83 protein-coding genes and 2 tRNA genes (2 of these 85 running past the window's edge) are annotated in these 115,343 nt (G+C 71.7%); 30 read left to right on the forward strand and 55 right to left on the reverse strand.

Features of this window, described 5'->3' with window-relative positions; translation table 11 throughout:
* The 7 genes from thrC to OV090_RS28260 all read right to left on the reverse strand — a co-directional run.
* On the reverse strand, positions 1-722 hold the 5' portion of the coding sequence (gene thrC / locus OV090_RS28230) for a threonine synthase (RefSeq protein ID WP_267707727.1). The gene continues 637 nt to the left of window position 1, outside the view; only the first 722 of its 1,359 coding nucleotides appear in the window; the start codon lies at positions 720-722; its stop codon lies beyond the left edge, outside the window.
* Between the two features lie 680 nt (positions 723-1,402).
* Positions 1,403-1,786 carry a YbjQ family protein gene (locus OV090_RS28235; protein WP_267707728.1) on the reverse strand — a complete coding sequence of 128 codons (384 nt, stop codon included), beginning with the start codon at positions 1,784-1,786 and terminating at the stop codon, positions 1,403-1,405.
* The gene (locus tag OV090_RS28240) at positions 1,783-2,178 is read right to left on the reverse strand and encodes a hypothetical protein (protein WP_267707729.1); all 396 of its coding nucleotides are present in this window, start codon (positions 2,176-2,178) and stop codon (positions 1,783-1,785) included. Before OV090_RS28240 ends, OV090_RS28235 begins: the two co-directional genes overlap by 4 nt.
* Positions 2,179-2,270: 92 nt before the next feature.
* On the reverse strand, positions 2,271-3,686 hold the full coding sequence (gene hflX, locus OV090_RS28245) for a GTPase HflX (RefSeq protein ID WP_267707730.1): 1,416 nt from the start codon (positions 3,684-3,686) through the stop codon (positions 2,271-2,273).
* Positions 3,687-3,752: 66 nt separating this feature from the next.
* The gene (locus tag OV090_RS28250; protein ID WP_267707731.1) at positions 3,753-4,013 is read right to left on the reverse strand and encodes a hypothetical protein; all 261 of its coding nucleotides are present in this window, start codon (positions 4,011-4,013) and stop codon (positions 3,753-3,755) included.
* A 149-nt stretch (positions 4,014-4,162) separates the two neighbouring features.
* Complete coding sequence (locus OV090_RS28255; RefSeq protein ID WP_267707732.1) at positions 4,163-5,158, reverse strand: penicillin-insensitive murein endopeptidase; 996 nt, start codon at positions 5,156-5,158, stop codon at positions 4,163-4,165.
* A 139-nt stretch (positions 5,159-5,297) separates the two neighbouring features.
* Positions 5,298-5,774: a YbhB/YbcL family Raf kinase inhibitor-like protein gene (locus OV090_RS28260; RefSeq protein WP_267712098.1), complete on the reverse strand. Its 477-nt coding sequence runs from the start codon at positions 5,772-5,774 to the stop codon at positions 5,298-5,300.
* 248 nt (positions 5,775-6,022) lie between these two features.
* Here OV090_RS28260 and OV090_RS28265 point away from each other — a divergent pair, with 248 nt between their 5' ends.
* A complete protein-coding gene (locus OV090_RS28265) occupies positions 6,023-8,029 on the forward strand; it encodes a hypothetical protein (protein ID WP_267707733.1) in 2,007 nt (668 codons plus the stop codon).
* Between the two features lie 22 nt (positions 8,030-8,051).
* Here OV090_RS28265 and OV090_RS28270 read toward each other — a convergent pair whose 3' ends face one another.
* Both OV090_RS28270 and OV090_RS50985 read right to left on the reverse strand, forming a co-directional pair.
* On the reverse strand, positions 8,052-9,368 hold the full coding sequence (locus tag OV090_RS28270) for a hypothetical protein (RefSeq protein WP_267707734.1): 1,317 nt from the start codon (positions 9,366-9,368) through the stop codon (positions 8,052-8,054).
* A gap of 22 nt (positions 9,369-9,390) precedes the next feature.
* Positions 9,391-15,516 carry a tetratricopeptide repeat protein gene (locus OV090_RS50985; protein WP_267707735.1) on the reverse strand — a complete coding sequence of 2,042 codons (6,126 nt, stop codon included), beginning with the start codon at positions 15,514-15,516 and terminating at the stop codon, positions 9,391-9,393.
* Between the two features lie 319 nt (positions 15,517-15,835).
* Here OV090_RS50985 and OV090_RS28280 point away from each other — a divergent pair, with 319 nt between their 5' ends.
* The 7 genes from OV090_RS28280 to OV090_RS28310 all read left to right on the forward strand — a co-directional run bounded on the left by OV090_RS28280 (position 15,836) and on the right by OV090_RS28310 (position 23,873).
* Positions 15,836-17,812: a serine/threonine protein kinase gene (locus OV090_RS28280; protein WP_267707736.1), complete on the forward strand. Its 1,977-nt coding sequence runs from the start codon at positions 15,836-15,838 to the stop codon at positions 17,810-17,812.
* 125 nt (positions 17,813-17,937) lie between these two features.
* A complete protein-coding gene (locus tag OV090_RS28285) occupies positions 17,938-18,294 on the forward strand; it encodes a hypothetical protein (protein ID WP_267707737.1) in 357 nt (118 codons plus the stop codon).
* Positions 18,295-18,848: 554 nt separating this feature from the next.
* Complete coding sequence (locus tag OV090_RS28290) at positions 18,849-19,571, forward strand: histidine phosphatase family protein (RefSeq protein WP_267707738.1); 723 nt, start codon at positions 18,849-18,851, stop codon at positions 19,569-19,571.
* Between the two features lie 354 nt (positions 19,572-19,925).
* Entirely contained in the window at positions 19,926-21,131 is a 1,206-nt protein-coding gene (locus OV090_RS28295; protein WP_267707739.1) for an acyl-CoA dehydrogenase family protein, read from the forward strand.
* 68 nt (positions 21,132-21,199) lie between these two features.
* Positions 21,200-22,267, forward strand: a complete 1,068-nt coding sequence (locus OV090_RS28300; protein WP_267707740.1) for a phosphotransferase family protein — start codon at positions 21,200-21,202, stop codon at positions 22,265-22,267.
* A 31-nt stretch (positions 22,268-22,298) separates the two neighbouring features.
* A complete protein-coding gene (locus OV090_RS28305) occupies positions 22,299-22,946 on the forward strand; it encodes a hypothetical protein (protein ID WP_267707741.1) in 648 nt (215 codons plus the stop codon).
* 408 nt (positions 22,947-23,354) lie between these two features.
* Positions 23,355-23,873: a peptidylprolyl isomerase gene (locus OV090_RS28310; RefSeq protein ID WP_267707742.1), complete on the forward strand. Its 519-nt coding sequence runs from the start codon at positions 23,355-23,357 to the stop codon at positions 23,871-23,873.
* Between the two features lie 177 nt (positions 23,874-24,050).
* Here the strand turns inward: OV090_RS28310 and OV090_RS28315 are convergent, their stop codons facing one another.
* The 3 genes from OV090_RS28315 to OV090_RS28325 all read right to left on the reverse strand — a co-directional run bounded on the left by OV090_RS28315 (position 24,051) and on the right by OV090_RS28325 (position 27,286).
* Positions 24,051-24,854, reverse strand: coding sequence for a lysophospholipid acyltransferase family protein (locus OV090_RS28315; RefSeq protein ID WP_267707743.1), 804 nt, complete (start codon positions 24,852-24,854; stop codon positions 24,051-24,053).
* 31 nt (positions 24,855-24,885) lie between these two features.
* Positions 24,886-25,380, reverse strand: a complete 495-nt coding sequence (locus OV090_RS28320; RefSeq protein WP_267707744.1) for a thioredoxin — start codon at positions 25,378-25,380, stop codon at positions 24,886-24,888.
* 580 nt (positions 25,381-25,960) lie between these two features.
* Entirely contained in the window at positions 25,961-27,286 is a 1,326-nt protein-coding gene (locus OV090_RS28325; RefSeq protein WP_267707745.1) for an aminopeptidase P N-terminal domain-containing protein, read from the reverse strand.
* Positions 27,287-27,507: 221 nt separating this feature from the next.
* On the opposite strand from OV090_RS28325, the gene OV090_RS28330 reads away from it, so the two are divergent.
* Both OV090_RS28330 and OV090_RS28335 read left to right on the forward strand, forming a co-directional pair.
* Positions 27,508-32,223 carry an NAD-glutamate dehydrogenase domain-containing protein gene (locus tag OV090_RS28330; RefSeq protein WP_267707746.1) on the forward strand — a complete coding sequence of 1,572 codons (4,716 nt, stop codon included), beginning with the start codon at positions 27,508-27,510 and terminating at the stop codon, positions 32,221-32,223.
* Between the two features lie 408 nt (positions 32,224-32,631).
* On the forward strand, positions 32,632-33,618 hold the full coding sequence (locus tag OV090_RS28335) for a ribulose phosphate epimerase (RefSeq protein WP_267707747.1): 987 nt from the start codon (positions 32,632-32,634) through the stop codon (positions 33,616-33,618).
* 303 nt (positions 33,619-33,921) lie between these two features.
* Here OV090_RS28335 and OV090_RS28340 read toward each other — a convergent pair whose 3' ends face one another.
* The 5 genes from OV090_RS28340 to OV090_RS28360 form a co-directional block, all read right to left on the reverse strand.
* A complete protein-coding gene (locus OV090_RS28340) occupies positions 33,922-35,013 on the reverse strand; it encodes a tetratricopeptide repeat protein (RefSeq protein ID WP_267707748.1) in 1,092 nt (363 codons plus the stop codon).
* 82 nt (positions 35,014-35,095) lie between these two features.
* Complete coding sequence (locus tag OV090_RS28345) at positions 35,096-37,705, reverse strand: penicillin acylase family protein (RefSeq protein WP_267707749.1); 2,610 nt, start codon at positions 37,703-37,705, stop codon at positions 35,096-35,098.
* Positions 37,706-37,835: 130 nt separating this feature from the next.
* On the reverse strand, positions 37,836-39,590 hold the full coding sequence (locus tag OV090_RS28350; RefSeq protein WP_267707750.1) for a thiamine pyrophosphate-binding protein: 1,755 nt from the start codon (positions 39,588-39,590) through the stop codon (positions 37,836-37,838).
* Between the two features lie 43 nt (positions 39,591-39,633).
* Positions 39,634-40,032, reverse strand: a complete 399-nt coding sequence (locus tag OV090_RS28355) for a PaaI family thioesterase (RefSeq protein WP_346660430.1) — start codon at positions 40,030-40,032, stop codon at positions 39,634-39,636.
* Positions 40,033-40,057: 25 nt separating this feature from the next.
* Positions 40,058-41,086 (reverse strand): vWA domain-containing protein, encoded by a 1,029-nt coding sequence (locus OV090_RS28360; protein ID WP_267707752.1) that lies wholly within the window; start codon positions 41,084-41,086, stop codon positions 40,058-40,060.
* Between the two features lie 165 nt (positions 41,087-41,251).
* Here OV090_RS28360 and OV090_RS28365 point away from each other — a divergent pair, with 165 nt between their 5' ends.
* Complete coding sequence (locus tag OV090_RS28365; protein ID WP_267707753.1) at positions 41,252-41,851, forward strand: fasciclin domain-containing protein; 600 nt, start codon at positions 41,252-41,254, stop codon at positions 41,849-41,851.
* Positions 41,852-41,990: 139 nt separating this feature from the next.
* On the opposite strand, the gene OV090_RS28370 is transcribed toward OV090_RS28365, so the two are convergent.
* The gene (locus OV090_RS28370) at positions 41,991-43,415 is read right to left on the reverse strand and encodes a hypothetical protein (RefSeq protein WP_267707754.1); all 1,425 of its coding nucleotides are present in this window, start codon (positions 43,413-43,415) and stop codon (positions 41,991-41,993) included.
* Complete coding sequence (locus OV090_RS28375) at positions 43,399-43,977, reverse strand: hypothetical protein (protein ID WP_267707755.1); 579 nt, start codon at positions 43,975-43,977, stop codon at positions 43,399-43,401. The genes OV090_RS28370 and OV090_RS28375 overlap by 17 nt, the downstream gene beginning before the upstream one ends.
* Before the next feature lie 216 nt (positions 43,978-44,193).
* Here OV090_RS28375 and OV090_RS28380 point away from each other — a divergent pair, with 216 nt between their 5' ends.
* The 3 genes from OV090_RS28380 to OV090_RS28390 all read left to right on the forward strand — a co-directional run bounded on the left by OV090_RS28380 (position 44,194) and on the right by OV090_RS28390 (position 47,484).
* A complete protein-coding gene (locus OV090_RS28380; RefSeq protein ID WP_224194879.1) occupies positions 44,194-44,856 on the forward strand; it encodes a response regulator transcription factor in 663 nt (220 codons plus the stop codon).
* Positions 44,853-46,259 (forward strand): HAMP domain-containing sensor histidine kinase, encoded by a 1,407-nt coding sequence (locus OV090_RS28385; RefSeq protein WP_267707756.1) that lies wholly within the window; start codon positions 44,853-44,855, stop codon positions 46,257-46,259. The genes OV090_RS28380 and OV090_RS28385 overlap by 4 nt, the downstream gene beginning before the upstream one ends.
* Positions 46,260-46,401: 142 nt before the next feature.
* The gene (locus tag OV090_RS28390) at positions 46,402-47,484 is read left to right on the forward strand and encodes a hypothetical protein (protein WP_267707757.1); all 1,083 of its coding nucleotides are present in this window, start codon (positions 46,402-46,404) and stop codon (positions 47,482-47,484) included.
* A 164-nt stretch (positions 47,485-47,648) separates the two neighbouring features.
* Here the strand turns inward: OV090_RS28390 and OV090_RS28395 are convergent.
* Positions 47,649-47,728: transfer RNA gene (locus OV090_RS28395), tRNA-Leu, on the reverse strand.
* 234 nt (positions 47,729-47,962) lie between these two features.
* Here OV090_RS28395 and uvrA point away from each other — a divergent pair.
* Positions 47,963-50,812 carry an excinuclease ABC subunit UvrA gene (uvrA, locus tag OV090_RS28400; RefSeq protein ID WP_267712099.1) on the forward strand — a complete coding sequence of 950 codons (2,850 nt, stop codon included), beginning with the start codon at positions 47,963-47,965 and terminating at the stop codon, positions 50,810-50,812.
* Positions 50,813-50,929: 117 nt separating this feature from the next.
* Here uvrA and OV090_RS28405 read toward each other — a convergent pair whose 3' ends face one another.
* The 4 genes from OV090_RS28405 to OV090_RS28420 form a co-directional block, all read right to left on the reverse strand.
* Positions 50,930-51,859 carry a radical SAM protein gene (locus OV090_RS28405; RefSeq protein ID WP_267707758.1) on the reverse strand — a complete coding sequence of 310 codons (930 nt, stop codon included), beginning with the start codon at positions 51,857-51,859 and terminating at the stop codon, positions 50,930-50,932.
* Between the two features lie 3 nt (positions 51,860-51,862).
* Entirely contained in the window at positions 51,863-53,053 is a 1,191-nt protein-coding gene (locus OV090_RS28410) for an HEXXH motif-containing putative peptide modification protein (RefSeq protein WP_267707759.1), read from the reverse strand.
* The gene (locus OV090_RS28415; RefSeq protein ID WP_267707760.1) at positions 53,014-53,796 is read right to left on the reverse strand and encodes a hypothetical protein; all 783 of its coding nucleotides are present in this window, start codon (positions 53,794-53,796) and stop codon (positions 53,014-53,016) included. The genes OV090_RS28410 and OV090_RS28415 overlap by 40 nt, the downstream gene beginning before the upstream one ends.
* Positions 53,797-54,168: 372 nt before the next feature.
* Positions 54,169-54,654 (reverse strand): hypothetical protein, encoded by a 486-nt coding sequence (locus OV090_RS28420; RefSeq protein WP_267707761.1) that lies wholly within the window; start codon positions 54,652-54,654, stop codon positions 54,169-54,171.
* A gap of 221 nt (positions 54,655-54,875) precedes the next feature.
* Between OV090_RS28420 and OV090_RS28425 the strand changes: the two genes are divergently transcribed.
* The 4 genes from OV090_RS28425 to OV090_RS28440 all read left to right on the forward strand — a co-directional run bounded on the left by OV090_RS28425 (position 54,876) and on the right by OV090_RS28440 (position 59,167).
* On the forward strand, positions 54,876-56,756 hold the full coding sequence (locus OV090_RS28425) for a radical SAM protein (protein ID WP_267707762.1): 1,881 nt from the start codon (positions 54,876-54,878) through the stop codon (positions 56,754-56,756).
* 69 nt (positions 56,757-56,825) lie between these two features.
* The gene (locus OV090_RS28430) at positions 56,826-57,449 is read left to right on the forward strand and encodes a glutathione S-transferase family protein (RefSeq protein WP_267707763.1); all 624 of its coding nucleotides are present in this window, start codon (positions 56,826-56,828) and stop codon (positions 57,447-57,449) included.
* A gap of 75 nt (positions 57,450-57,524) precedes the next feature.
* Complete coding sequence (locus OV090_RS28435) at positions 57,525-58,406, forward strand: DUF692 family multinuclear iron-containing protein (RefSeq protein WP_267707764.1); 882 nt, start codon at positions 57,525-57,527, stop codon at positions 58,404-58,406.
* Positions 58,403-59,167 (forward strand): hypothetical protein, encoded by a 765-nt coding sequence (locus OV090_RS28440; protein WP_267707765.1) that lies wholly within the window; start codon positions 58,403-58,405, stop codon positions 59,165-59,167. The genes OV090_RS28435 and OV090_RS28440 overlap by 4 nt, the downstream gene beginning before the upstream one ends.
* Before the next feature lie 83 nt (positions 59,168-59,250).
* On the opposite strand, the gene OV090_RS28445 is transcribed toward OV090_RS28440, so the two are convergent.
* The 5 genes from OV090_RS28445 to OV090_RS28465 are packed head-to-tail and all read right to left on the reverse strand — an operon-like array spanning position 59,251 to position 65,642.
* Positions 59,251-60,462, reverse strand: a complete 1,212-nt coding sequence (locus OV090_RS28445) for an SPFH domain-containing protein (RefSeq protein ID WP_267707766.1) — start codon at positions 60,460-60,462, stop codon at positions 59,251-59,253.
* Positions 60,459-61,601, reverse strand: coding sequence for an SPFH domain-containing protein (locus tag OV090_RS28450; protein WP_267707767.1), 1,143 nt, complete (start codon positions 61,599-61,601; stop codon positions 60,459-60,461). The genes OV090_RS28445 and OV090_RS28450 overlap by 4 nt, the downstream gene beginning before the upstream one ends.
* Positions 61,602-61,645: 44 nt before the next feature.
* Entirely contained in the window at positions 61,646-62,938 is a 1,293-nt protein-coding gene (locus OV090_RS28455) for a methyl-accepting chemotaxis protein (protein WP_267707768.1), read from the reverse strand.
* Positions 62,939-62,957: 19 nt separating this feature from the next.
* On the reverse strand, positions 62,958-63,614 hold the full coding sequence (locus OV090_RS28460) for a TrkA family potassium uptake protein (protein WP_096334206.1): 657 nt from the start codon (positions 63,612-63,614) through the stop codon (positions 62,958-62,960).
* Positions 63,615-63,656: 42 nt separating this feature from the next.
* Positions 63,657-65,642 carry a TrkH family potassium uptake protein gene (locus tag OV090_RS28465; RefSeq protein WP_267707769.1) on the reverse strand — a complete coding sequence of 662 codons (1,986 nt, stop codon included), beginning with the start codon at positions 65,640-65,642 and terminating at the stop codon, positions 63,657-63,659.
* A gap of 189 nt (positions 65,643-65,831) precedes the next feature.
* On the opposite strand from OV090_RS28465, the gene OV090_RS28470 reads away from it, so the two are divergent.
* From OV090_RS28470 to OV090_RS28480, 3 genes are read left to right on the forward strand one after another with little or no spacing between them, the layout of a single operon-like run.
* Complete coding sequence (locus tag OV090_RS28470) at positions 65,832-66,842, forward strand: metallophosphoesterase (RefSeq protein WP_267707770.1); 1,011 nt, start codon at positions 65,832-65,834, stop codon at positions 66,840-66,842.
* A complete protein-coding gene (locus OV090_RS28475) occupies positions 66,832-67,674 on the forward strand; it encodes a peptidoglycan recognition family protein (RefSeq protein WP_267707771.1) in 843 nt (280 codons plus the stop codon). The genes OV090_RS28470 and OV090_RS28475 overlap by 11 nt, the downstream gene beginning before the upstream one ends.
* Positions 67,675-67,677: 3 nt before the next feature.
* Positions 67,678-68,712, forward strand: a complete 1,035-nt coding sequence (locus OV090_RS28480) for a hypothetical protein (protein ID WP_267707772.1) — start codon at positions 67,678-67,680, stop codon at positions 68,710-68,712.
* 82 nt (positions 68,713-68,794) lie between these two features.
* Here OV090_RS28480 and OV090_RS28485 read toward each other — a convergent pair.
* From OV090_RS28485 to lon, 13 genes are all read right to left on the reverse strand, one after another.
* Positions 68,795-68,866, reverse strand: a tRNA-Cys gene (locus OV090_RS28485).
* Between the two features lie 161 nt (positions 68,867-69,027).
* On the reverse strand, positions 69,028-69,825 hold the full coding sequence (locus OV090_RS28490) for a hypothetical protein (RefSeq protein WP_267707773.1): 798 nt from the start codon (positions 69,823-69,825) through the stop codon (positions 69,028-69,030).
* Between the two features lie 308 nt (positions 69,826-70,133).
* The gene (locus tag OV090_RS28495; RefSeq protein WP_267707774.1) at positions 70,134-71,834 is read right to left on the reverse strand and encodes a GYF domain-containing protein; all 1,701 of its coding nucleotides are present in this window, start codon (positions 71,832-71,834) and stop codon (positions 70,134-70,136) included.
* 406 nt (positions 71,835-72,240) lie between these two features.
* Positions 72,241-73,524 carry an adenylosuccinate synthase gene (locus OV090_RS28500; RefSeq protein WP_267707775.1) on the reverse strand — a complete coding sequence of 428 codons (1,284 nt, stop codon included), beginning with the start codon at positions 73,522-73,524 and terminating at the stop codon, positions 72,241-72,243.
* Entirely contained in the window at positions 73,521-74,771 is a 1,251-nt protein-coding gene (locus tag OV090_RS28505) for an ATP phosphoribosyltransferase regulatory subunit (protein WP_267707776.1), read from the reverse strand. Before OV090_RS28505 ends, OV090_RS28500 begins: the two co-directional genes overlap by 4 nt.
* Entirely contained in the window at positions 74,768-76,063 is a 1,296-nt protein-coding gene (locus tag OV090_RS28510; protein ID WP_267707777.1) for a DUF1015 domain-containing protein, read from the reverse strand. The genes OV090_RS28505 and OV090_RS28510 overlap by 4 nt, the downstream gene beginning before the upstream one ends.
* A gap of 76 nt (positions 76,064-76,139) precedes the next feature.
* On the reverse strand, positions 76,140-77,432 hold the full coding sequence (gene purD, locus OV090_RS28515) for a phosphoribosylamine--glycine ligase (RefSeq protein WP_267707778.1): 1,293 nt from the start codon (positions 77,430-77,432) through the stop codon (positions 76,140-76,142).
* Positions 77,433-77,466: 34 nt separating this feature from the next.
* Complete coding sequence (gene purH / locus OV090_RS28520) at positions 77,467-79,074, reverse strand: bifunctional phosphoribosylaminoimidazolecarboxamide formyltransferase/IMP cyclohydrolase (RefSeq protein ID WP_267707779.1); 1,608 nt, start codon at positions 79,072-79,074, stop codon at positions 77,467-77,469.
* Positions 79,075-79,110: 36 nt separating this feature from the next.
* A complete protein-coding gene (locus OV090_RS28525; RefSeq protein WP_267707780.1) occupies positions 79,111-79,686 on the reverse strand; it encodes a sigma factor-like helix-turn-helix DNA-binding protein in 576 nt (191 codons plus the stop codon).
* Between the two features lie 105 nt (positions 79,687-79,791).
* Positions 79,792-80,337 carry a MerR family transcriptional regulator gene (locus OV090_RS28530; protein WP_267707781.1) on the reverse strand — a complete coding sequence of 182 codons (546 nt, stop codon included), beginning with the start codon at positions 80,335-80,337 and terminating at the stop codon, positions 79,792-79,794.
* A gap of 1,404 nt (positions 80,338-81,741) precedes the next feature.
* Positions 81,742-82,608: a penicillin-insensitive murein endopeptidase gene (locus OV090_RS28535; protein WP_267707783.1), complete on the reverse strand. Its 867-nt coding sequence runs from the start codon at positions 82,606-82,608 to the stop codon at positions 81,742-81,744.
* A gap of 235 nt (positions 82,609-82,843) precedes the next feature.
* Entirely contained in the window at positions 82,844-84,787 is a 1,944-nt protein-coding gene (gene dnaK / locus OV090_RS28540; protein ID WP_267707784.1) for a molecular chaperone DnaK, read from the reverse strand.
* Positions 84,788-85,063: 276 nt separating this feature from the next.
* Positions 85,064-87,514: an endopeptidase La gene (lon, locus tag OV090_RS28545; RefSeq protein WP_267707785.1), complete on the reverse strand. Its 2,451-nt coding sequence runs from the start codon at positions 87,512-87,514 to the stop codon at positions 85,064-85,066.
* A 198-nt stretch (positions 87,515-87,712) separates the two neighbouring features.
* Between lon and OV090_RS28550 the strand changes: the two genes are divergently transcribed.
* Both OV090_RS28550 and OV090_RS28555 read left to right on the forward strand, forming a co-directional pair.
* The gene (locus tag OV090_RS28550) at positions 87,713-89,542 is read left to right on the forward strand and encodes a sigma 54-interacting transcriptional regulator (protein ID WP_267707786.1); all 1,830 of its coding nucleotides are present in this window, start codon (positions 87,713-87,715) and stop codon (positions 89,540-89,542) included.
* Positions 89,543-89,638: 96 nt separating this feature from the next.
* Positions 89,639-90,997, forward strand: coding sequence for a hypothetical protein (locus OV090_RS28555; protein ID WP_267707787.1), 1,359 nt, complete (start codon positions 89,639-89,641; stop codon positions 90,995-90,997).
* A gap of 128 nt (positions 90,998-91,125) precedes the next feature.
* Here the strand turns inward: OV090_RS28555 and OV090_RS28560 are convergent, their stop codons facing one another.
* Complete coding sequence (locus tag OV090_RS28560; protein WP_267707788.1) at positions 91,126-91,299, reverse strand: hypothetical protein; 174 nt, start codon at positions 91,297-91,299, stop codon at positions 91,126-91,128.
* Between the two features lie 112 nt (positions 91,300-91,411).
* On the opposite strand from OV090_RS28560, the gene OV090_RS28565 reads away from it, so the two are divergent.
* Positions 91,412-92,236, forward strand: a complete 825-nt coding sequence (locus OV090_RS28565) for an AAA family ATPase (protein WP_267707789.1) — start codon at positions 91,412-91,414, stop codon at positions 92,234-92,236.
* Positions 92,233-93,168 (forward strand): ParB/RepB/Spo0J family partition protein, encoded by a 936-nt coding sequence (locus OV090_RS28570; RefSeq protein WP_267707790.1) that lies wholly within the window; start codon positions 92,233-92,235, stop codon positions 93,166-93,168. The genes OV090_RS28565 and OV090_RS28570 overlap by 4 nt, the downstream gene beginning before the upstream one ends.
* A gap of 189 nt (positions 93,169-93,357) precedes the next feature.
* On the opposite strand, the gene folD is transcribed toward OV090_RS28570, so the two are convergent.
* Both folD and OV090_RS28580 read right to left on the reverse strand, forming a co-directional pair.
* Positions 93,358-94,215, reverse strand: a complete 858-nt coding sequence (gene folD / locus OV090_RS28575) for a bifunctional methylenetetrahydrofolate dehydrogenase/methenyltetrahydrofolate cyclohydrolase FolD (RefSeq protein ID WP_267707791.1) — start codon at positions 94,213-94,215, stop codon at positions 93,358-93,360.
* Positions 94,212-94,562: an FmdB family zinc ribbon protein gene (locus OV090_RS28580; RefSeq protein WP_267707792.1), complete on the reverse strand. Its 351-nt coding sequence runs from the start codon at positions 94,560-94,562 to the stop codon at positions 94,212-94,214. Before OV090_RS28580 ends, folD begins: the two co-directional genes overlap by 4 nt.
* Before the next feature lie 162 nt (positions 94,563-94,724).
* Between OV090_RS28580 and OV090_RS28585 the strand changes: the two genes are divergently transcribed.
* The 3 genes from OV090_RS28585 to OV090_RS50990 are packed head-to-tail and all read left to right on the forward strand — an operon-like array spanning position 94,725 to position 100,466.
* Positions 94,725-98,267, forward strand: a complete 3,543-nt coding sequence (locus OV090_RS28585) for a tetratricopeptide repeat protein (RefSeq protein WP_267707793.1) — start codon at positions 94,725-94,727, stop codon at positions 98,265-98,267.
* Between the two features lie 35 nt (positions 98,268-98,302).
* Positions 98,303-99,361, forward strand: coding sequence for an FHA domain-containing protein (locus OV090_RS28590; RefSeq protein ID WP_267707794.1), 1,059 nt, complete (start codon positions 98,303-98,305; stop codon positions 99,359-99,361).
* A 49-nt stretch (positions 99,362-99,410) separates the two neighbouring features.
* Positions 99,411-100,466 (forward strand): FHA domain-containing protein, encoded by a 1,056-nt coding sequence (locus tag OV090_RS50990; protein WP_267707795.1) that lies wholly within the window; start codon positions 99,411-99,413, stop codon positions 100,464-100,466.
* A 4-nt stretch (positions 100,467-100,470) separates the two neighbouring features.
* Here OV090_RS50990 and OV090_RS28600 read toward each other — a convergent pair whose 3' ends face one another.
* From OV090_RS28600 to OV090_RS28635, 8 genes are all read right to left on the reverse strand, one after another.
* Positions 100,471-100,857, reverse strand: a complete 387-nt coding sequence (locus OV090_RS28600) for an IPT/TIG domain-containing protein (protein WP_267707796.1) — start codon at positions 100,855-100,857, stop codon at positions 100,471-100,473.
* Between the two features lie 52 nt (positions 100,858-100,909).
* On the reverse strand, positions 100,910-102,280 hold the full coding sequence (locus tag OV090_RS28605; RefSeq protein ID WP_267707797.1) for a sigma-70 family RNA polymerase sigma factor: 1,371 nt from the start codon (positions 102,278-102,280) through the stop codon (positions 100,910-100,912).
* A 529-nt stretch (positions 102,281-102,809) separates the two neighbouring features.
* The gene (locus OV090_RS28610; RefSeq protein WP_267707798.1) at positions 102,810-104,519 is read right to left on the reverse strand and encodes a class I SAM-dependent methyltransferase; all 1,710 of its coding nucleotides are present in this window, start codon (positions 104,517-104,519) and stop codon (positions 102,810-102,812) included.
* Positions 104,516-105,397 (reverse strand): archaetidylserine decarboxylase, encoded by an 882-nt coding sequence (gene asd / locus OV090_RS28615; RefSeq protein ID WP_267707799.1) that lies wholly within the window; start codon positions 105,395-105,397, stop codon positions 104,516-104,518. The genes OV090_RS28610 and asd overlap by 4 nt, the downstream gene beginning before the upstream one ends.
* 505 nt (positions 105,398-105,902) lie before the next feature.
* A complete protein-coding gene (locus OV090_RS28620) occupies positions 105,903-106,874 on the reverse strand; it encodes a dihydroorotate dehydrogenase (protein WP_267707800.1) in 972 nt (323 codons plus the stop codon).
* Entirely contained in the window at positions 106,871-107,677 is an 807-nt protein-coding gene (locus OV090_RS28625; protein ID WP_267707801.1) for a dihydroorotate dehydrogenase electron transfer subunit, read from the reverse strand. Before OV090_RS28625 ends, OV090_RS28620 begins: the two co-directional genes overlap by 4 nt.
* Before the next feature lie 587 nt (positions 107,678-108,264).
* Positions 108,265-110,106, reverse strand: coding sequence for a molecular chaperone DnaK (dnaK, locus tag OV090_RS28630; protein WP_267707802.1), 1,842 nt, complete (start codon positions 110,104-110,106; stop codon positions 108,265-108,267).
* Between the two features lie 72 nt (positions 110,107-110,178).
* On the reverse strand, positions 110,179-110,697 hold the full coding sequence (locus OV090_RS28635; RefSeq protein ID WP_267707803.1) for a J domain-containing protein: 519 nt from the start codon (positions 110,695-110,697) through the stop codon (positions 110,179-110,181).
* Between the two features lie 179 nt (positions 110,698-110,876).
* Here OV090_RS28635 and OV090_RS28640 point away from each other — a divergent pair, with 179 nt between their 5' ends.
* Complete coding sequence (locus OV090_RS28640; protein ID WP_267707804.1) at positions 110,877-111,989, forward strand: M23 family metallopeptidase; 1,113 nt, start codon at positions 110,877-110,879, stop codon at positions 111,987-111,989.
* Between the two features lie 424 nt (positions 111,990-112,413).
* On the opposite strand, the gene OV090_RS28645 is transcribed toward OV090_RS28640, so the two are convergent.
* Both OV090_RS28645 and OV090_RS28650 read right to left on the reverse strand, forming a co-directional pair.
* A complete protein-coding gene (locus tag OV090_RS28645) occupies positions 112,414-113,409 on the reverse strand; it encodes a tyrosine recombinase XerC (protein ID WP_267707805.1) in 996 nt (331 codons plus the stop codon).
* Between the two features lie 388 nt (positions 113,410-113,797).
* On the reverse strand, positions 113,798-115,343 hold the 3' portion of the coding sequence (locus tag OV090_RS28650) for a leucine-rich repeat domain-containing protein (RefSeq protein ID WP_267707806.1). Its footprint extends 131 nt past the window's final position; 1,546 of the gene's 1,677 nt are visible here — the last part of the coding sequence; its start codon lies beyond the right edge, outside the window; its stop codon occupies positions 113,798-113,800.

Raw genomic sequence — 115,343 nt, forward strand, 5'->3', positions numbered from 1 at the left:
TGCACGATCTCGAGCGCAACCGTCTTCTGGCCCTCGACGCGCAGCGAGTTCATCGAGTTGGCGAGGTAGATGCTCGGGTCCTCGGTGAGGCGCTGGACCACGCGCATGCAGCCGTCGAAGTCGGTGTCGAGGCTGCACACGATCGCCCCGTTGGCGACCGGCTGGATCAGCTGGGCCGCGCTGATCTTGCCGGCCGGCAGCAGCACGACCACCGGGATCCCCGCCGCCGCCCCGTAGGCCGCCAGCGCCGCCGAAGTGTCTCCCGTCGACGCGCACGCCACCGCGCGGATCGGCCGGCCCTCGGCGATCGCCTGCTTCACCGCCGACACCAGCACCGTCATGCCCAGGTCCTTGAACGAGCCGGTGTGACTGATCCCGCACTGCTTCACCCATAAGTCATCGAGCCCGATCGACTTGCCGAAGCGCTCGGCCCACAGCAGGTTCGAGTTGCCTTCGAACAGCGACACCACGTTGCCCGGCTCGATCTGCGGCAGCACCCACTCGAGCTTCGACCACACCCCGCTGCCGAACGGCCACTGCGTCCGCCCGTAGCGCTCGTCGAACAGCCGCATCCACGCCGCCGGCGAGCGCGAGCGCAGCGCCGCGTGGTCATGCTGCACCTCGAGCAGGCCGTGGCACTGCGGGCAGCGATAGATCACCTCGGTGAGCCCGAATCGGCCGGGACACCCGCGAAAGCACTGGAACCAGGCGGCGTAAGTCACGCCTGCAGGATGCCACAACTCCGCTCGGCGGGCCGCGCCGGGATTGCGCGCCGCCGAGTCCGGTTCCGCCGCGCACGCCAGGGTGCATGAACCCGTGCGGGTCGCTCGACCGGCGCGACGATCGCCGCGGCGACGCATCAAGGGATGCGCGCGGGACTCACTCGAACAAGTCGGCCAGCTCGTGCTGCCTGATCACCACCCAGCGCGAGCCGGCCGATGACCGCAGGAACGCATCGCCGTCGCTGACGACACGTCGCCCTGGCGCCGGGACCCGTCCGCGTGGTCCACGGCCGAAGCGACCCTGGACGGCGCAGCGACGCGAGGGTCGTCGGACCGGACTTCACGACCGCAGGAAACTCCTCGCCGTCTCCGCCGGGCGTCCTGGCCCGGGCCGCGCGCTCTCCGGCGAAATCGGCGCGAGGTGATCGCCGAACTGCCCGCTCCTCGCCTACGCTGCGACGTCGGCGATTATGGCTTTTGAAGCATGTCCTTCTCGACATGCCGCAACACTCATGCCCTCTTCGCCATGTACTTCGGAGCATGCGTCATCAGCCATGTCTTATCCACCATGTTATTATGAGCATGTGCTACGAAGCATGTGCTCATGGACATGCCTTTCACACCATGTTCGATCAAACATGGTCGTACGCACATGCCCCGAGGGCCAGACTCACCCGCGCTCACTCTTCGGGCGCGAGGATGACCGCCGTCCCGTAGGCCAGGATCTCGGCCGCGCCGGCCATCACCGTCGACGTCGTCAGGCGCATGGCGATGATCGCGTTCGCGCCGAGCGCCAGAGCCTCCGCGCGCATGCGGTCGAGCGCCTGCTCGCGGCTCTGCGACAGCATCGCCGTGTACTGCGTCACCTCCCCGCCGACGATGTTGCGCAGCCCGGCCAGGAAGTCCTGCCCGAGGTTGCGGGTGCGGACCGTGTTGCCGCGCACCAGCCCGAGCACGCGGACGACGCGGAACCCCGTGACTGTCTCGGTGGTGGTCACGAGCATCTCGCCGGCCCGGCGGTGCGCGAGGTCGGCGGCGTGGAGGACTGCGGGGGTGCTGGTCATCGCTGAATGTCCTTGTAGGGGTCCTGGCGGTGGTTCACGCGGATCCACGAGTACACGAGCAGGCCGAGGCCGACCACGACCATTCCCGGCCCCAGCGCCGGCGCGGCGACCCACGTCAGCCAGCCGAGCGCCACCAGCAGCCCGCCGAGCCCGCGTTCCAGCAGCACCCGCGGCGATCGCTCGGCGCGCGCGATGCGGTGATCCGCCTCGACCCGCGCCAGCCAGCCGCCGCCCAGCGTCGCCTGCTGCGTCCGCGCCGTGATCGCCGCTCGCAGCTCCGGGTCATGCTGCGCGTACAGCTCGAGCTCCTCGGCCTCGGCCTCGCCGAGCTCGCCGCGCGTGATCCGGTCGAGCAGCTCGGAAACCCTTCGCGCCTCGGGATCGTCGGCCATGATCAGCCCATCCTATCAGCCCAGAGCGACTCGGCCTCGGTCGTCCGCTTCGGATAGCGAGCCGCGCCGGCGCCCGGCGATCGCCGGGCGCATCACTCCGCGCCCGGGCCCAGCGCCCCGCGCACGCGCTTCAGGGTGTCGGGCTCGATGCGCACGCGCATCAGGGTGCCGGCCTCCTCGTGCTTCTCGGACAGCACCTGCGCCTCGCCGTGGAGCTGGGCGACCAGCGCGTGTTGCGGCCACGGGATCAGCAGCTCCGCCTCGACCAGCGCCTGGCCGAAGAACGCCACGATCGTCGCGTGCAGGCGGGCGACGTCGTCCTTGTTCAGCGCCGACATCTGGATCGCGTCGGGGAACTCGCGCTGGAGCTCGGCGCGCTGCTCCTCGTCAAGGCGGTCGACCTTGTTGAGGATCAGGCGGGACGGCGCCTGCATCGCCCCGATCTCGCCGACGACCTCGCGGGTGACCGCGTACTGCTCGCGGAAGGTCGGGTCCGACGCGTCGACCAGGAACAGCAGCAGGCCGGCGTGGCGGGCCTCGTCGAGGGTCGAGCGGAACGAGGCCACCAGGTCATGCGGCAGCTTCTTGATGAAGCCGACGGTGTCCGAGACCAGGATCCGCGGGTGCGACTCGGGGTGGAGCGCGCGGACGGTGGTGTCGAGGGTAGCGAACAGCTGGTCGGCGACCAGCACCTCGCTGCCGGTGAGAGCGCGCATCAGCGAGCTCTTGCCGGCGTTGGTGTAGCCGACCAGCGCGACCGTCGGCTGGCCCGCGCGGTGCTCGCGGCGGTGGTCCTGCTCGCGGTGGACCCCCTCGAGCTCGCGCCGAATCTCGGCCATGCGGTCGCGGATCCGCCGGCGATCGAACTCGAGCTCCGTCTCGCCGGCGCCGCGACCGGCCTGGCGTTCGCCGCGGGAGCCGGTCTCGCGCAGGCGCGGCGCCACGTAGGCCAGACGGGCCAGCTCGACCTGCAGCCGGGCCTCGCGGCTGCGCGCGTGGCGGTGGAAGATCTCGACGATCACGCCGGTGCGGTCGAGCACCTGCACCCCGGTGGCTCGCTCGAGGTTGCGCGCTTGACTGGGCCCGAGCTCGTGATCGACGGCGACCAGCGCCGGCCGCTTCTTGCTGTCCCCGGGGACATCTTTGCCGACGATCGGCACCTGGCCGGCGTCGTCCTCGAAGTCGTCGAACTCGACCTCGTCGTCGCCCTCGCCGCCCTCCTCTTCGCGGCGCTGGCGGGCCTTGTCCTTGCGCACCGGCACGGCGGAGGGCACAAAGCCGCGGCCGCCGGTGAGCTCGGCCAGCTCCTTGAGCTTGCCCTCGCCGAGCACCACGGACTTGCTGAGCGTCTCGCGGCGCTGGGTCACCGTCGCGGTGACGTCGTAGCCGAGGGTGTCGACGAGGCGGGCGAGCTCGGCGAGGTCGGCGGCGTACTCCGCGTCGCCGACGCCGGGCAGCTGAACGCCGACGAGGATCGCGGTGGGCCGGTGGGCAGGTCGTTCGGACATCGGGGGCGACAGACTGACGCCGCCGACCGCCGGCGGCAAGCCCGTCGCGGCGCGAGGCAGCCCGGGTCAGCGCGGTTGGCGAGGCGGGAGCGGCGGCTCGGCGGTCTCGATGAGCACGGCCTGGACCATCAGCAGCGCGCCGACCGCTTGCTCGATCCCGCCGTAGGCGCCGAGCGCCTCGCCGAACGCGTGCAGGTCGTCGGTGGTCGCCAGCGCGAGCTTCTCTGCACGGGCGAGATACGCCTGCAGCAGCGTCCGCGCCCGGTGGGGACCCAAGATCCGTCCGACCTTCTCGAGCGCGAGGGCATGGACGTCGACGCTGGTCATCTCGGCCTCAAGATGGACGCTCTCGCGGGCTCGCGCGACCGGCGCGACGTCACCGCGTGCGCTCGGTCTCACGGCGCGGAGCGCTGCGCCGCTGCGATCCAGTGTTGCCGAGCGCGGGCGCGGCGAGCAAGCCCTCGCCCGTCGCCGACTCACTCGCGGAAGCGGACGTGGAAGTGGTTGCGGTGGCCTCGCCAGTGCCGGATGACGCCGAAGGGCGCTCCCTCCCCGCGCGGGTACTGGAACACGTCGTTCAAGCGGCGTGCGCTGGCCCCCGCAGCGATTGCGTGCTCGTAGAAGAGCTTCTGCAGGCCGTAGTCCATGAACACGTAGTGGACCTGATCGGTGGCCAGCACCGCCTCGATCAGCGCCCACGAGCGCGCGACGTCGAGGTTGTCCTTCGTCGCGGTGATGAACCGCGTCACGTCGGCGTCGGTGCCCTCCAGCACGTAGCCGACGTCGACGTCGCGCCCGTGGCGGTGCGACAGGTGGGGCGGGAACACGCCGCCGCCGTGCAGGCTGATGTCGCCCACGTGGACCTTCGGCCCGCCCCGTCCGCCGCGCGTATAGGCGCGGATCGACTCCTGAAGCAGCCGGACCGTCCGCGGGGTGCCCCACGCGTGGTCGTCGTTCTTGACCACGTAACCTGGCCCCGGGGGCAGCTTCACCCCCTGCGCCAGGACGCCGGCGAAGTCCTCGTCGGCGAACAGGTCGGGGTAGTACACGTCGGTCGCGCGCAGCTCGACCGTACCTGTCCCCATGGCCAGGCGCTCTTGCTGCCCGGCGCGGGTCAGGATCACCGCGCCGCGATCGACCGCCGCGATCGTCGTGCCCTCCCACACCAGGTCGCCGACGCGGAACACCCGGATCACGCCGCTCGGATCGTCGCGGATGGTCGCCTGGCTGCCGGCGGGGTCGGCCGCGGTGGTGGTGGCCAGCAGCGTCAGCGGCAGCTCGGTCTCGGCGATGCTGTCCTCGGGGACCTGTCCGTTGGAACAGCCGTCGCAAGCCGCGGGCGTCGCCTCGATCGCCGGCGCCGCCTCGACCGCCGGCGCCGCCTCGATCGCGACCTCGGGCTCGGCGGTCGAATCGCCGCACCCGAGCAGCAGGCCGAGACAGACGGGCAGCAGCGCGGAGCGAGGGGTCACGCTGCAATCCGAGGCAAGATCCGCACCACTCGTGGCGGCTGGATCTCCGCGTCTCCCCTCGCCTCGCCCGCCGACCGCAGTGACAGTTTGTCGCCGGGCGAGCGGCCGGAGCGACAGCCCGGCACGCGCGCGCGCCCGCTCACGGGGCCTTCTGCTTTTGGTACGTGCCCATCAGCTCCGCCTTGGCGATCACGTGCCCGGCCATCGCCTGCTCGAGCTGCGCGCGGGTCGGGGCCTGCAGCGACTGCAGCGTGGTGTCGAGCGCGTAGAGCGTGTGGAAGTAGCGATGGCGACCGACCGGCGGACACGGCCCGCCGTAGCCGACGCGCTTGAAGTCGTTGGTGCCCTCGCGCGCGCCCGCGGGCAGGCGGTCGGGCGTCACGCCGGCGGGCAGCGAGCCGTCGCTCGGCGGCAGATCGACGACGATCCAGTGGGTGTAGATCGTCTTCGGCGCGGCCGGGTCGGGTGCGTCGGGATCGGTCTCGACGAGCGCCAGGCTCTTGGCCGCCGCGGGCACCCCCGACCAGCGCAGCGGCGGCGAGACGTCGCTACCCTCGCAGGTGTACTCGCTCGGGATCTCCGCGCCCGCCGCGAACGCCTCCGACTCGAGGCTCATCCCGCTCGCGGGCGGATCGCCGCCGCCGGGCTCGGGTTTGGGCTGGCAGGCCAGCAGGCCGCAGGAGACGACGAGCGCGAGACGGTGCATGGCGGGGCAAACGTAGCGGAGCGGAGCCCGTGCGCAAGCTCAGCCGCCTACCTGTCCCCAAGGACATGCTCGATCGGCCCGGTCCTTCGCCCGCGACCACGCCAGTCCTCACGCGCGCGCGTCCAGGGCGCGGGCGGGCTCGGTTACGATGCGTCGTGATGATATCCCGCCCGCTTCTCCTCACCCTGGCCGTATTCCCGCTGGCCTGCGGCGACTCGACCGCCACCACCACGGACACCGACTCCTCCACCTCGAGCTCGTCGTCGACTTCGACCACCAGCGACGATCCCCCGTCGATCACCACCACCGGGACCACCGAGAGCGCCACGTGGAGCACCGAGGGTCCGACGACGACGGTCGTGCCGACCACCACCGACGCGATCACGTCGACGACGACCACCACGACCACCGATCCGACCGCGACCACGACCTCGACGACGACCACCACCGACTCGACGACGACCACCACGACGACGACCACCACCGGGGACACCGACACTGACGGCCCGCCCCCGCCCGACGTCGTGCCGGAGCTCGTGTGTCCCGGCGATCCGGACGGTCACTGCGATCCGGTGCCGGACGCCGAGCTGCTGGCGGGCGCGTCGGTGCTGTCGATCGTGCCGAACTGCTTCGAGGCGTGGACCGACCTCGACGCCGACGCCGAGTACGAGCCGCCCGGCGAGGTCTTCCTCGACTGCGGCTGCGATCGCCTGTGTCCCGGCGACCCGGGCTACGTCGCCGCCGACACCGGTGAGGACGACGGCGAGTTTCAGGCCAGCTGGCTGGCCGGCTTTCACAACGGCCGGCCCGCGACCGGCGTGCGCGGCGAGGGCCTCGGCCTCGTCGGCGAGGGCGACGGCCTGTGGGCGCGCGCGCTGGTGCTCGAGCAGGGCAACACCAAGCTGGCGATCGTCACCCTCGACCTGGTCGGCTTCTTCAACAACGAGACGCTGGCGATCCGCGACAGCCTGGCGCAGATGGGCCTCGAGGTCGACTACGTCCTGCTGCACGCGCTGCACAACCACGAGGGCCCCGACAGCATGGGCCTGTGGGGCCCGGAGCAGCTCGTCAGCGGCTACGACCCGGCCTACCGCGAGCAGGTGCGGCAGGCCATCGTCGAGTCGATCGTCGCCGCCGACGCCGCCAAGAAGCAGGTCGCGCAGATGGTCGTCGGCGAGGTCGACACCTCGACCTACCACGCCAACGGCGTCGGCAACGTCATCAACGACAGCCGCGACCCGTTCGTCGTCGACGAGATGATCGGCGCGGTCCAGCTGATCGACGGCGAGGCCCAGACGATCGCCAGCCTCGTCAGCTTCGGCAACCACCCCGAGGCGCTGTCCGACGAGAACACCCTGATCACCAGCGACTTCGCCCACGGCCTGCGGCGCACGCTCGAGCAGGGCAGCCAGTGGTTGCAGTCGCCCGGCAAGCCCGGCGTCGGCGGCCCGTGCCTGTTCCTCAACGCGGCCGTCGGCGGCCTGATGACGCCGCTCGGCATGGCGGTCAAGACCCCCGACGGCGAGACCTACCAGTCGGGCACCTTCGAGAAGGCCGACGCGATCGGCCAGCTGCTCGGCGAGATGGCCCTCGACGCGCTCGCCAACGGCGACGCCATCGACGCGCCGAAGCTCGACCTGCAGGCGCAGAAGTTCAAGCTGCGGGTCGACAACCAGAACTTCCAGGCCATGTTCCAGCTCGGGATCTTCGACCGCGAGACGTTCATGGAGATGGACGGCATGTACATCGAGACCGAGGCGGCGCTGATCAACCTCGGGCCTGCGCAGTTCCTCACCGTGCCCGGCGAGCTGTTCCCCGAGCTGGCGATCGGCGGCTACGACGGCAGTCACATCAACGTGCCGACCAAGCCGCTCGTCGACCCCAACAACACCAACCCGCCGAACCTGCTCGAGGCGCCCGAGGCCCCGTACCTCAAGGACAAGATGCACGGGACCTACCGCTTCATCATCGGCATGGGCAACGACGAGCTCGGCTACATCGTGCCCGAGTACGACTGGGTGCTCGGCGATCCGCCGTGGATCACCGAGGCCGAGGGCGACCACTACGAGGAGACCAACTCGATCGGCGTCGAGACCTTCAGCAAGATCGACGCCGCCGCGGACGTCCTGATCGCGTGGTCGAAGTGGGTCCACGGCCTGCCGTGAACCCACCCCGCGGGCGGGCGCCCTACTCCATGATGGGCGTCCGCTCGCACTCGTAGGTCACGTCGATCGTCGGTCCGTGATCGATGACCTCGAAGTCGGTGGCCTTGAGGTCCTCGAGCGAGAACGGGTCGACGCCGACGTCGTCCCAGGTCGCGCAGCCGTACACGTCGCTCTGCGCGGTCAGGGCGATGTTGCCGCCGTCGGACATGTACATGCCGTACTTCTGCAGCGCCTTGGCGATCACCTGCGCGCCGGGGCTGAGGTTCTCGACCGGGTAGTCGGCGCGCAGGCGCATGTGGCCGCCGTACGGGATCGACGTCATCGGCCCGGTGGTGTTGGTGCCGTGGGTCGCGGGCGCCACGTACTTCTTGGCGCGGATCATCGAGTTGGGCAGGATGAACCGGATCGCGTGGTTGATCTCGCCGGCCGCGACCTCCTCGGCCGAGAACAACAGCGGCGCGATCGGGAAGCCCGCCGCGTCGGCGCTGGTGCACTGCTGGCCGCGGCCGTCGAGGTCGTAGGTCTTCGAGGTGTCCCACAGCGCGAGGCAGCCGGCGGTGAACTGATCGGACTGCGCGTCGACGGTCGCGTGGTAGACCTCGTAGAGCCGCTGCTCGCTGCGCGACACCACGATCATGTGACAGTCGGCGCCGTCCTGGTAGCCGCTGCAGTCGTAGCCCTCGAAGCTGTCGGCGGGCGGGATGTCCTGTGGGTAGTCCTCGACCACGCCGCCGGGCGGCAGCGGGATCGGGGCGACGTCGCAGTCGGGCGAGTAGTAGTAGTCGTTGTCGAGCTCGTAGGTCCGCTTCTCGGTGCCGGCCGGCGCGTCGATTGCGGTGATGCTGAAGTCGATCCGCATCGTCCCGGTGCCCCACCCGTTCGGCGGCGAGTTCTGCACCATCCACTGCGTGATCGCGGCTGAATCGGGCGCGACCGGGTCGCTCGACGCGTCGTGGTACCAGATCGCGTCGGCCGGGAAGAACAGACCCTCGGCCTGAGAGGCACACAGGGTGCTGTCGTCGCCCGCGCCGGTGGTGGTGTCGGGCCCGGTCGTGTTCGTCGTCGTGCCCGGCTCTGTGGTCGGCCCGGCGGTCGTGTCGGTGGTCGGCCCGCTGGTGCCGGGGCCCGTCGTCGGGTCGCTCGTCGGACCCGCAGTCGTCGGCTCGGAGGTGGGGCTCGGGCCGCCGGTCGAGGCTGTCTCCGAGGACATGGTCGTCGGGCCAGCTGCCGTCCCGTCGGTCGAGGCGGCGGTCGCCTCCGTCTCGGTCTCGCCGCCGCCCCCGCCCCCGCACGCGACGGCCAGGAGGGCCGTCGCAACCCAGGTTCCGCGTATCGTCATGTCCGACCTCCGGACGGGGATGTTACCCCGTCAGGAGGCCGGTGCGACGGCGCAGATCGATCGCGCTCTCGCTGCACCAGAAGCGCAGGAGGTCGGCGATGACCTCGGAGTTGAAGACGAGCTCCTCGCCCTCGAGGTAGAGCAGCGCCTGGTCCTCTTGCCGCAGCAGGGCCGCGCACGACGGCAGGTCGGCGGCGATGAGCGCCGCGGCGCGCAGCGACGTCGTCTTGAGGTCGGCGTACCACGCGTGGAAGTCGACCGGCGCCGACTGAGCGTATTCGGCCGAGACATCCTGCAGCACCTGCCGCTCGCGCCGGCCGAGCACCTTGACGATGCGCCGCTGGAGGTCGTCGAGCGCGCTCGGATCGGCGAGGTTCGAGCCGTAGTTGGGCGCGGCGGTGCGAGCCGCGGCGGCGAGGATCAGCATCAGCTCCGAGGCCTTGAAGCGGGTCACCGCCTGCAGGCCGCGCTGCACGTAGGCCAGCGCCCGCGCGATGACGAACGCCTGCTGCGGCTCGGACAGCCGCAGCACCGTGGCCGGCACGAGCACCACCGGCAGCGCGCCGAACTCGAGGCTGACCGTGGTACCGGCGCCGCGATAGACGTAGAGGTCGTAGTCGGGCAGGCCGAACAACCCCGCGATCTTGTCGACGAAGCCGCGCAGCGGGTTGCCGGAGCGGGCCGTGATCTTCTCCTTGGCGTTGACGCTGAAGCGATTGAGGTCGCCGAGGTACAGCTTGCTGAGGCTGAGGCTGATCGCGTTGATCAGCTTCTCGGCCACCGCGCCCTGCTGGCTGCGATCGAGCTGGGCCCGCAGCACCTCGGGCGCGAACGAGTTGGGGGCCGCGGAGGCCGGCTTGGGGGTCATGCGGGTCAGCGCCCGCATGTCCGACTCGCTCGCGGCTCCGAGCACGCACAGCGGCCCGAGGCCGAGCGCGGCCTCGGCCATCTTGCCGCGGTCGACGTAGCACTGCACGAGGCCGCGCCACGGATCGGGCGACGCGGGGTAGAGCCCGGCCGCCTGACGGAACACGGCGCCGGCCTGATCGGCCAGACCCTGGGCCCGCAGACGCTCGCCGAGCGCCAGCCGCAGCGGCAGGTTCTGCTTGACCTCGGCGATGCCGAACTCGAGCGTGCCGATCGCCTTGTCGGACCGCTGCATCGCCTCGCCCTGCACGCGCGCCAGCTCGAGGTAGGCGCGCCCGAGCTTGGCGTCGTCGCCGGCGACCTGCTGCAGGTGCCGCATCAACGCCTGCTCGTACAACTCCCAGTCGTCGGCGCTCTGCACCTGCTTGGCGTACTCGCCGGCCGCGACGCCGTCGGGGCCCTCGAGCGCGACCGCGCTGAGCAGCGCCTCGAGGCCCTGCAAGCGGCGGCCCTGGTGCAGCTCGATGTGCGCGAGGTGGACGATCGCGGCCACGCGGTCGTCGATGGTCGTCGAGGCCCGCAGCAGCCGCCGCGCCGTCTCGGCCGCCGCCGCACCGTCGCCCATGCGGGCGTAGACGTCGGTGAGGGCCAGCAGCGCCCCGCGGTCGTCGGGCCGCGCCTGCAGCGCCGCCTCGAGGCACTGACGCGCGCGCGGCAGGTCGCCGATGTGATCGGCGAGCAGACCCGCGAGGTTGCGGTTGGCGGTGAACAGCGCGTCGGGCTGGCTGGCGACCTGCAGGATCTCCCCGTAGATCTCGGCCGCGTCGCCCCACTGCGCGTTGCGGTTGTAGAGGTCGGCCAAGAACAGCAGCATCGGCACGTGGCGCGGCCTGTCCCGAAGGACACGTCGCAACACGCTGATGCCGCCGGCCAGGTTGCCGAGCTCGTCGGCGTACAGCTCGGCGATCCGCAGCCACAGCGCCGCCGAGCGCTCAGCCCCGCGGGCCGCCGCGGCCGCCTGCGACAGCTTCTCGAGCAGGCGCGTGCCCTGCTCGAGCATGAGCAGGATCTTGTAGAGCATGTCGGCCGCCTCGGCGTGGTCGGGGTAGCGCTCGAGCGCGAGCTCGAGGTCCCGCGTCGCCGACTCCGGATCGTCGAGCCGCTGCAGGCGGATCTTGGCCGTCTCGACCAGCAGGTTGGCCGCCGTCTCGCCGCTGCGCTCGGCCGCGGCCAGGCGCGCCTTGGCGGCCGCCAGCGCCCGCGGATCGTCGATCAGCGTCGACACGCGCACGAGCCCGAGGATCGCCCCGAGGCTCTCCGGATCGCCGGTGAGCGCCATCTCGTAGCTCTTGGCCGCCGCTTGCAGCGAGCCGGCGCGCTCGAGCGTCTCGCCGAGGCGCGTGTAGTAGGCGCCGAGCAGCGTCGGGTCCTCGCCCTCGATGTTGACGACCTGGGCGTCGATGCGGGCCAGGGTCTGGTCGTCGCGCCCGGCGATCGCCAGCCGCTCGAGCCCCGACAGCGCCACCGGATCGGTGGGCGCGCGCTGCAGCACCGCCGCGTAGGTGTTGCGGATCGTGTCGATGTCGGCGCCGACCGGGCCTTCGTAGAGGCGGGCCAGCTCGCGCAGCGCCGCCACCTTGGCGCCGTCGTCGGCGACGTGCTTCGACAGCCGCACCTGCAGGTCGGCCAGCGACTTCCACATGCCCTGCTGGCGGTACAGCGCGTCGAGGGCCAGCATCGCCGCGAGGTTGCCGGGCTCGCGCTCGAGCACCCGCTCGTACGCGGCGATGGCCCGCTCCGCCTGGCCGAGCTGCTCGGCGAACACCTCACCGGCGCGCAGCAGCGCCGCGGTGGCCAGCGAGCCGTCCTTCGCCGTGGCTGCCTCTTGGGCCAGGTCCTCGACCACCCCGGGCCACGCCTCGAGCGCCGCGCGCACGCGGGCCAGGCCGTCGAGCGCCGGCCGGTAGTCGCCCAGGGCCTGCAGCGCCGCCTGGTAGGCGACCACCGCCCGCGGCGGGTCGCCGAGGTGCTCCTCGTAGACGCGGCCGATCCGGTAGGCCACCTGGGCCCGCGCCCGCGGCTCCGACAGCCCGCGCAGCTCGGTCTCCAGCACGTCGACCAGCTCCTGCCAGCTCTTGCCGCGCTCGAGCAGCCGCTGCAGCGAGTGCAGCGAAGGCCCGTGCTTGGCGTCGATCTCGATCGCGTTGCGGTAGCAGCCGATCGCTCGCCGCGTGTCGGCCAGCCGGCTCTCGCACAGCCCGCCCATCGTGTGCAGCAGCGCCACCGCGGCCTTGCCCGGCGGCGTGATCACCAGCTCGCGCTCGTAGGTGTTCAGCAGCTCGTCCCAGCGACCTGTCCGATGGTACAGGCGGCCGATGCTCGCCAGCGCCGGCGCGTACTTCGGGTCGACCTCGAGCACGCGGCGCAGGCGGACCAGCGCGCCGTCGCGGTCGTCGAGCTTCTCGTCGAGCACCTCGCCGGCGCGGTGGAGCAGCTGGACGATGCGCGGCTTGTCGAGCGTCTTGCTCGCCTCGAGCTCGATCGCCTCGACCAGCTCCTTGTAGCGGCCCGCGACCTCGCAGGCCCGCTGCAGCGCGTGGATCGCCCCGATGTGGTCGGGGTCGATCTTCAAGATCCGGCGGTACGTGTGAGCGGCCTGGACCGGCTCGTTGAGGTAGTCGATGTAGAGGTCGGCGATGCGGGTGAGGTAGGCGATCCGGCGATCGTCCTCCTCGGCCGAGTCGATGCCGCGCTCGAGCAGCTCGATGAGCTCGTGGTGGCGGCCCGCGGCGGCGAACAGGCGCAGCAGCGCCTTGAAGGCGGTCGCCAGGCCCGGGTGCAGCGTCAGCGCGCGCGAGTGGTACTCCATCGCCCGCTCGGGATCCTCGAGCTGGATCTCGTGGATCTCCGCCATCTTGGTGTACGCCGCGGCCGCCCGCTGGGCGTCGTTGACCGCCTCGGCCTCGGCCTGCAGCATGTGCAGCAGGCGGTCCCACTGCTTCTTGCGCGTCAGCAGCTTCGACAGCGCGCGCAGGCTCGGGCGGTAGGCCGGCTCGATGTCCAGCGCCGCCTCGTACCAGACCATCGCCTCGTCCTCGTTGTGGAGGCGGTTCTCGACGATGTCGCCGATCTGGTAGAGGACGCTGATCTTCTCCGACGGCAGCTCGAGCAGCTCGACCAGAGTCTGCAGCGTGCGCGTCATCGCGTCGTAGCGCTCCGCGGCCTCGTACAGGCGGATCAGCTCCTCGAGCACCAGGCGGTAGCGCGGGCTCTCGGTGACCGAGCGCTCGAGCGCGGCGATCGCCTTGTCGCGGCTGCCGAGCCGTTCGGAGTGCAGGCGGGCGATCCGGTAGTAGGACATCGCCCGCACTTCGGGGTCGCTCAGCTGCTGCGCCTCGCGCTCGAGCACGCTGATGAGCTCGCGCCAGCGGTGCTGCCCGTGGTGCAGGCGCTTGAGCGCCGCGAACGCGCCCGAGGCCGCCGGGTCGAGGTCGAGCGCCGTCTCGAGCAGCTCGACCGAGCTGCCGACGCTCTTGAGCCGCACCTCGGCCAGGTGGGCGCGGCGGGCCACCAGCGCCGAGCGCAGGCGCGGGTCCTTCTCGACCGCGCTGGCCAGCTGCGCCGTCGTCCGCTCGAGCTGGTCCCACGCGCCGGCCTTGGCGTCGAGCTGCTCGAGCGCGCGGAGGTAGGCGACGTTGCTCGGATCGAGGTCGCGGGCCTGGGCGAACGTCGAGCGCGCCTCGCCCTCGTTGGCGAGCCCGTCGAGCAGCACCGTGGCCTTGGCCGCCAGCAGCGCCGCCTTGCGCTTCTGGTCCGAGGTCAGCCGGATCTCGGTGTCGAACAGCGGCAGCGCGCGCGACCAGTTCTTCTGCGCCAGCAGCGAGCGCCGCGCCCCGCGGACCACCGGCAGGAACTCCGGCGCCAGCCCGTGCGCGCGCAGGTAGTAGGTCGACGCCTGGGCGACGTCGCCGAGCGGGTACTCGTAGAGCCGGCCGATCTCGTACGACAGCCGGGCCGCGCGGAACAGATCGGGCTGGGTCGCCAGCTCGGCCTCCCACGCCTCGATCTGGGCCTGGGCCGCGCGCAGGAACGGGTTCTCGGCCGCCATCGCCGGGCTCGAGATGGTCCGCGTCACCGGCCCCGAGGGCCCGCGCGCGCCGGTCGCCGGCACCCCCGAGGGGCCCGACATCGGCGTGGTCCGCGAGCGCGGCGGCTCGCCGGGCGCGAGCGGAGCTGGCCCCGAGGACCTGTCCCCGAAGACCTGTCCCGGAGCACCTGGCAGAGGGGACCTGTCCGAAGGAGCCTGTCCTCTCGGGTTGGGCGGCGGCGCGCCGCGGGCGAGCAGGCGGGTCCGCAGCGCCTCGGGCATCGGCGCCGCCGGGCCGGGCCGGGGCGTGGTGTCGGGGTTGGACAGGCGCGTCGCCGAGTCGGAGGACAGGCGCGTCGCCGAGTCGGAGGCGCGCGGCGCCTCGACGGGCGCGCGGGCCGCCTGGACCACGGCCGGATCGATCTCGCCGTCGCGGGCCGTCGCCGCCAGCACGTCGATCTGCGGCGTGACCCCCGAGGGCTCGGCGTCGATGTCCACCTCGAGATCGACCGGGATCGTCTTCGCCGCCGCGACCTCTTCCGGCTTGCCTGGCCGAGCCGGCGGGGCGCCCGCCCCGGCGACCGGCGGGACCACGGGCGGCACCGGGCCGGCCGCGGCCGGCTGCGGTTGCGACGGCGCCTTCGAGTTGGCGCCGCTGCCGATCAGCGTGGTGGTGCCGAGCGCCGGCGTGGGTCGGGAGACCCCACGCATCGGCATGGCGCCGAGGCTCTTGCCGAGCCCGCCGAGCCCCAGGTTCGGCGGCGCCGGCTTGCCGGACTCGGCCGCGGGCTTGGGCTCGTTCAGCTTGGCGAACGGCCGCGACGGCTCCGGCTTCGCGGGCGCAGGCGCCGGCGCGGACGCCTTCGGCGGCTCCATCTTCTCGGTCTTCACCTCGGGCGCTCGCGGCGCCGGCGGCACCGGCCGCGTCGGCGGGCGCGCCGGTTCGTCGGCCTGCAGTTCGATGTCGTCGTCGATGTCGACCTCGATCGGCGGCATCGTGGGCATCGGCGGGATCGCACCGGGCCGAGCCGCCACGCCCAGCCCCGTCGCTCGCTCGTCGACGATGATCGCGTCGAACAGATCTGCGGGATCGCGGGGAATCTCGTCGTCCCGGAGCGGCCCGCCGGGAAGATTGATCGGAGGCCGACCCGGAGAGCTCGCGGGCTTTCCACCCTTGTCGTCTTGCTGCGCCACGGTGACGCGAGTATGCCCGATCCGGCGGCCGATGGACCTGCTGGCCGGGCGCTTGCGACCGGAATTCCGCCGTACTCGGGCGCTTCGGCCGGTTTTGCGCGAAGTCCGCAGGCGGCTCGCCCGTCCGGCGCACTGCGATCCCCCGCGTCGTGCGGCCGTCTGTCGCGAGCCGATGGCGCCGTCGCGACGGCGTTCGCTCGCGACCGAGGATCGAATGCGATCGCGGCCTGTGATCGATCTGACCGATCGGTCAGCCTCGAGAAAGCAAATTTCTTGCGCTCGTCCGTCCGCTGGTCACTATGCTTCCGGCGGATCGATCATGGCGAGCACCGACGACAGCCCGCGCGCCGACGTCTCGATGACCTCGGGGCCAGGTGTCCTGCTGGGCGGCCGCTATCGCCTCTCCAGCCGGCTCGGGCGTGACACGCTCGGCGAGCTCATGCGCGGCGAGGACCTCGAGCTGGGGCGACCGATCGCAGTGAGGTTCGTACCCCCCGAGCTCGTCGTCGGCGACGAGCTCGTCGCCCGCCTCGAGCTCCGCCGCAGCCGCAACCTCCGCTTGCCGCGCGGCGACGTGCCGCTGCTGGCCGATCTCGTCGATCTCCTCGACCTCGGGCACGACGAGCGCGGCCGGATCTTCGTCGTCACCGACATGTTCCCGGACGCCAGCCTGGCCGACGAGCTCGCGCGCCAGGGCCCGCCGCCGTGGCAGCGCCTGCGCTCGCTGCTGGTGCGCGCCTGCCAGATCGTCCACCTGTCCCATGAGCACGGAATGATCCGCCAGGATCTTTCGACCAGCAGCCTGTATCCAGTGCGCGACAAGAACGACCCGGGCACGCTCAAGGTCGTCAGCCCCGGCCTGCTGGTCGCCAGCGGCGGGCGGGTGTGGTCGTGCGCCGATCCCAAGGCGGCGCTGCGGCTGGCCCGCTACGCCGCGCCGGAGCAGATCAGCACCGGCGTCATCGATCGCCGCACCGACGTCTACGCGCTCGGCGTCATCCTCTACGAGTGCCTCACCGGCCGGGTGCCGTTCGTCGACCCGCGCCCGGCTCACGTCCTCGCGGCCCACCTCATCACCCCGCCCGCGCCGTTTCCTGCGGCCGTGCGGCGCCGGATCCCCGCCGAGCTCGAGGCCATCGTCCTGCGCGCCCTCGCCAAGTCGCCCGACGATCGCTGGCCCACGGTGATGGCGCTCGCCAACGCCATGGCCGCGATCGAGGTCGGCCGGCTGCAGTTCAGCGGCACCCTCGACACCGGCGACGCCGACGACTTCACCGAGCACCTCGAGCCGCAGGCCTCGGCCCTCAGCATGCGCGTCGACCGGGCGCGCCTGTCGGGGCGCGCCGGCCTCGTGCCCGTGTCCGACGCCGCCAGCACCGGCGAGCACGCCCTGCGCGACATCCTCGACGCCGCCGACAGCAGCGCCGTCCTGTCGCGCACCGCCACCTCGATCCACGACAGCGCCCCCACTTTGCCCTACGGCCGCGCCAGCGAGTCGGCCACCCGCTGGGCCGTGCCGCCCGAACCCGGCTCGCCCCGCCTGTCGCCGCGTCGCCTGGTGCCGCTGCTGGTCGCCGCGGGCCTGTGCCTCGTCACCGCCGGGATCGTCAGCGGCTCGCTGCGCCCTGCGCCGGGGCGGCCCGTGAGCGGCTCGTTCGACGGCGCGGTCGCCCTGTCGACCCCTCGCCCGGCCGCGAAGTCCCCGTCCGGCTCCGCCACGGGCCGCATGGGTCCTGTCATCCCCGCCTCGACCCTGAAGCCTGCCAGCGTCCCCGAGGAGCCCTGCACCGACCCGCAGCACGGCGAGTGCTCGGGCACCGCCGACCACGCCGACGCGCTCGCAGCAGACCCCCCCGCGCCCTCGTCCGCGGCCAAGAAGGCCGCGGCGCTCCACGGCCCGTCGGCCGCGCAGCCGCCCCTCCCGGGCCTCGTCCCCGCCCGTCCTCCCGGCTCGCCTGCAGCGAGCGTCCCCCCGGCATCGCCCCCAGGCGACGCGCCAGGCCTCGCAGACGGCCCTGCCAGCCCATCGCCAGGCGCCGACGTCCCCGGCAGCCCGGCCTCGATGGCGCCGTTTCTGGCCCTCCAGCCGCCCCCGTCGGGCGCCGGGCCGTCCCAGGCGTCCCCGTCCGTCCCGCCCGCCGAGGACCGCGTTCCAGCCGCCGGCAAACGGTCGGCAGCGCGTCCGAAGCCCGCTCCCTTGCCGCGCAAGCCGGCTCCGGGCGCGAGGCCGTCCGACGACGGCGGCCACGAGCTGCCGGACCCGGCCGGACCTCGGCCGGCCACTCCGGCGCCGTGACGCGCGTGTGACTTAACGGCGCGGGGGGTCCTCGGGACCGCGCGTGGGGCCGCCCCGGGCGACTTTGCGGCCGACCTCGCCGGAGGGTTTGCCACCGCCTCCGCCATCGCCTATCCATGATGTCCATGGGTTCATACGAACATGACGACGACGATCGCCCCGGCGTCGCCGCCCGCTTCGCCAAGGGTTCCCTGCTCGTGCTCGGCGGCCTGTTCGCCCTGATGATCGCCGCCAGGATGGTGTTCGGCCTGTTCTTCGCCGTCCTCGGCAACGTCCTGTTCGTCGGCGCCCTCGCCGGCGCCGGCTACATCGGCTACCGCCTGGTGGCGGGCAGCGGCGAGCGCAAGGCCGTCACCGGCGGCCGCAGCGCCCGCGCCCTCGGGCCCGGCCGCAAGCGCAGCGGCGGCGACGACTTCGAGCGCAAGATGCGGGAGCTCGAGGCCATCGAGCGCCAGCTCGACGCCGAGATCTCGAAGCGCTGAACGAGCGCATGGCACGAAGGACAGGCCCTTTGGGACCTGTCCTTTCGCGCATACGCGATCGGACATGTCCTTTCGGACCTTTCCTGAAGAACATGTCCGAACGAACTCCTGCCCTGAGCGCAGGACACCGGCCAGGAAACCGACGGCGCGCCCGAGTCAGACGCTGGACCGACCGAATCGGACGGAACCCCGAGATACGAGACCCGGACCGTGAACCTCCGGCGACCGGCGGCTAGGTGGCTCGCCGCCGGTCGAGCGCCGTCCCGGCGCTCGCCGAAGCCCCTCGCCCGACCTCGCCTGGATCCGCGCCGTTGGAGGCTCGCCCGAGCGCCCAGAGCCCTCGAAGGCGCCGCTCGCCCTGCCTCGCCGTCAAGGCGGCTCGTATCGCGCCCACACGCCTCACCCGCGCCGGCGCGCGGTCGCATGGATCCGGCGCGCCAGCGCGGGCTCGCCCTGCCTCGCCGTCAAGGCGGCTCGTATCGGCCCCGCACGCCTCACACGCCCCAGCGCGCGCTCGCGTTGATCCGGCGCGCCAGCGCGGGCACGATCGCGGGGTGAGCCGACTGCTGATCATCCGCCACGGCCAGGCTTCGCTCGGCGCCGCCGACTACGACGTCCTCTCGCCGCTCGGCGAGCGGCAGGCCGACGCCCTCGGCCGCTACCTCGCGCGCATGATCGATCCGCCGCACGCCATCTACGCCGGCCCGCGCAAGCGTCAGCGCGACACCGCGGCCCTGCTCGTCGCCGGCGCGCGGCAGACCGGCGCCGAGTTCCCCGACCCGAGCGAGCTGCTCGACTTCGACGAGTACCCCGCGATCGCGCTGATGAAGGACGCCATGCCGTCGCTGTGCGAGCGCGACCCCGAGCTCGCAGCCCTGGCCACCACGTGGATGGCGGCCGAGCGCGGCACGCCCGGGCACCAGCGGGCCTTCGAGCTGGTGTTCCAGGCCGCCATGCAGCGCTGGCACGCCGGCGAGGTCGAGCACCCCGCGGTCGAGCCCTTCCGCGAGTTCCAGGCCCGAGTCGCCCGCGGCCTCGACCACGTCATGCAGCAGCACCCGCGCCAGAGCACCGTCCTGGTCGTCACCTCGGCCGGGCCGGTCGGCGTCGTCACTGCCCTCGCGCTCGGCCTCGACACCTGGGCTGGCCTCAAGACCAGCTTCATCGTCCACAACGCCTCGCTCACCGAGTTCGCCTACCGCCCCGGCGAGGTGCAGCTGCGGGTCTTCAACGCCCTCCCGCACATCCACGAGCGCGCCCACGTCACCCTGCGCTGATCGGCGGCCTGCAGCGAGATCGCCCCGAGGCCGGGTGAGCGCATCCAAGGCCTTCGCGTCATCACAAGCGCGCGCATCACGTTCGCCCCCACGGGTCTTCCTGTCCGCACCGCGAGCGGGCCTCGCCTGCTGCACCGCCCGTGAACCTCGCGCGCAGCCCTCGGCTGCTGCACAGCACGCTCGTGCTCTCGGCCCGAGAGCCACGAGACCCACCGGACGTGAACACCGCCCCGTAGCCTCACCACCCGAGCGCGAGGCGCCACGACGGTCGGCCCCGACGCCCTCCACTCGCCGCACCGGGCCTCTTGCGCGCCGTGGCTCCGAACGCGCCTCCTGCGGTAGCCTGGCGTCATCATGGACTTTGCGATCCCGCCCGCGACCGAGGCCCTGCTCGACCGAGCCCGCGCCTTCATGCGCACCCACGTCTTCCCGGTCGAGCCGACCGTGCTCGCGCGTGGCGTCGCCGACAGCGACGACGTCGTCGCCGGCCTGCGCTCGGCGGCCCGCGCCGAGGGTCTGTGGCTGCCGCAGATGGCCAAGGACGAGGGCGGGCTCGGCCTCTCGCTCCTCGATCACGGCCTCTTGAGCGAGGTCCTCGGCCACAGCCCGCTCGGTCACCTCGCCTGCAACTGCCAGGCGCCCGACGCCGGCAACATGGAGATCCTCCACCGCTACGCCACCGCCGCCCAGCGCGAGCGCTGGTTGGAACCACTGCTGCGCGGCGACATCCGCAGCTGCTTCGCCATGACCGAACCGGACACCGCCGGCTCCAACCCCACCCAGCTGCGCTGCACCGCCCGCCTCGACGGCGACGACTACGTCCTCGACGGCCGCAAGTGGTTCACCACCGGCGCCGACGGGGCCGCCTTCGCAGTCGTCATGGCCGTCACCGATCCAGCCGCCGAGGCCCACCGGCGGGCCAGCATGCTGATCGTCCCGACCGACACCCCCGGCTTCCGCCGCGTCCGCAACGTCCCGATCTTCGGCCACTCCGGCGCCGGCTGGGACTCGCACGCCGAGATCGAGTTCATCGCCTGTCGTGTCCCCAAGGACAGCTTGCTCGGGCCCGCCCACGGCGGCTTCGTCATCGCCCAGGAGCGCCTCGGCCCCGGGCGGATCCACCACTGCATGCGCTGGCTCGGCATCTGCGAGCGCGCCCTCGGCCTGATGGCCGCGCGGGCCGTCAGCCGCGAGCTCGCTCCCGGCGAGCGCCTCGCCGACAAGCAGATCGTCCAGTTCTGGCTGGCCGAGTGCCGCGCCCGCATCGACGCCGCCCGCCTCCTGGTCCTGCGCACCGCCTGGCTGATCGACCAGCACGGCTTCGCCGCCGCCCGCGACGACATCTCCCTGATCAAGTTCCACGTCGCCGAGGTCCTGTCCGAGGTCCTCGACCGCGCGATCCAGGTCCACGGCGCGCTCGGCCTCACCGACGACACCGTGCTCGCCTTCTTCTACACCCGCGAGCGCGGCGCCCGGATCTACGACGGCCCCGACGAGGTCCACAAGGTCGCCGCCGCCCGCCGGATCCTCGCCCGCCACCGCCCGGGCCGGGCCGGCTGACCCTTCGCACCTGTCCCTGCGAACCTGTCCTTTCCGACCTTCCCCATTCGACCTGTCCTGGAGGACTCATGACTGCGATCGACACCCCGCGCCCTGTCCGCCCCGGCGAGGAGCTCGACCTCGAGCGGCTCGCGCCCTACTTGCGCGATGTCCTGGGAGCGTCGGGCGACGCCGAGGTCGCCGTCCAGCAGTTCCCGGGCGGCCACTCCAACCTCACCTACCTCGTCACCGTCGGCGGCGACGCCTACGTCCTGCGGCGGCCGCCGTTCGGCACCCAGGTCAAGACGGCGCACGACATGGAGCGGGAGCACGCCCTCCTGTCCCGGCTCGCGCCCGTGTGCGAGCGAGCGCCGCGGCCCGTCCACCTCTGCCTCGACGAGTCGATCCTCGGCGCCAAGTTCTACCTGATGGAGCGGCGCCAGGGCGTCGTCGTCCGCCGCACCCCGCCGCGCGGCGTCGAATTCACCCCCGTGCTCGCCCGGGGCCTCGCTGCCGCCGCCGCCGACGCGCTCGCCGGCTTGCACGCGATCGACATCGAGGCCACCGGCCTCGTCGCGCTCGGCCACCCCGACGGCTACGTGCGGCGTCAGGTCGAGGGCTGGACGAAGCGCTACCTGGCGGCCAAGACCGACGACATCCCGGCCGTCGACGCCGTCGCCGCCTGGCTCTGGGGACACATGCCGACCTCGGGCGCGCCCACGCTTCTTCACAACGACTTCAAGTACGACAACCTCGTGCTCGCCCCCGACGACCTCACGCGGATCACCGCGATCCTCGACTGGGAGATGGCCACTGTCGGCGACCCGCTCATGGATCTCGGCACCGCCCTCTGCTACTGGGTTCAGGCCGACGACCCGCCCGAGCTGCAGGCCTTCGCCTTCGGCCCGACGCACGCGCCCGGCAGCTTCACCCGGGCCGAGTTCGCCGAACACTACGCGCGTCGCACCGGTCGCAGCCTCGACGCCATCCACTTCTACTACGCCTTCGGCCTGTTCAAGACCGCCGTCGTGGCCCAGCAGATCTACCTCCGCTTCGCCCGCGGCCACACGCAAGACCCGCGGTTCGCCATCATGATCGAGGCAGTGCGCGTCCTCGCCGCGCAGGCCGAGCGCGCCACCGCCAGGGCCCACCTGTAACGTCCGCCGCGGCGCCCCGTTGACGCCGCGCATGCCGACCCACCGCGCGCCCCTCGCCCTCGTCCTCGCCCTCCTCGTCCCCGCTTGCGGCAGCGACGGGGATCCGGGCGACGACGGCTCGACCGGCGACGACACGACCTCGACCGCGGCGACCGCGAGCACCACCGAAGCCGCCTCGACCGCGGACGCGCCGACCACCTCGAGCACCACCGGCGACGGCGGCACGACGTCCGGCGCGAGCACGACCTCGCCAGCGAGCACGACCGGAGACGACGACGCGTTGCCGCCGACCGACTCCGCCGAGCAACTCGAGGCGTGGCTGGCCGCCGGCGTCTACGAGAGCTGGCCCGCCGAGTCGCAGCTCCACGCCTCCGCGGGCCCGCACGGTGGCAACGTGCGGACCTTCGTCAACCCCGCGCTCGCAGAGTCGCTCGCCGCCAGCGGAACGCACCCGCAAGGGGCTGCCAGCGTGAAGGAGCTGTACGGCGACGGCACCGACGAGATCGTCGGCTACGCAGTGATGGTCAAGCTCGCCCCCGACAGCGCAGGCGGCGACGGCTGGTACTGGTACGAGCGCCTCGACACCACCGTGTACGCGGATGACATCGGCGTCAACCTGTGTACCGGCTGCCACGGCGGTGGGTCCGATTACGTCCTCACACCGTGGCCGCTGCAGTGAGGTGATCCAGACGATGTCGGGCGCCGCGCACGTCGCCACGCCGGAGAAGTGGTGCTACAGTGACGAAGCGCGAGCGGGACGCTCGGCATGAGGCCTAAAGTTCTACCTACTCCGTTCGACCAGGGGTCCGTCTCTGACCAGCAGGTGTGCAGGCTCGTCCGACGAGAAGCCCGACGCGGTTAACGCAGATCCCACCTACTAGATGTAGGGGTTGAACTTCGGCCACATCATGTCGGGCGACCCGCTCGCCTTTTGGTTCTCTCCGCTCGCGGCGACTTCGGCCCCGAGACATGTCCGTCGAGCGACGCTCGCGGAGCCGTCGTCGCGCGTGAGGCTCGCGGGTGTACGCAGTTAGCCGGCTGGCGGCCACCGGCGTCCGCGCCGGGTTGTGGTAGAGTCCGCGGCCTCATGGCAAACCCGCGCGTCTACTTCGACATCTCCATCGGCGGTGCTCCCGCCGGCCGCATCGTGTTCGAGCTGTTCGCCGACGTCGTCCCGACGACCGCGGAGAACTTCCGCGCGCTGAGCACCGGCGAGAAGGGCGTCGGCCGCTCCGGCAAGCCGCTCCACTTCAAGGGCTCGAGCTTCCACCGCATCATCCCGGGCTTCATGTGCCAGGGCGGCGACTTCACCCGCGGCAACGGCACCGGCGGCGAGTCGATCTACGGCGAGAAGTTCGCCGACGAGAACTTCAAGCTGAAGCACACCAGCAAGTACCTGCTGTCGATGGCCAACGCGGGCCCCGGCTCCAACGGCTCGCAGTTCTTCATCACCACCGCCGAGACCCCCTGGCTCGACGGCAAGCACGTCGTGTTCGGCAAGGTCGTGTCCGGCACCGAGGTGGTCGACGCGATGGAGAAGGTCGGCTCCCGCAACGGCGCCACCAGCAAGACCGTCACCATCGAGGACTCCGGCCTGGAGGCCTGAGCCGGCGTGGCGCCCCGCCCGCCTGTCTCTTTAACCATGTCCCCGGGACCAGGCACGCCTGGTCTTCGGGGCATGTCTTTTTGTGCGCAGGACCCGCTCGCCCGCGACCCGCGTCCACCGTCGCTCCCGCTCTCTGCGCGCCCTCCCCCCTTCGGCCGCGCGCAAGCCGTCTGTCCCTCAGGACAGGTCGCTCCGCCCCCGCCCGGCCGGCTCGCCGTCGACCTCGGCGAGGTCCACCCCGCGCACGGCCGCCAGCCCCGCCAGCATCCGCGCCCGCACCTCCGCGCGCAGGTCGGCGGCGTCGGCCCCCGGACCGAGGTCGGCCAGCGCGACCGGCGGCAGCACCTGGACCGTGATCGGCAGCCGCGCACGATCGAGGCCGATCCGCCACGACGACTTCGGCAGCGCCGCGCTGGTGCCGTCGATCACGATCGGCACGACCGGCACCCCGGCCTCGACCGCCAGCGAGAACGCGCCGTGCTTGAACCCGCGGATCCGGCCGTCGCGCGAGCGCGTGCCCTCGGGGAACATGAACACCGACGAGCCGGCGTCGAGGTTGTCGCGGCACGTGCGGAGCACCGCCGCGATGCTGGCCGCGTCGCCGCGGCGCAGCCCCACGTAGCGGTTCAGCGTCATGTTCCAGCCGATGAACGGCACCCGGAACACGCTCGTCTTCGCTACCCACTTGAAGTGGCGGAACAGGGTGAACAGCACCAGCGTGTCGACGTGCGACTGGTGGTTCGAGCACAGCACGTAGACCCCGCCCGGGGCGATGTGCTCGCGGCCGCGGACGCGGACGTCCCAGCCGGGCATCAACAGCGCGTAGTGGCCGCCCCACAGGCAGGTGTAGCGGTGGAGCAGCGCCCGCCTGCGGTCGAACGGCGCAGTGACGGCCGTGATCACCAGCGCGCCGGCGAACCACAGCGGCTGGCTGAGGATGAAGTAGAGCCCGAACAGCAGGGCGGCCGCGATCCGCAGCACCCCACGAACATACGGGCTCCCTCTCCTGCGCTCAAGGCTTGCCGGCCACCAGCGGGCCCAGCCGGACCATGATGTGCTCGACCGCCCGCGAACCCTTGATCCCGCCCTCGATCTGCTTGCCGCTGGCGCGCCCCTCCGCGTCGGGCACCGCGAACAGCGGGATGAAGCGCGACTTGTAGCCCGCAGCCTCCAGCCGCGCCCGGTCGCGGTCGATGTCGAACTCGAGGAAGCGCACCCCCATCAGCCGCTGGTCGAGCTGCCCCGACTTCACCGCGTCGTGAAAGGCCACGCACGGCTCGCACCAGCCGGCGCCGACAGCGACGATCAGCGTTCCGGCCTCACGCGCCGCCTCCTCGCGCACGATCGTCGCCACGTCTCCGGCTTCGGGCGCGGCGATCAGGCGCGGCTTGGCCGGCTCGACCTTGGCCGGCGGAGCGGGCACGGACGGGCTCGCCGGCTCCGCGCACGCGAACGTGCCGGCGAGCGCGAGCGAGAGCGGAGCGAGGCGACGACGGCGAGGCGACACGGCCCCAGCATGCCAGACCGCGCGCGCCTCGGCACGCGCCGCGGCAGGCGGCCCGCGCCGCCCCGGCGTGAACTGCCGCGCACATGCTCGCGCGCTGCCGCGAGCAGGCTCGCGGACCCTCATGTTCCCCCGAGGACACGCGCTCGCCACCGCCCGATCGCCCGCCTGGCCGCCGAGGCCGGCGTGCCGATCGTCATCGACTGCACCGGCCCCGCCCTGCCCCGCGACGTTCGAGCGCCTGGATCCGCAGCGCGTCGACGTCCGCGTGCCCAGTCCCCGCTCCCGACTCCAACGGCGGCGACCTCGAACTGCTCCAGACCCGCGTCCGCGAGCTCATGGTCGCCCCCTTCCGCGGCCCCCGCGAGCCGTGCCCCCCGCGGCCCAGAGCGCTCGCCGCCCGCCGAACAGTTGCCGCGTTACACCTCATGGTCTCAGAGACATGTTCATGGCGCCATGTCCTGTGCGCCATGCCCGATCCGACATGCCGATGAAGACATGTCCACTACGACATGTCCTCTCGGATCGGCCGCGGCGCTCCGCCCCGAACGCCGTGAGCGGCCGCCGCGAGCGGCCGCCGCCGTCAGCTCTGGCCGACCAGCGCCTCGAGCTCCGCGACCCGCTTGGGCGCCCCCGCGCTGAGCACCTCGGGCGCCCCGGCGGTGACCAGAACGTCGTCCTCGACGCGGATCCCGACCCCGCGCAGCCCGGCCGGCACCTCCTCGATGACCGGGAAGTACAACCCCGGCTCGACCGTCAGCACGAAGCCGGCGCGCAGCGGCTGGGCCCGGCCGTCGACGGTGTAGCGGCCGACGTCGTGGACATCGGCGCCGAGCCAGTGGCTGGTCTTGTGCGGGTAGTACGGCTTGTACAGCTCCTCCTCGATCGCCTCGTCGACGCCGGCCTGGACCAGGCCGAGCGATCGCAGCCCGTCGCACAGCACGCGCAGGCACGCCTCGTGGATCGCGTCGAGGCTCGATCCGACCACCGCCGCTGCGATCCCGGCCTCGTTGGCGGCCAGCGCGATCTCGTAGGCGTCGCGCTGCGCCGGCGTGAAGCGGCCGCTGACCGGGAACGTGCGCGTGATGTCGCCGGTGAACAGCTCCCACTCCGCACCGGCGTCGACCAGCAGCAGGTCGCCGGCGGCGAGCGCCCCGCGAGAGGCGGTGTAGTGGAGCGTGTTGGCGTTGATGCCCGCGGCGACGATCGTCTCGTAACCGGGCCCACTCGCCCCGCGGCGGCGGAACTCGTGCTCGAGCAGCGCCTCGAGCTCGAGCTCGAGCCGACCGGGCCGGGTCGCCCGCATCGCCGCCACGTGGCCCGCCGCGCTGATGTCGACCGCGCGGCGCAGCGCAGTCATCGCCGCCGCGTCCTTCACCAGGCGGTCCTCGGCCAGCAGCGCCCGCGCGTCGCCCAGCCAGGTCGGCGCGACCTCGCCCCGGCGGTCGCCGGCGCGCAGCCGCTCGATCGCGGCGAACGCCGCCCGATCGAGCTCGGAACATGTCGAAAAGGGCAGGTACAGCTCTTCGACCCCGTCGAGGAGGCGCGGCAGCTCGAGCTCGAGCTGCGCGATCGGGAACACCGCGTCGACGCCGAGCTGCTCGCGGGCCTCGTCCGCGCTCGGCCGGCGGCCGTGGTACAGCACGTCGCGCTCGTCCTGGACCGGCAAGAACAGCGCGCTCGCCGGCGCCCGGCCCGGCCGCAGCAGCAGCACCGCGCCGGGCTCGGCGGCGCCGGTCAGGTAGTAGAAGTTCGAGTCCGGCCGGAAGCGGTAACGCGTGTCGCCGGAGCGGGTCGGCGGCTCGCCGGCGGCCAGCAGCAGCGCGGCGTCGCCGAGGCGCGCGGAGAGGCGGGAGCGACGCGCGGCGCAGGCCGCCAGATCCGGTGCAGCGACGGAGGGCTGAGGCACGATCCAAGAATAGGACCGCAAGCACTGCGGCCCCTTCGGATCCCGCGTGCGGGATGTCATGCAGCCGCGGTGCGCAACGCCGTGCGCGAGCCCTTCCGGGGGTTTGCGCGAGTCGGCCGCGGCTCGGCTGCCGAATGCGGCGACCTTCCGCGGCAACGGTCGCGTGCGCTCCGCTCCGGAGGGATTGCACCCAGCCGCCGGCCGGCGGAGAGTTGCCGCCGATGGCGACGCAAAAACTGAGCAACCAGCGGATCCACGAGGTACAGCAGGTCCTCGCCTCGTACGTCCCCAAGCTGCCCGGGACCGACGTCAACCTCCTGGCGGCCCTCTGCAAGGCGGTGTTGACCTCGGTCGACCTCCGAGACATCCGGCGGGTGGCGAGCGCCGAGCTCGTCGAGCAGCTCGAGCAGGTCCTGAGCACGATCAAGACCCGCGGCCGCGGCGAGATCAACTCCGTCGTGCGCCGGCACGACGACAGCGTCGTCCTCGAGAGCTGCCTCGAAGACCAGCCGTTCCTGGTGTCCTCGCTGCGCGCGCTGTTCGGCGCGGAGCGGCTCGAGATCGCCAGCCTGATGAACGCGGTCATCAAGGTCCGGCGCGACTCCGCCGGCAACCTGACCAGCATCGGCATGGGCGCGCCGGAGTCGGTGATCCGCGTCGAGCTCGACCCCGGCCAACATGTCCCCGAGGACATCGAGGACCGCTTCCGCACCCGCCTGCGGATCGTGCAGGCGATGGTGCGCGACTTCCAGCCGATGAAGCGCCGGCTGCAGGACCTCGCCGACGACTACCTGCGGGCCGCCAACGCCGAGAGCAACGATCGCAGCCTGACCCTGCGGGAGACCGAGGGCATGGTCCGCTGGCTGTGCGAGGAGAACCTCGTCCTGCTGGGCATCGAGGAGTACGACGAGCAGGGCCACCGGATCTCGACGCTCGGCACCGCCTCCGTCAACCTCAGCGAGCGCGACGCCGATCGCTTCGCCGCCTACGCCCGCGACCTCGATCGCACCGTCCGCTACCACCGCAGCAACGAGGAGTCGCCGGTCCACCGCAGCGGCAAGCCCGGCCACTTCGTCGTCACCCGCGTAGGTCGCGACGGCCAGCCCGTCGGCACCTGCCTGATCAACGGCCTCTTCACCTACAAGGCGCTGCACACCCCGCCGGAGGAGATCCCGTTCCTGCGCGTCATGCTGCGCAAGCTGCTGACCGAGCGCAGCGTCTCGATCGACAGCCACCGCGGCAAGAGCCTGACCAACGCCTTCAACTCGCTGCCGCTCGAGTACCTGCTGACCCAGAGCGAGGACAGCATCTGGGAGCTCACCGACCGCGTGCTGCGGGCCGAGGTCGAGGGCGGCTCCGACGTCCACATCAACGTCGGCGAGGACGGCCGGTTCGTGTTCGCCTTCGTCAGCCTCCCGCGCGAGCAGTTCAACGACGAGCTGCGGCTGCAGGTGCAGGAGAAGCTGCAGCGCGAGTTCGGGGCGACCTACTCCGACTTCGGCGTCTACATGGATCGCTACGACAACGCGATCATCCACTACTACATGACCGGCCCGACCCCGTTCGCGGCCGTCGACACCGAGCGCGTGCGCAGCGAGGTGCTCGCGCTGGCCAAGGGCTGGAACGAGCGCCTGCGCGAGGCGCTGTCCGAGCTCGCCCCGCCCGACCAGGTCGAGGAGCTGTTCGAGCTGTACCACGGCGCCTTCAGCGAGGAGCACAAGCGCCGCGCCGGCGACCAGCGGCTGCTCGGCGACCTGCGCTGCATCGAGAACATCCGCCGCGGCGCCGAGTTCGACTTCGACCTCTACGTCTCGGTCACCGGCGATCACCCGGGCAGCCTCAACCTGCGCGTGTTCAGCCGCAAGGCGATGAACCTCAGCGACGAGCTGCCGCTGATCGGCAGCTTCGGCTTCAAGGTCGTCGACGAGTACGCGCGTCCGGTCCACATCGCTCACACGACCCCGTTCGAGCTCGACAACTACCGCCTCGACGTCCGCCCCGAGCGGATCCCCGCGGTCATGAGCCGCGCCGACGAGATCCGCACCACCCTGCGCCAGGTCTACGCCGGCACGATGGGCCGCGACTCGCTCAACCAGCTGATCGTGGCGACGACGATGACCGCGCTCGAGGTCGAGCTCCTGCGCGCCTACGTCGCCTACCTCCACCAGGTCCGCTGCCCGTTCACCTCGGCGCTGATCCGGCAGACGCTGATCGCCTACCCGACCGTCGCCTCAGCGCTGGTCTCGTGGCTCGACGCCCGCTACGACCCGACCAGCGCCAGCCCGCAGCTGGCCGAGGTCACCGACAAGACCCTCGAGGCCGAGCTGCGCGACGTCGCCGACTACACCGCCGACCGCGTGCTGCGGGCCGTCGCCGACGTCGTCCGCGCCACGCTGCGCACCAACGCGTTCGTCATCGCGACGACCGAGGGCGCGCGCCGTGATCAGACCCCGGCGATGGCGTTCAAGTTCGACGGCCAGCGCGTCCCGTTCGGCCCCGATCCCAAGCCGCTGCGCGAGATCTTCATCTACCACCCCGACTTCGAGGGCGTGCACCTCCGCGGCGGCCGCGTCGCCCGCGGCGGCATCCGCTTCTCCGATCGGCCGGACGACTTCCGCACCGAGATCCACGGCCTCATGGCCACGCAGATGGTCAAGAACGTGCTGATCGTGCCGGTCGGCGCCAAGGGTGGCTTCGTGCTGCGCCAGGCCCCGACCGACCGCAACGAGCTGCGCGCCGCCGGCGACCGCTACTACCAGCTCTTCGTCGAGGCGCTGCTGTCGGTCACCGACAACGTCGTCGGCGGCGAGGTCATCACCCCGCCGGGCATCCTCCACACCGAGGGCCCCGACCCGTACCTCGTCGTCGCCGCCGACAAGGGCACCGCGCACCTGTCGGACACCGCCAACAGCGTCAGCATGAGCCACAAGTTCTGGCTCGACGACGCGTTCGCCTCGGGCGGCTCGAACGGCTACGACCACAAGGCCACCGGCATCACCGCCCGCGGCGCGTGGGAGACCACCAAGCGGAACTTCCGCGAGATGGGCATCGACCCCGAGGCCGACGTCATCACGGCGATCGGCGTCGGCGACATGAGCGGCGACGTGTTCGGCAACGGCCTGCTGCGCAGCCGCACCATCAAGCTGCTGGCGGCCTTCAACCACGCCCACGTCTTCATCGACCCGACGCCTGACCCCGAGGTCAGCTTCGGCGAGCGCGAGCGGCTGTTCGTCCTGCCGCGCTCGCAGTGGTCCGACTACGACCCCGCCAAGCTCAGCCCCGGCGGCGCCGTGTTCCCGCGCAACGCCAAGTCGCTCGACCTGTCGCCGGAGGCGCGCCAGCTGCTCGGCTTCTCGCCGACACAGGTCGTGTCGGGCGAGGAGGCGATCCGCGCCATCCTGCTGCTCAAGGTCGACCTGTGCTGGATGGGCGGCATCGGCACCTACGTGAAGAGCAAGGAGGAGACCCACGCCGACGTCGGCGACAAGGCCAACGACGCGGTGCGGGTCAACGCCAACCAGCTGCGCTTCCGCGTCATGTCCGAGGGCGCCAACCTGGCGATCACCGACCGCGGTCGCCCGGCCTTCGCCCGCATCGGCGGCCAGAACTACACCTCGTTCCTCGACAACTCCGGCGGCGTCGACACCTCGGACCACGAGGTCAACATCAAGATCCTGTTCGCGCCGCTGCTGGCGAGCGGCAAGGTCACCCGCGAGCGCCGCAACGAGGTCCTCAAGGCCGCCACCACCGAGGTGTGCGACATGGTGCTGGCCAACAACCGCTCGCAGAGCCGCATGGTCAGCTACGACGTCCGCCGCTCGAAGGTCGACGTCTACCGCTACGCCCGCACGCTGTCGTACCTCGTGCAGCACGTGCCGTTCAACCCGGACACCTTCGCCCTGCCGACCGAGGACGAGCTGGCCAACCGCGCGCGCAAGGGCATCGGCCTGTTCAAGGCCGACGCCTCGGCGCTGTGCGCCTACGCCAAGATGCTGGTCTACCGCGTGCTCCTCGACGGCGAGCCGCTGTCCGAGGGCCTCGTCGACCGCATGGTCCGCGAGTACTTCCCGGCCGCGATCGTCGAGGCCGCCGAAGGCGCCGTGAAGAGCCACCTGCTGCGCCGCGAGATCGCGACCACGATGGTCGTCAACCGGATCGTCGACAACGCCGGCGCGACCTTCTTCCCCGAGCTCATGACGAGCACCAGCCGGCCCGCGCACGCGATCGCCGAGGCGTACATGACCGCGTCGGCGGCCGGCGACGTCGACGCGCTCCGCCGCGACCTCTACGCCAGCGAGGACAAGAACCGCCAGGAGGCCATCTACCGGGCCATGCATGTGGTCGAGGCCGCGCTCGAGGAGACCACTGTGGTCCTGCTCGAGGGCGACGCCTACACGACCGTCGATCAGCGCACCATCGACCGCGCCCGCGACCTGCTCGACCACGTCGAGCACGCCCTGCCGGCCAGCCAGATCCCGCAGCTGCACGCCCGCGCGCACGAGTTCGAGTCGGCCGGCTTCGCGCCGGCGCTGGCCGGGCGCCTGGCGCGCATCGAGCACCTCACGGGGGCGCTGTCGTCGCTGCGGGTCGCCGCCGAGACGGGCCGTGATCCGCTCGACGTGCTCCGCCTCCGCCTGCAGGTGGCCGCCGACATGCACCTCCGCGCCCTCCAGGACGCGCTGGCGCGCATGGTCTACCAGTCGCCGTGGGACGGGCCGGCGGCCAAGGCGCTGTCGCGGCAGCTGCATGGCCACCTCGGGCGCCTCGTGCAGGCGGTCGACGGCGACGACGTGGGCGGCATGATCGGCCGCCTCGGCCTCGACAGCATCCGCCGCCAGGGCGCTGCCATGATCGAAGGCGGCGTCACCATCCCCGGCATCGTCCTGTTCGACGACCACCTGCGGCGCCAGCTCCTGACCGTGGACCTCCGCAAGTAGTCGCGCGCTTCCGGGAGAGCGATCTCCGGAGAAATCAACGGCCCGGCGGCAGACCCGCTGGGCCGTTGTCGTGTCCGGCAGCCGTCCGGCGCGCCCTTGCCCCAACCCGATCGACGTTTGCGCCCCTGGTCCGGGCCGTCACGGCGCCTGAAACAATCCTCGTCCCCCGGCAATTGTTCGGCGGAAACGTGTGACGGAGTGAGCGACAGCCACTCATACGCAGGCATGCGAAGCCAATTAGCCAGTTGCGCTTGTTCCGTAGGCTATGCCATGCTGGCGGCCAAGGACATGAGGTTCGGCGGGTAAGGACTCGTCTCAGAGCGACCTCAACCGCCAAACCCAACATGCGCGTGCCTCGCACACCGTAGGCTGCGCGCCGACAGCTCCAAATCGACTCACGAGGGACCCATGAAGAAGTTCAGCTTGGTTTCTAGCCTGCTCTGTACCGCGCTGGTGTTCGGCTGCGGCGATGACGGCAAGCCCGGAGCTACGGGCGCCACCAACCCGACCACGAACAGCTCCAACGGTAGCAACTCGGGCGACGGGACCGACAGCGAGACCTCGACCGGCAGCGCCAGCGACACCGACAGCACGCCGGGGACCACGACGACCGCCAGCTCGCCGGGCACCACCCCGACCACCGACGGCCCGACCAGCGACACCACCGCGGGCACCGACACGACGGACGGCACCTTCATCACGCCGGCCGACGGCGGCGGCGGGACCAAGGAGTGCGACCCGTGGACCCAGGACTGCCCGCCCGGCGAGAAGTGCATGCCCTACTCGGGCGACGGCGACAACTCGTGGGAGTCGCTGAAGTGCACGCCGGTCATGGAGAACCCCGGCCAGACCGGTGACCCGTGCACCGTCGAGGGCAGCGGCGTCAGCGGCATCGACAGCTGCGAGGTCGGCCACATGTGTTGGAACACCGACCCGGACACCGGCGAGGGCACCTGCGTCCGCTTCTGCACCGGCTCGCCCGACGCCCCGACCTGCGACGTCCCCGGCACCGCGTGCACGATCGTCAACGACGGCGTGCTCATCCTCTGCCTGCCCTCGTGCGACCCGCTGCTGCAGAACTGCCCCGGCGGCGACCTCTGCATCCCGAACCCGCAGAACTCCGACAGCTTCATCTGCGTGCTCGACGCCTCGGGCGAAGAGGGCCAGGAGTTCGACGTGTGCGAGTACGCCAACGCGTGCGACCCGGGCCTGTACTGCTTCAACTCGGAGCTCGCCACCGAGTGCGACCCGAACGCGGCCGGCTGCTGCCTCCCGTTCTGCGACCTCACGGCGGCCGAGTGCACCGGCGCCAACGCCGAGTGCCTCGCCCTGTACGAGGAGGGCATGGCCCCTCCCGGACTCGAGAACGTCGGCTTCTGCGGCCTCCCGCAGTGAGCCCCGGCGGGCCCCTGCCCGCCCCCGCCGTCGCAGCCGCCTTCCCTTCGGGGAGGCGGCTGTGCCGCTTTCTGCGGCGTATGTTCGCACATGTGCTCAGGGACATGCTGCCTCGGCCATGTCCTGCGCGACATGACCGATACGGCATGTCTGAACAGTCAGCCACGCGCGCAGCGGTACGCCCGCGAGCGCCGCAGGCACGAGCCGCCGGCCCACGACGCCTCGTCCGTCAGGCCGTCCCGTCCGTGACCCGCCGCTCACCCGAGTCGTTCGTCGCGGCCCCTACGGGCTACGGACGTCGCGTCACTTGCCGCAGCTGCCGAGGGCGGCCTTGGCCTGAGCCAGCGCGTCCGGCTTGGGGCTCTTGGCGGTGAACGCCTTGAGGGCCTCCTTGGCCGGCTTGCACTGCTTGGCCTGGGCCAGCGCGCCGATCTTGCGGATGTGCGCCGACGCCAGCTCGGGCTTGAGGCTCAGCGCCTTGTCGAGCTTGGCCAGCGCGCCGTCGGGCCCGTCGAGCCGCCCGAGCTTGGCCAGCGCGGCCCCCCACTCGCTCCACACGACCGCCTGATCGGGCAGCCGCGCCGCCAGGTCGGCCAGGTGCACCAGCGCCTCGTCGGCGCGCTCGAGCTTGACCAGCGCGCGCGCCAGGCCGAGCTTGGCGTCGTTGTCGTCGGGGCGCTTCTGCAGCGCGACCGAGAACTCGACCTGGGCCTCGCGGACCTTGTCGGCCTCCATCAACAGGTGCCCGAGGGTGCGCCGCACCTCCGCGTCGTCCGGCGCCAGCGAGGCCGCCTTGGTGGCGGCGGCCAGCGCCTCGTCGCGCTTGCCGAGGTCGCGATCGACCTGCGCCAGCAGGAACAGCACGTCGACGTCCTCGGGCGCGAGGCGGTTGGCCTCGACGAGCGCCGCGGCGGCGCGCTCGTTCTGCCCCTGGGACCGTGCGGCCCGGCCGAGGTTGTAGTGCGCGTCGGGGAAGTCGGGCTTGGCCGCGATCGCGGCCTCGAACGCGGCGACGGCCTCGTCGAATCGACCGCTGTCGAGGGCGACGGCGCCGATGCCGTTGTGCGCCGGGTAGAACTTCGGGTCGATGCGCACCGCCTCTTTCCACGCGGCGACCGCCTCGTCGCCGCGGCCGGCCTGCTGCAGGGCGATGCCGCGGGCGTAGTGCAGCTCGGGGTCGGCTGGCTTTTTGGCCAGGGCCGCGTCGAGCACCGCGATCGCCTCGGCGGTCTTGCCCGCGTGCATCAGCTGCGCGCTGCGCTCGACCGGCGGCGCCTCGGGCACGCTCTCGTCGTCGCCGGCGGCGTCCGGCGGCGTCGACTCGGTCGGGCCCTTCGGGGTACACGCCAGCAGCGCGCCGGCGACGAGGATGCGGAGTGTCCGGGGGAACGACACGGCGGGACTATACCCGCATTCCCCCGCGCCTGGTCCACCCGCGGCGCGCACGCCGGCGCGCACACAGGGGCGCAGGCGACCATCACGGCTCGAGCGTGACCGTCTCCCGGGTGGCGGCCTCGACCTCGTGCCGGCGGTACGGATAGTGGTGGTAGCGGTCCTCGATCCAGTCCTGCAGCGTGTCGGCGAAGTGCGGACTGGTCGGATCGGCGCTGTTGCCGGGCGGGAAGTTGACGACCGCCTGCGGCACCCCCTCACCGTCGAAGCCGGTGACGACCCGGAAGACCGCGCCGTCGTTCGACTCGAACTGCGGCCGCACGTCGGTCGACTCCGGCTCGAAGAACGAGCTGCCCGAGACGTTGACGGTGTCCTCGCCGCCGTCGGTCGGGTGCCAGCCGCCGTCGAGCTCGCCGCCGAAGGCGTTGCGGAAGCCGGTGCCGTGACGGTCGCCCCAGTGGTAGCGGTGCGGCGCCACCGACCCGAACTCGCCCGTCAACCAGTCGGACGCGTCGACCAGCGCCTCCATCACCAGCACGTCGCGGCCCTCCTGCATCAGCTCGTTGGCGTTGGGGTACATGCCCGTGGCCGCCAGCGCGGCGAACTTGAGCGCGTACACCGGCGACGCGTCCATGATGGCGTTGAACACCAGCGACAGGTCGTCCTCGAGGATCCGCTGGACCAGGAAGTGGGCGAACGCGTGGAACGCCAGCGCGCCCGCCTCCTGGCGGTCCATCCGCCGGGTCCACTGCTTGGTCAGCAGGTCGTTCAGCACCTCGAGGTCCTTGCGCCCGCGGTAGGCCAGCAGCGTGTCGTCGGTCGCGACCTTGGCGTACACCTCGGCGAGCACCGGCAGCATCTTGTCGGCGACCAGGCTGTGCGTGTCGGACTGGATCGACTGCATGTCGGCGACCGTGACCTTGCCGGCCTGCGTCAGCTCGTGCAGCCGCTGCTCGACCCGCCCCGCGCGGTAGCCCGGGTCGTAGAAGGCGCCGTAGTACCAGGGGTCGTTGCTGAGGTCACCGTCGCCCGTGAAGCCCCACGGGTCGTTGTTGGCGGTGACGATGAAGCCGGTCTGCGGCGCGCGGCTGCGCGGCAGTTGGTCGCCCGGCAGGAACTTGCCGTTCCACACGTACGCCGGGTCGTCGCCGTCGACCACGCGGATCGGCATCGGCCGGCCCGCCGGCGCCCCGCGGTCGGGCACGTTGGTGTTGAGGTGATAGGTGATGCCCGTCGCGTCGGCGGCCATCCAGTTGAAGGTGCCGACCTCGATCATGTCGACCGCCTTCTCCCACTCGTCGATCGACTGCGCCTTGCCCATCCGCAGGAACGCGCGCGCCTCGTTGGTGGCGCGGAAGCCGGTCCAGTTGATCAGCAGCCGGCGGTCGGCGTTGACCACCAGCGCCGGGTCGAGCGGCAAGGCGTCGCCGACCAGCACCCCGTAGCCCTCGACGTCGCCGACGCGGAAGCTGCGGTCGCCCATGCCCGCGACCTTGATGACCTCGTCGCGCCAGGCCACCGGCGCCGTCTTGCCGCCGATGTCGATCGTCGCCTGGTCGGGCGCCAGCTTGACCGAGTAGAGGTCCATGCAGTCGGCGAAGCCGGTGGTCGCGGCCCAGTGGATCTTGTGGTTGTGTCCGAGCTGCACCCCGGGCACCCCGGCGAAGCCGAAGCCCGCGACGTCGAACTTGCCGCCGGCGTCGGCGCTGTTGAGGTGGACCGCGTACATCACCGACGGGCTCTGCAGCGGCTGGTGCGGGTCGTTGGCGATCAGCGGCTTGCCGCTGGCGGTGAACCGCCCGTCGACCGCCCAGTTGTTGCTGCCGACCACGCGGAAGCCCGACAGCGCGTCGTGCATGCGCCGCAGCGAGGCCTTGGCGTCCGGCGGCAGGCTGAGGGCTGGCTCTTGGGACCTGTTCTTTGCGACCTCTCCTGAAGTCCTGCTCGGCAGGGCCCCGCTCGGCGCCGGCGCGGTCCCGGCCGCGGGCCGGTCCTCCGGCGGCACCGTGTAGGTCTCCCAGCCCGGCCGCGGCAGCTGCACCACCTCGAGCACGGCGGGCACGAAGCGGGTCACGACGGTGGCGAGGAACTCGTACTCGAGCACGTTCGAGTTGCCGAAGCTGACCATCTTGCCGATCACCAGCCCGTCGACCGGGTCCCACGGCTCGGGCGAGTAGTTCAGCTCCGCCTTGCCGAACCCGTACGGCAGCGGCGCGGCGCCGGAGTTGATCTCCTCGATGCGGCGGTTGACGCCGGCCGTCCAGGCGACGAACAGGTGGTACTCCTCCGGGCTCTCCTTCTTGAGGCGCTCGGCGTCGAGCCGGCCCCAGCGCGGGAAGTCGAACAGCCGCGAGATCCGGTCCTCGTCGACCTTGCCCGCGCCCAGCACCTCGGCCCCGCGCCCGTACGCCCGCCGCCGCATCAGGTCCATCTGGAACAGGCGATCGACCGCGACCTGGTAGCCCGCGGCGAAGAACACGTCGGCGTCGGTCTGGCCGTAGATGTGCGGCACGCCGCGGTCGTCGATGTGGATGTCGACCGGCGCCGACAGCTCCGAGAACACCTCCGGATCGCCCTCGAAGCCGGTGTCGTCCGTGTCCTCGGTGTCGCCCGGCGCACCCGATTCGGCGGCTTTACAGGCGGCGAGCAACGAGACGAGCAGCGCGCGAGTCACAGGGGCGAGGCGGACGAGCATGGCCTGAACTCTTCCGCAGGTCGGTGCGCACAGCAAGCCCCGCGCGCCAGGCCCCGCTGCTCCGAGTCCTCGCGCCGGCGTGCGTCACACGACGCATGAAGCAGTTCTCATGCGCGAGCCCCGGCGGGCTTCACATCGACAGGGAGCCCTTGCGGAAGTCCGTGCCCGCGAGGTGAGCGTTGATCAGCACCGGCTTGCCGGCCTTGGCCGCCGCCTTGGCCTCGGCGATCACGGCGTCGACGGCGGCGGCCTCGCGGATCTCGAGCCCGACCGCCCCGAAGCCGGCCGCGGCGCGGTGATAGTCGGTGCGCGCCAGCTCGGTGCCGACGGCGTCGCCGAGGATCTCGACCTGTTCGCGGGCGATCTGGGCCCAGCAGGCGTCGTTGCCGACCACCGCGATGACGGGCACCTTGTGACGGACGAAGGTGTCGAACTCGCTCAAGCTGTAGCCGACCGACCCGTCGCCGTAGAAGATCCACGTCTCGGCCTCGGGGCGCACGAGCCCCGCCCCCAGCGCGAAGCCGGCGCCGACGCCGAGCGTGCCGAACACCCCCGGATCGAGCCACGACAGCGGCGCGCGCGGCCGGACGATGTACGAGGCCGTGGCCACGAAGTCGCCGCCGTCGGCGACGAGCTGGCTGCGGTCGTCGAGCGCCGCCTCGATCCGGCGGCACAGGTGCAGCGGGTTGACGAGCGCCTCCGGCTCGGTCGATGCGCCGTCGGCCTGGGTCGCTATGTCCTTGTCGCGCGCGTCGTCGGCGGCCCGCAGCTTGGCCACCCAGGCCGAGCGGTCACGGACCTGGCCCGCGGCCGCCAGCCGGCCCGCGAGGCCCTGCAGGAACCGCCCGGCGTCGGCCAGCACCGGCACGTCGGGGCTGCGGTTCTTCTGCATCTCCTCTTCGCTGCGGTTGGCGGCGATCAGCACCGCCTTGCGACTGATGTTCTGGCCGTAGTCGAGGCGGAAGTCGCACGGCACGCCGGCGAGGACCACCAGGTCGGCCTGCTTGAGCGCAGCCTTGCGGGCGTGCCGCATCTGCAGCGGGTGGCCCGCGCCGAGCAGGCCGCGGGCCATGCCCGAGAGATAGACCGGCGCGCCGATCGCCTCGAGCGCGGAGGCGATCCCGCGCGCCTCGCCCGGGATGCTCAGCGCCTGGCTGCCGACCACGATCACCGGCCGCTCGGCGCGCGCGAACGCCTCCGCGGCCGCGCGCAGCTCGTCGCGGGCCAGCGTCGGCGGCGGCACCGGGCGCGGCGTCTGGGGCCGCGCGTCGTCGGCCCCGGCGAACATGCGCCACGTGTGGAAGCCGAGGTACGTCGCCAGCGCGCGCTCGCCGAGGCTGGGCGCCTGGCCGGGCTTGGTCTTGGCCACGTACCAGCTCTTCACCACGTCCTCGCCGTACAGCAGGTCGACCGGGCACTCGAGGAACACCGGCCCCGGCACGCCCTCCTGAGCCACGCGGAACGCCTCCTCGAGCATGGGCACCAGCTCGCGGACCCGCTTGGCCGCGTGGGCCCACTTCACGTGCGGCCGCATCAGCGCCATCTGGTCGATGTCCTGCAGCGCCCCGCGGCCCTTGAGCACCGTCGCCGCCGCCCCGCCGAGCACGATCACCGGCGACTGCGCCAGCTGGGCGTTCTTCACCGCGGTGATCGTGTTGGTGAGCCCCGGCCCGGCCGTGACCGCCGCCACCCCGGGCACGCCGGTGATGCGCGCGACCGCGTCGGCGGCGAACACCGCGTTGACCTCGTGGCGGGTGTCGACGACGCGGATCCCGCGGCGCTTGGCGCCGACCAGGATCGGCGAGATGTGTCCGCCGCACAGCGTGAACAGGAACTGCACGCCGTGTCGGCGCAGCACCTCGGCGATCCGGTCTCCTCCGTCCATCGTGGGCTCCTTCTCCAGTTAGGTCCGTCTCGTTGCCAGAACTTCAGCCGGCCAGCACGTGCTTGTCGAGGACGAAGCACGCGAACTCGCCGGTGAACACCACCTCGCCGCCGGCCTCGCGCACGACCTCGACCGTGACCATGCGCTTTCGGCCATGTTCGATCGAACATGTCCCGCGGGCCAGCACAGCCTCGCCGACCCGCACCGGCTTGAGGAACTTGACCGTCGCCGCGCCGAGCACGACGTTGGGGTCGTTCACCGCCAGCATCGCCGCGTAGTCGGCGGCGCCGAACACGAAGCCGCCGTGGCACAGGCCGTGGTCGTCGACGGCCATCACCGGCGTGGCGACCAGCCGCACCTCGGCGCGCCCGGGCGCGACCGTCACCGGCGCGCCGCACAGGCTGGGATCGATCCGCGGGTGAGTGGCGATCGCCGCGTCCATCATCGCCCGCGCTTATAGCACGGCCTCACATCGGGATGTACTGCTCGCACAGGCTGTCCTCGACCGACTGGTTGATCGCCGCGGACAGGCTGAGCTGGCCCCCGTACACGTCGTTGATGTTGAACGCCCCGCCGTCGGTGGCCTGCGGGATCGGGGTCTTCCCTTGGTAGGGCGTGAAAAAGCCCATGCTCACGTCCTCGTTGTTGCCCGGCCCGCCGGTCATGTCGTTGTCGACGAAGCTGAACACGCGGATCTCGCGCTCCTGCAGCCCGAGCACCGTCTCGTCGTAGCTGTGCTGGACAATCTCGCCGCTCTGGTTGGCGCCCTTGTCCCCGAACGTGTCGTCGGTGGTGTGGATGATCATCCGCAGCGTCGACTCGGTCGGCCGCCACTGGAACCCGTACGCCGCCAGGTACAGGCCGTCGATCGTGTTCTCCGGCCAGTCGCCGTTCGAGCCGTTGCCGTCGGTCTGCGAGTTGCTCTGGGTGAACGTGCTCCACTCGATGAAGTCGGCCTGCAGCGAGGCCGCGTCGGCGTACGGCGTCCCGTTGTTGATGATCGTCGCGTCGTCGACGAACACCACCAGGCCGTAGCTCGGCTGCGTATCCACGTCGAGCGCCGCGATCGCCTGATCGACCACCAGGATCTCGTCGGCCAGCTTCTGCAAGATCGCCGACATCGACGTCGACACGTCCATCACGAACACGATGTCGATGTTGACCTTGCACATGTCGCCGCCCTCGGTCGTCGTCTCCCACCAGCCGGTGTCGGTACTCTCGCTGGTGGTGAACGGCGACGTCGTCGTCGAGGTCGTCGACGTCGCGGTCGCCGTCGGATCGGGCCCTGTGGTCGGCTCCGGCCCCGAGGTGCTCACGGCCCCCGACGACCCGGTCTGCCCGTCGGTGCTGTCGCTCGCGTCGCTGCTGCCCTCGGAGGCGCTGCCCGTCGCGCTCGGATCGATCGTCGACGCGCCCGCGGGCGACTGGGTCGTCGGCGCCGTGGCGGACACGTTGCTCGTATCGCCGCCGGACTCGCCGCAGGCCGAGAGCACCACGCCAGCGAAGACACAGGAGAGCACCGAGGGGACACACCGAGGCGAACAAAACATCGTCAAGAGCACAGCCCATCGCTCCGTCGCCCGTCAAGCTCGCAGCGCCGATAAAAGTTGCCGCCGAGGCGCTCGCCGGTTTACCGTCAGCAGGCCCAGGAGGCCCCCATCGTGAACCTGAGACTCATCGCACTGTCCCTGCTCGTCGCGAGCGCGAGCACGAACGTCGGCTGCAAGAAGGACTCGGCCTCCGAGACGCCGGAGCCTGCCGCCCCCGCACCCGCCCCCGCGCCGGAGCCCGAGGCCGAAGCCACCCCCGAGCCCGAGGCCGCTCCGGCCCCTGAACCGGCCCCCGCCGCCAAGGACCTGGCCACCGTCGTCGCCGGGCTCGAGAAGGGCAAGACCTTCCACGAGCTGCTGGTCGCCGCCGAGCTCGACAAGGAGCTCGCCAGCGCCGACGTCAGCCTCACCATCCTCGTCCCCACCGACGAGGCGTTCGCCAAGCTGCCCAAGGGCACCCTCGACAAGTGGAAGAAGAACAAGGAGCAGCTGCAGAAGGCGCTCAAGTACCACTTCATCCCGGGGGTCAACGACACCGCCAAGATCGGCAACTACCGCACCGCGCCGACCGCCGCCGGCCCCGAGCTGCCGATCAAGCAGACCCAGGACGCCGAGATGACGATCGACGGCGCCAAGCTGCTCGAGGTCGACCTCCCCGCCAGCAACGGCCTCGTCCACGTCATCGACAAGGTGCTGCAGACCAAGAAGTGAGGGCCTCGCGGGTCCTTCGCACCGGTCTCTCGGGACATGTCCCGAGAGACCGAAGCGTCCCCTGCCCCTCCCTCGCGCGCCACCGGCCGAGCGCCCGGGCTGTCCGCAGGGACATGTCGTCGCCTCCTCGCCGCGCGGGCTAGAAGTACGTGCCCATGCCGAGGTGGCCGGCGAACAGGTGGAACGCCACCCGGTCGACCGTGCCGATGTCGTAGCCCACGCGGCCGCTCGGCGCGTCGCGCAGGTCGAAGATGATCTGCGCCGCCGAGCCCCGGCCGTAGCTGTAGCGGACCGCGATGCAGGTCGAGAACACGATGCTGCGGGCCCGCTCGCCCTTGCCGAGGCGGACCGGCGAGAAGAACTCGACCCCGGTGGTGACCCCGTAATAGTTGATGCGAAACTGCGGGAACGCCGAGGTGTGGACCTGGTCGTCGCGGTCGGAGAACACGCCGATGCCGAAGTACAGCCGCTCCGCGGTGCGCAGTCGGGCGCCGGCGCGGACGTTCCAGATCGGGCGGATGTTGATGTCGGAGCCCTTCGGCCGCAGCCCGGGGCTGAAGTCCATCTCGCCGCTGACCCACCCGCGCCGCTTCGGCAGCGCGTAGGCGACCCCCATGGTGAGCCGCATCGGCGCCACCCGCCCGCGCCGCGACGGCGACGGCGAGTCGTCGAACTCGAACTTGTACTCGTCGTCGCCGTCGGGCCGGTCGACGTTCGAGCTGTTCAGCAGGTAGCTGCGGTGGACCTCGAAGGCGACGAAGCGAGGTGTCCGAAAGGTCAGGCCGAGGTGGACGTTCTTGGCGAACTCCCACTGCAGGCCGACCACCGCCTCGCCGCCGAAGATCGAGCGCTTGTTGTCGAAGTCGACCGTGCGCGTGGCGTCGGTGCGCGCGTCCGCGGTGCCCGACGCGGCGTCGATCCACATCCGCATCTCCTCGCGCTGCCAGCCGTAGGTGCCGAACAGCGTCGCGCCGATGCGAAAGCGCGGGTGCGGCTGCCAGCCGACCGCCGCCCCCGCGTGGTAGCGGTAGACCCAGCCGTCGACCTGGATGCGCGCGTCGTACTCCGTCCCGCCGCCGGCCCCCTGCAGCGACGCCGAGTAGTCGTAGTAGTCGTAGTCGGGCGCGAAGTAGCCGAGCCCGAGAGTGACCCCGCGGCCGATGTGGCGCGTCACCGCCAGCGACGACGGCATCACCAGGCCTTGCAAGCTGCTCAGCGTCGCCGCGTCGCGCCTGCCGTTCGGCAGGTCGGCGACCGCCGCGTACGGCACGATGCGGGCGCGGAACTGGGCCGCCTGGGTCGACAGGTTGAACTGCGTCCGTCGCACCGCCCCGAGCCCGGCCGGGTTGTAGTAGATGGCCCCGGTGTCGCGCCCGAGGGCAGTCACCGCCCCGCCGGTCAGCGCCGCCTCGTTGCTCAGCGGGTTGGTCTCGCGGTTGCCGGCCGCGGCCGGGCGCGCCGACAGCCCCGCCGCCGCAGCGCACGCGACCACCAGCCCCGAGAGACAGGTGCGACCCCGGCGGCGCAGGCGGCCGCCCGCCTGTGACTCACGTTTGCGAGCCACGGGCGACGTAGAGATCGAAGGTGAGGTCGACGACCGGGCGGCTGTCGCTGTCGTGGAAGTGCCAGGTGAGGGTCGCAGCGTTGGCCCGATCGACCTTCTCGAAGTACACGTAGCCGCGCATCGAAGTGCCCGGCACCAGCACGCCCCACGGCAGCGCCGACGAGGCGACGTCGCCGCCCACCCACTCGATGCGGCCGAAGTCGAGCTGACGGCCGGGGTGGTAGCCGTTGTCGTTCTGCCCGGCCTGGACGAACGAGCCGCCGGCGTCGAGGAGATCGCGCCGGAAGCCGCGCTCGTCGATCAAGTCGATGTCGCCGGGCGCCAGGCGGATCGGACGGTTGCCCAGGTTGGCGACCAGGACGTGGAGCACCGTGACCTGCTCGTCGAGGTCGCTCGGGATGCCCTGCCAGGCCCCCGTCGTCAGCACCACGCTCAGCCCCGACTGCGGGTCGCGGGCGAGCATGCGGTGACTGCCGTCGATGGCGACGAGCTCGCCGGAAGGGAGGCAGGCGGCGCTCACGAGCAGCAGCGCGAGCGCGAGACGTCTGGAGGCGCGCGTCACGGGTGCAAGCATACTCGCTTTGACCGCCGCCGCGAGTCGGACGGGCCCCGCCGCAGAACCCGGGCTCGCCGGCAGTCGCGCGTTTTGCGCTCACGCTTCCGGGGCCCGCCGATGCCCGCCCGCGCCCGCTCCCGTCGCCGTGCCAGACCGCGCTGCGGACGCGACTGCGGCCCGGGCACCCCGACGCCCGCGACGACCGGCGCTATCATCCGCGCGATGAAGATCCTCATCGTCGAGGACAACAAGAAGCTCGCCAGCTTTTTGCTGCGCGCCCTGGCCGAGGAGGGCTACGTCGTCGACCTCGTGGAGGACGGCGGCGTCGCCATCACCCAGAGCCGCAGCATCAGCTACGACCTCGTGATCCTCGACTGGATGCTGCCCTCGGTCGACGGGCTCACCGTGTGCCGCACCCTGCGCTCGGCCGGCGCGACCATGCCGATCCTGATGCTCACCGCGCGCGCCGAGATCCAGGAGCGCGTCGCCGGCCTCGACGCGGGCGCCGACGACTTCCTGCCCAAGCCGTTCGACCTCGGCGAATTGCTGGCCCGCGTGCGCGCGCTCGGCCGGCGCGGCCACGGCGATCGCTACCTCGAGGTCGGCCCCGTGCGCATCGACAGGCACGAGCGCACCGTCACGCTCTCGGGCCGGCGCCTCGACCTCACCCCGCGCGAGTTCCTGCTGCTCAGCTACCTCGTGCGCGAGGCCGGGCGCGTCGTCCCGCGCACCGAGCTGCTGCAGAAGGTCTGGGAGCTGTCGTTCGACCCCGGCTCCAACGTCGTCGAGGTCCACGTCAAGAACCTGCGCACCAAGCTGGGCGAGCACGCCGCCCGCATCGAGACGGTGCGCGGCGTCGGCTACCGCTGGCAGAACGAGGCATGAAGCTCCGCAACCGCCTGGTCGGTGTGGTCACAGGCGTCACCGTCGTCGCCCTCGCGCTGTCCTTCGTCCCGCTCTACCTGCTGATCCGCGCGCTCGAGATCTCCGACCTCGACAACGCCCTGTTCCGCCAGGCCACCGCCCTCGCCCAGCACCTGCCCGGCACCTACTACGCCGGCCACCCGCTCGACGAGGGCCACGCCGACGTGCCCGAGAGCATCGACCCGACCCCGCGCTACACCGCGATCTACGGCCCCGACACCGTGCTCGAGACCGCGTCGGAGAGCTTCGCCGGCCAGGCCCCCGCGTCGCTCGCCGCGCTGGGCCTGCGGCACGCGCTGCCCTGGGACGGCGTGGCGGTCGACCTCGAGCTCGGCGAGACGCGCCTGCGCGGCGTCGTCATGCCGACCGGCGATCAGGGCGAGGCCCTGCTCTACGCCGTCTCCAAGAGCACCGTCGAGGACGACACCACCACCCTGTTCGAGCTCCTCCTCCTCATCTTCGTCTGTGCCGCCGGCGCCACCGCGCTGATCGCCCGCTGGCTCGGCGAGCGGCTCGCCCGCGACGTCCACTCGGTCGCGCACGTCGCCCGCCTGGTCGCCGAGGGCGACCTCGCCGCGCGCGTCGGCGATCCGCGGGTCATGGGCGCCGACGAGACGCGCTCGCTCGCCTCCGATCTCGACCACATGATCAGCCGCCTCGACGAGGTCGTGTCGTCGCAGCGGCGCTTCATCTCGCACGCCGCCCACGAGCTGCGCTCGCCGCTGGCCTCGCTGCGCGGCGAGCTGCAGCTCGCGCTGCGACGCGACCGCGACGTCGACGAGTACCGCGCCGCCCTGCGCGAGATGTTGTCCTCCGTCGACGCCCTCATCGCCCTCGCCGAGGACCTGCTGCGGCTCGCGCGGGCCCAGGGCGGTGCCCCGGCCACGCGCGCGCGCGCCAGGGTGGCCGACGTCGTGCGCGAGGCGCTGCGGATGGCCCGCGGCCACCTCGACGATCGCGGCGTCACCATCGCAGTGCCGCCGGCGATCGACGAGTTCCCGGTCGAGGTGCGCGGCGGCGCGGCCGACCTCGCCCGCGCCCTCCGCAACCTCATCGACAACGCCGTCGTCCACAGCCCGCCCGGCGGCGAGGTCCGCGTCGAGGTCGTCGTCGTCGAGGGCGGCGTCGAGCTCGCCGTCGTCGATCAGGGGCCGGGCATCCCGGTCGCGGATCAGCCCCACATCTTCACCCCGTTCTTCCGCGGCGCCGGCGGCGAGAACCACGAGGGCGCCGGCCTCGGCCTGGCGATCGCCCGCGGCCTCACCGAGGGCTCGGGCGGGCGCCTCGCGCTCGACACTCGCCACACCGGCGGCGCGCGCATGGTCCTCCACCTCGCCTTCGCCGAGAACGTCCCGCCCGCCTGAGGCCCCGCCGTCACCTGTCCGTTCGGCCAGGTCGTTCGCCTTCACCTCGACCAAACCGCAGCAGGGCCGCGCTCCGGGGCGAAATTACCCGGGCGCGTCATCGCTCTTGCTTGCGCGCGCGAGCGCCGACTAGCCTCGCGTCATGCGCCGCTCGCTCTGCTTCCCTGCTCTCTGCATCGTCCACCTCGCGGCGTGTACGGTCCCCAACCCGGCCTACGACGCCAGCCCAGGCCTCCTCGGGAGCGACTCCGGCGACTCCCTGAGCTCGACGAGCCCCGGCGGCACCTCCGCCACGGTCGATCCGACCAGCGGCGGCGGCAGCACTCAGAGCACCACGGTCGACCTGACCGCCGCGACCAGCGACACCACCGCCGCGGCGACCACCAGCACCACCGCGACCGCCAGCACCACCGAGAGCGTCGACCCCCTGACCACGAGCACCACCGACGGCGACTCGACCGCGAGCACGACGACCAACGACACCTCGCAGCCCAAGCTCGACCTCTCGCCCGGCGACGTCTGTCCGCAGGTCGCCGCCCCGAGCCTCGAGATCACCGTCCAGCACACCCCCGCCCCGGGCCTCTGCAACGCCCCGCTCGGCCCCGTCATCCAGGGCATCCTCGAGGCCAAGCCCGACGCCGGCACCTTCAAGCTCCGCGCCTGCAACTCGGCCCAGGAGTGCATCCAGGGCAACACGCAGTGCCTCGCCAACCAGACCATCGCGGTCCACGTCGCGGGTCCGGACACGGCCATCCCCGACATCCCGCTCGGCACCTGCGTCAGCGTCGCCTACGTCGGCACCGGCTTCGCCGACCCCAACACCTGCAAGACGCGGATGGTCCGCTTCGCCAAGCCGGGCAACCTCAACAACCTCGCCTCGAGCATGTTCGTCGCCGGCATCGGCGTGCCCAGCACCGCCGAGCTGCCGGTGCCGTGGCCCGACGCGCTCGAGTTCACCGTCGCCGCCGCGCAGGTCCAGGCGTGCCCCGGCAACAACGTGTGCGGCACCCCGCCGGGCCACTACGAGCTCGTCGGTCAGTTCTCGGGCCTGGAGGTCGTCGCCGGCATGGGCGAGGTCAAGCCGGCCAAGATCCCCCTCTACGACCAGAACCACAACCCGGTCGGTTCGGTCGTCGGCAGCTTCCACAACCTGCGCTCGTACTCCGGCCCGGCCGAACAGTGCGAGTTCCGCTGGCTGTGGCTGGCCGACGCGTACAAGCCCTGACGACATGTCCTCTCGGACAGGCTGTCCGCCCGGCCGCGAGCCGCCGCTCCTGCTCCTTCGACCATGTCCCGAAGGACATGGCCTACGGACCAGATCGGCAGTCCGTCCGGCGGACCGGCCGCCGCGGCGGCCGCAGATCTCGCCGCGCCTGGTCAGGTCGACGATGCCCGGGGCGGGACTCGAACCCGCACGCTTGCGCCGGGGATTTTAAGTCCCCTGTGTCTACCGATTCCACCACCCGGGCGCGGGGGCCCTCTTAATAGGGGCATGCGGCCCGCTTGAGAAGCTTGAGATGCCGCGCTCTCGGCCGGGAGCGCCCCGGCAGACCGGGAGATCGGCGCGAGATCGCACCTGAACATCTGGGCACGTGCGCAAACTTTCACCTGCACAGGCGAGCGGCGGTGTCGGCGGGCGCGAAAACGCGTGCTAACACGGCCCGGTGGACACCCCGTCGGAACGGACCGCCCGCCTGAGCCCCGTGCGCGAGCCCGACTTCATCGAGGTCAAGGGCGCGCACGAGCACAACCTGCAGATCGACGAGCTGCTCGTCCCCAAGCGCAAGCTCGTCGTCTTCACCGGCGTCAGCGGCTCGGGCAAGTCGAGCCTCGCCTTCGACACCCTCTACGCCGAGGGTCAGCGCCGCTACATCGAGAGCCTGTCGGCCTACGCGCGCCAGTTCCTGGGCCAGCTCGAGCGGCCGAAGATCGAGCACCTGCGCGGCCTCTCGCCCACGATCGCTATCGAGCAGAAGAGCGCCTCCAACAACCCGCGCTCGACCGTCGGCACGATCACGGAGATCTACGACTACCTGCGCGTGCTCTACGCCCGGGTCGGCACTCAGCACTGCACCGACTGCGGCAAGCCGGTGCGCAGCTCCTCGCCGGAGCAGATCGTCGACGCGCTCCTGGCCGAAGCGCCAGGTAGCAAGCTGACCCTGTTCGCCCCGCTCGTCACCCACCGCAAGGGCGAGTTCAAGGATCTGTTCGAGGAGCTGCGCGGCCGCGGCTTTCTCCGCGTCGAGGTCGACGGCGAGCTCCACCGCCTCGACGACCCGCCCAAGCTCGACAAGAAATTCAAGCACACCATCGCCCTCGTGGTCGACCGCATCACCGTCCGCGCGGAGGACCGGCGGCGGATCACCGAGAGCGTCGAGCTCGCGCTGCGCGAGGGCCACGGCGAGCTGCGAGCCGAGGCCGAGGGCAAGGGCTCCGCGCCCGGTCTCAAGCTGCAGTTCTCCGAGTCGCGCAGCTGCTGCGGCAAGAGCTTCCCCGAGCTCAACCCGGCCAGCTTCTCGTTCAACAGCCCGCTCGGCATGTGCCCCGACTGCAACGGCCTCGGCACCCGCAACGAGGCCGCGCCGGACCTCGTCGTGCCCGACCCGAGCCTCAGCATCCGCGACGGCGCGATCGCCCCGTGGGCCTCGGCGATGGAGCGGGGCGAGGGCTGGACCTTCCGCATCGTCGAGGCGCTGGCCGACGCCTGCGCCGTCGACCTCGACAAGCCGTGGAAGGAGCTGCCGAAGAAGAAGCGCGACACCGTGCTGTTCGGCGTCCAGGGCGAGCAGAAGATCGCGGTCAAGTGGGGCAGCGAGAACAGCAGCTCGCAGGGCACCTGGGGCATGCGGTTCGAGGGCGTGATCCCCAACCTCATGCGTCGCTTCCGCGAGACCGACAGCGAGGCCGCCCGCGACTACTACCGCAAGTACTTCCGCGAGGTCCCGTGCGACGTGTGCAGCGGCAAGCGCCTGCGCCCCGAGAGCCTGGCGGTGCGCGTGTCCGGGGCCAACATCGCCGAGTCCACCGCGCTGACCGTCCTCCAGGCCAGCAAGCACTTCGCCGCGCTCACCCTCACCGGCCAGCAGAAGACCATCGCCGAGGGCGCACTGCGCGAGATCGCCGCCCGCCTCACCTTCCTCCTCAACGTCGGCCTCGACTACCTCACCCTCGATCGCTCGGGCCCCACCCTGTCCGGCGGCGAGGCCCAGCGGATCCGCCTCGCCAGCCAGCTCGGCTCCGAGCTCAGCGGCGTGATGTACGTGCTCGACGAGCCGAGCATCGGCCTCCACCAGCGCGACAACATGCGGCTCATCCGCACGCTGCAGCACCTGCGCGACCTCGGCAACACCGTCGTGGTGGTCGAGCACGACGAGGACACCATCCGCGCCGCCGACCACGTGGTCGACTTCGGCCCCGGCGCCGGCCACCTCGGCGGCAAGGTCGTGTTCAGCGGCACCGCCAAGGAGCTCGCGCGCTGCAAGGAGAGCCTCACCGGCGCCTATCTCTCGGGTCGCAAGGAGATCGCCGTCCCGGCGGCGCGCCGCCCCGCGAAGGGCAAGATCAAGGTCCTCGGGGCCGCCGAGCACAACCTCCGCGGCATCGACGTCACCATCCCGCTCGGCGGCCTGGTCGCGGTCACCGGGGTCAGCGGCGCCGGCAAGAGCTCGCTCGTCAACGGCATCCTGCTGCCCGCGCTCAGCAACAAGCTGCACGGCAGCCTCGAGCGCGTGGGCACCCACAAGGGCCTGTCCGGCCTCGAGAAGCTCGACAAGGTCATCGCCATCGACCAGCGCCCGATCGGCCGCACCCCGCGCTCGAACCCCGGCACGTACACCAAGTCGTTCGACCTGATCCGCGAGCTGTTTGCCCAGCTGCCCGAGTCGCGCGCGCGCGGCTGGAAGGCCGGCCGCTTCAGCTTCAACGTCAAGGGCGGCCGCTGCGAGGCCTGCCAGGGCGACGGCGTGATCAAGGTCGAGATGCACTTCCTCAGCGACGTGTACGTCCCGTGCGAGGTGTGCGGCGGCAAGCGCTACAACGCCCAGACCCTCGGCGTCACCTACAAGGGCCGCACGATCGCCGAGATCCTCGACAGCAGCGTCGACGACTGCCTGCAGATCTTCGAGAACCACCCGCCGCTCAAGCGGATCCTCAACACCCTGGTAGACGTCGGCCTCGGCTACATGAAGATCGGCCAGACCGCGACGACGATGTCCGGCGGCGAGGCCCAGCGCGTCAAGCTCAGCCGCGAGCTGTGCAAGGTGCAGACCGGCAACACGCTCTACGTCCTCGACGAGCCGACCACCGGCCTCCACTTCGAGGACATCGCCCGCCTGCTCCACGTGCTCCAGCGCCTGGTCGACGCCGGCAACACGGTCCTCGTCATCGAGCACAACCTCGACGTCATCAAGTGCGCCGACTGGGTCGTCGACCTCGGCCCCGAAGGCGGCCAGGGCGGCGGACTCGTGATCGCCGAGGGCACCCCGGAGGACGTGGCCAAGATCGAGGCCTCGCACACGGGCCGCTTCCTCGCCCCGCTGCTGCGCCGCAAGTAGCTCGTTTGGACATGTCCCCGGCGGCATGTCGCCGGGGACATGCCCGTTCACACATGTCTCTGGCGACATGTCGACGCGGTAGCGGCCGAGGTATCGCCGCGTCGCGCTCGCGGGTGGTCAGCGCGCGATCGGAAGCCGCGTCGGCCCGCGCGTCGCCGTCTGTCCCCTCGCGGCCGCGATCTCGCCGTCGCCGAACACCGCCAGGTAGTCCGGCCGCACGCCCGGACAGACCTGCTCGAAAGGACAGCCCGCGCACGCCGGCACCTTGACCCGACCGGCGAGGCGGCTGTCCTTCAGCGCGAACGTGGCCTCCGGCGTCACCACCACCACCCGGTCGGCCCCGGGATCCCACGCGTGCGCGTGATCCTCCCCGAGCAGACAGCGCGGCACGTGCAGCGAGCGCAGCGCCATCGCCTGCCTGCGCCCGCGCGCCAGCGCCTCGGTCACGAACGGCAGCGCCTCCGACATCCGCGGCAGCGACTCCGGGTGGGCCGCGTTGGCGTCGGTCAGCGACACGTACCAGAGATCGACCGCGCGCACGCCCAGCCCCGCGAGCCAGTCGATCGCCGCCGGCAGGTCGGCCATCGTGTCGCGCTTGACGATCAGATCGACGACCAGGGCCGCCCCGCTGGCGACCGCGCGCTGCAGCCCGCCGACCATCGCCGCGTACGTACCTGTCCTTCGGACCAGCTGCTCGTAGCGGTCGGCCCGATGGGTGTGGATCGACACGTGCAAGCACGTCGTCCCGGCCGCCAACAGCCGCGCCAGGTTGTCGCCGTGCGCGTACATCAGCCCGTTCGACTGCACCTTGATGTCGGCGAACCCGAGCGCCCGCCCGGCGCGCACGATCGCCAGCAAATCGGGGCGGATCGTCGGTTCGCCGCCCGTGATCGACAGCGCGTCGAGCCCCTGCCCCCGCCCCTGCCGCAGCGACGCCAGCGCGTGCGCCGTCGACAGCGCTCGCCCGCGCAGCTCCGGCCCGATCGTGCAGTAGTCGCACCACAGGTTGCAGTCGTAGCCGAGGATCATGTCGAGCAGCCCCGGCACTTGTCAGCCCTCCCGGAAGTGACGGAAGCGCTCGTCGAGCCGCACCAGCTCCGCCAGCAGCGGCGCCCCCAGGGCCGTCGGTCGCGCGTGCTGCCGCAGCGTCTCGACCGCCTCGTGGTTGCCGCGCGCGACCTGTCGCAGCCGGCCCTCGACCTCGGCTGTCCCCGAGGACAGCATCGACTCGAGCATCGCCGCCACCGGCAGGAACGCATGCGCCGCCAGCAGCACCCCGTGCAACGGCCGCGGGTCGGGCCGCACCGGCGACGCGTACAGCGGCGACCAGGCGTTCTCCAAAATCGGCCCCTGCTCGAGCAGCGCGTGCAGCTTGTTGTGCGAGAACTCGTGGAGCAGCGCCTCCGCCAGAGTCAGCGCGCTCGGGTGCAGGCTCAGGTAGACCGTCCCGATCGCCTCCTGGTACGACGCCGACAGGTGCCGCTCGCGGTCGTGCCCGACCGGCACCACCAGCGCGAGGCCGACGTCGAGCTCGGCGCGCAGCCTCGGCAAATGCGCCTCGACGAGGCCCAGCCCCGCCCGCAACCCCGCCGACCAGGCCGAGACCGACTGCCCGCCGAGATCGAGCCCGCTGCCCGACTTGTCGGGGTGGGCCTCCAGCTCGGCCAGCGGGTTGTTGTCGCGCCGCAGGGCCAGAGCGATCGGCCCGGCGACGGTCTCGTACATGTCCCTTGTCACATGCTCGGACGGACATGTCCCGAAGTTCTCACCGAGCGACCCGCTCACCCCGCCGGCCTGCCAGCCGGTCGGTCCGATCGTCAGCGGACCCGGCGGCGGCCGCAGGGCGCAGCGGGCCCCGAGGCACAGCACCTCGCGCGGCGGCTGCGGCACCTGAAACCTGTCCTCGAGCACACCTGCAACCGCCAGCTCGAGCCCCAGCGTCGCCAGCAGCTCCCCCTGCAGCGCCGGGTCCGGCCGTCCGCGCAGGCAGCGGATCAGCGTCCCGATCGTCGGCCGTCGCACCGCGCTCGCCAGGGCCCCGGGCGCCCGCGCGGCGATCCGCCGCAGCTCCGGCCCGAATCGCCCCCACGCCGCGCCGTTCGGCCCCGGCCCGGGCGGCAGCCGCAGCAGGTCGGTCAGGGCCCGCCGCAGCGCCATCGAGAACAGCCCGCGCGCAGTCTCCGAGCCGGGCGCCGGCAGCGTCAGATCGGCCAGCACGCCGCCTCCGATACTTCGAGCCATGGCCCCGAGAACATGTCCCGAAGTCTCTGAGCTCGCAGGCCGCCCCCCGCCGCGCTCGCCTCGCCGGACCGTGCGGGCGCCAGCTCGCCGGCGTCGAAGCGGCGCAGGTACTCGGCGTCGACCCCTGGGCAGCTCGCCCGCAGCCCGCACTCGCTGCAGCCTGCCGCGAACGCCTGCGCCGGCGACGGCACCGCGCGGTCGCGCAGCGGCCCGAGCAAGCACAGCGGCGCCCCGGCGATCGCCGCCAGCAGCCCGGCCCGCTCGGCCGCCACGAGCGCCTGCAGGGCATACGGCACCGCGACCGCCAACCGCGGCGCCACGGCCCCGTGCCCCTGCGGACGGCCCGCCGCGACCACCGAGACCTGCCACCCGAGCGCGCCGACGTCGGCGACCAGTCCGGGCACCGCCGCCAGCACCCGCGTGTTCGAGCGCGTCAGCGGCGTCGTCACCGTCACCGGCAAGCGCGCGGTCCGGGCCGCCCGCAGCGTCGCCGACGCGGCCCGGAACGACCCCTCGCGGCCCGCGTGCCAGTCGTGCGCCGCCGCCTCGGCCGCGTACAGCCGCACCCTCAGCCCGTCGACCCCCGCGGCCTTCAGCGCGGCCACGTCCTCGGCCGTCAGGCCCGCGGGCCCGGGCGCCGCCAGCACCCGCGCGAACCCTGCCGCGCGCGCCGCCGCGGACCAGGCCGCGATCGCTTCGCAGGCGCCGGCCAGCGTCAGGGCCCCGCCAGTCCCTCGCAACATGGCCAAAACCCCCTGTCCTTCCGGACTGGACGGCTCGACTCCCGCCGCCTTCACTGCTTGCCCTTTCGACCAGGACCATTCGACCCTGTCCTCTGCGACATGGCCCAAACGCCATATCTTTCCGGACAGAGCCGCTCGACGTCCGCCATCACGGCCTGTCTCTTCGACCAGGACCTTTCGCCCATGTCCCGGGAAACATGGCTCAAACGCCCTGTCCTTCCGAACAAGATCGCTCGACGCCCCTCTTCACGGCCTGTCCCTTCGACCAGGCCCCTTTGCTCCTGTCCTCCGCGACATGTCCGCAGCGCCCTGTCCCTCCGGACAAACTGCGTCCCTCGTCGCCCCGGCGCCAGCCCGCTCGGACCGCGTCGCTCAGCTCCACGGCGTCAGCACGGCCTGGCGGTGCGCCGTCAGCCGCTCGGACAGCGTCAGCAGCCCTGGGATCGCCGGGTCGCCGCGCTCCGCCGCGAGCTGCGTCAGCCGCTGCGCCAGGGCCCGCGCCCCCTGCTCCTCGACGGCCGTCGACGGCCGGTCGCCCGTGCCCCCGTTGGCGAGGTACAGCGCCAGGCCGCTCGCCTGTGCGACCGCGCGTGGCCCGTCGACCTCGGCGCGCAACAGATCGACCTGGAACTTCTTGCCCTCCGGCGTGCGCATCAACACCGGCACCGCCCCGGCCACCAGCGGCAGCACCTGCTCGACGCGCCACTCGCCGACCGGGCCGACCAGATCGGCCAGCGGCGCCGCGGCCGACGGCACCATCGTGCGCGGGCGGAGCGTACACGCGGTCGAGACGCCGGCAGCGGCAGCTCCGAGGGCAGCGAGGACCTTGCGACGAGCGACACGCGGCGAAGGCTTCATGCAGTCTTTCCTGATTGGAGCCCAACGTACCCGCCCGCCGCAGCCTCCGTCAAGGCGACGGCGCCGCCGACCGCTCACGCGTATGCCGAAGCGTGGCCCCCTGGGCCGGGCACCGCGGCCACGCCGACCCACCACCGCCATGACCGCGACGGCGCGTGAGCCCTCGACCACGCCGAGTGCCCGGCGACCGCCGCGAGGACGCGCTAGCATCGGCGCTGCGCATGGACGACCGCAGCCACCACGGAGGGACCGGACGCGCCGCGCGAGCCTCGCGGCCGCCGAAGCTCCAGCCCGGGGACTACAAGGCGCTGATCAAGGTCGGCTACGGCTGCAACGAGCACTGCACCTTTTGTCACACCCTCGACGTGCGGCCGATCGACGGCGACGCCGAGGAGGTCGAGCGGAAGATCGTCCGCGCCGCAGAGCTGGGGCACGCCATGGTCGTCCTGTCCGGCGGCGAGCCGACGATCCGCCCCGAGCTGCTCCGCTGGGCCGCGCAGGTGGCCGGCCTCGGCCTCGACCTCGGCCTCGTCACCAACGGCCGCGCCCTCGCCTACGCCGAGCTCACCGACAAGCTCGTCGCCCATCGCCTGCGCTACGTCTACCTCTCGCTCCACGGCGGCAGCGCGCCCGTACACAACCGCCTGGTCCGCAGCGACGCCTTCGATCAGGCCCTCGCCGCCCTGCGCAACCTCAGCGGCCGCGGCCTCGACCTCACCGTCAACTGCGTCGTCACCCGCCAGAACCTCGCCCACCTGCGCGGCCTCGTCGACCTCGTCGCCGCGTTCGCCGACGTCACCCTCAAGTTCTCGATGGTCGAGCCCAAGGGCGGCGCTGCCCGCAACTTCGAGCTGCTGGTGCCGCGCGTCGGCGCCGTCGCCGAGGCCGTCCTCGCCGCGGCCGCGCACGCGCGTGAGCGCGGGGTCCGGGTCCAGCACGGCGGGATCCCGCGCTGCCTCCTACCTGGCCTCGAGGACAGCTACAGCGACCTCCGCAGCCACCGCTACTGGACCATGGTCGAGATCGGCGAGCCCGATCTGTTCCCGGTCGACGACGACAACAAGCGCCACCCGCCGGCCTGCGCCGGCTGCAGCCTGCGCGGCGGCTGCCCCGGGCTCTACCGCGGCTATCACGACGTCCATGGCGACGGCGAGCTGCGCCCGGTCACCGATCGCGCGCGCGCCAACTCGTTCAACTACACGCTCGAGGCCGTCCACGAGGCCCCCGAGGCCACCTGTCCCTTGCGACAGGGTCCGCTCGGCGTCACCCCGTGGGAGCGCGGCCGCCACCTGTTCGTCCGCCGCGGCCCCGCCATCGCCCGCTACCGCGCCGACACCCGCGACTTCACCGACGAGGAGATCGCCGCGGTCAAGCACGACCTCGGCCAGGTCTACGTCGACGCCGCCCGCGGACCGGCCCCCCAGGACTTCGCCCGCGAGCTGGTCCCGCTGGCCCGCAGCCCGCTGTGCGCCGACTGCCCGCACCTGTCCTCTTGTACAGGGATGTTCGAACCTGTCTTCGAGGACATCTTCACCCGCGACGACGCAGTCGTGCGCGCGCGCCTGGCCGAGCTCACCGGCGACGTGCTCGACCTCGGCTGCGGCGACGCGCCCTACCTCGACGTCCTGGCCCCGCGGATCGCCGCCGGCGCGATCCGCTACACCGGCGTCGACCCCGACGCGGCCGCGCTGGCCCGCCTGCGCGCTCGCCTGCCGCCCGGCGCCGAGCTCGAGGTCGGCGACGCCGAGGCCCTCGAGCTCGGCGAGCGCCGCTTCGACGCGGTCACGATCCTGCGCAGCTATAACCACCTGCGCGACCCCGATCGCGTGCTCGTCACGGCCCTGTCGCGGCTGCGTCGCGGCGGCGTCCTCGTCGTCTGCGACAACACCGCGTTCGGCCTGGCCCGCACGCCGGCCCAGACCACCCGCGGCGAGCGCTCGACCGCGCGGCGCGAGCACTACCGCAACGACACCGCGGTCGAGGCCGCCGGGCGGATCGAGGCCGTCGCGGCCGGGCTCGGCGTGAGCCTCGCCGCCCTCGATCGCCGCGACATCGGCCCGGGCACCAGCAACCAATGGCTGCTGGTCTACAGCCTCGCCTGAGGCGGTTGCCGACCGCTGCGCTCGCCTATCGCTCCCCCGCCCGATCGCGTACATAAGCCGCGGAGACCGATGTCGATCACCTTCTACTACACCCCCAATACCAGCGCCTCGCGCGTTCACTGGGTCCTCGAAGAGCTCGGGATCCCCTACGACAAGGTCAAGCTCGACCTCCGCGCCGGCGACCAGCACAAGCCGGAGTTCCTCGCCATCAACCCCAACGCCAAGGTGCCCGCCCTCGTGGTCGACGGCACGCCGATCTTCGAGTCGCTGGCGATCATCATCTACCTGGGCGACCGCTTCGGCGTCGAGAAGGGCCTGTGGCCGCGCGTCGGCTCCGGCGAGCACGCCGAGGCGCTGGCGTGGATCGTGTGGGGCTCGGTCACCCTGGGCGGCACGATCTTCCGCATCTTCCACAACACCAGCGAGTGGTTCCCGGCCGACTCGCGCAACGCGCTGCAGGCCGAGTCCGCCCGCGAGGAGTTCGAGGGCCAGCTCAAGATCCTCGACCAGCGCCTCCAGGGCCGCGAGTACCTGGTCGGCGACCACTTCACCCTCGTCGACGCCGCCAACGCCGCCGCGCTCGCCTGGGCCCTGTCGTTCATCAAGGTCGACACCGGCCGCTTCCCCGACCTCACCGCCTGGATCGACCGCAGCACCCGCCGGCCCGCCAACCTGGCCACCCACGGCGCCTAGCGCTTCCGCCATGTCCGAACGGACAGGTCTTTAAACACCTGCCCGTTCGGGCATGTCCCTCAGGACCTGTCCCGCATGCCCGACTTCCTCGCCCGCGTCCGCGCCCTCCCCCGCCTCGGCCTCGGCGTCAGCACCGAGTACGGCGCGCGGCGGCAGGACGGCGCGCTCGATCCGCTCGAGCTGCGGCGGCGCCGGCCCGACTGCGCCGGCTTCCTCGAGGTCGGCGTCGAGGTCGTCAAGGGCCTCGACGACGACGCGCGGGCCTGGGCCGCGGCCGGCCTGCCGACCACCTACCACTTCCTCGACATCAACCTCGACGACCCCGACGACTTCGATCCGCCCTGGCTCGCCGCCGTGCGCACCGTCGCCGCCGAGCTGCGGCCGGCGTGGCTGTGCGGCGACGCCGGCCTGTGGCACCTCGGCCGGCGCGACCGCGGGCACATGCTGCTGCTGCCGCCGATCCTCGTCGAGGAGGCCGTCGCGCCGCTGGCCGACGGCCTCATCGCGCTGCGCGAGGCGACCGGCCTCGAGGTGCTGCCCGAGAACCCGCCCGGCGCGGCGTTCGTCGGCGAGCTGCACCTGCTCGACTTCTTCGCCCGCGTCGCCGAGCGCGCCGACACCGGCCTGCTGCTCGACTGCGCCCACCTGGCCATGTTCCAGCGCGCTCGCGGCCATGCCCCGCGCGCGGGCTTCGACGGCTTCCCGTGGGACCGCGTGGTCGAGCTGCACGTCGCCGGCGGGCGCGTCCACGACACCGCCGGGCTCGCGTGGGTCGAGGACGATCACGGCACCGAGGTCCTGCCCGACACCTGGGAGATCGCCGCCGAGGCGGTCCGGCGGGCGATCAACCTGCGGGCGATCGTCGTCGAGTGCGAGCGCAACCCGATCGACGCGGTGCTGCCGCTGTTCGACCGCGTCGCCGCGCTGTGGCAGGCGCGCGATCCGGAGGCCGCGTGAGCCGCCTCGACCCGCGGCGCGTCCAGGCCGCGTTGGTCTGCATGCACCTCGATCCCGCCTACGCCGCCGCAGTGCGCGGCCCGGGGCCGCTGCCCGAGCTGGCCGAGCGCGAGCGCGAGCTGCTGCGCGCCGTCGATCCGCGGGCCCTCGCAGTCGACCCGTACCGCCGCGCGCGGGCCGTGCACGCCCTGCTCGAAGAGTACCCGGCCGCCGCCGCCCTGCTCGGCGTGCCGGCGGTCGACGCTTTCTTCTCGACGGCGGCGTTCCGTACCTGCGCGTTCGAACATGGCTCGATGGCCCTGTCCTTCGGGACATGGCTCGGCGACCAGGCCGGCGGCACGGGCCGGATCGAGGCCGCGATCGCCCGCGCTCGCCGCCCGCGCCCCGGCGCCGGCGAGGGCCTGGCGTGCAACCCGTGCGTCGCCCCGCTGTTGGTCCCGGTCGGCAGCCTGGCCTGCCTCGAGCGCGTCCGCGCCCGCCTCGGCCCCGACCCGGCCGCCGCCCTGGCGACCGCTCGCCCGTCGCGCGAGCGACCGCCGCGCGGGCCCGATCGCGAGCCGCTGCTGGTCGAGGCCGGCCCGGGCGGCGAGGTGTCCCTCGGGACAGCCAGCGAGCCGCTGGTCCGCCTGCTGCTGTTCGCCGGCGACGGCCGGCCGCACGCCGCGCTGGCCGCCGAGGCGGTGCGGCTCGGCGCCGAGACGCACGAGGCCGACGAGCTGCTGTCCGGCCTGGTCGCCGACGGCCTGCTCGTCGCGCGTTGATTCGGCGAGCGTCGATCGACCACCGCTGCAAGCGACGAGCGACGCGCGCCTCGCGAGGCCGCGTCGCCCGGCTCACGCCGCCGTCAACTGCCGCCCATGAAGCGCAGGGCGAAGTCTCGCAGGCGCAGCACCGCCGGGATGCCGTCGGTGCTCTGGAACGTCAGCGTCTCGGCGAACTTCACGTTCTCCGCGCTCTTGTAGGCGACGTAGGCGCGGCCGGCCGGGCTGCCGAGCAGCGCGTTGATCTTGCTCTCGAACTCGCCCTGGACCGCGGCGACCTCGGCCGCGCCCTCGGCCGACAGGCGCTGCGACACGCCGTCGGACTCGGCGTTCACCCGCTGGCGATACTCGAGCGTCTCGGCCGAGATGTTCTGGATCCCGAGCAGGTAGCCGTCGGGGAGCGCCTCGGGCGCGTCGATGTCGAGCACCTTCCCGACCTCCTCGCGCACCTTGGCCCGCTCCTCGTCGGACAGCGCCTTCAGGGCCCGGCGCGCCGAGCCCGGCGTGCTGTCGCCCTTGGTGTCGACGAAGCCGACCTGGTACGCGCGCTCGAGGTCGGCCTGGCGCTTGATCCAGTCCTGCTGCCGCGCGTTGGCCAGCGCGTTGGTGCCGAGCTCGTAGTTGTCGAGCTCCTGCTGCTGCTTGGCGACCTTCTCGCGCGCCCCGTCGAGCAGCTTGTTCTGCTCGTTGAGCTGGATCTGCTGCAGCTGCTTCTCGTACTCCTCGCGGAACGTCACCGCCCGCACCAGCACCGCCTGCGCCTCGAGGTGCAGCGGCGCCAGCTCCTGGTTGAGCCGCGCCAGAGTCTCGTCCGCGACCTTCAGCCGCGTGTCGGCGTGGTAGAAGTCCGAGCTCGTCAGGTTGGCCAGGCCCTCGCGCAGCACGCTGACCGTGGTCTCCTGCGCCAGCCGCTGGAACCGGTACTGCCCGTTCGTGCTCTCCACGTGGTTGCCGGCCATCATGATCTGATGCGCCTCGCCGGGCTTGATCCGGTACGGCACGCTGACGTCGACGAACACGTTGTTGTTGTCGCGGGTGCGGATCTGCAGCCCCTGGCCCTCCTCCGAGCCGTAGTCGAGGAACAGGTAGTGGCTCGGCAGCAGCGTGAGCGTGTGGATCCCCGCCATGTTGAGCGTCCAGCCCGGCTCGAGGTCGGCCGCGAGCACGCCCGACGCGTTGCTGCTGCGCACCCCGATCGTACCGAGCGGCACCGTCGAGATGAAGCAGGTCGGCGCGATCCACAGGAACAGCAGCGACAGCAGCGACAATTGACAGATACGGACGAAGCCCTTCACTGCGCACCTCCGATCTTCTCGACCTCGATGCGCGACGGGTTGGCGTCGTTGGCCCACGGCTCGATCGCTATCGTCACCCCGCGCAGGCGCTCGCCGAGCCGCTCCATCACGCGCTCGACCGGCTGCGAGCGGAACGCGTCGATCTCGGCCTTGCGCGCGCGGTAGACCGCGTCGAGCTGACCGCGGAGCTCGGCCGCCTGCTGCTTGGCGGCGCTGAGCGCCGCCTGGCCCTCGGCGACCTTCGAGATCTTGTAGGTGTCGGCCTCGCGGGTCGCGTCGGCCTGGGCCGCGATCGCGGTCGCCAGCGCCGACTCGAGATCGGTCCGCTTCTCCTGGATCAGGCGGTTCTGGTCGCGGTTGACCTCGGCCAGCCGACGCTCGCGGCTGGTCTCCGCCGCCGCCAGGTTGGACTTGATGACCTCGAGCTGGTTGCCGAGCTTGTTGCGCTCCTCGATCAGCTTCTCGTACTCGTCGTTGAACTGCGGCCGCGGCGTCACGATTTGGGTCACGATCACCCCGTGGACGCCGAGCAGCTCGTTGAGCCGGCTCTTCGCGCGCTCGGTCGCCTCGCCGAACTTGGTCGGGTTCGACACCGAGATCGTCGACTCGCGGCCGAACTCGTCGCGCAGGATGGCCCGCACGTACGGCCGCATCCACTTGAGGTAGCCGCGATCCTCTCCGCCGTCGCGGATGACCGTCTGCGCCTCGTCACCGGCCATCTGGAAGATGATCGTCGTGTCCGAGAAGTGGAAGTTCGAGCCGTCGCTGGCGCGCACCGTCAGCTCGCTGACCTCGAGGTCGTCGACGTTCTTCGACCCGTGCATCGAGAACGTCTGCGGGCTCGCGTCGAGCACGTAGACCGAGTGGATCCCGAACGGCAGCCGCGTGATCCAGCCCGGCTGCGTCACGGTCACCAGCCCGCCGGTGATGTTGTTGATCCGCACCGCCACCTGGCCGGGCTCGATCGCCGTGAACGAGGTCGTCATCAGGACGAGCCCGGCGATCAGCGCCCCGCCGATCCACACCCAGTCGAACCAGCTCGAACCTCCGCCGCCGCCGGTCACCGATTTGAGCTTCCCCTGGAGGTCTCCCAGGATCTGGCCGCCGCTGGGTCGGCCTGAATTCCGCTGTTGCGCCATGCCCGCATCGTACACCAGGCCTCACGAGGCCCTGGTGGGCGCGCTCAGCCAGAGCGCAGCGCGGGATCGTCGTCGACCGCCGATTCGGCGGCGGCGGCGACTGCGAGTTCGTTCGCTTGGCCGGGGGCGGCGATTGCGGAGTCGTCGTTCTCGCCCGTCGCATCGCTCGCCGGCGCTTCACCGCCCTCGCCTGCGCTCTCCGCCGTCTCCTCGCTCGCCTCGTCGCCCGGGGCGGGATCGCCCGGCCCGCGCGGCGCCAGCACGCCGACCCGCGGATCGACGAAGGATGCCAGCCAGCCCGCGATCTGATTGTCGCCGGACGCCAGCGCGCGCATCTGCACCACGCGCACGCCGTCGCTCGCCTTGATGTCGGCCGACAGCTCCTCCGCGCGGACGAAGCGGCGCGTCATCAGCACCTTCGCGGCCATGCGCACGCGCGGCGTCAGGCGATCGAGCTCGGCCTCGTCGTCCTCGCTCAGCGTCGACGCCACCAGCTCGCCGTCGATGCCGATCAGCGCCGCGGGCATCGGCCACTGCTTCATCAGGCCGACCAGCACGCGGCGCTGCTCGAGCAGTCGGCCCTGCATCTGCGACTCGAGCTCCTGCTGGCGGTCGAGCGCCGCGTTGAGCTGGCGCGCCACCTGCCCGAGCTCGTCCTGATAGAAGTCGCGCACGCGACGGCGGCGGTCGCCGCTAGCGATCGCCTCGGTCACGCTGCCGACCTCCGAGAGGCGCCCGAGCACGTCGCGCTGCAGGCTGCGCGACAGCGGTCCGAGCGACAGCAGCGCCACGGTCACCAGCACCCCGAGCAGCACCGCCGCCTCGATCGCCGACTGCGACGCCTCGATGTTCGCGTCGCCGAGCGCCGTCTTCTTCGCCTCGAGGTACTGGTTGACGTCGCGCTTCAGCTCCTCGAACACGCGGAACACCGACTCGTGGTAGGCCGCGTACGGCTCCTCCGGGATGCTGCGCAGCAGCTCGTCGCGCGCCTTGCGGTAGACCTCGTAGTTCTCCTGCAGGTTCTTCAGCATGGCGATGTCGTCGTCCGTCATCGCCGCGCTGCGGGCCTGCACCAGCGCCTTCTCGAAGTCCTCCTCGGCCGCCGTCATCTCGGTCGGCTCGCTGCGCTGCATCAGCCCGACCAGCGTCGCGCTGTCCTGGCGCTCGATCTGGTCGAGCATCGCCACCGCCGCGCTCAGGCTGACCAGGTTGTTCTGCACCACCACCTGGACGTTGCGGGCGACCCGTTGCGAGTTGAACGCGGCCGTGCCGACGCTGAGCAGCAGCAGCGCGATCAGGTAGCCGTAGCCGAGCAGGAGGCGGGTGCGGAGGGTCATGGCGGGCGGGCTCCGGGGTCTACGCCAGGCTGGCCACGCGGCGGACCGACGCCGGTTGGCCGACGATGAGAAGACGATCGCCGCGCGCCAGCCGCTCGTCGCCGGCGACCTGCGGCAGCACCTGCCCGCCGCGGCGGATGGCGATCACCGACACCCCGTAGCGGCGCTTCATGTCGATCTCGTTCATCGACTTGCCGATGAATTGTTCGGGCGTGGCGACCTCGACCAGGTTGGTGTTCTCGTCGAGCGCGATCTGCTCGAGGATCGTCGGGTGGGCCAGGTTACGGGCCAGGCGCTGGCCCATCTGCAGCTCGGGGTTGATGACCTCGTGCGCGCCCACGGCCAGCAGCACGCGCGCGTGCAGCTCGTTGGCCGCGCGGCTGATGATGCGCGGGATCCCGCGCTGGCGCAGCAGCGACGTGGTGAGGATCGACGTCTCGCGGGCGCGGGCCCCCATCGCCACCACCACGCACGACATGCGCTCGAGCCCCAGCTCGTTGAGGGCGCGCTCGTCGGTCGCGTCGGCGCAGGCGACCGCGTCCACCTCGGACTCGACCAGCTGAGCCCGCTCCTCGAGCTGGTCGATCGCCAGGACCGCCGCGCCCTCGCGCACCAGGCTCAGCGCGACCGCCCGTCCGAACTGCCCGAGGCCGATGACTGCGAATTCTCCGCTCATGAGGACATGTCCTTGAGTTCAGGTTGCGAGGAGGCCCGGCGCTCAGCCGACCATGATCTTGGCCTCGGGGAACTGGACGTGCGCGCCGCGCGGCGTACCGAGCGCGAGGGCGAGCGAGATCGGACCGACGCGGCCGATGAACATCGTCACGATGATGAGCCACTTGCCCAGCGCGTTCAATTCCGCGGTGGCCCCGATCGACAGGCCGACGGTCGCCAGGGCGCTGACCGTCTCGAACAGTGCCCGCTCGAACGGCATGTCGTGGCTGACGAGCAGCGCGAAGGTGATGACCACCGCGACCATCGTCGCCAGGGTCATGATGGTCCCGGCGCGGTAGACGATGTCGTGCGGGATCGTCCGCCGGAACAGCTGGGCCCGCGCCTGGTTGCGGATCAGCGCCGGGATCGCCGCCAGCACCACCGCCAGGGTGGTCGTCTTGATCCCGCCGCCCGTGCTGCCCGGCGAGGCGCCGATGAACATCCACACGATCATCATCAGGATCGTCGAGCGCTCGAGCGCCGAGAAGTCGACGCTGTTGAAGCCCGCCGTCCGCAGCGTGACGCTCTGGAACACCGAGTTGATGATCTTGTCGGCGAGCGACAGCCCGTGCAGCGACGCGTCCCACTCGGCGATCGCGAACAGGATCGTCCCACCGATCACCAGGCTCAGCGACATCCACAGGACCACCCGCGCCTGCAACGGCAGCCGTCGCTCGGATCCGCGCGCGCGCAGCCACAGCGCCAGAAGCACCGGAAAGCCGAGCCCGCCGAGCGTGATCAGCGAGCCGTGCACCGCCTGGATCGGGCCGTCGGTCTGGAACTGGATCAGGTTGTCGCTCCACAGCGCGAAGCCGGCGTTGCAGAACGCCGACACCGCGTGGAACGTGCCGCGCCACAGCGCCGACCCCAGCTCGAAGCCGTAGCCGTGGTGGAACAGCAGCGCCAGCGCCAGCGCGCCGACGGCCTCGATGAGCAGCGTCGACACGACGATGAAGCGCGTGAGCGTGTACGCCGAGCCCGGGCTGGTCAGGTCGAGCACCTCCTCGAGCGCCTGCTCCCCGCGCAGCGCCAGGCGCCCGCCGAGCAGCACCGCCGCGAACGTCGACAGCACCATGATCCCGAGGCCGCCGAGCTGGATCAGCAGCAGGATCACGACCTGGCCGAAGTGGGAGAACGCGACCGGCGTGTCGAGCACGATCAGCCCCGTCACGCAGGTCGCGCTCATCGCCGTGAACAGGGCGTCGATGAACGCGATCGATCGCTCCGTGGCCGAGGCCGCCGGGAACGTCAGCACCAGCGCGCCCGAGAAGGCGATCAGGCCGAACGTCGACAGGATGAGCAGCGCCGGCCGGGCGTAGAAGCTCTGCAGCAGATCGGCGAACACCGGCCCGCGGGCGACGATCACCAGCAGCACCACCGCTTGCAGCGCCCACAGCAGACCGAGCGCGGCGCCCGGGCTGGTGATGGCCGTGGCCACGAACAGCACCAACATCGCCGCGAGCACGACGACGTTGTGTCGTCGCTGCCGCAGCAGCTCGAGCACGTAGGGCGAGACCAGCGCGAGGGTCGTGAGAGCGAACACCACGCCGATCAGATCGGGGATGAACTCGTGCTCGACCTCGAAGCCGAACAGCGCCAGCCCGGCCAGCAGCGACACCAGCAGCAGGTGCTGGGCCGCGGCCCCGTAGCGCTGCAGCCACGCGAACGAGGCCCCGCGATCGCCGACCCGCCGCGCCCGCGCGCCGGTGCTGCTGATCGCGAACAGGCTGTCGCCGATCAGCGCCAGGTTCCAGACGATGAGGAACCCGGCGATCTGGACGTCCGACGCGAGCGCCGGCACGAACATGCCGACGTTGACCGAGAGCAGCAGCGGCACGAGCACGAACGCCCAGCGGCGACCGCCGAGCAGGCCCGCGATCACCACCAGCGTGGTGAGCCCGACGGCGAGGGCGTACAGGTTGCCGAGGCTGAGCAGCTGATCGACGGGCCCGAGGAAGCTGGTGCGGTGCAGGTCCGCCACGATCCGCACGCCCAGCACGCTGAGCAGACTCGCGCCTGCGACGCGGGCCGCCTGCAAGCGGCGAGACGGACGGGGGACGGGAGCGGCGCTCATGGCGACGGGCCGACGAGGCTCGGCCTGCCTTTACCACCCACCTACCCCGCGGTCCAGGCGCCCCCGGCTGGAATGTCCCGCCGCGATCTTTATACTCCTTTACACGTGCCCGCTTCGCCCAAGCCCGCCGGCGCCGGACTGGCCGCCGCCCTCGCGCGATCGCGGATGCTGAACCCGCTGGCCTGGTTCGACACCAGCGCGCAGATCGAGGTGCGCCGGTTCGCCGGCCCGGCTTCGTTCGTGGAACAGCTCGCCACCCCGCTCCGCGTCGCCCACGTCACCGACATCCACGTCGGCCGGATCACGCCGATGAAGGTCCAGCGGACCGCGGTCGACCTCGTCAACGCCGAGCGCCCCGACCTCGTGTGCATCACCGGCGACTTCGTGTGCCACAGCCAGGCGTTCCTCGACCAACTCGAGGAGCTCATCCGCCGCTACGAGGCCCCGGTGATGGCGGTGCTCGGCAACCACGATCACTGGTCCGGCGCCCCCGAGGTGCGCGCGGCCCTGCGACGCGCCGGCGCCGAGGTCCTCGACAACGTCCACACCACCATCACCCTGCGCGGCCAGGCGCTCCAGGTCGTCGGCCTCGACGACGCCTACACCGGCAACGCCGACGTCGAACGCGCGACGCGGGGCCTGCGCCACGACCTCCCGACCCTCGGCCTGTCGCACATCGCCGAGGAGGCCGATCATCTTTGGACCGCCGGCGTGCAGCTCGTGCTGTCCGGCCACACCCACGCCGGCCAGGTCACCCTCGCCCGCCTCAACGAGCTCGCGCTCGGCCGCCTCATCGGCCACAAGTACGTCCACGGCCTGTACGGCTCGCGCGTCGACGTGCGCCCGCGCGGGGCCGTGTACGTCGGCGCGGGCATCGGCGCGGCCGTGATCCCGCTCCGCGTCGGCGAACGAGCCCGCCGCGAGGTCACGATCTTCGAGCTCGGCGCAGCGCCCGGGAGCTTCGAAGAGCACCACGTCGACCAGCCGGCGCTGCCCGGCCGCCCGCCCACCGAGAAGCAACGCAACAAGCGGATCCAGCAGGTCGAGGCCAAGCGCGAGCGACGCGAGCGCAAGGCCGCCCGCACCCGCCCGCGGAGCGACGACGATGACCGCTGAGCGCCCCCGCGAGAAGTCGTCCAAGGCCGCCACGACGCTGGCGCTCGTCCTGCTCGCGGCCGCCTGCGCCGCGCCCGAGCCGGCCCCTGCCCCGCCCGCTGCGGAAGCTTTGAGACATGTTCCCTCGAACATGCCCGATCCGCCAGGTCTCATCGAACATGCCCCCGAGGACAGCGCGCCGAGCCCCTCCGACGCCGCTCCCCCGTCCGCCGAGCCGACCCCGCCGCCGCTGGCGATCGTCGACCGACCGATCACCTACGACGAGGCCCGGATCGCCCGCACGATCGCCTACCGCCGCGCGCACCAGGACCCAGCCGCCAGCGGCGTCGAGATCGAGCCGCGCATGATCATCCTGCACCACACCGGCGGCGGCTCGGCCGACGCGACCTGGCGCTACTTCGACCGGCCCACCATCGAGAGCGCGCGCAAGACGATCGCCGACGCCGGCGACCTCAACGTCTCGTCCCAGTTCCTCGTCGACCGCGACGGCACGATCTTCCGCCTCATGCCGGAGACCTCGATGGCCCGCCACTGCGTCGGCCTCAACCACCTCGCCATCGGCGTCGAGAACGTCGGCGACCTCGACGCGCACCTCCTCACCGACGCCCAGGTCGAGGCCGACGCCGCGCTGGTCCGCGACCTCAAGGCCCGCTTCCCCGCGATCACGCACCTGCTCGGCCACCACGAGTACCTGGCGCTGGAGGGCCACCCCTACTTCGTCGAGCGCGATCCCAAGTACCGCACCCGCAAGGCCGACCCCGGCCCTGCCTTCATGACCAAGGTCCGCGCGCGCGTGGCCGACCTCGGGCTCGAGGGCCCACCTGTCCGTTGAGCCATGCGTGCGCGTCGTTACATGTCCCTCGGGACAGGCTCGCCGCACTGCCTCCGCGCGTTGAACCGGGCGGCCCGACCCATGACTCCGCGCCTCGTCGTCCCCCTCGTCCTCGCCCTCGCCTGCACGCCGACGTCGGGCCCAAAGCGCCCCGCTCCGAGCGTTCCTGACGCGCCCGAGCTGCCGGCTGGCCTGACCGGACTGGTCGAGCCGTGGCACCCGTTCGACCCGCAGCTCGCCGAGAGCGCGCCGGTGTGGCTCGTGACCCGCTACCAGCCGGGCACCTACCCGTGTCGACCCGGCCCCGACGGCTCGCTGGACATGCTGATCCAGGACCGCTTCACCGCGCTGCAGGTCGTCCGCGGGGCCGTGCAGGCGCCCGGCATCGACCTCGATCTGCACGCCCTGCGAGGGTCGAACTACCCGCGCGCCTACGCCGAGGAGCGTCGCTATCTCCTGCTCCTTCGGCCAGGTCCCAAGGGACAGGCTCTCCTCGCCGACTCCCAGGCGCTCGGAGGCATGAACGATCGCTGGGGGCCCGACGAGGTGCTCGCGGTGATCGACCTCGACCAAGCGGAAGCCGAGGCCGCGGCCGAGCAGGTCCCGGCGTCGCGCAGCGGCGAGTTCGCCGGCGGGCGCTGGGATCCCGCTCACTGGGCAGCGCTGCGCGCGGCAGCGACGCCCGAGCCCGCACGCCAGCGCGAGCTGGCCGCGTTCCTGCAGAGCACCGTCGCCCAGCCCCGGGCCCCGCTGGCCGAGGTGCGCGCCTGGCTCGGCCCGCCCGACTCGCAGCACCTGTACGCCAACGGCAGCCGCAGCGACGACTACGTGCTGTCCCATCCGGCCTACGCCCAACCGGTCGCAGACGGCCTCTACGGCCAGCTCGAGCTGCGCTACGACGCCCGCCTCCAGCTCCGCGCCGTCGAGCTCGGCTACCTGCGCTGGCGCGTCTCGCCGCAGCTGCAGTCGTCGACCATGCTCACCGCCGAGGAGCACGCGAAGCTCGGCCTGCCGCGGCTCGAGCTCGAGTTCCGCTGAGCGTCCGCGACGACGACCAAACAGGCAGCGACCAAAAGCGAAGAGCCCCTGCGAAGTCGCAGGGGCTCTTGTCTTCTTCGGGAGGCCTGGGCCGGAATCGAACCGGCGAATAGAGCTTTTGCAGAGCTCTGCCTTACCACTTGGCTACCAGGCCGAAGGGGCGACTTCTTTATCACGGGAAAAAACGCCGGGCAAGCCCACCCTCATGCATTTTTCTCGGCCCGGGGCCTCACCCGTGACGCGGCCGAATCGCCTCGGCCGCGGCTTTTGGGCCCTGCGGCGGCGAGGAGCTCGCGCGCCGCAGGCAGGAGGCGATCACAGGCCGTCGAGCGGATCGTCGACGTTCTTGCTGACCGAGATCCCGCCCTTCGGCTTCTCGGACTTGGGCTCGCCGTCGCCGCTCGACTTGCTGCTGCTGCCGGACTTGCCCTTGTTCTTCTTCTGCTTGTCCTCGTTGGCCGCCAGCTGAGCGTCGAGCGCGGCCTTCTCGGCCAGCAGCTTCTGCCGCTCCGTCTCGTCCTTGACGTTCTTGAGCTGGTTCTCGATCTCGTCCTTCTGCGACTTGATCTTGTTCTGCTCCTCCTGAAGGCCCTTCAGCTCCTTCATGAGGGACGCCATCTCGGCCGCGCGCTCGTCGTCTTTCTTCTTCTGCTCGATCTGCGCCAGCCGCTCGGCCTCGTCGCGCTTCTGGATGTAGTCGTAGATCAAGTAGCCGCCGACGCCGAAGCCGATGACCAGCACGCCGAGGATGCCGTAGAGCCACATCGGGCGGGCCTTCTTCTCGGCCAGCTTGACCTGCGCGTCGAGGCGCATCTGCTCTTCCTTCAGGCGGGCCTCTTGCTCGGCGCGGGCGCGCAGGTCGGCCTCTTGCAGCCGCAGGCGCTCCTCTCGCTCACGGGCCTCGCGCTCGGCCGTCTCCTTGGCGATCCGCTCCGCTTCCTCGCGGGCCTTGCGTTCGGCGATCTCACGCGCCTTGCGTTCGGCCTCTTCACGGGCACGGCGCTCTGCGTCTTCCTTGGCGCGCCGTTCGCTCTCGACCTCGGCCACGCGGGCGGCCTCGAGGTTCTTGAGCTCACTCAGGGCGATGAGGGCGGAGTTCTCGGTGTTCGACATGGCGAGCAGTGCTCCTGGAGATCAGGGCCCGTGGAGGGCCGGGAAGTCTGTTTCGGTCCGGCGGTCGGCGGTCCAACGCGAACGACCGAGTCAAAGGTCTCGGCCAGCGCCGCAGCGCAGAACTTCAGGTTGCCGCAAAACCACGGCGCTGCCTAGCCCCTCGTGCCGGGGCGCTCACAGCGACGCTGTGCGGCCGGCCACGGGCCCGCGGCGACGAACCCGCGCACGGGCGACGAGCGGCGAAAACGCGACGGGGCCGCCCCGAAGGACGACCCCGCTGGACTGTGCATCGGCGTGCTCGCCGAAGGTCAGAAGCTCACCGACACCTGCGTGCCGATCTGCTCCTTCTGGACCTTCTTGAAGGTCGCCTTCTTGAGCTCCGCGGCCACGCAGTTGGCGAGGCCGTCGTTGCCCGCGGCGTCGACCACGGTCGAGCTCAGCACCGTACCGGACGGGCCGCTGATCGACAGCTTGATCGAGACCTTCTCGCCGCCCTTGGCATTCTTGGCGCAGTTGCTCTTGGCGCTGGCCTTGACCGGATTGACGCCCGCCTGGATGTCGGAGAGCTCGAGCTTCTCCGGCATGCTGGAGTCGGACGGCGGCTTGGAGCCGCTGTCGCCGCCGCCGCCGCCCTTCTTGCCGCACTTCGACGGGTCGAGGATGCAGTCGACGCTGTAGTCCTCTTTCTTCTCTTCCTTCTTCTCTTCCTTCTTCGGCTCGGTCTTGGCGTCGACGGCGGACGTCTTGCTGTCCGTCTTCTCGCCCTTCTTGTCCGTCTTCTTCGTCGTCGTCTTGGCGACCGTGCCCTTCTTGTCGTCCGTGGTCGGAGTCGGCGTGTCGGCGCCGCCAGTCTCGTCCGCCTCCTCGTCCTCTTCCTTCTTCTTCTTCTTGGGCTTGTCGCCGTCGTCCTCGTCTTCCGGCTTCTCCTTCACCTCGGCCGGCTTGATGACTTCGACGATCTTCGTCTCCGGCGTCGGCGGTGGCCTGGTGAGGATGTACCAAGCCATGCCGCCCATGCCGAGCAGCAGGATCGCCATCAGCGCGTAGAGCGGCGCGTTCGACGAGCGCTGCGGCTCCGGAGCCGGCGCGTGCTCGACCACCGGCTGGGCCGGGGTCACGAGCAGCGGCGCGGCCGACAGGCCGCCGAAGCCGGTGCCGCCGAAGCTCGGCAGCATCGAGTCGTCACGGCCCTCTTCGCCGCCGCCGCCGCCGCCACCGCCGCCGCCACCGCCGCCCATCATGCCGCTCATGGCACGGATGTCGATGAGGCCCGAACCTTCGCTGTTGCCCGTGGGCGAGGCCGCCGGGGCACCACCGCCGCCGCCGCCGCCGCCGCTGCCGAGCGAGAACGACGGGCCGCTGGGCGCCGGACCGCCGCCGCCCTGCTTGCTGCCCATCGCGATCGACGAGAGGCTGTCGAGCGAGAACAACACCGAGTTCTCGTTGCGCGCGCCGGTCAGCGAGGACACGCGCGGGTTCTCGCCGCTGGCTGCCGGCGAAGCCGACGCCTTCGGGCCGCTGGTCGAGGCCGCGGGTGCCGCCGCTGCGGGCTGGCGCGCGGGCTCGGGCTGACGGTCGTAGCTCGAGGAGCTCGGCGTCGCCGCGGGTGCGGGCGCGCTGTAGTCGTCGTCGCTGCCGCCCGCGAACGGATCGGGCGCCGCGCTGCGGCCCGGAGCTGCGGCGAGGTCGGAGAACGCGCCCACGTCACCCAGCGGCAGCCAGTCTTCGAAGCCCTCCTGCCAGACCGAAGTGTCCTTGTCGATCTCTCCGGCGGCGAAGCGCTCGCGGACCTCGGCCTCGCTGATCGGCCCCACGGTCTCGCCACCGATCGCAAGGTGCCAGCCCGGCTCGTCGGCTGGCGCATCACCACCATCGTCTGCGCCGCCCGCCTTGTCGCGGACGATGATGACGTTGCTGCACTTCTTGCAGCGGATCTTGAAGGTCTTGCCGCGGACCTTGTCGTCCGCAATCGAGTATTTGGCTCCGCACTTATCGCATTCGATCTTCATGAGCGTGATTCCTGGGATTCGCTCGCCAGAGCGCGACGGCGTCCTGCAGAAGTGACTACGTCCGCGGGGCCGCCAGTATAGGAAATGCGGCTGGTAGGTACAACCAGACGGAGAAAACAGCCGACGGCCGCAGCTTGGGTCGCCTGGAGCCGCCCTTCGCCGACTCCTGCCCCACACGAGTTCGGGCTCACCTCACCGGACATCTGCCCAGCGGCCTCTGGGAGCCTCACAGCGCGGGTTTGACCCTGTGGCGCGACAAACGCGCGGCGACGCTCCAGAGGGTTCATGGAGCGAGTTCGGGGCTGCTGCGGTGCCGGCGCGACCTTCAAGCCGTCACGACGCGGGGCCACCAGCCCGATGGGCCAGAGCGCTGCAGGGTCGTGACGGCGGCTCACGGGCGATCGGCTCAAAACGGGTCCCGCAGCAAGATGGTCTGCTCTCGATCGGGCCCGAGCGAGACCAGAGTGATGGGGACGCCGACCTCGTCTGCGATCAGGTCGAGGTAGGCGCGCACGGCGGCGGGGAGATCTTCGAGGCGCCTGGCGGCCGAGATTCGTCCGCGCAGCGAGGGATCGCCCCATCCAGGCGCCGGGCTGAGCACCGGCACGACCTCGTCGAGCTCGACGTCGCCGGGCGAAGCTCCGTCGACGTAAGCGCGGCATACCTGGACCTCGGGCATCGCCGCCAGCACGTCGAGCTTGGTGATGCACAGGCCGGTGAGGCCGTTGAGGCGCGCCGCGTAGCGCAGCGCCGGCAGGTCGAGCCAGCCGCAGTCGCGCGGACGACCCGTGGTGGCGCCGAACTCGTCGCCGGCGTTGCGCAGCTGATCGCCGAGCGGACCCTCGAGCTTGGTCGGGAACGGGCCGGCGCCGACGCGCGTGGCGTACGCCTTGCTGATGCCCCAGGCCCCGTCGATCGCAGTCGGGCCGACGCCGATGCCCGAGCACACGCCGCCGGCCAGCGTCGTCGACGACGTCACGAACGGGTACGTGCCGTGGTCGAGGTCGAGGAGGGCCCCCTGCGCGCCTTCGAAGAGCACGCGCTTGCCGGCGCGGATGGCCGCGTCGACCAGCTCGCCGGCGTCGCACACCTTTTCGCGGAGCCACGTCGCCCACGCCTGCGCACGGACCAGCTCGGCCGCGACGTCGACCCGTTCGCTGGATCCGAGGCGCGCGATCTCGCCGTCGACGACCTCCTTCGCCAGCTCGAGGCGCGCCCGCAGCCGCTCGGGGCGGAACAGGTCGCGCACCCGGACCCCGCGGCGGCCCGCCTTCGCTTCATACGCCGGGCCGATCCCGCGGCGCGTCGTCCCGATCTTCGCCGCCTGGGCCCGATCCTCGCGCAGGCCGTCGAGCAGGCGGTGATGCGGGAAGATCACGTGGGCGTCGCGCGAGACCCGGAGCTCGCCGCCGTGCAGCATCCCGGCCGACTGCAGCTCCTCGACCTCGGCGCGGAACACGTCGACGTCGATCACCATCCCTGCCCCGAGCACGCACGGCGTCCCCGGGTAGGCGCAGCCGGACGGCACCAGGTGGGTCACGAGCTTGCGCCCGCCGATCACCAGAGTGTGCCCGGCGTTGTTGCCACCGGCGTAGCGCGCCACCAGTTGCGCCTGGCTGGCGAGGTAGTCGACCACCTTGCCTTTGCCCTCGTCGCCCCATTGTGCGCCGACCACGATCAGCGTCGTCATGCTCCGCTCTCCTCCGCCCGGCGCCACGCGCCCGGCTGTCCTTGCGACCAGATCTCGGCCCGCTCGTCGGCGCCGAAGTACACCAGCACGTCGGCCTCCGCGGCCGCGGCCTGAGCTGCCTCGAGGGAAAGCCCGGCCTGGACCCACGCGCGCCGACCGGCGGCCCGCTCGGCCTCGGCGCGCGCGGTCGCCAGGGCGCGCGCCTGCGGCTCTCGATTGTGGATCGCCACCATCACGCCGCCCGCTCGCCCCGCGACGACCGCCGCGTCGGCGTCGAGCGAGGCCTCGAGCGCGTCGAGCTCGACCGCGAAGCCCGCCCCGCCCGCGTAGCGCCCGCCGACCACCAGCGGCCTGGCCGAGCCCGGCGCCCACGCGCGCAGGCGCAGCCCGGTGTAGTAGTCGAACCCGCGCACCTCGCCGAGGTCGACGATCAGGCGCGCGTGCAGCTCCGGGGCCCGCGCCTCGACCACCGCGAGCGTCGCCTCGAGCCGGGCCAGCCGCTCGGCCAGCCACGGCCAGCGCGCGCGGATGTCCGCCGGGACATGCCCCAAAATACCTGGCGCTCCGAACAGCTCGCACAGCAGCCCGAGCCACCGCCGCGGCTCCTCGCCGAGCGCCAGACCCGCGGCGAAGCGCGCCACCCCGCCGGCGTCCTTGCGCGCGAGCAGCCCGTGAAGCGCCTCGACGTCGCAGCTCGGCAGGCGCTCGAACAGCCCGCGGGCGATGCCGACGTCGGCGACCTCGAGCGCCGCGCCCTGCACCCCGGCGGCCCGCAGCGCCTCGTCGGCGAGCAAGATCAGCTCCGCGTCGGCCTCGGGCGCGTCGTCGCCGAGCAGCTCGACCCCGACCTGGTGGCGCTCGCTCTGCTCATGTGTCCCTTCGGACAGGCGCACGACGTCGGCCGCATAGCACAGGCGCACCGCCTCCCCGGCCGCGAGCCGCTCATGCAGCTGCTGCCCGGCGAGACGGGCGATCTGCGGCGTGATGTCGGAGCGCAGCGTCACCAGCTCGCCCGAGCCCGCCTCGATGAAGCGAACGCAGCGCTGCCGCTCGCGCTCGGCCAGCCAGCGGCCGAACACCGCGAAGTACTCGATCGCCGGCGTCACCACCGGGTCGTAGCCCGAGCGGTCGAACACGCCGAGCAGCGCCTCGGTCACGACGCGGCGGCGGCGCGCGGCGGCGGGCAGCAGATCACGGGCGCCGCGCGGGAGCACCGCGTCGACGCCCTCGGGGAGTCGCGCGCTCAAAGGCCTGCCTTGAGGTCGTGGAACACCAGGCCGGTCGGGATCTTCGGATAGAAGAAGGTGCTCTTCTGCGGCATCACCTCGCCGCTGTCGCACACCGCCCGGACATCGCGGACCGGCGTCGGGTTCATGAAGCACACCAGCTGCACGTCGCTGCCGCCGGCGCGGGCCACCGCCAGCGCCTCGTCGGTCGACTTGTAGTAGCGGATGTTGGTGTTCTGCGCCTGCGCCTCGCGCGTCACGCCGAAGCCGCGATCGAGGATGAGCTCGTGCAGCAGCGCGACGTCGAGGCGCTGCAGCGCCGGCGCCAGGTGCTGCAGCCCGGCCGCCGCAGGGTCGAAGTCGGGGCGCAGCGACAGCACGACGAGCTCTCCGCTGGCCGGCACCGCCAGGCCGAACGCCGCGCCGCTCGCCCCCACTTCGGCCAGGCGCGCGCGCACTGCCGCCCCGTTGGCCGGCAGCGGCTCGCGGGTGATGGTGAAGAACGGCTCGACCTGCGCCAGCGCGGCCGCGAGGTCGAGGCCGGGCACGCTGTGGATCAGTCGGTGCGTCGGCAGGACCACGAGGCCGGGGTCGTCGAGGTTCGACAGGAAGATGAGGCCCCAGCGCGCCACCTCGCCCTTGCCCGCGGCCGCGAGCTCGTCGCGGAACGTGCACATCGTCTCGTAGCGATGGTGGCCGTCGGCGATGTAGATCTTCTTGTCCTCGAGCACGGAGCTGAGCGCGGCGGTGGCCGCCGGATCGTCGACGCGGTAGAGCACGTGGTGGGTGCCGTCGAAGTCGCCCTCGAGCACTGGCGCGCCGAGAGCCCTCGTGGTCGCGGCCTCCCACGCGCGGCCGGGGTCGGAGAACATGCCGAACACCAGCTCGAGGTGAGCCTCGCACGCGCGCATCAGCTTGAGGCGGTCGGCCTTCGGACCCGAGAGCGTGCGCTCGTGCGCGAGCACCGGCCCGGCGCCGAAGCGGGTCAGCTCGACAAGGCCGATGAAGCCCTTGCGGGTGTACTGCTGGCCCTCCGAGGTGAACGTCTGGTGGTAGACGTAGAAGCTCGGGCTGTCGTCGCGCACCAGCGCCTCGCGCTCGAGCGCGGCGAAGCGCTGCGCGCCCTCCTCGTACTTCGCGTCGCCTTCCCCTTGGGGCAGGATCACGTGGATGCAGTTGTGCGGCGAGCGAGCACCGATGCGCTCGCGGCCGGCCGCGTCGACGACGTCGTACGGAGGCGCGAGCAGCAGACCGGCGTCGCCGAGGCGGGGGAGGTCGTAACGGAAGCCGCGGAGCGGGCGGACGTGTGCCATCGCCCGCCGTATACCACGCTTCTCGCGCGCGGCGCGGGCGTCCCCGGCTCGCGGCTGCAGGCCTCCGCAGGTTGTCTCATTCCACTCGACGGGTGAGCGCTCGCACGCCGATGTCACGGCGGAACTGGCCGCCCTCGACCTCGATGCCGGCGAGCGCCGCGTAGGCGCGCTCGATGGCCGCCCGCAAGTCGACGCCGCGAGCGCAGACCCCGAGCACCCGCCCGCCACGGGTCTCCCAGCCGAGCGCGCCGCGACGCGTACCGGCGTGGAACACCTTGACGTCGGCGAGCTCCGCGACCGTCTCGAGCCCGCGGATCGCCGCGCCCGGTCGGGTCTCGCCGGGATAGCCGGCCGCCGCCACCACCACGCTGGCGGCCGGCGCGGCCGCGTAGGTCCTCGGCGTCAGCTCGCCGCGAGCGGCCGCCAGCAGGTCGGCGACGATCGGCGTCTGCAGCCCGAACAGCACCGGCTGCGCCTCCGGATCGCCGAAGCGGCAGTTGTACTCGATCACCTTCGGCGCCCCGTCCGGCGCGATCATCAGGCCGACGAACAGCACGCCGACGAAGCGTCGCCCCTCGGCGCGCAGCCCGGCCAGCGTCGGCCCCACGATCTCCTGCTCCGCCCGCCGCAGCACCGCCGCGTCGCACACCGGCGCCGGGCAGTAAGCGCCCATCCCGCCCGTGTTCGGCCCCTGATCGCCGTCGCGCAGGCGCTTGTGGTCCTGGGCGGGCGGCAGGAGGCTCCAGCGCTCGCCGTCGGTCAGCACGAACAGCGACGCCTCCTCGCCGTGCAGCCGCTCCTCGAGCACCACCGTCGCGCCGGCGTCCCCGAAGACATGTCCTTCGAGACAGGACCGAACGGCCAGCTCCGCCTCCTCGAAGGTCTCCGGCACGACCACGCCCTTGCCGGCCGCCAGGCCGCTGGCCTTGATCACCGGCGGGCTGGCGAACGAGCGCACCGCCGCCAGCGCCTCGTCGAGCCCGGTGGCCGTCGCGTGCGCCGCAGTCGGGATCGCGTGGCGGGCCATGAACGCCTTGGCCACAGCCTTGCTGCCCTCGAGCTCCGCGGCCGCCGCCGACGGCCCGAACACCGCGTGACCGGCCGCGCGCAGGCGGTCCGCCAGCCCGTCGACCAGCGGCTGCTCGGGGCCGACGATCACCAGGTCCGGGCGCAGCGCGTCGGCCAGCGCGACCTGGCCCGCGAGGTCGCCGACGCCGACCGCGTGGCAGGTCGCGTCCTCGGCGATGCCGTCGCTGCCCGGCGCCGCGTGGACCTCGTGGCCCTCGACGCGGCAGCGCCACGCCAGCGCGTGCTCGCGGCCGCCGCCGCCGACGATCAGGACCTTCAAGCTGCTCTTCGGGACATGCACGATCGCACCTGGCCTTTCGGACCTGCGCAAAAGGTCAGTGGCGGAAGTGCCGCTGACCGGTGAACACCATCGCCAGGCCGTGCTCGTCGGCCGCGGTCACGACCTCCTCGTCGCGGACCGAGCCGCCGGGCTGGACGATCGCGGTCACGCCGGCCGCGGCCGCGGCGTCGACCCCGTCGCGGAACGGGAAGAACGCGTCGGAGGCGAGCACCGCCCCCTGCGCGCGCTGGCCCGCGCGGGCCGTCGCCTGCCGGGCCGCCTCGACGCGCGAGGTCTGCCCGCCGCCGATGCCGACGGTCGCCCCGTCTTTGCACAGCACGATCGCGTTCGAGCGCACCGCCTTGCCGACGATCTGCGCCAGCTCGAGGTCGCGCAGCTCCGAGGCCGTGGGCGCGCGCCGGGTCGCCACCTTGCCCTGCCCCGCCGCGACCGTCACCGCGTCCTCGCGCTGGGCCAGCAGGCCGCCCGCGATCGAGCGCAGGCGCAAGGCCGGCTGGCTCTCGGGACCTGTCCCGACGAGCATGTCCTCGAGCGACAGCAGGCGGAGGTTCTTCTTGCTGGCCAGCAGCGCCAGCGCCTCCGGCCTGAACGACGGGGCGATGACCACCTCGAGGAAGGTCTCCGCGAGCCGCTCGGCGACGGCGCGGTCGACCGGCCCGGACAGCGCCACGATCCCGCCGAACGCGCTCTCGGCGTCGGCCTCGCGGGCGCGCACGTACACGTCCGCGAGCGACTCGTCGCCGCGGGCGATCGCCGCGCCGCACGGCGACACGTGCTTGATGACCGCGGCCGCCGGGCCCAGGCGGCTGAGGTCGCGGCACAGGCCCAGCGCCGCGTCGGCGTCGAGCAGGTTGTTGTACGACAGCGCCTTGCCCTGGTGCTGGACCGCGCGGTGCAGCCCGGCCGGCTCGCTGGCCGCCAGCTCGCTGGCGTAGAAGCGCGCCGGCTGGTGCGGGTTCTCGCCGTAGCGCAGCTCGCCCTGGGCCGCGCCGGCGACGAACAGCCGGTCGGGCAGCGCATCTGTCCCGACGGACAGGCCGGTGTCGTCGTAGCGCGCCAGGTAGCCGGCGATCGCCGCGTCGTAGGCGGCCGTGTGCGCGTAGGCCTTGCGCATCAGCGAGCGGCGCAGGCTCTCGGGCAGCGCGCCGCCGTGCTCGCGCAGCGCCTCACCGACGCGCGCGTAGTCGGCGGGATCGACGACCACCGCCACGCGCTGCCAGTTCTTGGCCGCCGCGCGCACCATCGCCGGACCGCCGATGTCGATGTTCTCGACCGCGTCCTCGAAGCTGCTGCCGGGCTTGGCGACGACCTGGCGGAACGGATAGAGGTTGACGACCACGAGGTCGATCGGCGCGATGCCGTGGAGCCGCAGCTCGGCCTCGTGCGCCGGGGTCGGCAGGGCCAGGATCCCGCCGTGGATCTTCGGATGCAACGTCTTGACGCGCCCGCCGAGGATCTCGGGCGCGCCGGTATACTCGCTCACCTTGACGACCGCGACGCCGAGCGCCTCGAGGGCCTGATAGGTCCCTCCGGTCGACAACACCTCGACCTGGGAGTCGATGAGGATCTGCGCCAGGACCTCGAGGTGGGTCTTGTCGCTGACGCTGACGAGGGCGCGACGGATCGGCGTGGGCGCGGTCATAGGCGCGCCCGCGGTACCACCCGCGCGGCGGCCGGGTCAACCCTCTTCGCGGGCCAGGTACGAGAGAAGATCCTCGCCGCCCGCTTCCTTGAGCTTGAGCAGGCCGCGGACCTCGACCTGGCGGATGCGCTCGCGCGTCAGGTTGAGGATCTCACCCACCTCTTCCAGCGTGATCCCGCCGCCTTGCGCGACGTCGAGGGCGCAAGAGTGCTGTAGCTCCCACACCTCGAGGTCGGGGAAGTTGATCTTGATACTGCCGGTCGCCGGGTTCACGTCGATGTAGAGGTGGTGCTTGCAGCTGACGTACGGGCACGGGCGGGCGACGTTGGCACACTCGCCGCGCGACTTGGGCCGCCAGTAGCTGCGCTCCGGGTAGAGCAGCGCGCCGATCCGCAGCTCTTCCTTGGTGAGCCGCTTCATCGCGATCGTCTTGGCGCGGGCGCGCCGCACGATCGGCCGCGGATCTTCGCCGTCGTCGCCGGCGTCGTCGTCGCCGGCTTCTTCACCGGCGTCGCTCGCGATCTCGTGGTCGGTGTCGTGGTCGCGGCCCTCGTCGAGGTCGCTGTCGCTATCGAGGTCGCTGCCGGTGGCGAGAGAGTTGTTCTTCAGCATGATGATCCCCATGCGGCGCGCGCGGAGCGGCGCCGTTATCCCCAAAATTCGCGGTGGTGAGCGGAACGAACGAGCAGGTCTAAAAGGACAGGTCCAAAAGGACAGTTACAAAAGTTCAGTCGGACTCGCGGCCCCACCGCCCCGCGGACGGACAGCGCCGCCGCCGGCGATGAGCAGCTTCTCGAGGCGGTAGACGCCGGACAGCAGCGCGTCGGCGGCCGAGCGGAGCGAGCGGAGCTCGCCGTAGAGGCTGTCGCGCCGCGGCGACGGATCCTCGGCGTCGATCTTCGCGGTGAAGGCGGACAGCAGCTCCTCGAGCGCCTCGTCGAGGATCTCGATGCTGTCCTTGAAGGTGAGGAACTTGGCCTGGATCTCCTCGATCGTGTAGCGCTCCGCCATCAACTTCTTGATGGTGTTGATGCGACGCACCGCGCGGATCGGGTACACGCCGTGCGAGCCGAGGTGCTTGCCCTTGTGGCCGACCCGCCGCGAGCGCGGCACCAGGCCGAGCTGCACGTAGCGGCGGAGGTTCGCCTCGCTGAACTTGACGTCGGCGTCCTCGAACACCGCGACGAGCTGCTGCGACGACAGCCCCTCGGGGCTGGTCACTTCGATGTCGCGGATCTGGGCTTCGGTGAGCGCGGTCGGCATGGCGGGGTGCTGCGGAGGGAGTCGCGGCCGGGAGCGCGTGGAAGGCAGTGCCCGGGCGGAGAGGCTTCACAAGGTAGCGGAGGTGCGATCCAAGCCGTGTAGTTCCTTTGGCGCGATCAGGTTGGCTTGTGGGTCCGCAATATAATCTACTGAGTAGATCACTAGAAGCACTTTCACGCGAGCTCGGCAAGTTTCGGTCGTCTCGCATTCTGCGATAACGTTCAGTACCCCCCTGCCCAGGCATTCAGTTGAAGCGCCGTACGAGCAGCTGTCGCGCCCGCGAGTCCGTCGCGCGAGCAACAGCCTCAGCCGCCGCAACGCTGGCCAGACGCGAGATCTCGCCGCCGCCACGACACGGCCGACCGCCGGCTCGATCTACTCAAGCGATCGCAGTGACACGCGCTCGCAAACTCGATGTGCAGATCTCCATCACTGAGATCTCGTCGAGTGCCGCCTGACCTTCGAGCCAGGCGCAGCCGACGCGCGCATGCGCGCAACCGCCGACTCGCTTCACGCGATCTGGCCGTAAACCCCAGCAAACGGGCGATCAGCACGGGTTCCGGAGATCGCATCTCGCGAAGCCGGCTCGCGCTGCCGGCCCCTCGTCATGCGCCGCAGCAAGTCGGCTCCACGAGCCGACTTGCGAGCATCACGAGGCAGCAAGTCGGCTCCACGAGCCGACTTGCGAGACGCAGCACGACCCGCCAGGAGCTCGCTACGCCGGAGCAGCAGATCTCGCTCGCAACTTGCGAGTCGGCCCGCGCTGGCCGGCGTGACGCTCCCAGGCGGGACCTCGATCGCCGCGCGCTCGCATGCTGCGAGGAAGGCAGCGACCGCTCGCAACCTGCGAGCCCTGCCCTCGCCGCTCGCTCGGCCCGACCGCTCGCAACTTGCGAGGAGAGATCCGTCCCTCGCAACTCGCGAGGCCTGTCCTCGCGGCCCGCCCCACCCGACCGCTCGCAACTTGCGAGGCCCGCCGCCCTCGAGCCGCGAGCCTGTGCCCGGCATCCGCACCGGCCGGCCGGCCGCCTACTTCGAGCGCCGATCGCAACTTGCGAGCGCGACCGCCGGCATCGACCCGCGATCGCTTACCAACCCTGCGCTCACTCGCGCGCGGCCTGAAACCTGAGGGTTCCTGCCCTCGGCTCGGCGCGCGCTCCAACTAGCGAGCCGTCGACGCACTCACGGGCGTGGCGCCTACGGGCGGCTCGAGCTCGACTCTTCGAGCACTCGCCGCGTACAGGCGTGGGGAGGATCGAGCTGCAGCGGCGCAGGTTCTGGCGAACGCGACCCTGAAGGTCGTGCCCGCCCATGGCTGTCCCAAAGGACAGGAGCATCCCATCGCTCGCTCGTGTTGCCGCGACGCACGCTCACGGAGCCTCGCGTCGTCGCGCGAGCCTTCGTTCAACCCGGCGACAGGGCGATGGTCGACAGCGACGCGAGCGAGCGCCAAGCGATCGGGTCGTAGCGCTCGGGGCCGCCGTACTTGTACGACTTCTTCTCGTGCTGCCAGACCACGCCCCGGTCGACGCAGCCGTGGAACCGGTCGTCGCGCGGGCAGTAGATCCGGACGTGGAAGTGGTCGCTGTGCGTCGGTGCGTCGGGCGGGTCGTACATCACCGCGCGCGCGTACTCGATGAGCCAGCGCGGCTTCTTGTGGCGCGTCGCGTACTCGAGGAGCCGGTCCTCGAGCGGCAGAGACACGAAGATCCACTGCACGCGGATGGTAGCGTCGCTGAGCAGCGCCTCGACCAGGGCCCAGTTGCGAGCGGTGTCGAAGCGGCGCTCCTGCCAGATCGCGTCGTTGTAGGTGCCCTTGCCGCGGACGTACGGCTTGCCCTCGCCGTCGTAGCGGATCATGTCGTTCTCCGGGGGCGCCAGCGGCTTGCCCTGTTCGTCGACGCTGTAGAAGATCAGGTCGACGTCGCGGCCGCTCTGGTGGCTGCTGTGCCACTTCGACTTGCCGCCGCGCTGCGGGCTGAGGTCGGCGATGCCGAGCGTCGCCTTCTTGGCCCCGCCGCGCACCGTCTTGGCCGCGCGACCCAAGGCGCTGACCAGCTCCTCGGTGCCGTACTGGAACCCGCGCGTCTTCCAGCGCTCGCCCACCGAGAAGCCGCTGCCCGTCAGCTCGAGCTTGGCCGGCCGGCGCAGGCGGCCGTGGCTCGACAGGCCGGTCGACACGCTGGTGCCGTCGGTCCAGAGGTTGGGACCGGCGCAGCTGGTGAGGACGAGCCCGAACGCGAGCGCGACGGCCTTCGCGCGACGACGCATACCCTCATTCTTTTAGTCCCTCCGCGTCACGCTGTCCAAAGACGGGCAAACTCGCGCTGGCGCGCGTGGTGCCGCGTCCGAGGTTGCAGACCCGGCGACCGCCGCGAACAGCCACCGAGGACCGAGGAGAGGTCCGCCCCCGCGCGAGGCGCCCGGGCGTACGCGTGCATGCGGGCGAGAAAGCGAAAAGGGCCGAGCCCCGCGAGGGACTCGGCCCGGTGCGCGCCGGAGCGCGTCAGTTCTTCTCTTCGAACTCGGCGTCGATCACGTCGCCTTCGCTCTTGGAGCCGGCGCTCGCTCCGCCCGGACCACCCGGGCCCGGACCGGCACCACCCGGCCCGCCGGGGCCGCCGGGGCCCTGCTGCTCGGCGCCGGGCTGCCCGTACGCCGCCTGCGCCAGCTTGTGCGAGGCCTGCATCAGCTTGTCCTTGGCGGCCGCGATCCGGTCGTCGTCCTTGGAGTCGAACGCCGCCTTCGCGTCGGTGATGGCCGCCTCGACCTCGGCCTTCGGCCCGGCCGGGAACTTGTCCCCGTTCTCGGCCAGCAGCTTCTCGGTCTGGATGATCAGCGCCTCGAGGCCGTTGCGGTTCTCGATCGCCTGGCGGCGCTTCTTGTCCTCGGCCTCGAACTTGGAGGCGTCGTTGACCATCCGCTCGATCTCGTCCTGCTTGAGGCCGCTGCTCGCGGTGATGGTGATGTTGGCCTCCTTACCGGTCGCCCGGTCCTTGGCCGACACCTTGACGATGCCGTTGGCGTCGATGTCGAACGTGACCTCGATCTGCGGCACACCGCGCGGCGCGGCCGGGATGCCGCCGAGGCTGAAGCGGCCGAGCGTGCGGTTGTCGGTCGCCATGCTGCGCTCGCCCTGGACCACGTGGACCTCGACCGACGGCTGGTTGTCGGCCGCAGTGGTGAACACCTCGGTCTTCTTGGTCGGGATCGTGGTGTTGCGCGGGATGAGCACGGTGGTCACGCCGCCGAGGGTCTCGATGCCGAGGCTGAGCGGAGTGACGTCGACGAGCACGATGTCGGTGACATCACCGGCGAGCACGCCCGCCTGGACCGCCGCGCCGAGACCGACGACCTCGTCGGGGTTGACGCTGCGGTTCGGGTCCTTGCCGAAGAACTCCTTGACGTACTTCTGGACCATCGGCACGCGGGTCGAGCCGCCGACGAGCAGGATCTCGTCGATGTCGCCAGGCGACTTCTTGGCGTCGGCGAGCGCCTTCTTGACCGGCTCGATCGTCTTCTTGACCAGGTCCTCGATCATCGACTCGAACTTGGCGCGCGACAGGCGGATCTGCAGGTGCTTCGGCCCGGTCGCGTCGGCGGTCAAGAACGGCAGGTTGATCTCGCTCTCGCTCGCCTGCGACAGCTCGATCTTGGCCTTCTCGGCCGCGTCCTTGAGGCGCTGCAGCACGAGCTTGTCGCCGCCGACGTCGATGCCGGTGTCCTTCTTGAACTCGGCGATCAGCCACTTGATGATGCGGTCGTCGAGGTCGTCGCCGCCGAGGTGCGTGTCGCCGTTGGTCGAGATGACCTCGACCACGCTCTCGGCGACCTCGAGGATCGAGATGTCGAAGGTACCGCCGCCGAGGTCGTAGACCGCGATGGTCTGCTCCTTGGAGCTCTTGCCCTTGCCGAGGCCGTAGGCCAGCGCGGCCGCGGTCGGCTCGTTGACGATGCGCTTCACGTCGAGGCCGGCGATCTTGCCGGCGTCCTTGGTCGCCTGGCGCTGCGCGTCGTTGAAGTACGCCGGGACGGTGATGACCGCCTCGTTGACCGTCTCGCCGAGGTAGTCCTCGGCGGCCTTCTTGAGCTTCATCAAGATGCGCGCGCTGATCTCGGGCGGTGAGTAGGCCTTGCCGCGGATCGAGATGTGCGCGTCGCCGTTGGGCGCCTTGACGACCTTGTAGGGCACGCGGTTGACCTCGTGCGAAGACACGTCGAGGCCCATGCCCATGAAGCGCTTGACCGAGTAGACGGTGTTCTCGGGGTTGGTGATCGCCTGGCGCCGCGCCTGCTGACCGACGAGGACGTTGCCATTCGCTTCGAAGGCCACCACCGACGGGGTGGTGCGACCGCCCTCTTCGTTGGGGATGACTTTCGGCTCGCTGCCCTCCATCACGCAGACGACGGAGTTGGTCGTGCCGAGGTCGATACCGATGATCTTGCCCATTGTGGAACTCTGACCTTTCTCGGACTTGGGCCCGTACGGGCCGGGGGACTTCTGCTTCCCTCTCGAGCCCACCAGGCCGGGAAGCGTTACGGGCGCAGAGTAAGGCCCGGTTCTCGCATGTCAATCGGCCGGCGAGCGGCCCGAGCAGGTGGAAGGGCCCGGAAAATGCACCGGGTCGCAGCGCCCCGAGCGACCGAACGAATCGGTCGCTCGCAACCAAAGGCCGCGGGCCCGGGGATGAGACTCCCAGGGCCCAGCGGTCCGCAAAAGCCGCGCTCAGGTGGCGGCCGTGGCGGGCGGCTCGCCGCGAGCGCCTTGGGTCGAGGTGACCTCGGGGGCTGCGTCGGCCGGGATGACCGGGCGCTCGAACACGTGCTCGGCCACGTCGTGCACGTTCTTCACGCAGAGGATCGTCATGTCTTGCCGGATCTCCTCCGGCACGTCGACCACGTCCTTCTGGTTGCGCTCGGGCAGGATCACGCGCTTGATGCCGGCGCGGTGGGCCGCGAGCATCTTCTCCTTGATGCCGCCGACCGGGAGCACGAGGCCGCGCAGGGTGATCTCACCGGTCATCGCCACGTCCGGACGGACGCATGTGCCGGTGAGCAGCGAGGTGATCGCGGCGAACATCGCCACGCCCGCCGAAGGGCCGTCCTTCGGGATCCCGCCCGCGGGCACGTGGACGTGGATGTCGATGTTCTCGATCGCCGACTTCTCGATGCCGAGCGGGCCGAGGTGGCTCTTCACGTAGCTCATCGCCGCCTGGGCCGACTCCTTCATCACGTCGCCGAGCTGGCCGGTGAGCATGAGCCCGCCCTTGCCGGGCATCTGGGTCGCCTCGACGAACATGATCTCGCCGCCGACCGGGGTCCAGGCGAGGCCGGTGGCCACGCCGGGCTCGGCCGTGCGCTCGGCGACCTCGGGCAGGTACTTCTGGGGCCCGAGGTACTCCGGGATCACGTCCTTGGTGATGACGACCTCGTCCTTGACCTCGCCCTCGACCACCTTGACCGCGATCCCGCGGATGACGGAGCTGATCTCGCGCTCGAGGTTACGGACGCCGGCCTCGTGGGTGTAGCTGTCGATCATCTCGAGCAGCGCGTCGTCGGTGAAGCTGACCTTGAGGTCGGTCTTCTCGAGCCCGTGCTCGCTGATCTGCTTCGGCAGCAGGAAGCGCTTGGCGATCGCCAGCGACTCCTGGCGCGTGTAACCGGGCAGACGCAGGATCTCGAGCCTGTCCTTCAGGGCAGGCGGGATCGGGTCGAGGTAGTTCGACGTGGCGATGAACATCACCCGCGACAGGTCGAACGGGACCTCGAGGTAGTGGTCGCTGAACGACCAGTTCTGCTCGGGGTCGAGGACCTCGAGCAGCGCCGAGCCCGGGTCGCCGCGGAAGTCGTGGCCGAGCTTGTCGATCTCGTCGAGCATCATCACCGGGTTGTTGGTGCCGGCGCGCTTGATGCCCTGGATGATGCGGCCCGGCAGCGAGCCGACGTAGGTGCGTCGGTGGCCGCGGATCTCGGCCTCGTCGCGCACGCCGCCGAGGCTGATGCGGACGAACTTGCGGCCGATCGCGCGGGCGATGCTCTTGCCGAGCGAGGTCTTGCCGACGCCGGGCGGGCCGAGGAGGCACAGGATCGGGCCCTTCTTGCTGGCGTTGAGCTTGAGCACCGCCATGTACTCGAGGATGCGCTTCTTGACCTTCTCGAGGTCGTAGTGATCCTCGTTGAGCACGGTGCGGACCGTGGCGATGTCGAGCTGGTCCTCGCTGGAGATCGACCACGGCAGGTCGACGAGCCACTCGAGGTACGTGCGGGTGACGGTGTACTCGGCGCTGCTGGGCTGCATCGCCTTGAGCCGGTCGAGCTGCTTGCGCGCGACCTTCTCCGCCTCCTCGGGCATCTTCGCGTCGGCGATCTTCTTCTGGAACTCCTCGATGTCGCCGGACTCGTCGTCGATCTCGCCGAGCTCGCCCTTGATCGCCTTGAGCTGCTGGCGCAGCACGTACTCGCGCTGCGAGTGGCCCATCTCCTCCTGGACCTGCGAGTTGATGCGCTCGCGGACCTTGAGGATCTCGAGCTGACGCGTGAGCAGCATCAGCACCTTGCGCAGGCGCTCGCGCACGTTGTTGGCGGCCAGGACCTCTTGCTTCTCGCCGGCCTCGATGTCGAGGTTGCTGATCACGAGGTCCGCGACCTGGCTGGGATCGCTGACGCTGTCGAGCAGCGCCGCCGCCTCGCGCGGCAGCTCGGGCACCAGCGCGATCAGCCGCTTGGCCGTCTCCTTGATGCTCTGGACCAGCGCGACGGCCTCGACGTCCTCGCCCTCGACGTCGGGCAGCTCGGTGACGCGGGCCTTGAGGAACGGCTCGCTGGTGACCACGCGCTCGATCGAGATCCGCATCACCCCTTGCAGGATGACGCTGTAGTTGTCCTTCGCGAGCTTGATGACCTTGAGGATCCGCGCCGCGCAGCCGACCGCGTGCAGGTCGGCCTCGGTCGGCTCTTCGACGCGAGCCTCGCGTTGGGTGACGATGCCGATGATCGGCCGTTCGTTCGCGATCGCCTCTTCGATCAGCTTGACGGACTTGGGCCGCCCCACGTCGATCGGGATGATCGAGCCGGGGAACAACACCGAGTTGCGCAGGGGCAGGAGCGAGATGACCTCGGGCAGCTCCGGGGGCTCTTCGCGGCGACCTGGGGGCGGAGTAAGGGTGTTTTCGGTCACAAGAGTGCCGGAAACGTAACACTCGGCCCTAGGCTGTCAACCACGCGAGTTCCACGCGCGCGGACGGCTGATTCGTGGCCCGAAGAACGGAATTTGCGGTCTCGGGCGCGGACGGACGCGTCGTCAATTACGCCGATAGTCCGCGAGAATCGGCGCGCGCCCCGGCCGGGCGCAGCGACGATGTTATAGTCGCGGTAAGTGCATCCTTTTCTGCTCATCGTCCAGGCCGGGCCGGATCGCGGGCGCCAGCTCGAGCTCGGCGACGGGCCACTGACGATCGGCCGCGGCCAGGGCGAGGGCCTGCAACTCGGCGACGGGGCGGTCTCGCGCCATCACCTCACGATCCAGCTCGACCGCGCGGCCGGCCGCCTCCGCGTCGTCGAAGTCGCCGGCGTCAATCCCGTGTGGAGCGTCGCCGAGGGCCAGCGCCTGGCGCTGAAGGCGGGTCAGGAGCTGGCACCGGGCGCGGCCTTCACTCTCGGCAACACCACCCTCGGCTTCGCCACGCCCGAGCCCGCCGCGCCGGTCCGCGGCACGGTCGAGCTCGATGCAGCGCGGGCGATCTCCAGCCCCGAAGGTCGCAACCGCCTGGCGTCCCTGGCGGCCCTCGGCGACAAACTCGCCCGCTGCGGCTCGTTGCCGGGGGTGTTCCGCGCCGCCACGGCGTGGGCGCTGGAGGCCCTGCCGGCGACGCGGGCGCTGCTCCTCAGCCCTGACGGCAGCGACATCCTGAGCAGCGCGACCGCCGGCCCGGTCTGCGACCTGGCCCTGTCGCCCGCCCTGCTCGCCCGGGTGCTCCGCGAGCGCCGCGGCTTCCTGCTCCGCGACGTGCTCGCCGAGCCCGACCTGGCCGACCGCCGCAGCGTGCAGCTGCGCGGCATCGTCGGGGCCATGGCCGCCCCCGCGGAGGGGCTTATCTTCTACGCCGAGTGGGACGCGCCACGCGCCGTGCGGGCGACCTACGACGAGCAAGCCCTGCTCCTCCTGGTCTGCGCCGCCCAGCTCGTCAGCGCCAGCGGCGAGAGCGCGGGCGAGCGACAGCAGCTGACGGCCGCTGCGAAGCTGTCCCAAAAGACAGGCTACACGCCGAGCCAGATCATCGGCAATTCGCCGTCGATCCAGCGCCTGCACGTGTTCCTCGAGCGCGTCGCGGCCACGCCGACCACGGTGCTCCTGTTCGGCGAGAGCGGTACCGGCAAGGAGCTCGCCGCCGGCATGGTCCACGCCCTGTCGCCGCGGTCGGTCCGGCCGTTCGTCGCCGTCAATTGCGCCGCAATTCCAGAGGGCTTGCTCGAGAGCGAGCTGTTCGGCCACGAGAAAGGGGCGTTCACCGGCGCGGTCAGCCAACACGAAGGCGTGTTCGTGCGAGCCCACGGCGGCACGCTGTTCATGGACGAGATCGGCGAGCTCAGCCTGCCCGCGCAGGCGCGGATGCTCCGCGTGCTCGAGAACCGCACGCTCATGCGCGTCGGCGGCACCAAGGAGCTCTCGGTCGACGTGCGGCTGATCGCCGCCACCCACCGCAATCTGCCGCAGATGGTCGAATCGGGCCGGTTCCGCGAAGACCTGCTGTACCGGCTCAGCGTCATCCAGACGACCATCCCGCCGCTGCGCGAGCGTCGCGACGACATCCCGCGGCTCACCCTCCACTTCGCCAAGCTGTTCGGCGAGAGCCTGGGCCGGCGGATCACCGACGTCTCGCCGGCCGCGCTCGAGGTGCTGACGCGCTATCGCTGGCCGGGCAACGTCCGCGAGCTCCGCAACGTCATCGAGCGGGCCATGGTCCTCGGCGACGGGCCTGTCCTCGACCTCGACGATCTCCCGCCCGAGTTGATGCGCGCCGCGCCGATCGCTCCGGCCGAGGCCCCGCCCGATGCACGGCTCGTGCGCCCGCTGGCGGAGCTCGAGCGCGAGGCGATCCTCGGCGCCCTCGCGGCCACCGACGGCAACAAGGCCCGCGCCGCCGCGCTCCTCGGCATCGACCGCACCACGCTCTACCGCAAGCTCAAGGACTACGCGCTCGGCTGAGGCCCAACCGGCGTTGGCGCGCCCGCTCACGGGCCGCTGCGGCCGAATTTCGCGTAGAGGCTGCAAAGCGGAGCCCGCGAACCACGACCTCGGGGTGTGCATCCACGACACCTCCTCTCTCCCCTCCTCTCCTTCGCTACCGCCTGCGGCGCCTGGACTCCGCAGCCCGCCGGCGTCCCGACCGACACCTCGACCTCCTCCTCCTCCGGCAGCAGCGGCGCCGGGACCTCGACCACCTTCGAGGGCACCACCTGGCCGAACCTGACCGACTGGGGCGCGGCCCCGGCCGACCTCGGGCTCCCCGAGCCCACCTCGACCTTCGGGACAGGGTCCGGAGGACCTGTCCTCACGGACACGGGCGGCGAGCCGGGCATCGACCTGAGCGTGCTGCGGATCACGGAGGTGATGGCCGATCCCGACGGCAAGGACGGCGGCGCGGCGAGTCCGGAGTTCGTCGAGGTCACCCACGTCGGCGACGGCCCGCTGACCCTCGGCGGCCTGGTCGTCGTCGCGCGCAGCTGGCCCGAGCTATGGATGGGCGATCTCGGGATCGGCGGCGAAGTGCTGCTCCCCGGCGAACGCCTGCTGCTGGTGCGCTACGCCAGCCCGGCCGATCTACCTGTCCCTTCGGTCCTGCGCGAGGGCGAGGTCCTGCGCGCGGCGTTCGCCGACAGCGGCGGCCTGCGCAATGACGACGGGGCCATCGGCCTGCGCGACCAGGACGGCAACTTCGGCGACACTCTCCTCTACGGCGCGGCTCAGCCGGCGCCCTTCGACGATCCCGCGCTGTGGAGCGGCCCGCCCGCGGAGGTGCCCGGCGCCGGCGAGTCGCTGTGCCGCGTCGACCCGGCCGCCGACAGCGACAGCGCCGCCGACTGGATCGCCTGCGCCCCGAGCCCCGGCGAGCTGCCCAATCTCGGCGACGACACCACCGGTGACCCGCCCCTCCCCGCGACGCTGGCGATCGTCGAGGTGCTCAGCAACCCGCCCGGACCGGCCAGCCTCGAGAAGCACGCAGAGTTCGTCGAGGTCGTGAACCTCGGGCCTGGCGACGTCGACCTCGCCGCGTTCACGCTGGCCGATTCGGTCGATCCCGAGGCGCCCGGCGCCGATCCGCTGCTCTACTTCGACGGCGACGGGGGCTGCGCTCCGAGCACCTGCCTCGCACCTGGCCGAAAGGCCCTGCTCGTCGGCTCCTTGTACGAAGGACCCGTCGGCGACGCCCTGGTCCTGAGGACCGACGACAACGCGCTCGCCAACGCGGGGCTCGGCAACTTCGAGGCGGTCGTGCTGCGCGACGACCTGGGCGAGCTGCGCAGCAGCTACCGCGTCTGGCGGGACCTGCTGGCGGCGCCGGATCCGGCGACCCAGGAGGCGGCGCTGGTCCGCGTCGCGCCGGAGGCACCGGACGCGCCGGAGAGCTGGGATTTCGCGGCGCCGAGCCCGGGGCTCTGAGCCACGGCGCAGCTCAAGATCGCGAACACGATCAGCTTGGAGGCGCCGAGCAGGAGGGTCGACAGATCGCCCCCCTGGGCGGCCGCGATGGGGTTCGCGGCGAAGGTCCCGGTCAGCGCGGCCATGGCTTACTCGCGGCTCCGTCGCCGACGCGCACGAGCGGCCGGCCGCACCAGGTTGTCGCTGTCCTCGAGGTCATAGATGAGCTCGAGCTCTTCCTTGCCGAGCTCGTCGCGGTCGCCGTGGAGGGCCTCGCGCTGAAACTCTTCAAAGCTGGTGAACGCGTTGCGGTAGTAGCTCATGCCCACCTTGTAAGCGTTGTCCTACATGTGGGCAAGAAAACGACCTTGAATCACACCATCTCCCTCTTCGCGGGCGAGCGGCGCGGCTCCGGCCGTGGTAGGGAGTGGCCCCGTGCCGAAGGTCACCGCATCGAGGTCGCCCGCGCGGCGGCGACCGCGGATCGTCGCTGTCAGCAACCAAAAGGGCGGCGAGGGCAAGACGACCACCGCCGTCAACCTCGCCGCCAGCCTGGCCGCAGCCGAGCGCAAGGTCCTCCTCGTCGATCTCGACCCCCAGGGCAACGCCAGCTCGGCGGTCGGTTATCCCCGCGGCCACGTCGACAAGGGCACCTACGAGCTGATGCTGGGCGCCGCCCCGCTCAAGGACGTGGTCCACCCGACCGAGCTGCCCACCCTGCAGGTCGTCCCTGCGTCGGCCGACCTGACGGGCGCCGAGATCGAGCTGGTGGGCGTCCACGGCCGCGAGTCGGTCCTGCGCGTCGCGCTCGATCGGGCCGAGGCCGAGCTCGACTGGGACTTCGTCATCCTCGACTGCCCGCCGTCGCTGGGCCTCATCACCCTCAACGCGCTGGTCGCCGCCGACACCGTGTTGATTCCGATGCAGGCCAAGTACTTCTCGCTCGAGGGCCTGGGCGCGCTGACCGGCACCATCGACCGCGTCCGCGCGGCGCTCAACCCCCGCCTCGCGATCGAGGGCATCGTCTTCTGCATGTTCGACCGCCGCACCAACCTGGCGCAGCAGGTCGTCGCCGAGGTCCGCCAGCACTTCGCCGACAAGGTGTTCGCCACCGCCATCCCGCCCAACGTCCGCCTGAGCGAGAGCCCGAGCCACGGCAAGCCGGTCCTCCTCTACGACATCGAGAGCAAGGGCGCCCGCGCCTACCTCGATCTCGCCCAGGAGCTGCTGTCCCGCATCGAAGCGAGGCCCGACGCGTGAACCTCCCCAAACGGCCCCCTGCCCTCGGCCGCGGCCTCGGCGCCCTGATCCCGCAGGCGCCGGCGCCGGCCGCCGCTGCCGACACCCCTGCCGCCGCCCCGTCCGGGCCGGCGCTGCGCACCTTGCCCATCGAACAGATCGCGGCCAACCCCGACCAGCCGCGCAAGCAGTTCGAGCCGGTGCTCCTGCGCGAGCTGGCCGACAGCCTCAAGCGCCACGGGCTGCTGCAGCCGGTGGTCGTGACGCCCAACCCCGGCCTCCCCGGGCACTACATCCTCGTCGCCGGTGAACGCCGCTGGCGGGCCGCGCAGCTGGCCGGGCTGCAGGAGCTGCCGGCCGTCGTCCGCGACACGCCCGAGAGCGATCGCCTCGAGCTCGCGGTGCTCGAGAACCTCCAACGCCTCGACCTCACGCCGATCGAGGAGGCCCAGGCCTACCGCCAGCTCATCGACGTCCGCGGCTACACGCAGGACCAGCTGGCCGAGCGCCTGAGCAAGGATCGCAGCACGATCGCCAACGCGGTGCGGCTGCTCCGCCTGCCCTCGAAGGTGCAAGACCTCGTGCAGGACGGCCGCCTCAGCATGGGCCACGCGCGCGCCTTGCTGGCGCTCGAGCACGCGGCCGACATGCTGTCCCTCGCCTACGAGGCGATCGAGAAGGGCCTCAGCGTCCGCGCGGTCGAGCGCGCGGTGCGGGAGCGCCTGCGGCCGGCCGAGCCCGAGGCCGAGCCCGACCCCGAGACGCACAAGCGAGCGGTGATCGTCCGCGACCTCGAGGAGCGGCTGCGCCGCAGCCTCGGGGTCAAGGTCGCCGTGCGCTCCGACTCGAAGAAGAAGGGCTCGGGCACCATCGAGGTCCCCTACGGCAGCCTCGACGAGCTCGACCGCCTGCTCGAGCATCTGCTCGGCGAGCGTAGCGACGACGAGGCCTGAGCGCGAGCGAGCATGCTCTTTGGGGCATGTCTCTCCGAGCATGTCCGAGAGGCGTCTCGCTCGGGCTGACTCAGTGATGACGACGCCCAAGCTTGACGCGGCCGCTGGGTAGTCGGCCGCAACAGGCGAACCTTGGGGACATGTTCCATCGAGCATGTCCCTGCGGACATGCCCCGAACAACATGCTCTTCAGCTCAGGCCGGCCCGCCGCTCGGCGGCGAGCACGACGTTGTTGAGCAGGCACGCGATCGTCATCGGGCCGACGCCGCCGGGCACCGGCGTGATCGCCGACGCGCGCGCCTCGGCGGCCGCGAACTCGACGTCGCCGACCAGGCGACCATCGCCCAGGCGGTTCATGCCCACGTCGATGACCACGGCTCCCGGCTTGATCCACTCGCCGCGCACGAACTCGGGCCGGCCGATCGCCGCGACCACGACGTCGGCCTGGGCCACCTCGGCCGCGAGGTCGCGCGTGCGCGAGTGCGTCACGGTAACCGTCGCGTCGGCGTGGACGAGCAGCTGCGCCATCGGCTTGCCGACGATCGTCGAGCGGCCGATCACCAGCGCCCGCGCGCCTGCCAGGGCGAGCCCGGCGTCCGCGAGCAGCAGCATGCAGCCCTGCGGCGTGCAGGCGACGAAGCGCGGCTGACCGAGCATCAGGCGCCCGAGGTTGTCGGGGTGGAAGCCGTCGACGTCCTTGGCCGGATCGACCGCCAGCAGGATCCGCTGGGCGTCGCATTGCGGCGGCAGCGGCAGCTGCACGAGGATGCCGTCGACCCCACGATCCGCGTTGAGTGCGGCGACCAGGGCGAGCAGCTCGTCCGTGGTGGTGGTCGCCGGCAGACGATGGTCGCGGGCTTCGATGCCGATCTCGGCGGCCCGCTTCTCCTTGCTGCGGACGTAGACCTGTGACGCGGGATCGTCGCCGACCAGCACGACCGCCAGGCAAGGTCGGACGCCGCGCTCGGTGCAGGCTCGGACCCGCTGCTCGACCTCCGCGAGCAGACCGGCCGCGCGGGCCTTGCCGTCGAGCCGGCGCGCGCTCATGACGTGGCCGCCTTCGCGCTCGTCGACTCGGCCGGCTTGCTGGCGGTCGACTCGGTCTTGCTGGTGGAGCTGTCGCTCGCGGGCGTCGTGCTCGACTCCCCGCCCTTGCTCTTGTCCCCGCCCTCACCCGGCTTGGTGCTGGCGTAACCGTCCTTGTACCAGCCGCCGCCCTTGAGGTGGAACGACGCGGCCGTCACCTTGCGGACCAACTGGCCGCCGCAGGCCTCGCACACGGTGATCGGGTCGTCGCTCATCTTCTGGATGAACTCGGGCTCGGCTTCGCATTGCAGACAACGATAGGCGTAGATCGGCATGACCGTGGGTTCGCGCGGGAATGTAGGGTGCATGAAATTGTGGTCAAGACCCACCCCTGCCGCGCGCCACTTTGCGCCGGACCAGGTCCGGTCGGCCGGGCGCGCATCGCAGCCGGGTGCGCTCGCGTCGCCGCGCGCCGTGACCCGCCGGCCTTCGCCCGCGACGCCGCCGGCAAACCTGCTAGGCTCGCTGCGATGGTCCTCCGGCCCCGCCTCGCGCCGAGTTGGCGAACGGCTCGCCCGCGTGTTGGGGCTCACGCGCTGTTCGGATGGATCCCGCTCGCCCTCGCCCTCCTCACCAGCGGGCCTGCTCACGCCGCTCCGGCAGAGGACGACTGGAGCGTCGAGCGCAGCGCCGCCGACCCCGCGCTGGTCCAGCAGCGGTTCGAAAAGCTGCGCAAGCAGCCCTTCGATCAGGCCCAGTGGCGCGCGCTCGAGACGGTGCTCGGCAAGGCCGGCCTGGCCAAGCGGATCGAGGCCGGCCTGTCCCGAACGCCAGGTGACGTGTCCCTCGGGATCCTCGACGCCCGGGCCAAGCTCGGCCTCGGCGATCCACGTGGCGCCGCCACTCGTCTGGCCGAGCTCGAACCGCGCGCGGGCGGCCTGCGCAGCCGCGTGTTCAAGCTGCGCGTCGAGGCGCTGCAGGCCGGCGGCGACGCGCGCGGAGCCGTGGCCGCCCTCGAAGCCGCGGCCCAGGCGAGCAACGACGACGCGCTGCGCCTGCAGGCGCTCGACATCGCCGATCGCCACCAGCTCGGCCCGGAAGCGCTGCGGCTCGCGCAGGCGCTGGCCCGCGATCCGGGCAACGGCGCGGCGCAGCTCCGACTCGCCCGCGCGGCCGCTCGCGCCGGACAGACTGCGCCCGCCGAGGCCGCCTACGCCAAGGCCGTGACGGCCCTCCGCGGCGCGGATCAACTGAACGCGCGCGAGGAGTGGGCCCGGTCCCGCCTCTCCGCCGGGGACGCCGCGGGCGCCGGCGAGTTGGCGTGGGCGCAGGTCGAGGCGACGCGCGTCGGCAGCCCCGAGCGCGCCTCGGCGTGGGACCTGGTCCTCGAGGCAGGTGCGCGTCAGGCCAGCGGCGACACGCCGGCGCGGATCGAGCGCTTCCTCGGCCGCCCCGAGCAGGCCCGCGACGGCGCGGGCTGGCGCGCGCTGGCCCGGGCGCAAGCGGCGGGCGGCGCCGATCCGGTGGACGCCTGGCGCCGCGCGCTCGCGGCCGATCCCGACGATCCCGAGGCACGTGCTGCTTTGGTCATGTCCCTCGAGTCAGGTGGCGAGGCCGAGGCGGCGCTGGCCGAGTACGCCAAGCTCGGGCCCAAGAGCCCCGAGCGGCTGCAGCTCGGGCTCGAGCTGGCGGCGCGGCTGATCGGCACCGGCAAGCGCGAGCAAGGCCTCAAGGTCGCGGCCGAGCTCGAGGCCTCGGCCACCGCTCAGGGTGACGCGCTGCTGCGGCTGCTCGACTTCTACAACCTGCACGACGAGCCCGACCGCGCGCTCGCGGTGGCGCAGCGGCTGGTCCGCGCCCGCCCCCGCGATCCCGACGCGCGCGTGGCCCTCGGCGAGCAGCTGTTCCAGATGAACCGCGAGCCGGACGCGATGAAGGAGTGGGCGCTGCTCCCGGGCCTCGTGCGCCCCGGTCACGCCGGCTGGGCCCGGCACGCGGAGATCCTCGCCGAGCACCGCCGGCCCGAGGCCGTGCTGTCGTTGCAGAAGGCCCTGGCCGCCGCGCCGCGCGAGCCGAAGTACCTGCGGCTGCGCGCGATCCTCGAGACCGACGATCGCCTGCCGCACCAGGCGCTCGCCACCTGGCAGCAGGTGTTCGAGCTGACCCGCGCGCCCGAGCACCGGATCCTCCACGACGAGGCGCGCACGCGGATCGTCGACATCCTGGTCGGCGGCACCCTGTCGCAGTTCACCAGCCGCCGCCAGGCGATCGAGAAGCAGGCGCTGCTCGACCTCGACGGCAAGGACACTGACCTGGCTTTTGAGGCAGGTCTTCTTCTCGCCGAGATCTACACCCGCGAGGAGAAGTACGCCAAGGCGGTCGGGGTCCACGAGAAACTGGCGCGCCTGCGGCCGCAGGACCCGGAACAGCTGGCGGAGCTCGCGTTGGCCCTGCGCCGCGCCGGCCGCGGCGACGCGGCGATGGACGCGCTCGAGCGGATGATGACGCTCGACCCGAAGCGCAGCGCCGACGTCCTGGCCGAGCTCGCCGAGGTGGCCTTCGAGTCAGGTGACATCGAGCGCGTGCTGCTGGCCGCCGCGCACACCGAGCTCGACAAGGCCGACAGCGCGCGCGTGCTCATCCGGATCGGCGAGCTGTACGAGCGCCGCGGCGAGCCCGACCAGGCGTCGAAGCTGTACGAGGGATTGCTGCAGCGCGATCCGTCCAACGCGCCGGCGCACCTGCGGCTGGCGGAGATCGAGCTCGCGCGCGGGCGACCCGAGCGCGCCGAGGCGATGCTGCGCGCGATCGTCGAGAAAGGCGGGGCGCCCGAGGTCGTCGAGCAGGCCGGCCGACGCGCCCTCGACCTCGCGGAGACGCGCGGCGCGATCGCGCCGATCCTCGATCTCGCGCTCGCGCGGGCGCGCCGCGATCCGAGCGCCGACGAGGGCCGCGCGCTGCTGCTCGACGCCCTCGATCGCGCCAGTACCTCCGCGGTCAAGACGTGGTTGGCCAGCGGCGACGAGCCGGAGCGCACCGCGCGGACCGGCGCGCTCCGGCGCTCGCTGGTCGAGGCGCTCGCGCGCGGTCCCGTCACCGGTCGTCTCCGCGCCGCCGAGCACCTCGGCCGCCTCGCCCTGCCCCAGACCGCGCTGCCGCTCGCGCGCATGGGCGCGCAGCTGACCCCGCCGCGCGACGCCACCCGCACCGTCCGCACCGCGTTCGAGCAGGCCCGCGCCGCTGCCATCCAGGCCGCCGGCGCGCTCGACGAGCCCGAGGCCGTGCCGGTGTTCGCCGACCTGCTGCGCACCGGCGACGCCTCGCGCGAGAGCTGGTACGCCGCTGCGTGGGCGCTGGCCCGTAGCAGCGCCCCGGCGGCCGCCACCGAGCTGCGCCGGTTCGCCGCGCCCGAGCACGAAGGTCTGATGATCGCCCTCGCCTGCGCTTCGCTGGCGCGCGGAGGCGACCTCGCCGACCGTGAACGCGTCGCTCGCCTGGCCGCCGCGGCCAGCAGCCAGCAGGCTCGTCGGGTCTGCGCGTTCGCCCGCGCCGCGCTGACCGGGGACGACCAGCTCGCGCGCGTCGGCGCCGATCTGAACGCCACCGATCCGGTGGTCGCCGCGATCGCGGCCTGGCGCTTCGGACAGATCCGTAGCGATGCCGCGCGCGAGGAGGCCGTCGCGACGCTGCTCGGGCGTTACGTCGGTCCGCGCGGTCTGCCGCGGGACGCCGCCGGCGCCGCGCTCGGGCGATTGCTGGCGCCGTCGTCAGCGCGCGTCGAGTTGCCCCCCCTGCCGCCATTACGCGCCGGGAGCTGGGAGATCGCCATCGATCGGTGGCTCGCCCAGGCGATCGCGCCGCCGATCGAGGCCCTGCCCGCCTCGGTCCTGAGACCCCACACCGCCGCGCTGCAGCAGGCCCTCGCCGCCGCGGCCACGGGCACGCGCGCCGAGGCGTGGTCCCAGGACCGCCTGCGCCGCCCGTGCGCCGGCAGCGGCGAGCGCGACTGCCTCGATCTACGCCCCCTCATCCGCGAGCCGGTTCCGGCGCCTCGCGGGCCCGAGTCGCGTTGACAACGAGGCCGCGCGCGGATGAGGATCCCCGGGTCATGGAACTGGGCCTTGCCTGTTCGGTGTGTGGCCACCTCAACCAGCTGCGCGCCGTGAGCTGCGACCGGTGCGCCGCCGTCCTCGCGCCGCAACCGATCGCGCCCTCCGCGGTGCTGCCGAACCTCGGCGCGCACCCGGCCACGGGCGCTGGTTCGCCGGCGCGTCCGGTCACGCAGGTCTCGACCGCGTCATCGTCTCCCGCCACCGTCCCGCTGCCGTCGGGCATGCAAGCGCAGCCCCCCTCGCCGCAGAACGGCGCGGTCAAGCCGCCCTCGACCGTGATCTCGTCCGTGCAGCCGAGCAGCGCGGTGCCAGCTCAGCCGCGCTTCAACGCCGTGACCGGCGCCCCGCTCGAGGCGCTCCAGAGCAAGCCGGCCGCCAAGACCATGTTCTTCGGCGCGCTGCAGCAGCAGCACGTCGTCCCGCGGTTGGTCGTCATCAAGGGTGAAGGCGGCGACGGCGTCACCTACCACCTCAGCGCCACCAACCACGTCGTCGGCCGCAGCACCGGCGAGATCCGCTTCAACGAGGACTTCTTCCTCAGCCCCGAGCACGCCCTCTTCAGCGTCCAGGGCAACCGCCTGTTCGCCAAGGATCTCGGCAGCATCAACGGCGTGTTCGTGCGGATCAAGTCGCCGGTGCCGCTCGATCACGGCGACTGCTTCCTCGTCGGCGAGCAGCTGCTCCGCCTCGACAGCGCGCCCTTCAACGAGCCCGGCCCCGACGCCAACCACACCTACAGCTACACGAGCCCGCGGCCCGATGCGCGCTTCCGCGTGGTCCAGCTGCTGGCCGGTGGCGGCGAGGGTCGCATCGTCTCGGCCCAGGGCACCACGCTGACGCTCGGGCGCGAGGCCAACCACATGAACTTCCCGCAGGATCGCTTCATCTCGGGTCGCCACGCGCGCCTCGATTCGGCGTCCGACTCGCACCACATCATCTTGACCGACACCGGCTCGCGCAACGGCACCTTCGTGCGGATCAAGGGCGCCGTCGAGCTGTTCCACGGCGACTACATCTTCATCGGCCAGCAGCTGCTGCGCGTCGAGATCTCGTAAGCGACATTCGCTTCACGGCCCGTCGCGGCCTGAAGAAGGGGCCCCTGTTGTGATCATCTGTCCGAACTGCGGCAAGGAGAATCAGGACCACTACAAGTTCTGCCTCGGGTGTGGCGCGCGCCTGCCCGGAGGTGCTCCTGCGTCGGTGCCGCCGCGCGCGGGGCAAACGCCCGCGGGCACGCAGATCACCCCGCCGGTCGCGCCGCAGACCTCGGGCGGCACCGTCATCGACCCGCCGAAGCCGCCGCCGGTCAGCAAGGCGCCGGTGGCCGCGCCGACGCCCGCGGCTCCGTCCGCGGTCCCGACCCCGCCGGCCGCCGACGCGTCGCAGAACGGCTGCAACGCGTGCGGCATGTCCAATCCGCCGGGGTTCTTGTTCTGCGGTCGTTGCGGCAACCGCCTGGGCGCCGCCCCGGTCACTCCGCCGCCGGTGGCAGTCACTCCGCCCGTCACCGCCCGCCCCTCGTCGCGGCCCAAGCTGCGCGCGGCGCTCCACCTGCTGCGTGAGGACGGCAGCGACGGCGGCACCATCGATCTCGAGGACGGCCCGATCCCCTTCGGTCGCGACTCCGGCTCGCCCTTTGATCAGGACTTCTACCTCAACCCCAAGCACTGCGCCTTCACGGTGGAGTCCGAGGGGGTTCGCGTCGACGATCTCAGCCCGGTCAACGGCGTCTACCGCAAGATCGAAGGTCGCATCGAGCTGCAGCACGGGGACACCTTCCGCGTCGGCCAGGAGCTCCTCTATTACGAGGACCTGCCCGAGGCGGAGGCGCTGGCCGACGGCACCGAGCGCATGGGCAGCCCGAATCCTGGCTACTGGGGCCGGATCAGCGTGATCGTCGACGGCGGCCGCGCGTGCGAGGCCGTGCCGATCGTCGGCAACGAGTTCATCGTCGGGCGCGAGCGCGGCGACCTCACCTTCCCCACCGACGGCTACGTCTCGAGCATGCACTGCCGGATCGGCGGCGACGACGACGGCGTGTTCCTTGAGGATCGCGGCTCGTCGAACGGCACCTACCTGCGCGTGCGCAGCGGCCAGTGCGTCCCCTTCGGCAGCCTGCTGCTGATCGGTCAGCAGCTGTTCCACGTGCGCGAGAGCTGAGCCGCTACTCGGCGGTCGGAACAGGCGCTGCGCCCGGTTTGAAGAAGACCGGACGCAGCGGTTTGCCCTCGACCTCGCGGTACGTGAAGGCCTGCGACAGAGTGCGGGAGGTGCCGTCGCCGAAGTCGATGCGCACGTCGACCGGGCCGAAGCCCTCGGCCTCGGGCGTCTTGAGCGAGATGTGGTGGTCATCCTCGATGACCACAGCGCGTGCCGAACGCATCCCGAGGTAGACCACGGCGGGTCCGTGGCCGAGGAAATCGGCGCCGATCACACGGACCGCCTGGCCGCCGTCGCTCCCGCCGTCCGCGGGCTCGAGGCGCAGCTCGGACGGTCGGCCGCACGCGAGGGCGACGGACGCGAGGGCGAGAAAGCGAAAGCCGGCGCGCATGGCGGGAACATACCACCAGGCGCACCGGCGCGAGCCGCGAGGGCTCTTGGGGTCACACGACTTCGCGGCGCTTGAGCTCGCGGCGGATCTTGCCGAGCGCCTGCTCCTGGAGCTGACGGATGCGCTCGCGCGACAGCGAGTACTGCTCGCCGATCTCCTTGAGCGTGAGCTCGTCGCCGGAGTCGTCGAGGCCGAAGCGCTTGCGCAAGATGTCGGCCTCGATCGGACGCAGCTGGGTGATGACCTCGCGGACCTGCTCGCTGAGCGCCTCGGCCTCGAGGTTCTCGCCCGGCGCGGCCGCCTCGTCGTCCTCGAGGAAGTCGACCACGCGGCGGCCGTCGTCGTCGGACACCGGGCGATCGAGGCTGATCGCCTGGTCGAAGATCACGGTGCCCATGCGCTCGATCTTCTCCGACGCGAGGCCGGTGTGCTTGGCCAGCTCGTCGAGCTGCGGCTCGCGGCCGTGCAAGATCTCGAACTCACGGCGGGCGCGCGACAGCTTGTGATGGGCGTCGATCATGTGCACCGGCAGCCGGACCTCGCGGCCCTTGTCGGCGATGGCGCGGCTGATCGCGTGGCGGATCCACCACGACCCGTAGGTCGAGAAGCGGAAGCCCTTGCGATGGTCGAACCGATCGACGGCCTTCATCAGGCCGATGTTGCCCTCCTGAATCAGGTCCTGCAGCGGCATGCGGCCGTGGTTGAAGCGGCGCGCGATGGACACCACCAGGCGGAGGTTGGCCTTGACGAACGCGTTCTTGGCGACGCGCAGCGCCTCTCCGGCCTGCTTGACGCGCTGCACGTAGAGCTCGAACGGTCGGCTGCCCTGACGCGGCGGGTTGACCTGCATGTTGAGGCTCTCGCGGCGACCGGCCTCGAGGCCCTCGAGATCGGCATACACGAGGTCGGAGACGACGCCGTCGAGGTCGACCTCGGAGGCGCGCTCGACGAGCGTATGGCAAGCGGCCTCGAAGGCGGTGCGCGTCGCCCGGGTCTCGCGGTCGCGGAGATTGCGAGCGCTGGTCCTTAGGGCGTCGAGCTCGCCGCGCGGCACGTCCTCGTCGGTGAAGCGCGCCTCGATCAGCCCGGCGATCGGCTCGACGAACGGCGGATAGGCGAGCATCGCGGCCCAGTAGGCGCGGCGGAGATCGGAGATCCGCGTGGCGATGGTCAGCTCTTCCTCGGGGCTCATGACGCCGAGGCCGGCCATCTCGCGGAAATACACGCCGAGGAAGTTCGGCGACTCGTCGTTGGCAGCAGCCTCGCTGCCGCCTTCACGGACGCGCTCGGTACGCTCGGCGCGCGGACGGGCCGGGGTCACCGCGGGGGTCACCGAGCGCGGATTGGCCGCGGCCAGCGAAGTGCGCGGGCGGGCGCGAGCGAGCTTGGGGGGGGCTCCACGGGTGACTTTGCGGCGTGCCATGATGGACCTCGTTGGGTTGGGGTGCTAGTTTCGGGCCAAGCTAAGGGGCGAGTATTCGTGTCGCGGAATCCGCGGAATAGTCGTCTAGAGTGGGATACGAACGGCTTCGCGTGCGACGGGCCTGCGTTGGTAGTGTCGCCAGGCTCGACCGGGATCACGGAAGGACCTCTTGTTAGGCACCGTTTAGGCGCCTTCTGCTTCAAGGTCCTACGCAAGTCCGAGGTGGAAGTTTCATCACCCTCTGCGTCGGTAGAACTGCGCAGATGTAGGTGTACCTCGGCCGTTTTGTCTCACATGGAGCCGCATACAAGAGGCTTGACGACGCGGTAGCGGCTCGTTCCGCGGACCTGACCCAAACTGGGTACGGACCGCGGCCCCGTCCAGGGCATCGCGGCCGGAGCGCTTGTGATCTTCCTCCGTCGGCTTGACACGGGGTCACGAGGGTCGGAACCCGCGAGACACCGCTGTCATTCCCTCTGACATCGTTGTCACGCGGGCGCGACGCCTCTGCGCGACGATCGGACGCAGATCAGACGTCGTCGCGACGCTGCGCGAAGATCCAGATCTCGGGCGAGGCACCGCCATAGAAGCGACCGCGAGTGTCGCGACTACCGGACAGCTCGATCACTCGCGCCCCCATCGGGGCGAGCATCTTCGCCAGAGTGTGTGCGGAGTAGGCGCGGATCGAGATGTGGTGCTCGAATTGCCGACCGTCCTCGAACACCACCGTCCGGTGGATGCGGACGCGTCCGGTCGCAAAGTGCATGTCCGCCACGTCGAGCACGAGACAGCCTCGGCCCTGCCACCACGACCGACACGGCAAGACCCCCATCAGGTAGTCGCGGTTGAACACCTGCAGCGCGAGCTTGCCGCCGGGCTTGAGCACTTCGACCATGTCCTGAAGGCACTGTCGGTTCTGCTCGTCGCTCTCGAAGTAGCCGAAGCTGCTGCCCAGGCAGGTGACCGCGTCGTACGTCCGGTCACGCGGCAGGCTCCGCATGTCGCCGTGCAGGATGTCGAAGTTGAACTTGCTGGCCTCGTTGCGACGGGCCGCTCGCAGCAGCTGCGGCATCGAGTTGTCGAGGGCCGTGACGTCGAGGCCCAGGGCCGCGAAGGCGGTCGCGTGGCGGCCGTCGCCGCAGGCCACGTCGAGCAGCTTCTGTCCGCTCGCGAGGTCCAGCGACTTCTGCACGAAAGCGGCGTCGATCTCGGCGCTGGCATCGGTGTCGACCGGGAGGATCGCCGCGTAGTGGTCTCCGAAGACCTCCTCGTGCCAATTGCGGCGCTTGCGGCCGTCGCTTCGAGGAGCGGGCGGGGTCGCGGTCGACGGCTTCGACGGCGGGGCCTTCTCGGGCGGCGGGGGGCGCGGCGGAGCGACAGGCTTCTCGGCGGCGGCCGGCGGGGGACGCGGCGGTCCCGCCTTCTCCGGAGTCGGCGGCGGACGCGGCGGTCCCGACTTTTCGGGCGTCGCAGGGGCGGCCGCGGGCGGACGTGGCGGGCCCAGCTTTTCGGCGGCCGGGACCGGTCCGGTCGGTTGGCGGGGCGGCGGCGCGCTGATCGGCTTCTCGACCACCGGCGCCGGACGGGCCACGACGACCTCTTCCTGGACCTCGAGCGCGTCGTCCTCGATCTCGTCGTCGTCGGCCTCGGCCTCGGCTTCAGCGGCGTCGTCCTGGATCTCTTCCTCTTCCTCGACCTCCGCTTCGGCTTCGGGCTCGGGATCGTCGACCGGCAGCAGGGACGCCGACGCGGCCACCGCCGACATCACGTCCTCCACGTCGTCGTCGTCGCGCGGGCTGGGCTCCAGTCCGGGTGCGAGGCGCTCGAGAGCCATGACGTCGTCATCGTCGTCGACGAGCGCGCCGTTCAAACGCGTGAGCGACGGGATGACCATGCCCGCCCCTGTCTCCGGCGGGGTCGGAGCCGGCGCAGCCGGGCCGATCGGCCGCAGCTCGATGCTGAGGCCGCTGCCGTTGGCCGGCTCCGAGAGCGGCGCTGCGGCGGGTTTGGGACCGGTGGGCTGCTTCGCCGGGGCTCCCGGGGCCGACCCGTTGACGGGCCTGCCGGACCGCGTGGCGGTGATCGTGGGGATGATGATCCCGGCCGGGGGAGCCGGGGGCACGAGCATGCTGCGCAGGCGATCGTCGATCACGTCGAGCGAGTCGACGCCGCGCGCATTGCCGCGCGGGATGATCGTGAAGTCGAGCAGCCACTCCTCGGGAGATACCTGCCAGGTCATGCGACGTCGCCTCGCTGCAAGAGGGGCTGGCCCATGCGCACTGCAGTGGGCTCGTCGGTCGGCGCGAGCGGTCGGACGCCGGCCTGGGTCAACACCACCACGGTGCTGCCGAGATGGAACACGCCGAGCTCGTCGCCCTTGCGCAGGCGCACCGGCGGGTCGCACTCGACGCGCTGGATCTCGCGCGGATGCGGCGCGATGTGGCGATAGGCGCAGCTCATGTGGCCGACGCCGAAGGCCGCGATCATCACCACCGCGATCGTGCCGAACGGGGTGTCGAGGACGTGGATCAGGCGCTCGTTGAGGGCGAACAGGCGCGGTGCCCGCTCGAGCGCGGCGGCGGTGACCGGGAGCAACCGCCCCGGCACCGCGACCACGCGCTGCGCGGTGCCGTCGCACGGAGTGTGGACGCGGTGGTAGTCGCGGGGATGGAGATAAATGGTGGTCGCCAGGCCGCCGAGGAACGACTCGGCGAGCGCGTCGTCGGCGAGCAGCTCGCCGAGCGTGTACTTGTGCCCCTTGGCGATCACCGCCGTGTCGCGCTCGATCGGCGCCATGCCGCGGAGGAGGCCGTCGCACGGGGCGCTGAGCACCTCGCGGCGCGAATCGACCGGCCGGGCGCCCGGTCGCAGGCGGCGGGTGAAGAAGGCGTTGAAGCTGTCGTAACCGTCCTGCATCGAGCGCGGGTCGACATCTTCGAGGTCGACGCCGAAGTAGCGGACATAGGCAGAGACGAAGGCGCGACTCAGCGGCCGCGGCAGACGAGCGCGGGCGGCCGCGCCTAGAGCCTTGCTCGCAGCGCTCGCGCCCCAGTCGGGTGAAACGTCGAGGACTGCGGCCGCCAGGCGAGCGCGCCAGGGAATTTCACGATCCGACATCAGCGACCGGCAGCGTATCCGAGGCCGGGTTTTGGCCGCAAGCGGCGGCGAGGTCCCCGACCCTCGCGCGTGGACGCGCGCCGGCGAGGCAGCTCGGGAAGCCCAGGGAAGACACCCTCCGCACCGCACAATAGCAAACACCTACATTCTCCGGCCGACGCGCACCAACCGCGCGCCAGCAGCGCTCGGCCTGCCTGGCTGAAAGACCAGGATCTGCCGGAGCTGCCGGTCTCGGCGCTCGGTCCCGCGGAGGGACACGCGCACCTGGCCCAAAGTACAGGCTCGGCTCGTCGGCCAGCGCGCACGACCTGCACGAAACTGTCTCAAGGAACAGGATCGGCTCCTCGACAGCCAGGGGACCTCAACCCCGCCATCGCGCTCGACCTCCGAAGCGCCAAACGCCCGCGCCTGGTCGGCAGCGCTCAGCCCTGCTCGCCGCGCGTGGCGCCGGCTGCCCCACGCTCGCGTCCGGCAGCGCTCGTCCCCGCTCCGTCGCCCGCAGCGCCTAGCTGCTCATCCACGGAGACTCGACGAGGTGCTCGGGCTCGGCCGCGTGCGCCTGGAGGCTGCCGATGGCCGCGCGAGCCGACGAGAAGCCGAGAGTGCCCAGCAGCGTCCGCAGCTCCTCGGTGATCCGCACGCCCGCGCCGGGCTCGGCGAAGTTGGCGGTGCCGACCTGCACGCAGTGAGCGCCGGCCATGAGGAACTCGAGGGCGTCCTCGCCGCTGAGGATCCCGCCCATGCCACAGATCGGGAGATCCGGCAGCGCGCGCGCGACTTGATGCACCATCCGCAGGGCGATCGGCTTGATCGCCGGGCCCGAGAGACCGCCGTAGGTGGTGGCGATCTTGGGCCGGCGCGTGCGCACGTCGATCGCCATCCCGGTGATCGTGTTGATCAGCGACACGCCGGCGGCGCCGGCCTTCTGCACCGCGTCGGCCATGGCGACGATGTCGCTGACGTTCGGGCTCAGCTTGACGATGATCGGGACGCGCGAGACCTCGACGCAGGCGCGCGTCAGTCGGTGCGCGACCTCGGGGACGGTGCCGAACTCGATGCCGCCCTTCTTGATGTTCGGGCACGAGATGTTCATCTCGAGCGCGTCGATGCCCTGCCCTGCGCTGAGCTGGCGCGCGCAGTCGACGTAGGTCTCGAAGTCGACGCCGAAGAAGTTGACCCACACCGACACGCCGAGGTCCCGGAGGAAGGGCAGCTTGTCGCGCAGGAACGCCTCGACGCCGACGTTCTCGAGGCCGATCGAGTTGAGCATCCCGCCGGTGGTCTCGCAGATCCGCGGCAGCGGGTTGCCGAAGCGCGGCAGCGGCGAGATGCCCTTGGTCGAGATCCCGCCGAGCGCGCGCAGGTCGGTGAAGGCGGCGAACTGCTGGCCGTAGGCGAAGCAGCCCGAGGCCGCGAGGATCGGGGTGCGCAGCGCGACGGGGCCGCAGGAAGTGGTGAGGTCGATGCCTTCGGTCATGGCCAGCGCACCTCGCGAGCGTCGAACACCGGGCCGTCGGTGCAGCAGTAGCGGTAGGGTTTGGCGCCGTAGACCGGCACCGCGCAGCCGAGGCACACGCCGAAGCCGCAGGCCATGTTCTCCTCGAGGCAGAGGAAGGCCTGCACGCCGCGCTCGAGCACGAGGCGACGGACCGCGGCGAGCATCGGCGTCGGGCCGCAGGCGAGCACGCGCACCGCCTCGCCCGTGCGCGCGGCGGCGTCGAGGCGCGGCGCCAGGGCGGCGGTCACGTAGCCGCGCACGCCGGCGCTGCCGTCCTCGGTGGCGAGGTTGGCCCTGACGCCCCACGCGGCGAAGTCGTCGAGCAGCACCAGGTCGTCGCGGTCGCGGCCGCCGTAGTACAACTCGACCTGTCCCGAGAGACCTGCCCGATGAGCCATCCGCGCGAAGAAATGGAGCGGCGGCAGGCCGACGCCGCCGGCCACCAAAAGGTCGCGCACGCCGGCCGCCGGGCGTGGGAACGCGGCCCCGAGCGGGCCGGTGGTGACCAGGCGATCGCCGGGCTCGACCCGCTTGAGCCGCCGCGTGCCCTCGCCGTAGGCCTTGGCGAGGATCGAGAAGTGCGTCGGATCAGGCGCGTCGAGGATCGAGAAGGCCCGCGGGTTGAGCAGCTCCCTGCCCCACTCGCCGCGCAGCATCACGAACTGACCCGGGACGGCGTCGGCCACCGGGGTCGGCGCTGCAGCGGCGAGCTCGAGCAAGAAGTAGCCGCCCGAGAGGCGACGGTTGGCCTCGACGCGCACCTCGAACTGTGCCGCGGTCATCGCGGGCGAAATAGGCCAGCCGGGCCCGCCAGACAAGCGCGCGGAGCGTGACCTTGCGCGCGGAGCCGCTCGCCCGGGAGCGCTGTTCGGGGGCGCGTGCGAGGCTCGCCAGCGCGGGTTCGATCACGCGCGGCCAGGAGAGGCGCGCGGACCCGCGATCGCTCCCCGCGCCGAGCCGGGCGCGTGCCCCGGCGGCACCGCGAGCATCGGCTTGTCACGAGGAGAGCGGCCGCGGCGGCGGGACGCGCGTCGGCATGTCATCGTGGACATGTCGACATATACATGCCCAAAAGGACATGCATGAATGAACATGACTTTTCAGTCATTGCCTCATGAAGACCGCCGGCGCTCGCCGCCGACTTGCGCAGGACGTCCGCGTCAGCGCTGGGGCACGAACATGCTCATCGCTCGGCCGCCGATGACCGTGACCGTCGGCCCCGCGGTAGCGCTGTCACGCTTCGTGAACGCTCGTGCGCGGCCGTGCGGCGCACCAACGATCGCCGAGCGATCGCCGACGAGTTCGCAAGCTGGCTGCACTTGGCCGCTTCGACCTCGTGCCCCCTGCCCTCGCGCCCGCCGGCCGCGCGTCAGCGCTGGGCCGCTTCGGAGCGCTTGTGCGCCACGTTGCGGAACATGCTGACGGTGCGGTCGAGGCTCTCCAGCGTGTCGCCGAGGGCGCGGGCGTCGGCGCGGGCGAGCTCGCCTTCGGCGCGGCGGACGACGGCCTCGGCCTTGGCGATCGCGTCGCGGCCGAAGCGGGTGCCCGACATCGCCTCCTGCACCTGCGGCAGCAGCTCGCGGATGCTGTCGATCAGCTTCTCGCATTGCTGACGCCGGCGCTCGAGCTCCTCCGAGGCGCGCAGCTCGATCATGTAGGCCTGCGACTGCTTGACCAGCTCCTTGAGCTCGTCCTCCGTCAGGCCGCTGGTGGCGGTGACGGTGATGCACTGCTCGCGGCCGGTCTCGAGGTCCTTGGCGGCGACGCTGACGATGCCGTCGACGGAGATCGAAAAGGTCACCTCGACCTCGACCTGGCCGCGCGGGGCCTTGCGCAGGCCGCTGAGGATGAACTCGCCGAGCAGCTCGTTCTCGGCGGCCTTCTCGCTCTCGCCCTGCAGCACCAGGATCTTCACCGACGTCTGGTTGTCGCGCACGGTGGTGAACACGTGGCCGGCGCGGGTCGGGATGGTGGTGTTCTGCTCGATGAGGCGGTGGAAGTAGCCGCCGACGATCATGATGCCGAGGCTGTGCGGGGTGACGTCGAGCAGCAGCAGGTCGTGCTGCTCGTCGACCAGCGCGGCGGCCTGGATCGCGGCGCCGAGGGCGACCACCTCGTCGGGGTTGACGCCCTTGCACGGCTCGATGGCGAAGAACTCGGCGACCCGGCGCTGCACCAGCGGCATGCGGGTCATGCCGCCGACCAGCACGACGTCGTCGAGCTGCTTGCGATCGACGCCGGCGCTGGCGAGGGTGCGCTCGCAGATCTTGATCGTCTGCTCGATCAGGTCCTCGGTCAGGCCCTCGAGCTGCTGCTGCGTCAGCGGCTCCTGCAGGTGGAACACCTTGCCGCTCGGGCTGGTGTGCAAAAACGGCAGGTCGACGATCGCCTCGCGCGCGCTCGACAGGTCGCAGCGGGCCTTCTCGGCCGCGTCCTTGAGCCGCTGCATCGCCATCCGATCCTCGCGCAGGTTGACGCCGGTGTCCTCCTCGAAGGTCTCGATGAGGTACTGCATGACCCGCAGGTCGAAGTTCTCACCGCCGAGGAAGGTGTCGCCGGCGGTCGAGATGACCTCGAAGACGCCGTGGCCGATGGCGAGGATCGAGACATCGAAGGTGCCGCCGCCGAGGTCGTACACCGCGACCTTGCGCTCGAGGTTCTTGCCGAACCCGTAGGCCAGCGCGGCCGCGGTCGGCTCGTTGATGATGCGGATGACCTCGAGGCCGGCGATCCGCCCGGCGTCCTTGGTGGCCTGGCGCTGGTTGTCGTTGAAGTAGGCCGGGACGGTGATGACGGCCTTCTCGACCGGCACGCCGAGGTGCGCCTCGGCGATCATCTTCATCTCCTGCAAGATGAAGGCGCTGATCTCGGGGACGCTGTAGACCTGATCGCGGATCTTGAGGCGGATGTCGCCGTGCGGGCCCTCGGCGATCGTGTACGGGCAGGTCTGGGCGACGGTGCGGCCGGCGGTCGAATTCCACTTGCGGCCGATCAGGCGCTTGGCCGCGTAGATGGTGTTCTGCGGGTTCGTGAGCACCTGCCGCTTGGCGAGGTGACCGACCAGCCGCCGACCGCTCTCCGACAGCGCGACCATCGACGGCGTGGTGCGGTACCCACCCTTGTTGGGGATGACCTTCGGGACACCTTGCTCGACGATCGCCACGCAGGTGTTGGTGGTCCCCAGGTCGATCCCGACGACGTGCTCGGCCATGACGAGGTCGCAGACCTACCACGCTCAGGGCGTGAGCTGCCGCGCAAAAAGCTGTGTGTAGAGACACATCGGTCAACGTGCTCCGGCGCCGCGACCGGCGGCCTCGAGCTCCGTCTGGTAGCGGGCCCGACGCCGCGGGTCGGCGAGGAACTCCGCGGAGGCTCGCGCCCGATCGAAGAGCTCGGCGAGGATCGCCGCGAACGCGCCGAGTCGTTTGCCGTAGTAACGGTCCGGGTGCAGGTGGCGACAGGTCTCGAGCCAGGCGCGACGGATCGCGGCGTCGTCGCCGGTCGGCGCGAGGCCCAGTCGCTCGAAGTGGCCGATCTGATCGCGGCGCGCCCACAGGTCGAGCAAGCGATCCTGTTCGTCGCGCGCGAGGTCGAGATCGTCGCTGACGCGCGGGCCGCCGCGGAGCTCGAGGCGCACGGTCCAGCGACCGGCGACGCAGCGACACGCGGCCAGCCAGCGAGCGACCGGATCGCCGGCCGCCCACCCCGGCGGCGAGGCGGCCCACAGACCGTGCAGCGCCGGGCTGGACGGGCCAAAACCGGAGGCGGCCCCCGGCAGGGCGACGGCGTTGGCGGGGTGCATGGCGAAAACGAGCGTACTCCGGCGAGGCTCGCGATCGCGCGCCGACCGAGGTGAAGATCGTCACAAAATCGCGCCTCGAGGCGGGAGCCCGGCGGCGAGCCCCGGGAGCCCCGGCGAGCCGGCGGACGAGCGCGGACGCCCGGTGAAGGCCGCGAGAGAACAGCTAGGATGACGCCGGCATGCACCCCCTGCGGGTCTTCGTCGTCGCGCTGTCGCTGGCCGCCGGGCTCGGCTGCAAGCCGAAGGACTTGCGCGCCCCCAACCAGGCGTCGCTGAAGCCGACGTCCGAGCTGATGCCGGAGGCCGATCGCCTCATCAACGGGCTCCTCCTCGGCCGCGTGTCGGAGCTGCACGCGTGGATGTCTCCCAGCCTCAAGACCGTAGTTCGCCCGCCGGAGCTGGCGGCGACCGGCGAACGCCTGCGGACCCGCTACGGCCAGCCGATCGGGATCCTCGAGGAGAAGGTGCACAAGGAGGGCGACCTCACCTGGTACTCGGGGCTGGTGGTGTACGCCCGCGGCAAGGCCGGCGCGCCCGACCGCAAGGTCCGGCTGGTCCTGTTCCAGTTCGCCATCACGCCGGACCGCGCGCTGGATCGCCTGCTGGTCCGCGAGCACCTGGCGTTCGAGCAGATCGCCGGCCCGGCGCGCCGCTACTCGACGGTGACCCGCCTGCACTTCGTGAGCACCGGCGAGTGGACCATCGTCCACGGCGGCCCGCGCCGGATGACGAACTACCACCACAACCATCGCGCCCAGCGCTTCGCCTACGACATGGTCGTGATGAAGAGCGGCCGCAGCAAGCCGGTCGGCGGCAGCGGCAACAAGGCGTCGTACTGCTACGGCTACCCGGTGCTGGCGCCGGCCTCGGGGACGGTGATCCGGGCGGTCAACAACGTGGCCGAGAACGGCCCCGGGGCCACCGGCGAGGGCGGCGGCAACGGCGTCATCATCGACCACGGGTTCGGCGAGGCGTCGTCGCTGTGGCACATGATCCCCGGCACCGTGACCGTGAAGGTCGGCGACAAGGTCGAGCTCGGCCAGGAGCTCGGCAAGGTCGGCAACTCGGGCCACAGCAGCGGGCCCCACATCCACTTCCACGTGTCCACGAAGCCGGGCTCGCCCCAGGGCGAGCTCGGCCTGCCTGCCCCGTTCGTCGACGTGTACATCGACGGGGCCTGGTACGAGCGCGAGATGCCGGTCCGCAGCGACCGCGTGCGCCGCACCGCCACCGACCGCCTCGAACGCAAGCAGCGCGGCTCGGCCGAGGTGCTGATCGACGCGGCGCTGTGATGGCTGGCTCGCAGGACATGTCCTTCGGGACGTGTTCGAAAGGTCATGTTCCAAGAACAATGTCGATTTAGACATATTCTTGAAGTCATGCGATGGGGCCGGGGCGTATCACGTTGCGAGCGGGTCCGCCCTGCCCCGCCCTTGATTCGGCGAGGCTCGCAACGGCTCGATCTCGGATCGCCGCCTGTCTCGTGCGGTGAGGCGGACCCTCCCGCGCGGTGGCACGGGCGGGTCGCGGTCGTCCCGGCCCGCGCTCGTCGACATCGCTCGGTCGCCGGCACCGGCGCGGTCGCCCCCGGCGCGCGAGCGGCGAAGCAGCCCGCTCCCGCAGGGCGTCGTGGGCAGGCTCCGACCGCGGCGCCCGGGGCGTGCGCTCGTCGTCGTCGCTCGCCGTCGCAGGTCGCCGCGCGGCGCGGCCAACCGTTCACGCGCGGCGGCGTGAGCGATTCTCGGCCGGCGGCGGCGCGGCGGTCGCCTTGGCTCGCGGGTGGGCGCGCTCGTAGACGTCGACGATCCGGCCGAGGTCGAGGTGGGTGTAGCGCTGGGTGGTGCTGAGGCTGGCGTGGCCGAGCATGGCCTGGATGCTGCGCAGGTCGCAGCCGCCCTCGAGCAGGTGGGTGGCGAAGCTGTGGCGCAGGCCGTGCGGGCCGACGCGGGCGCGCGCACCGGTGGCCTCGCAGCGGCGGTAGACCAGCGCGCGCACGCTGCGGTCGCCGATTCGCTGGCCGCGGCGGCCGAGGAACAGCGCCCGCTCGCCCTTCGCGGTGATGCGCTTCGCACCTGAACTTTCGGACATGCGCTGCGCCGGCGACAGCAGCTGGGCGCGGACGCCGAGCCAGGCTCGCACCGCGGCAGCGCCGGGCGCACCCAGCGGGACCTCGCGGTCCTTGTTGCCCTTGCCGCCGACGACCCGCAGCGTCAGCGCGTCGCCGTCCCAGCGCAGGTGATCGAGGTCGAGGGCGACGCACTCGCCGACGCGCAGGCCGGCGCCGTAGAGGACCTCGAGGATCGCGCGGTCGCGCAGCCCGAGCGCGCCGTCGGCGTGGCCGGGGCCGTCGATGATGTCGGTGAGGTCCTCGACCGGGAGCGCGACCGGCAGCCGCTGCGGCAGCTTGGGCCGGCGCACCAGGGCGGCCTCGTTGTCGCCCATCTCGCCGCGCCGGCGCAGGAACTCGCCGAAGCTGCGCAGGGTCGAGAGCTTGCGCGCAGAGGTGCTGGCGGCCTGTTCGCCGAAGCGCTCGGCGAGGTCGGCCCGGACCTCGCGCACCGCGAGGTCGGCAAGCTCGGCCGGCCGCCCACGCCGGGCCTCGAAGCGCTCAAGGAAGTCGAGCAGGTCGCCGCGGTAGGCGCGGAGCGTGTGCGGCGACAGCCGCCGCTCGTCCCGCAGGTGCTCGAGGAAGCGCTCGACGGCGTCGCGCATGCCCGAGGTGTAGCGCGAGGCCGGCGGGTCACGAAATTTGCGTCGCGCGGGCCGACCCGAGCCGCGAGAGCGCGGCCGCGAGGCGCGCCGAGATCGGCTGCGAGGCGCAGGACCGTGCCACTTGCGAGCAGCGCCCGCGGGGGCGCAGTCAAACAGGCGCCGCTCGAGGTCGACCGCCAGGCGGGCCGCTTCTCTACCGGCTTGCGCTGCTCGCCAGGTCGCGCCGCTGCGCCCGCGAGTCGCCGGATCGGCCGCGCTTGGCCGAGGGCTGCCGCCTCGCGCCTCGATTGTCGAGCGCGCTCGTTCGCGCGTGTACTTATGGGCATGTCTTATGCGACATGTACTCTGCGACATATGCACCTCCGCCGCACGCGCCGCGGAGCTCGCCTCACTCGCAGGGCGGGTCGGCGAGCACGGTCGCGCCGCGCTCGCGGAGGGCGCGGATGTCGTCGCAGTCGCCGTCGTCGAGCGGGGCGCCGCGGGCGTCGAGGCGGTCATTCTGCCGGAACGCCTTGATCCCGAGCAGCACGCTGATGTCGTCGACCTCGGTGTCGCTGATGTCGATCTGATCGACGCCGAGCACCGTCTCGAGGCCGGAGAGGCTCTGCAGCGGCGTGCGGGCGACGCGGAGGATGTCGAGCTCGAGCCAGTCGGTGACGGGGCCGAGGCTGGTGATCCGCGTGCCGCTGGCGGAGAAGTCCACGAGCGCGGTCAGCGGCGCGAGCGGGCCGAGATCGGTGACCGGCGCGCCCGAGATGTCGAGGGTGGTGAGCGCGGTGGCGCCGGCGAGCGCGGTGAGGTCGGCGCTGTCGAGCGGGGCGTTGAGCAAGCGCAGCACCCGGAGCGCGGGCAAGCTGGTGACGACGGAGTAATCCATGGTGGCGCCGTCGATGAGGTCGAGCTGACGCAGCAGCGGCAGGCCGATCAGCGGCGCGAGCTCGGGGGCCACGCCCTGCCCGCCGAGGCCGAGGTAGTCGAGGTACTGGAGGCCGGCCACCGGGGACAGGTCGACGAGGCCAGGGTTGTCGCGCAGGTCGAGGCGCCGCAGATCGGTCAGGCCGGCGACTGCACCGATGTCGGCGATGGCGTTGATCCGGGCGGTCAGCGTGCGCAGCTGCGCCAGCACCTCGAGGCCGTCGAGGCTGGTCAGGAGGTTCTCGTCGAGGTCGAGGGTGACAAGGCCGTCGAGTCCGCCGAGGTCGGCGAGCGCGGCGATCTGGTTCTTCTCGAGCCCGAGCTCGACGAGGTCGGGCTTGCCCGCGAGGCCGCGGGTGTCGGTGATGGCGTTGGCGTTGGCCTCGAGGCGGCGCAGGCGGGTGAGGCTCGCCAGAGGCGCGAGCGACTCGATCGCGTTCTCGTCGATGTCGAGGTACTCGAGTTGCTCGAGGTCGGCGAGCGGACCGATGTCGCCGATCGCGTTGCCGTTGAGCGAGAGCGCGAACAGCTCGTGGAGGCCGGCGAGCGGGCCGATGTCGTCGATCTTGTTGTCGGACAGGACGAGCGACTCGAGGGCGACGAGGCCGGCGAGCGGAGCGAGGTCGTCGATCTCGCCGCGCGCGACGTCGAGGTGGCGCAGCGCGGTCATGCCGGCGACAAAGCCGATCGACTTCACGTCGGCGCCGCCGAGGGCCAGCTTCTCGAGCTTGACGAGGCGGGACAGCGGGTCGAGGCGCGCGATCGGGTTCTCCGACAGTTCGACCTCGCGCAGCTCGGTGAGCCAGGTCAGCGGGCGGATGTCGACGATCTCGTTGCGCGCGAGGCCGAGGGTCCGGAGGTTGACGGCGCACTCGAGGCCCTCGAGACTGGCGATGCCCCGCTCCGCCGCCTGCAGGCCGGTCAGCGTGGCCAGCGATTCTGCGGTGAGGACGGGCCCACCGCCGGTGCTCTCTTCGTCGTGCGCCTCGGGGTCGGCGAGGATGTCGAGCAGCAGCGCG

The organism is Nannocystis sp. RBIL2 (assembly GCF_026626745.1).
GTDB lineage: Bacteria > Myxococcota_A > Polyangia > Nannocystales > Nannocystaceae > Nannocystis.

Bases quoted from the DNA above. Each gene is read 5' to 3' on its own strand.
- OV090_RS28235 (WP_267707728.1), bottom strand. From the start codon at position 1,786: ATGACCAGCACCCCCGCAGTCCTCCACGCCGCCGACCTCGCGCACCGC.
- OV090_RS28240 (WP_267707729.1), bottom strand. From the start codon at position 2,178: ATGGCCGACGATCCCGAGGCGCGAAGGGTTTCCGAGCTGCTCGACCGG.
- hflX (WP_267707730.1), bottom strand. From the start codon at position 3,686: ATGTCCGAACGACCTGCCCACCGGCCCACCGCGATCCTCGTCGGCGTT.
- OV090_RS28250 (WP_267707731.1), bottom strand. From the start codon at position 4,013: ATGACCAGCGTCGACGTCCATGCCCTCGCGCTCGAGAAGGTCGGACGG.
- OV090_RS28260 (WP_267712098.1), bottom strand. From the start codon at position 5,774: ATGAGCCTCGAGTCGGAGGCGTTCGCGGCGGGCGCGGAGATCCCGAGC.
- OV090_RS28265 (WP_267707733.1), top strand. From the start codon at position 6,023: ATGATATCCCGCCCGCTTCTCCTCACCCTGGCCGTATTCCCGCTGGCC.
- OV090_RS28270 (WP_267707734.1), bottom strand. From the start codon at position 9,368: ATGACGATACGCGGAACCTGGGTTGCGACGGCCCTCCTGGCCGTCGCG.
- OV090_RS28280 (WP_267707736.1), top strand. From the start codon at position 15,836: ATGGCGAGCACCGACGACAGCCCGCGCGCCGACGTCTCGATGACCTCG.
- OV090_RS28285 (WP_267707737.1), top strand. From the start codon at position 17,938: ATGGGTTCATACGAACATGACGACGACGATCGCCCCGGCGTCGCCGCC.
- OV090_RS28295 (WP_267707739.1), top strand. From the start codon at position 19,926: ATGGACTTTGCGATCCCGCCCGCGACCGAGGCCCTGCTCGACCGAGCC.
- OV090_RS28300 (WP_267707740.1), top strand. From the start codon at position 21,200: ATGACTGCGATCGACACCCCGCGCCCTGTCCGCCCCGGCGAGGAGCTC.
- OV090_RS28305 (WP_267707741.1), top strand. From the start codon at position 22,299: ATGCCGACCCACCGCGCGCCCCTCGCCCTCGTCCTCGCCCTCCTCGTC.
- OV090_RS28310 (WP_267707742.1), top strand. From the start codon at position 23,355: ATGGCAAACCCGCGCGTCTACTTCGACATCTCCATCGGCGGTGCTCCC.
- OV090_RS28330 (WP_267707746.1), top strand. From the start codon at position 27,508: ATGGCGACGCAAAAACTGAGCAACCAGCGGATCCACGAGGTACAGCAG.
- OV090_RS28335 (WP_267707747.1), top strand. From the start codon at position 32,632: ATGAAGAAGTTCAGCTTGGTTTCTAGCCTGCTCTGTACCGCGCTGGTG.
- OV090_RS28345 (WP_267707749.1), bottom strand. From the start codon at position 37,705: ATGCTCGTCCGCCTCGCCCCTGTGACTCGCGCGCTGCTCGTCTCGTTG.
- OV090_RS28350 (WP_267707750.1), bottom strand. From the start codon at position 39,590: ATGGACGGAGGAGACCGGATCGCCGAGGTGCTGCGCCGACACGGCGTG.
- OV090_RS28355 (WP_346660430.1), bottom strand. From the start codon at position 40,032: ATGGACGCGGCGATCGCCACTCACCCGCGGATCGATCCCAGCCTGTGC.
- OV090_RS28380 (WP_224194879.1), top strand. From the start codon at position 44,194: ATGAAGATCCTCATCGTCGAGGACAACAAGAAGCTCGCCAGCTTTTTG.
- OV090_RS28385 (WP_267707756.1), top strand. From the start codon at position 44,853: ATGAAGCTCCGCAACCGCCTGGTCGGTGTGGTCACAGGCGTCACCGTC.
- OV090_RS28390 (WP_267707757.1), top strand. From the start codon at position 46,402: ATGCGCCGCTCGCTCTGCTTCCCTGCTCTCTGCATCGTCCACCTCGCG.
- OV090_RS28410 (WP_267707759.1), bottom strand. From the start codon at position 53,053: ATGGCTCGAAGTATCGGAGGCGGCGTGCTGGCCGATCTGACGCTGCCG.
- OV090_RS28415 (WP_267707760.1), bottom strand. From the start codon at position 53,796: ATGTTGCGAGGGACTGGCGGGGCCCTGACGCTGGCCGGCGCCTGCGAA.
- OV090_RS28420 (WP_267707761.1), bottom strand. From the start codon at position 54,654: ATGAAGCCTTCGCCGCGTGTCGCTCGTCGCAAGGTCCTCGCTGCCCTC.
- OV090_RS28425 (WP_267707762.1), top strand. From the start codon at position 54,876: ATGGACGACCGCAGCCACCACGGAGGGACCGGACGCGCCGCGCGAGCC.
- OV090_RS28430 (WP_267707763.1), top strand. From the start codon at position 56,826: ATGTCGATCACCTTCTACTACACCCCCAATACCAGCGCCTCGCGCGTT.
- OV090_RS28435 (WP_267707764.1), top strand. From the start codon at position 57,525: ATGCCCGACTTCCTCGCCCGCGTCCGCGCCCTCCCCCGCCTCGGCCTC.
- OV090_RS28450 (WP_267707767.1), bottom strand. From the start codon at position 61,601: ATGGCGCAACAGCGGAATTCAGGCCGACCCAGCGGCGGCCAGATCCTG.
- OV090_RS28455 (WP_267707768.1), bottom strand. From the start codon at position 62,938: ATGACCCTCCGCACCCGCCTCCTGCTCGGCTACGGCTACCTGATCGCG.
- OV090_RS28460 (WP_096334206.1), bottom strand. From the start codon at position 63,614: ATGAGCGGAGAATTCGCAGTCATCGGCCTCGGGCAGTTCGGACGGGCG.
- OV090_RS28475 (WP_267707771.1), top strand. From the start codon at position 66,832: ATGACCGCTGAGCGCCCCCGCGAGAAGTCGTCCAAGGCCGCCACGACG.
- OV090_RS28480 (WP_267707772.1), top strand. From the start codon at position 67,678: ATGCGTGCGCGTCGTTACATGTCCCTCGGGACAGGCTCGCCGCACTGC.
- OV090_RS28490 (WP_267707773.1), bottom strand. From the start codon at position 69,825: ATGTCGAACACCGAGAACTCCGCCCTCATCGCCCTGAGTGAGCTCAAG.
- OV090_RS28495 (WP_267707774.1), bottom strand. From the start codon at position 71,834: ATGAAGATCGAATGCGATAAGTGCGGAGCCAAATACTCGATTGCGGAC.
- OV090_RS28500 (WP_267707775.1), bottom strand. From the start codon at position 73,524: ATGACGACGCTGATCGTGGTCGGCGCACAATGGGGCGACGAGGGCAAA.
- OV090_RS28510 (WP_267707777.1), bottom strand. From the start codon at position 76,063: ATGGCACACGTCCGCCCGCTCCGCGGCTTCCGTTACGACCTCCCCCGC.
- purH (WP_267707779.1), bottom strand. From the start codon at position 79,074: ATGACCGCGCCCACGCCGATCCGTCGCGCCCTCGTCAGCGTCAGCGAC.
- OV090_RS28525 (WP_267707780.1), bottom strand. From the start codon at position 79,686: ATGCTGAAGAACAACTCTCTCGCCACCGGCAGCGACCTCGATAGCGAC.
- OV090_RS28530 (WP_267707781.1), bottom strand. From the start codon at position 80,337: ATGCCGACCGCGCTCACCGAAGCCCAGATCCGCGACATCGAAGTGACC.
- OV090_RS28535 (WP_267707783.1), bottom strand. From the start codon at position 82,608: ATGCGTCGTCGCGCGAAGGCCGTCGCGCTCGCGTTCGGGCTCGTCCTC.
- dnaK (WP_267707784.1), bottom strand. From the start codon at position 84,787: ATGGGCAAGATCATCGGTATCGACCTCGGCACGACCAACTCCGTCGTC.
- OV090_RS28560 (WP_267707788.1), bottom strand. From the start codon at position 91,299: ATGAGCTACTACCGCAACGCGTTCACCAGCTTTGAAGAGTTTCAGCGC.
- folD (WP_267707791.1), bottom strand. From the start codon at position 94,215: ATGAGCGCGCGCCGGCTCGACGGCAAGGCCCGCGCGGCCGGTCTGCTC.
- OV090_RS28580 (WP_267707792.1), bottom strand. From the start codon at position 94,562: ATGCACCCTACATTCCCGCGCGAACCCACGGTCATGCCGATCTACGCC.
- OV090_RS28585 (WP_267707793.1), top strand. From the start codon at position 94,725: ATGGTCCTCCGGCCCCGCCTCGCGCCGAGTTGGCGAACGGCTCGCCCG.
- OV090_RS28590 (WP_267707794.1), top strand. From the start codon at position 98,303: ATGGAACTGGGCCTTGCCTGTTCGGTGTGTGGCCACCTCAACCAGCTG.
- OV090_RS28600 (WP_267707796.1), bottom strand. From the start codon at position 100,857: ATGCGCGCCGGCTTTCGCTTTCTCGCCCTCGCGTCCGTCGCCCTCGCG.
- OV090_RS28605 (WP_267707797.1), bottom strand. From the start codon at position 102,280: ATGGCACGCCGCAAAGTCACCCGTGGAGCCCCCCCCAAGCTCGCTCGC.
- OV090_RS28610 (WP_267707798.1), bottom strand. From the start codon at position 104,519: ATGACCTGGCAGGTATCTCCCGAGGAGTGGCTGCTCGACTTCACGATC.
- asd (WP_267707799.1), bottom strand. From the start codon at position 105,397: ATGTCGGATCGTGAAATTCCCTGGCGCGCTCGCCTGGCGGCCGCAGTC.
- OV090_RS28620 (WP_267707800.1), bottom strand. From the start codon at position 106,874: ATGACCGAAGGCATCGACCTCACCACTTCCTGCGGCCCCGTCGCGCTG.
- OV090_RS28625 (WP_267707801.1), bottom strand. From the start codon at position 107,677: ATGACCGCGGCACAGTTCGAGGTGCGCGTCGAGGCCAACCGTCGCCTC.
- dnaK (WP_267707802.1), bottom strand. From the start codon at position 110,106: ATGGCCGAGCACGTCGTCGGGATCGACCTGGGGACCACCAACACCTGC.
- OV090_RS28635 (WP_267707803.1), bottom strand. From the start codon at position 110,697: ATGCACCCCGCCAACGCCGTCGCCCTGCCGGGGGCCGCCTCCGGTTTT.
- OV090_RS28640 (WP_267707804.1), top strand. From the start codon at position 110,877: ATGCACCCCCTGCGGGTCTTCGTCGTCGCGCTGTCGCTGGCCGCCGGG.
- OV090_RS28645 (WP_267707805.1), bottom strand. From the start codon at position 113,409: ATGCGCGACGCCGTCGAGCGCTTCCTCGAGCACCTGCGGGACGAGCGG.